Raw genomic sequence first — 113262 nt, forward strand, 5'->3', positions numbered from 1 at the left:
GCCCCGCGAGAACTCCGTGTGCGCCAGCGCCAGCGCCTCCTCGCAGGCCTTGCGGTCGGCCAGCCCCGCCCATCCGCCGGCCTCCCGCAGCGCGAGCAGCGACAGCAGCCGCGGGGAACCGAGGGAGCGCGCGGCGCGGCGGCCCGCCTGGGCCGCCCGTACCGCCTCGCGGGAGCGGCCGCAGTCCCGGGCGAGGTAGGCCATGTTGCTGAAGGCGTGCGCCTCCAGGCCCGCGTCCCGCGACACCCGGGCCGTGGCCAGGGCCTCGGCGTAGTGCGAGCGGGCGTCGTCGAAGCGCCCGGAGTCGTGGGCCAGCCAGCCGACCGAGACGGCCAGCTCGCCGGCGCCCGCGTGCAGCCGGTCCTCGGTGGACTGCCGGGTGGCCCCCGCGTCGAGCAGCGCGTAGGCGGTGCGCAGGGGTTCGGCGGCCTGCCGGTACAGGGCGTCGGCGCCGTGCCGGTCGTCCAGCAGCCGGATCTGGCGTACGGCGTCCTCGACGGCCGCGGCCTCGGACTCGCCGGCGCGGGAGGGGATGCGGCGGGTGTCGCCGAGCAGGGTGAGGCCGAGCGTCGCGGCCGCCACGGTCGCGGAGCCGCCCGCCATGAACGCGCGACGCAGCACGTCGCTCTCCTTGGGACGGGAAGGGGAACGGGGAGGGGGGACGGAGAGGAGGAGGGAGGGGGGAAGGGGGCCGGGGACGGTGGTGGCGACGGAGCCCGCGAGGGCGGCGGGCTCGCGCAGCGCCGAGCGGCCGCGGACGCTCTCGCGCGGGGAGAAGCCCAGGTCGGCCAGGGCGCGGCCGGGGAACATATGGAGGAAGACCCGCTCGTAGGCGTAGTTGGGGCAGCGGATCTCGCCGGACTCGACGCGGCCGATGTAGCGCGCGTCGCAGGAAACCGTTTCTCCGATCTCCTTCGCCGCCCGTCGCACCAGGGCCGCGAACTCGGCCGGCGAGTGCTGTCCGCGCAGCCGCCGGAACGTGGAGTTGGGTGAGTGGGGGGACGCCGCCATGGACGTGGCCTCTCTGGCAAGGAACCCGGCGCCGGTGCTGTGGAGGTGGGGACCGGCGCGCATGAACGTACCGCCAGGGGCAGGGTGTTCATGCGATGTTTGGCTACAAAACGGATATCTCACCCGCGATCCGCCATGAACTGCCATCCTTTGCGGCGTCTTGCCGCCGCACCTGTTGACGTTCCCGCGCGTTGAACCCATGCGGATCCGGATCGAGGAGGGGTTCCCTTGGTGGAGGGCGGCATGGAGAGCACTGGAACGAACACCGCGCCCGCGCCCGGCACGGCCCCGGCGGCGGACTTGGACCTGGACCTGGTGACCGTGCCCACCCGGCAGGGTCTGGAGGCGGTGGACATCATCCGCCGCGCCGCCAGCCAGGCCGGCGGGGTCGGACCCGTCCTGCACGACGGATCCGGCGACACCCTCGGCTTCCTCGTCCCGCCCGGCACCGCCGACGCCTGGGACCTGCCGGGCAGCGCGTGTACGCAGACCAACGGCCGCGGGATGCGCTTCGGCGACGCCGCCTCGCCCGTGGCGGGCGCCACCGGCTGGCTGCTCCCGCCGGAGGCCGTCGGACCGGTCACCGATCCCGAGGTGCTGCGCGCGGCGCTCGGCGAGGCGGCCCGGCTGATCGAGGCCGCGGACAACTGCCGCTGAGGGTGACTGCCGCTGAGCGGACGACTGCCGCCGAGCGGCGACAATGGGACCGTGGCGGGCAAGGACAGGAACAAGGGCAAGCAGCGCGGACGGGCTGCCGCGGAGGCGGTCGTCGGCCAGGTGGACGGCGGCCGGGCGGAGCTGGAACCGGACCGCGAGCGCGCCGGTGCCTGGACGCTGCTGATCGACGGTGCCCCGCAGTCGCATGTGGACCTGGACGATCCCGCGTACCTGGACTTCGCCTACCAGCGGCGGATCGGCCACCTGATCGACCTCGCCGCGCCCGCCCGGCAGCCCCTGAACGTGGTGCACCTGGGCGGTGGCGCCTTCACCCTCGCCCGCTACACCGCCGCCTCCCGCCCGCGCTCCACCCAGCAGGTCGTGGAGATCGACGCCGCCCTGGTGGCCTTCGTACGGGAACACCTGCCGCTGGACCCGCAGGCGCGGGTCCGGGTCCGGGCGCTGGACGCGCGGGCCGGCCTGGCCAAGGTGCCGGACGGCTGGGCGGACCTGGTGATCGCGGACGTGTTCAGCGGCGCGCGGACCCCGGCGCACCTGACGAGCACCGAGTTCCTGGACGACGTACGCCGCGCCCTGGCGCCCACGGGGTGGTACGTGGCCAATCTGGCGGACGGTCCGCCGCTGGCCCACCTGCGGAGCCAGATCGCGACGGCCGCGTCCCGGTTCACGGAGCTGGCGCTGGCCGCGGATCCGGTGGTGTGGCGGGGGAAACGGTTCGGCAACGCCGTCCTCGTGGCGGCCGACCGCGAGCTGCCCGTCGCCGAATTCACCCGCCGGGTGGCGAGCGACCCGCACCCGGGCCGGGTCGAGCACGGCCGGGCCCTGGCGGACTTCGCGGGTGGCGCGGCGCCGGTCGCCGACGCCTCCGCGGTGGCCTCGCCGCAGCCGCCGCCGTCGGTCTTCCGCTGAGTGTGCGGGGCGCCGACGCCATTCCGGATCGGCACCGGATCCGGCGGATAAAGATCGGCGGAGTACTCCCGGCGGGCGGTCCCCGTGCGTAGCCTGTGAACCCCTAGGAGGGTCGCCCCTTCTACGACGCGTTCAGGAGACGGCCAAAGATGTCTGATTTCCCCGCAACCTCCGGTGCCCCGACCCCCGGGACCCCGGCGTCCGGTGCTCCCAGCACCGCCGGTTCCGACTACACCCAGCGGCTGGCCCGCCTGGAGCAGTCCGGGATCAAGCGGCTGCTGCCGACACAGGCGCCGTACCGGTGGAACCTGCAGCGCCTGCAGCTGGGCCGGGTCCTCGACATCGGCTGCGGCCTGGGGCGCAACCTGCTCAACTGCGGCCCCGACAGCGTCGGGGTCGACCACAACCCGCACTCGGTGCAGACCTGCCGCGAGCGCGGGCTGAACGCCTACACCCCCGACGAGCTGGCCGCGGCCCCGGACTGCGGGCCCGGGTCCTTCGACAGCCTGCTGGTCGCGCACGTGCTGGAGCACGTCGACGAGGAGACCGCGGCGGCGCTGCTGGAGCAGTACCTCCCGCTGGTCAAGCCGGGCGGCTCGGTCGTCATGATCACCCCGCAGGAGGTCGGCTACCGCTCGGACGCCACCCACATCCGCTGGGTCGGCTTCGAGGAGCTGCGCCGGCACGCGGGCAAGGCGGGGATCGCGGTCCGGCGGACCTACTCCTTCCCCTTCCCCCGTCCGATGGGCAAGGTCTTCCCGTACAACGAGTTCGTGCTGGTGGGAACCGTCCCGGCGTGATCTGCGGGGGTCAGGGGTCGACGGTCTCGACCCGTGGCGGGTGGTCGTGCCAGGTGCAGAACACCGACACCTCGCGGCCGTCGCGGGTGAAGGTGACCCGGATCCAGTAGTCCTGCTTCCACACCTGCATCCGCCAGCCCGCCGCCGGGGTCGCGGAGACCAGCTCCGCCGAGGAGGCCCCCAGGTCGAAGACGACCCGGCCGCCCGAGACGGGGTAGGCCTTGACCGTGTCCGCGCTGGCGCTCTCCCCCTGCTGGGGGCGGGAGCTGGCCGGGGGCTTCGCGGAGGAGGGGGCGGGGGTGGCTCCGGCGGGGGCGGAGGAGGTGGGGGAGGCGGAGGGCGACGGGGACGCGGACGGCGAGGGCTCCGGATCCGTGTCCTGCGGGCGGTGCGCCTGCTGCGTCGAGGAGGACAGGGGCAGCGTGGCCAGCGGCACCGCGAGCGGCGGATCGTAGGCCGTGCCCGACATGACCGCGTGCACGCCCCACCAGGACAGCGTCACCGCCGCCCCCGTGGCCAGCGTCCAGGCCATGGCATGGAGAAGTCCTCGTCGCATCAGGGCACATACTGCACCACCCGTCACACAAGCCGCCCGCCACCCCGCCGGGTCCCCCGAATGGACTACGGTGCGGGCCATGGCAAGTGTGCTCGTGGTCGAGGACGACCAGTTCGTACGTTCCGCCCTCATCCGGCACCTCACCGAGGCCTCGCACACCGTGCGGAGCGTCGGTACGGCCCTGGAAGCCCTGCGCGAGGTCGCGCACCACCGCTTCGACGTGGTCATCCTCGACCTGGGGCTGCCCGACCTGGACGGGTCGGAGGCGCTCAAGATGCTGCGCGGCATCACCGACGTACCGGTGATCATCGCCACCGCGCGCGACGACGAGGCGGAGATCGTCCGGCTGCTCAACGACGGCGCCGACGACTACCTGACCAAGCCCTTCTCCGTGGAGCACCTCTCCGCCCGCATGGCCGCCGTGCTGCGCCGCTCCCAGGCCGCCGGGGCCGAACCGCTCTCCCGCGTCCTGCGGGTGGGCGGGCTCGCCATCGACCCGCTGCGCCGCCAGGCCGAGCTCGACGGGGCGGTACTGGACCTCACCCGGCGGGAGTTCGACCTGCTGGCCTTCCTCGCCGGGCGGCCCGGGGTGGTCGTGGCCCGGCGCGAGCTGCTCGCCGAGGTCTGGCAGCAGTCGTACGGGGACGACCAGACCATCGACGTCCACCTGTCCTGGCTGCGCCGCAAGCTCGGCGAGACGGCCGCCCGGCCGCGCTACCTGCACACCCTGCGGGGCGTCGGCGTGAAGCTGGAGCCGCCGCAGTGAGGGGCTCGCTGTGAGATGGGCGCTGGTCAAGGTGTGCCTCGCGGTCACCGCGATGGTGGTCGTGGCCTTCGCCGTACCGCTCGGGCTCGTCGTGCAGGAGATGGCCAGCGACCGGGCCTTCTCCAACGCCGAGCGGCAGGCCGCCACCATCGGTCCGACCCTCTCGATCACCACCGACCCGGTGCAGCTGCGCAAGGCGGTGGAGTCCACGCAGATGGGCGCCGCCCGGCGGATGGCCGTCCACGTCCCGGTGATCGGCGCCGACGCCCCGGTGGAGATCGGCGGGGGCTGGGCGGGCGAGCACGCCGTGGCCGAGACCCGGCGGATCGGGCGGGCCACGACGGCCTCCGTGGCGGGCGGCGGCTCGGCGCTGCTCCAGCCGACCGCGCTCGGGTCCGGGGACATCGCCGTGGTGGAGATCTACGTACCGGAGAGCGAGGTCAGCAATGGCGTGGCGACCGCCTGGCTGGTCCTCGCGGGCGTCGGACTGGCGCTGATCGTGGGCTCCGTGGCGGTCGCCGACCGGCTCGGCGCCCGGCTCGTACGGCCCGCCGAGCGGCTCGCGGACGCCGCGCACCAGCTGGGCGAGGGCAGGCTCGGCGCGCGGGTGCCGGAGGCCGGGCCGAAGGAACTGCGCTCGGCGGCGGTCGCGTTCAACGCGATGGCGGACCAGGTGGTGCAACTCCTCGCCAACGAGCGGGAGCTGGCTGCCGACCTGTCGCACCGGCTGCGGACGCCGCTGACCGTGCTGCGGCTCAACACGGCCTCGCTGGGCGACGGTCCGGCCGCCGAACAGACCCGCGCGGCGGTGGAGCAGCTGGAGCGCGAGGTCGACACCATCATCCGTACGGCCCGCGAGCAGCGCCCGGCCACGGGGCTGGCCGGTGCGGGCGCCGGAGCCGGCGGCGGCGTCGGTGCGGGTGCCGGGTGCGATGCCTCCGAGGTGATCCGCGACCGCATGGCCTTCTGGTCGGCGCTCGCGGAGGACGAGGGCCGCGAGGTGCGGCTCGCGGGGGTGGACCGTACGGTACGGATCCCCGTGGCCCGCCCCGAACTAGCCGCCGCGCTCGACGCCATGCTCGGCAACGTCTTCCGGCACACCCCCGAGGGCACCCCCTTCGCGGTGGACGTCCACGACGCCGGGGACGCGGTCATCGTGCTCGTCTCGGACGCCGGCCCGGGCATCGCGGACCCGGACGCCGCGCTGCGCCGCGGCAACGACGGCGGCCGGGACGGGTCGACCGGCCTCGGCCTGGACATCGTGCGCCGGGTCGCGGAGTCGACGGGCGGTGACCTGCGGCTGGGGCGCTCGGTGCTGGGCGGGACCGAGGTGCGGGTCTGGATCGGCCTGGACGGACGGAGCCGCGGCGGCCCCGGCGGGGGGCGGGTGCGGCGGGGGCGGCGCGGCAGTCGGCGCGGCAGGGGCGCGCGGGCCTAGCCGTAGCCCGTAGCCCGTAGCCCGTAGCCCGTAGCCCGCAGCCCGTTGCGCGGCACGGACGGGGGCGCAGATGTTGCTGCGGCCCCGGTCCGCGCCGAGTGTGAGCGTGAGGGAAGGAGTCACGCATGAGAGTCATGCTCAGGGCCCACTTCGACACGGCCGCCAGCAACGAGGGCATCGCGACGGGCGCCCTGCCCCAGGCCATGAAGAAGCTGATGGACAGGGTGAAGCCGGAGGCGGCCTACTTCGGTCTGCACGAGGGCGTGCGCTCCTGCTGGATCGTCTTCGACCTCCAGGACAGCGCGATGGTGCCGTCGCTGACCTGGGACCTGCTGCACCAGTTCAACGCCGAGGTCGAGGTCGGTCCGGTCATGCGGCCCGAGGAGCTGATGGAGGCTCTGGGGGCGTTGCAGGGCTCGTGACGGGCCGGCTCGGTCCTGGGCTCGGTCCCGGGCCCCGTGCTGAGCTCGGTCCTGGGCTCAGTCGCTGTCGCCGGAGGTCAGGCGCTTGGCCTGGGCCCGGCCGACTTCGGCGGCGCGGTGCAGGTAGTCGGCGATGACGGCGAGCTCGGTGTCGGAGTAGCTCTCCAGTACGGCGCCGAAGGCGCGGCCAGGGGTGTCCCAGGCCGCGCCGATCCGTTTCCGGGCCTCGGGGGAGAGGGAGACGAGGGAGCGGCGGCGGTCGTTCGGGTCGGAGTGCCGCTGGACGACCCCGGCCTTGACCATGCGGTCCACGAGGCGGGTGGCGGAGCCGGAGGTCAGACCGGTGAGGCGGGCGATGTCGCCGGTGCTGACGGGCTCGGGCTCCATGTCGAGGAGCGCGACGCACTGCATGTCGGTGGGGTGCAGGCCCACGTGGTCGGCCATGGCCTGGTTGAAGAGGGAGTAGTCGGCGTAGTGCCGCTGGCTCTCGGTGACGATGCGCGCGAGCAGCTCGGCCCGGCTCCATTCCTCACCCGAACGAGGGGAATCAGTTGACATCGGCTTCTCCGTGCTCCAAATTTGTCTGTGTGACGCAGAGAATGCATCGCACAGAATCTGTGTCACGTATCCATCCTACCTCCAGTCAGAACGGGACACAGTCATGTCGATCCTCGTCACCGGCGGCCGCGGCGCCGTCGCCCGCGGTCTGTGCGACCTCCTCACCGCCCGCGGCATCGCGCACCGCATCGGCTCCCGCGAGCGCGACGCCCCGGGCGCCGTCCACTGCGATCTCACCGACCCTGCGACCTTCGCCGGCGCCCTCGCCGGCATCCGCTCCGTCTTCCTCTATGCCGAGGCCTCCGGTATCGACGCCTTCGTCAAAGAGGCCGTCGCCGCCGGCGTGGAGCACGTCGCGCTCCTGTCCTCCTCCTCGGTGCTCAGCCCCGGTGCCGCCGACAGCCCGCTCTCCGCGGCCCATCTCGCCGTTGAGCAGGCTCTGTTGGCCTCCCCGCTGCGCACCACCCTGCTGCGTCCTGGGTCCTTCGCGAGCAACGCCCGGGGCTGGGCCTGGTCGATGAAGTCCGGCCGCCCGGTGCACCTGCCCTACCCCGGCGCCTACGCCGACCCGGTGCACGAGGCCGACCTCGCCGAGGCCGCCTTCGCCGTCCTCACCGACCCCGCCCTCGGCGGCCGCGCCTACACGCTGACCGGCCCGCAGTCGCTGACGTTCGCGGCGCAGATCGCGATAATCGGCGAAGTCCTCGGCCGCCCAATATCCTTCGAGGCCGTCTCGGCCGAGCAGTGGAAGGCCGAGGTCGACGGTTACATCCCCGGGCCCTACGCCGATGCGCTCCTGGAGTACTGGGCCTCCACTGACGGCCTCCCGGTCGAGATCACCCCTGCCGTCGAGCGCCTCACCGGCCACCCGGCCCGCACCTTCAGGACCTGGGTCGAGGACCATGGCGACGCCTTCTCGGCCTGAGGGCCGGGCGGTCACGCACCCTCTGACGGATGGCGCTCCTGGTGAGCGCCGGCCTGCGCGGCATCCGAGCGCGACGGATTCCAGAGCCGGTCGGCCTCGCCGCGGGCGAGGTGGTCTTCGTAGATCCTGACCTTGTACCGCATGACGTCCAGGGTCTCGTGCAGTTCCCGGATCTGCGCCTCCACGTGCTGTTCGTGCCGGCGCAGCAGCGCGAGCCGCTCGTGCTCGTTGCCCGGGCCCTGGCGGGCCAGCTCGATGTACTGCCGGATGGTCGCCAGCGACATGCCGGAGGAGCGCAGCTTCGTGCAGATCGCCAGCCATTCGAGATCTTCCTCGTAATAGATCCGGCGGCCGTTGGGCAGGCGGCGTACCGGGTTGGCGAACAGGCCCTCCCGCTCGTAGAACCGCAGGGCGTGGACGCTGAGTCCGCTGCGCTCCGCCACTTCACCGATGCTCAGATCCACAAGTGACCCCCGTCACACAGCTCTTGATCTAGACCCGACTCTAGCTTCTAGCGTCGACCCGTCGGCCCGAGGGGCGATCGACATCGGAAACTGGGGGAGAGCATGGGCGTTTGGTTTGTCACGGGTGCGTCGCGCGGGCTGGGTGCGGAGATCACCCGGGAGGCGCTGGAGCGGGGACACCGCGTGATCGCTACGGCGAGGGACGTGTCGGCGGTGGAGCGGGCCCACCCGGACCACCGCGAGGGCCTGCTGGCCCTGAAGGCGGACGTGACCGTACCGGAGCAGCTGGAGGCCGCCGTGGAGGCGGGCCTGGCGAGGTTCGGCCGCATCGACGTCGTGGTCAACAACGCCGGTTACGGGCTGGTGGGCGCGGTCGAGGAGGTCTCCGACCAGGCGGCCCGGGACCTGTTCGACGTCAACGTGTTCGGTGTGCTGAACACGCTGCGGGCGACGCTGCCGACGCTGCGGGCCCAGCGATCGGGACATGTCGTGAACATCGGCTCCGTGGGCGGCTTCGCCACCGCTCCGGGGGTCGGCGTGTACGGGGCGTCGAAGTTCGCGCTTGAGGGCATATCCGAGGCGCTGCACGGCGAGCTGGCTCCGTTGGGCGTCCATGTCACGATCGTGGAGCCGGGCGGTTTCCGCACCGACTTCCTCCACCGGTCGAGCATCCGGGTCGAACCGGCCTCCATCGCCGACTACACCGCCGGCGCGGGTCCGGTGCGCGAGGCGCTCGCCGCCAACGACGGTCGCCAGCCGGGCGATCCGGCGAAGGCGGCGAAAGCCGTCGTCGACCTCACCGAGGCCGCCCAACCGCCGCTGCGCCTGCAGTTGGGTGCCGATGCGGTCGAACGCGTCGAGGCGAAGCTGGACCTCGTGCGACGGGAACTCGACCAGTGGCGCCACGAAGCACTCGCCACCGGCATCTGAGCAGCCCTCCGCATCCGGACCGCCCTGCCCCGGACCGCCCTGCCCCTGACCGCCCGGCCCGGGGCCCCAAGGTCACATGACCCCCTTGCGGGCCAGGCGGGCGTACCAGTGGGCGCTGGAGCGCGGGGTGCGGGCCTGGGTCTCGTAGTCGACGTGCACGATGCCGAAGCGCTTGCTGTAGCCGTAGGACCACTCGAAGTTGTCCATCAGCGACCAGAGGAAATAGCCCTCGACGGGGGCGCCGTCCTCCCGCGCGCGGTGGAGGGCGGCGAGGTGGGCCTCCAGGTAGGCGATGCGCTCCGGATCGTCGAGGTCCTCGGCGTACGCGGCGCCGTTCTCGGTGATCAGGAGCGGCAGCCCGGGTGCCTCCTGGGTGAAGCCCATCAGCAGGTCGTACAGGCCGCTCGGGTCGATCGACCAGTTCATGTCGGTCCGCTCGCCCGGCGGCTGGTGGAAGGCCACCCCGTCCGCCGCGGGCCAGGGGGAGTGGTCCGTGGAACCGTGGCCGTCGGCGCGCGGGCCCTGCCCGTCGGGCGCCGCCGAGACCACCGCAGGGGTGTAGTAGTTCACGCCGAGGAAGTCCAGCGGCTGGTGGATCAGCGCCTCGTCGCCGGGGCGGACGAACGACCAGTCCGTGATCTCGGCGGTGTCCGCGAGCAGGTCCCGCGGATACGCCCCGTGCAGCAGCGGCCCGGTGAAGATCCGGTTCGCCAGGGCGTCGATGCGGCGCCGCGCGTCCAGGTCGGCCTCGGAGCCGGTCAGCGCCCGCACCGCGCTCGGGTTCAGCGCGATGCCCACCCGCGCCGAGGCGGGCAGGGCGGCCGCGGCCAGGCCGTGCGCCAGGTTGAGGTGGTGGGCCGCGCGCAGGGAGTCGGCCGGGGAGGTGCGGCCCGGAGCGTGCACCCCGGAGGCGTAGCCCAGGAAGGCGCTGCACCAGGGCTCGTTGAGGGTGGTCCACAGCTCCACCCGGTCGCCCAGCGCCCGCCCGACCTGCTCGGCGTACCGGGCGAAGGCGTAGGCCGTCTCCCGCTCGGGCCAGCCGCCGGCGCTCTCCAGCCCCTGCGGCAGGTCCCAGTGGTACAGCGTCACGCAGGGCTTGATCCCGTACGAGAGCAGCTCGTCGACGAGCGCGTCGTAGAAGCCGATCCCCCCGGCGAGCACCCGCGGCCAGGACACCGAGAACCGGTACGCCCCGAGCCCCAGCTCCGCCATCAGCCGGACGTCCTCGCGCCACAGCCGGTGGTGGTCGACGGCCACCTCGCCGGTATGGCCCCCGTACACCTTCCCCGGCGTACGGCAGAAGGTGTCCCAGATCGACGGCCCGCGCAGCGCGGCCGCGCCCTCGATCTGGAAGGCGGCCGTGGCCGCCCCCCACAGGAAACCGTCGGGGAAGCGCAGTTCCCCTGTCGTGTCCGTCATCCCTTCACCGCTCCTTGCATGATGCCGCCGACGATCTGCCGGCCGAAGACGAGAAACACCAGCAGCAGCGGGAGCGTGCCGAGCAGCGCGCCCGCCATGATCACCGACTGATCGGGGATGTAGCCCCGGCCCAGTCCGGTCAGGGCCACCTGCACCGTCGGGCTGCCGTTCTGGGTCAGCGCGACGATCGGCCAGAAGAAGTCGTTCCAGGCCATGACGAAGGTCAGCATGGCCAGCACCGCCATGGCCGGACGGGCGGCCGGGAACACCACGTGCCACACGATCCGCAGCGAGCTCGCCCCGTCCGTGCGCGCCGCCTCCACCAGCTCCGACGGCAGCGCCTGCGCCAGGTACTGCCGCATGAAGAAGACCCCGAACGCGGACACCAGCGTCGGCAGGATCACGGCCTGCAGCCGGTCCGTCCACGACAGCCGGGCGATCAGCATGTACAGCGGGACCACGCTCAGCTGCGGCGGGATCAGCATTGTCCCCACGACGAGGGACATCAGCAGCCGGCGGCCCCGGAAGCGGAGCTTGGCGAAGGCGAAGCCCGCCAAGGTGGAGAACAGGACCGTCCCGGCCGCGACCGTCCCCGCCACGATCACCGTGTTCAGCAGGGCCGTGCCCATGTTGGCGTCGGTCCACGCCACCTGGAGGTTGTGTCCCAGGTTCCCGCCGAACCAGAACGGCGGCGGGGTCTGCGCCAGGCGCGTATTGCTCCGGGAGGCCGCGATCGCGGTCCACACGAGCGGGAAGAGCGAGCCGGCGGTGAAGAGGGCGAGCACCACGTAGGTGAACCGGCCCGCGCGCAGTGACCTCATCAGGAGTCCTTCCGTCCGCGCAGCAGCCGCGCCGCCCCGGCGATCAGCAGCAGGATCAGGAACATCGCCCACGCGATGGCCGAGGCCCGCCCGAGGTGGAGGTTCACCCAGCCCTGCTCGTACAGGTACAGCCCGAGCGTCTGGAACTGGTGGTCCGAGCCGCCCGTCGCGCCCGCCCCGCCGTTGAACAGCAGCGGCTCACCGAACAGCTGGGTCGCGCCGATCGTCGACACCACACAGGTGAAGAAGATCGTGGGCCGCAGCGAGGGCACCGTCACGTGGAGGAACTGCTGCCAGCGCGAGGCCCCGTCCAGCGCCGCGGACTCGTACAGCTCGCCCGGCACGGCCTGCATGGCCGCCAGGTAGATCAGGGCGTTGTAGCCGGTCCACCGCCAGATCACGATGGTGGAGACCGCCAACTGGGAGGCGAAGGTGCCGTTCTGCCAGTCGACCGCGTCGAAACCGAGGGACGACAGCGCCCAGTTGACCATCCCGTAGTCCCGGCCGAAGAGCAGCACGAAGACGAGCGTGGCCGCCGCCACCGAGGTCGCGTACGGGGTGAGCACCGCGACCCGGAAGAAGGCGGAGCCGCGCATCTTGTAGTTGAGCAGGTGGGCCAGCCCGAGCGCGATCGCCAGCTGCGGCACCGTGGACAGCAGCCCGATGGTGAAGGTGTTGCGCAGCGCGTTCCAGAAGAACTCGTCGTCCCACAACCGGGTGAAGTTCTTCAGCCCGACCCACGTCATGCTGTCCGGATCGGTGAGCTCCACCTGGTGCAGCGCCGCCCAGCCCGTGTAGAGCAGCGGGAACAGCCCGAAGGCGGCGAAGAAAAGGAAGAAGGGCGCCACGAAGGCGTACGGGCTGGCGCGCAGGTCCCAGCGGTAGCGGCGCGAACGCCACACCTGCCCGCGCCCGCCCCGGCCACCCCCCTCCGCCGCCGGCCGCTTCGGGCCGACGGCGGAGGGGGACAGGACGGCCGTCTCGTCCGTCACGGCCGCCTCACCGGTCCAGGGCGTTGTCGATCGCCTTCACCGCGGCCTCCCAGCCCTCCTGCGGCGAGCGGCCCTTCTGGTCGACCTGGAGCATCCCGATGTCCGCCAGGTTCTGCGCGATGACCAGGTCCTTGGGGCCGACCACCGTCACCGGCACCCCCTCGGCCGCCTTCGCGAAGATCTCCCCGATCGGGGCCCCGCCGAAGTAGTCGTGCTTCGCACCCGACACCGCCGGCAGCTTGTACGCGGCGCTCGCGCTCGGGAAACTGCCGCGCTTCTCGAAGAGCTTGGCCTGCTGCTCCGGAGCCGTCAGCCAGGCCGCCAGCTTCGCCGCCTCCTCGGCGTGCTTGCCCGCCTTCGGCACCACCAGGAAGGAACCGCCCCAGTTGCTGGGCTTCGGCGCCTGCGCCACGTCCCACTTGTCCTTGCCCGCCGGGCCCGCCTTGTCCTGGATGTAACCGAGCATCCAGGCCGGGCAGGAGACCGTCGCGAAGGAGCCGTTGGAGAAGCCCTGGTCCCAGGCCGGGGTGAACTGCTGGAGCTTGGCGCTCAGCCCCTCGGTGGCGAAGGAGGCCGCCAGGTCGAAGGCCCCGCGCACCGCCGGGTTCGTCTTGTAGACGACCTGGCCCTGCTCGTCGTAGAACCGCTGCGCGCTGCCCCCGGTGACCGCCGTCATCACGCCCGAGGCCGAGTCGACGAACGCCTTGCCCTCGCCGGCCTTCGCCTTGTACGCCTTGCCCGCCTCCAGGTACTTGTTCCAGTCGCCCGCCCACAGCGCCCCGACCGCCGCCCGGTCACTGGGCAGCCCCGCCGCCTCGAAGAGGTCCTTGCGGTAGCAGATGCCCTGCGGGCCGATGTCGGTGCCGAGACCGACCGTGGCGCCGCCCTTCGCCGTGCCCTGCGCCCACTTCCACGGCAGGTAAGCGGCCTTGTCCACGCCGGGCGCCTTGCCCAGGTCCACCAGCTTGTCGGCCTGGGTGGCGGTGATCTCCGCGATGTTGTTGACCTCGACGGCCTGGATGTCGGCGAGCCCGCTGCCCGTGCCCAGGTGGGTCAGGAGCTGGGGGTAGTAGTTCTCGTTGCGCTCGATGGAGGTCTGCTCGATGCGGATCCCGGGATTCTGCGCCATGTACTCGTCGTAGAGCCCGGCCTCCTGGAGGCCGAAGGCCCCGAAGACCCCCACGGTGAGGGTGGTCTTCGCCTTGCCGTCACCGGTCGGGTCGCCCTTGCCGGAGCTCTCCTTCGGGTCCTCGGCGCATCCCGCGAGCAGCAGGGCCGCGGCCCCGAGCGCCGTGACGGTGGTGAGGAGACTTCTTCGGGCGCCTGCTCGCGCTCGTGTTCGGCCTTGCGATCGGGCCGGTATCTGGGCTCGCATGGGCTTCCTCCCTGAAGGACGCAAACGTGCCGGGGTGTCGTGTGACACAGTGTGGGAGCGCTCCCACAGTCGTCAAGAGGTAGATTCACAACCGGGAGGAAGCCATGAACGGGTACGGGCGCAGCGGGGGACGACCGACCCTGGAGGAGGTCGCGGCGCGCGCCGGAGTCGGACGCGGCACGGTCTCCCGGGTGATCAACGGATCCTCCAAGGTCAGCGAGCACACCAGGGCCGCCGTCGAGGCGGCCGTCGCCGAGCTGGGGTACGTCCCCAACCGTGCGGCGCGGGCGCTCGCCGCCAACCGCACCGACGCCATCGCCCTCGTGATCCCCGAGCCCGAGGCGCGCTTCTTCGCCGAGCCGTACTTCTCCGAGGTGGTCCGCGGGGTCGGCGCCGCCCTCGCCGAGACTGACGTGCAGCTCGTCCTCACCCTGGCGGGCAGCGACCGCGAGCGCCGCCGCCTGGCCCAGTACCTGTCCGGGCACCGCGTCGACGGCGTGCTGCTCGTCTCCGTGCACGCCGGGGACCCGCTGCCCGAGCTGCTCGCCGAGCTCGGCATCCCGACGGTGATCAGCGGCCGCCGCTCCGCCGCCGAGACCCTGCCCTGCGTGGACTCGGACAACCTGGCGGGCGCCGCAGAGGCCGTACGCCACCTCCTCGAACGCGGCCGGCGCACCCTGGCCACGATCGCCGGCCCGCAGGACGTCTACGGGGCCCAGTGCCGCCTCGACGGCTACCGGCAGGCCCTGGCCGCCGCCGGACACCCCGTCGACGAGCAGCTGATCGCGGTCGGCGACTTCACCGAGGACGGCGGCCGCCGGGCCATGCGCGAGCTGCTGGAGCGCCGCCCCGGCCTCGACGCGGTCTTCGCCGCCTCGGACGTCATGGCCGCCGGCGCCCGGCGGGAGCTGCGCGCGGCCGGCCGCCGGATCCCGCAGGACGTGGCGCTGGTCGGCTTCGACGACTCGGTGGTGGCCCGGCACATGGACCCGCCGCTGACCAGCGTCCGCCAGCCGATCGAGGAGATGGGCCGGACCATGGCACGGGTGCTGCTGGAACACATCGCCGGACACCAGGACGGCGGCGGGGAGCCGGAGGGGACCGCCGTCGTCCTGCCCAACCGGCTGGTGGTCCGCGAATCCTCGTAGGCACGGGACGACGGACGACGGACGACGGGCGACGGACGACGGACGACGGACGACGGACGACGGACGACGCACACGCAGAAGGCCCCGGCCGCTTTCGCGACCGGGGCCTTCTCGCAGGGTGAGTGACGGGACTTGAACCCGCGGCCACCTGGACCACAACCAGGTGCTCTACCAACTGAGCTACACCCACCATGTCCGGTCGGAAAACCGACCGGCCGAAGAAAAGGGTACAGGGTCCGGGAGGGTGCTCGCTCCCCCGTTTCCCCGCCCCCCTCCCCGGGAGGGCCGGGCCCCCGCTACGCGCCGGGAGAAGCGTGCTTGGCGGCGATGCTGCGGGCGGTGTCCGAGTCGGGCCCGGGCTGCGGCACGAAGACCGCCTCCCGGTAGTAGCGCAGCTCGGTGATCGAGTCCTTGATGTCCGCCAGCGCCCGGTGGTTGCCGTTCTTCGGCGGGCTGTTGAAGTACGCCCGCGGGTACCAGCGGCGCGCGAGCTCCTTGACCGAGGACACGTCCACGATCCGGTAGTGCAGATAGCTCTCCAGCGCCGCCATGTCGCGCAGCAGGAAGCCGCGGTCGGTGCCGACCGAGTTCCCGCAGAGCGGTGCCTTGCCGGGCTCCTTCACGTGCTCCCGTACGTAGGCCAGGACCTGCGCCTCGGCATCGGCGAGGGTGGTGCCGCCCGCCAGTTCGTCGAGCAGTCCGGAGGCGGTGTGCATCTCGCGCACCACGTCGGGCATGGTCTCCAGGGCCGCGTCCGGCGGGCGGATCACGATGTCCACGCCTTCGCCGAGTACGTTGAGCTCCGAGTCGGTGACCAGTGCGGCCACCTCGATAAGTGCGTCGTCCGTCAACGAGAGCCCGGTCATCTCGCAGTCGATCCACACCATGCGATCGTTCATGTGTCCCACCTTATGCGGTCCCCCGCGGGGCGGACGGCATATGCGGAAGGTCCCCCATCGGCGGTGACCGGTGGAGGACCTTCGCCTGCCCTGCCCCTCGTGGGGGCTACGCGTGTTCCCGAAGGACACGCCCCGGGGCGTACAGCTCGGTGACGGTGGGGCCGGCCGCGGCCAGGGCCGCCGCCGCCCGGTGGGGCTGCGGAGTGCGCTGGTGCGGAACGGGACCCGAGTTCATCTCGGCCACCTGCGCCACGTCGGCCTGCGGCCGGCGTGCTCGGTAGGCGGAGCGGTACGCGGCCGGGGAGGACCCCAGCTGCCGCCGGAAGTGACCGCGCAGGGCCACCGGCGAGCGGAACCCGCAGCGTCCGGCGACCTCGTCGACCGAGTAGTCGGAGGTCTCCAGCAGCCGCTGCGCCTGGAGCACCCGCTGGGTGATCAGCCACTGCAGCGGCGCGCTGCCGGTGAGCGAGCGGAACCGGCGGTCGAAGGTGCGCCGGCTCATGTACGCACGGGCCGCCAGGGTCTCCACGTCGAACTGCTCGTGGAGGTGCTCCAGCGCCCACGCGACGACCTCGGCCAGCGGGTCGGCGCCGATCTCCTCCGGCAGCGACCGGTCGAGATAGCGCTCCTGGCCACCGGTGCGGCGCGGCGGGACGACGAGCCGGCGGGCCAGGGCCCCGGCCGCCTCGCTGCCGTGGTCCGTGCGCACGATGTGCAGGCACAGGTCGATTCCGGCCGCGGTGCCCGCGGACGTGAGCACGTCGCCGTCGTCGACGAACAGTTCGCGCGGATCGACATGGACGGACGGGTACCGCTTGGCCAGCGTCGGCGCGTACATCCAGTGCGTCGTCGCGGGCCGGCCGTCCAGCAGACCGGCGGCGGCGAGCACGAAGGCCCCCGTGCACAGTCCGACGATCCGGGCCCCCTCCTCGTGCGCCAGACGCAGCGCGTCGAGCGCCTCCGGCGGCGGCGGTGAGGTGATGGAACGCCAGGCGGGCACGACGACCGTGCCTGCCCGGGCGATCGCCTCCAACCCGTATGGCGCGGTCAGTTCGAGTCCGCCGGTGGTCCGCAGCGGACCGTCCTCCCCGGCGCACACGAGCAGTCGATAGCGTGGAACTCCCGCGTCCTGCCGGTCGATGCCGAACACGGAAAGTGGAATGGAGCTCTCGAAGATCGGTCCGCCGCTGAAGAGCAGCACCGCGACGATCTCCCTGCGGCGACGCCCCGCGAGCTTCCGGCCCGCGTCAGCGATGACTGCGGTGGAATCCTGGCTCATGGCGCTAAGCCCCCCTTGGGTGTCGCGACTCCTTGGTCTGGTCGCACCTGCACGTTTCCCCTCGGCCTTGCACGTGGATCCCCCGCCGTAAATACATGATCGAATCTACTGCGTCCCGTGGTGTCGGCGTGACAAGTTCAGCACGCAGCGCTATGTCGACTTCTCAACTTGGCGAAAAGCATTCGATCAGGATCCGTTCCGCTCCGCTACCCGATCGAGAGGTGCGTCGGCCGTCCGTGGCCAGTACCCGTACGGGCAAAACGCCCCCCGAGGTCCGTCATCGCTGGTGATGACGGGCAAGGCGGGACATTCCGGCAAGGAGGGCAACCTGCCGGGAAGTTGGCCGAAAACGTGCGGGTGTGGATGTGCGAATGAGTCAGTCGTGCGGGCGCGCGGGGTCGGACCCCCGGCAGCCGCGCCGGTTTCCGGCCCCGCCGCGCGAGTGCCGGCCGCGGTGGCCGGGCGCCTCCTGCGACTCCGGCCGCACCCGGGCCTCGGCCTGCCGCGTCCTCTCCGAGTGGCGCAGCAGGATCCGGCACGCGGCCGTGACGGCGAGCAGGCCGAGGGTCGCGACCGCGGCCCCGCCGAAGGAGGTCCCGTAGACGACGAGGACCACCGGGACGAGCAGGCAGCTGAAGGCGGCCCAGCGCACGACGTCGCCCGCGGGGTCGTCGGCGGGCCGCCCGGCGGACTGCACGGACGAGTGAAGGGCCGGACGGCCGGAAGCGGCGAAACGGGGGCTCCCGGACCGGGCGGCCCGGGCGGACCGCGTCGGCTGAGCTGGCTGGACGGGGTGAACCGGATGACCGGGCACGGCGTGCTCCCTGCGGGCTCTTACCTGGAGGTCGGACTCGTGTCCAACGCCGCGCGACCGCGCTCGGTCACTGCGCGCACGGGTGGCGAAGCCCCGTCTCGTCACTGGCTGTAGGGGACAGCGGCCATTGCCAAGGAGCGCGCGCTCCGGCATGCTCCCTGGGACGCTCTCCAAGGGCGGCAAGCCCTGTGCAGGACAGGAGTGTCGCCGTACCCTGGGGGGTATGGGCTTGGGAAGATGCTTCCCGGACAGAGCTCCGTCACCCAGCGTCGCCGATTTCGCCCCCTGTTCCTTCCTCCAAGGACCTCTTCACCGAGACACCCATGGCCGGTCACGAATTCTCCGAACCCGCGGACCGCAAGCGCAAACGCATCGCCGCCGACCCCGCGTCGGCCGCCGATCTGCGCGCGGTGGAACAGACGCGCATGCCCTGCGACCCGGCCTTCCGGCACGGGGTCGTGGTGGGATTCGACGGATCCACGTCCAGTGAGCGCGCCCTCGCGTACGCGATCGGCATGGCCCGCCGCTCCGGATCCGGCCTGATCATCGTCCATGTCGCGAACCGGCTGCCCACGACCGTGTGGGCCGGGTGCGAGCCACCGGTGTTCGTGGACGTCCCCGACCACCGCACCGAGGTGCTCGGGCTGGAACTGGCCTGCGCCGACTACCTGGCCGAAGTGCCGTGGATCCTGGTCGAGCGCGGTGGTGACATCTGCCATGAGCTGGAGGAGGTCGGCCGGGAGTATTCGGCCGACGCCATCGTGGTCGGGTCCACGCACGGGATCGTGGGTCGCATCTTCGGCTCGGTGGCCGGCCGCCTGGCCAAGCGCGCCCAGCGACCCGTCGTTGTCATTCCGTGACTGCTTGTTAACCGATTGTGCGGTTGTGCACCCGTGTAAAGGGTAGATAAATGCTGCTGGGACGCAGCAAACAACTGCAGATCGAAGGGAGCCCGCCGTGGACAATGGTGTCTCTGCGGGAAGCACGGCCTCGACTTCGACCCTCGGGCACATAGCCCTGGGTCTGACCCTTCTCGCATTCGGTATCGGCCACACCGGTGTCATCGACGGTGTGACCGCTGCCAACTCCGTGTCGCTCGCGATGTACGTCGGCGGCGCCGCCCTCTTCCTCCTCGGACTCCTGGAGTACCGCGGCGGCAACGGGTTCAACGGCACCGCGTTCGCGGGCCTCGGCGTCTTCTGGTTCACGTGGGCCAAGGGCGCGGGGGGTTCGGTCTCCGACGAAGCCGCCGGAACGTTTCTTGTCCTGTTCGCGATGCTCGCGCTGAGCCTCACGGTCGCCGCCGCGAGCGGTGTGTTCGGCCAGGGCGTCTACGCCCTGCTGACCCTGTCCCTCGTCCTGCTGGCGGTCGGCGCGTTCGCCGACAGCGGCGGGCTGGTCAAGGTCGCCGGCTGGGTGGCCGCCGTCTCCGGATTGCTGGCCTGGTACGGGGCCACCGCGGCCCTGGCGCACTGGCCGATGGCCCTGGGCAAGAGCCGCCGCGGCGCGGTCGCCGCGGGCTGAGCACCACGCGGGCACCACGCGAGCACCACGCGAGCCGGCCCCCGTGCGCAGGGCGCACGGGGGCCGGCTCATGTCGAGACGCGTGGGACGGGCCGTGACTACTCGACCGTGACCGACTTCGCCAGGTTGCGCGGCTTGTCGATGTCCCGGCCCATGGCCAGGGCCGTGTGGTACGCGAGCAGCTGGAGCGGGATGCCCATCAGGATCGGGTCGAGCTCGTCCTCGTTCTTCGGCACCACGATGGTGTGGTCCGCCTTCTCCTGCTCGCGGTGCGCCACCGCGAGGATCCGGCCGCTGCGGGCCTTGATCTCCTCCAGCGCCGCACGGTTCTTCTCCAGCAGGTCGTCGTCCGGGACGATGGCGACCGTCGGCAGCGAGGGCTCGATCAGGGCGAGCGGGCCGTGCTTGAGCTCGGAGGCCGGGTAGGCCTCGGCGTGGATGTAGGAGATCTCCTTCAGCTTGAGGGAGGCCTCCAGCGCCACCGGGTAGCCGCGCACCCGGCCGATGAACATCATCGACTTGGCCTCGGCGAACTCGGCCGCCAGCTTCTTGATGTCCTCTTCGCCGTCGAGGATCTCCTGGATCTGCGCGGGCAGCTTGCGCAGGCCCTCGATGATCCGCTTGCCGTCGGTGACCGAGAGGTCCCGGATGCGGCCCAGGTGCACGGCGAGCAGCGCGAAGGCCACGACCGTGTTGGTGAAGCACTTGGTGGAGACGACGCAGACCTCGGGGCCGGCGTGCACGTACACGCCGCCGTCGGCCTCGCGGGCGATCGCGGAGCCGACCACGTTGACGACGCCGAGGACGCGGGCGCCCTTGCGCTTGAGCTCCTGGACGGCCGCGAGGACGTCGTAGGTCTCACCGGACTGCGAGACCGCGATGTAGAGGGTGTCGGGGTCCACGACCGGGTTGCGGTAGCGGAACTCCGAGGCCGGCTCGGCGTCCGCGGGGATGCGGGCCATGCCCTCGATGAGACCGGCGCCGATGAGGCCCGCGTGGTACGAGGTGCCGCAGCCCAGGATCTTGACCCGGCGGATGCCGCGCGCCTCGCGCGGGTCCAGGTTCAGGCCGCCCAGGTGCACGGTGTTGAAGCGGTCGTCGATCCGGCCGCGCAGCACGCGGTCGACCGCGTCGGGCTGCTCGGAGATCTCCTTGTGCATGTACGTGTCGTGGCCGCCCATGTCGTAGGAGGCGGCCTCCCACTCCACGGTCTCCGGCGTGGCGGTGGTGGTGGCACCGCTGGTGGTGTAGGTGCGGAAGTCGTCGGCCTTCAGGGTGGCCATCTCGCCGTCGTCGAGGGTGACGATCTGGCGGGTGTGGGCGACCAGGGCGGCGACGTCCGAGGCGACGAACATCTCCTTCTCGCCGATGCCCAGGACGACGGGGGAGCCGTTGCGGGCGACGACGATGCGGTCGGGGAAGTCGGCGTGCATGACGGCGATGCCGTAGGTGCCCTCGATCGCCTTGACGGCCTCGCGCACCTTCTCCTCCAGGGAGTCGGCCACCGAGCGGGCGATCAGGTGGACGATCACCTCGGTGTCGGTCTCCGACACGAAGACGACCCCGTCGGCCTCCAGCTTGGCGCGCAGCTCGGAGGCGTTGTCGACGATGCCGTTGTGCACGACGGCGACCTTGTTGTCGGCGTCGAGGTGCGGGTGCGAGTTGATGTCGCTCGGGGCGCCGTGGGTGGCCCAGCGGGTGTGGGCGATGCCGGTGGTGCCGGCGAAGCGCTTGGGGACGCGGGACTCCAGCTCGCGGACCCGGCCCTTGGCCTTGACCACCTTCAGGGCGGCGGCCTTGGGGCTGTTCACGACGATGCCCGCGGAGTCGTATCCGCGGTACTCCAGCCGCTGCAGACCCTCCAGCAGCAGCGGTGCGACGTCACGCTTGCCGATGTAACCGACGATTCCGCACATACGGTGTAGCCCCTCCTGAAGTTCGGTTCAAAGTGCTCGTTCGCGTTCGTGTTCGCGTTGCGTTCGAGGCCGCGGGCGCGGCGCCGGATCAGCCGTAGACGATGCGGCGCAGCTGCCGCAGCGAGAGGTCCGGCGGTGCCACCGCGCGGTGCGGCAGCTCGGCCGCGATCCGCTCGAAGATCTCCGCGTTCACCGCTCCGCCGGCCTGCAGCTCACGGTGGCGTCGGCGGACGAACTCCTCGGTCGTCTCGTCGAAGTACGCGAGCACGTCGAGCACCACCCGGGCGGCTTCGCCTCGCTGCAGCGAGGTGCTGCGCACCAGGTGGTCGACGAGGTCGTCATGCGACGGGCGGCGATCGAGCACCCGTAGATACTGGCGGCTTCAGGCGCTGAAAGCAAAGATCCTGCCCGAATCCGGGCAGGATGGCCCTGGTCTGGACCGCAGGAATGGGTCGGTCCGGTTAGAAACATCGCAAAACGGCCTGTTTCGCCGCCGTGAACTCCTCGGCCGTCAGGACACCCGCCTGGTGCAGATCGCCCAGCTCCCGCAGCCGCCTGAGCAGGGCGTCGTGGTCCTCGCCGGGGGCGGCCGCCGTCCCGAGCTTGCCGGCCGGGTCGCCGGCCGCGTCGGCCGGGCCCTCCTGCGGCGCGGCCGGGTGGGGCATCCGTACGGCCACGGCCGCCGCGACCAGCGCCATCAGCGGGTCCTTCTTGAAACCGAAGAGCTCCACCGTGTGCGGGTCGTACTTGGGCGCCGGCGCCGGCGGGGCGCCCGTCGGGGTGAACCGCAGCCAGCCGTTCTCCAGCCCCTTCGACGGCGACCACTCCACCGTCCGCAGGTCCGCGACCCGCAGTTCCCGGGGCCCGCCGGAGCGCTTGGCCTCCTCCGTGGTCCAGTTCCACTCCAGGGCCACCCGGTCGCCGTCGAACGACACCGTCCCGTCGCCCGCGCCCACCGAGATCGGTACGGCCGGCCCCGGCAGCAGGTACCGGTCCACCGGGCCGGGGTCCACCTGGTCCAGCAGCAGGGCGGTGCGCACCTCCTCCACGAAGTACTCCGCGACCCCACTGCGGTCGGCCTCCACGGTCAGCCGGTACGGGTCGCAGGCCTCCGGCAGCCGCCCGCCCGTCACCTGGAGCAGCGGGTCGGCGCCCTCACGCAGCCGCAGGCGCAGCCGGCCCGCCTTGCGGCTCGGCTCGTAGGAGATCCCGGCGAGCGCGTGCAGCGGTACGACCACCTCGCCGAGGGTCTGCCGCAGCAGCGCCACCCCCTTGTCGCGGCCCGGCACGATGCGCACCGCGTCCCCGTCGAAGCTCCAAGTGCCGTCCTTCTGGATGATTTCCGCCATCCGGCGATTCTCCCACCGTCCTGGACGGGCCAGTTGGCCTATACCTGGGCCATGAGAGTCCTGCGACTGCGACGCACGCTCGGTACGCTCCTGGCCCTCGGCGTCCTGGGTGGTTCCGTTTCCTGCACCGCCGCCCACGGGGACGACGCCAGACCCGCCGACGACCCGCCCGCCGCGCTCACCCCCTTCGAGGCGCTGCTGCCGGCGCCGGCCTCCGTACGGGCGGCGGGCCCGGGCTACGCCCTCGGGCCGGGCACGGTCATCCGTACCGGCGCCGGCCGCGACGGGGAGGTCCGCCGGGTCGGCGAGCTCCTCGCCCAGCAGCTGCGCGGCCCCAGCGGGCTGCCGCTGCCGGTGGTGGACGGCGGCCGGGGGGACGGCATCCGCCTCGGCATCGACGAGGACGCGGCGGGCCTGGGGGACGAGGGGTACCGGCTGGAGTCGGGCCCCGGCGGGGTCACCCTCACCGCGCGGACGCCGGCGGGGCTCTTCCACGCGGGGCAGACCCTGCGCCAGCTGCTGCCGGTGACCGGTCGCGGGACGGTGCCCGGCGGCACGGTCACCGACCGGCCGCGGTTCCGCTACCGCGGGGCCATGGTCGACATCGCACGCCACTTCTTCAGCGTGGAGCAGGTCAAGAGGTACGTGGACCAGCTCGCCCAGTACAAGGTCAACACCCTGCACGTGCACCTCACCGACGACCAGGGCTGGCGCATCGCGATCGACTCCTGGCCGCGGCTCGCCGAGTACGGCGGCGCCGGCGAGGTCGGCGGCGGCCCGGGCGGCCACTGGACGAAGGAGGAGTACCGGGACCTGGTGGCCTACGCGGGCGAGCGGTACGTGGACGTGGTCCCCGAGATCGACATGCCGGGTCACGTGAACGCCGCCCTGGCCTCGTACGCGGAGCTGAACTGCGACGGCAAGGCCCCGGCCCGCTACACCGGCGTCAAGGTCGGCTTCAGCTCCCTGTGCGTCGGCAAGGAGCGGACGTACGAGTTCGTCGACGACGTCCTCGGCGAGATCGCGGCCCTCACGCCCGGCCGCTACCTCCACATCGGCGGCGACGAGGCGCACTCGACGCCGGCGGCGGACTACGCCGCCTTCATGGACCGGGCCCAGGCCGTGGTGGGGCGCTACGGCAAGACGGTGGTGGCCTGGCACCAGCTGGCGGCGGCGCGGCCGGCGCCGGGGGCGGTGCTCCAGTACTGGGGCCACGACCGGACCACGGCCGCGGAGAAGACGAAGGTGGCCGCGGCGGCGAAGGCGGGCCACCCGCTGGTCCTCTCGCCCGCGGACCGGCTGTACCTGGACATGAAGTACGAGGCGGCGACGAAGCCGGGGCTGGCGTGGGCGGGATACGTCCCGGTCAAGCGCGCGTACGACTGGAACCCGGGCGCCTACCTGGCCGGCGTCCCGGAGTCCGCCGTCCTCGGCGTGGAGGCCCCGCTGTGGACGGAGGCGGTCACGACGCGCGCGGAGTGGGAACTGATGGCCTTCCCCCGCGTCCTGGGTCTGGCGGAACTGGGCTGGTCCCCGGCGGCCGCCCTCGACTGGACCGCGTACAGCCGCCGCCTGGCCGCCCAGGCCCCCCGCCTGGAGGCCCAGGGCATCACCTTCTACCGCGCCCCGGAGGTCCCCTGGTCGTAGCCCGGCGTTTCAGCCGCGGGCGCCCGCGGGAAGCGGACGCCCGCGCCGCCGCCTGCCGTCCCTTCCCGTCAGAACTGCTGCTGCTTGGCGTCGGGCGGGAGGAGGCAGGGGGTGTCGATGGACAGGGTCAAGGTGTCCTCGTCTACGTCGCCCGCGGAGATGTACTGCTTGTCCTTCGGGTGTTTCGCCTGCACGCCGAAGGCGCCACGCTCCTGCGCGGGACCTTCCTGGTAGCCGACGATCTTGAACCCCTGGGCTTCGAGTTCGGCCCTCAATGCCCTCATGGCTTCGGTGTACTGAGCCCGGGGCAACTTGGCGCGTGCGTCGTACATCAGGGTGAACCGGCCGTCTTCAGCCGTCTCGCCATTCTGTCCCGTGCAGTTGGTGAAGTTCGCCTGGGGCGTGCCCGGGATGATCTCGGACTTGGTGGTGCGGGCCATGGACTCGACCCAGTGCCGGGCCCAGGCCTCCGCCTTCTCCTTGCTCATGCGGGGAAGGGCGTCGTTGACGCCGCTGTCGGACATGCAGCCTCCGAGCATCAGTGTGAGGGCAACAACGAGGGCTGCCCTTCGGGTTGGGGGCATGGGTCGCGGTCTCCTTCGGATCATCTGGACGGCCCGGGGCGGGGCTTCAATCCGGCGATGATGCGGCCCTGGTTGTCGAGGCTCTGACTGCCATCATCCCAGTAGCCACTGTGTCCGGAGGTGTCCACGTACATCCTCTGGGCTCCGAAGCGAGGTTCCTTCGGGTCTACCGAGAGCGAGAGACCGGAGGTCCAGTTGGAGACGAAGTCGTCTGTGGAGGCTCCCACCCACAGATGGCCGGGATTCACGTGCAGCTGATCTGCGCGCTCCACCGTGAGGCCGGGGCTGCCGACCACCACGATGTCGTCCGCCTCGAGCCCTGCGCCGCCGGCATCAGCGGCTCCGGTCATGGAAGACCCGTAACTGTGGCCGATGACAGTCAGGTGCCCGCGCTCGCCTTCGTGTGCGGATCGGAGGCCGTGGGTGAAGTCCCGCAGGTCTTCCGCACCTGCCCGCGCCCGGCCTTGGGTGGTGACACTTAGGTCGATCTCAGGGGCGTCGTAGTCCATCCAACTGATCACGGAGACGCCTTCTCCGTTCCCAGCCGCTTTCCCCGCGGCGTTCTGCAGCTTGTCGATGCGGTTCAGCTGGCCGCCGTAGTTGTCCAGCTGGTTGTCCGTCCCGGGCACCAGGACCGCGGTGTGGCGGGCGGTGTCCGGGTTTCCCAGGGCCACGATGGCACGGCCGTCCTTCTCGGTGCCGAAGCCGAGCAGGTACATCTGTTTGTGGGGCGGGCCGCTGTCCGTCTCGTCCAGGCGGTCCTTGAGCGTGGCCAGGTTTCGATAGTTGTACCGGTCGTGGTAGCCGAGGCTGCCTTCCCGCAGCGCGTAGTCGTTCAGGCGCAGGTCCAGGGCCGAGCGGTTGGCTTCGTCACGCGTCGGCGCGGGCAGACCGTCCAGAGCGCCGATCCTGTCCGGGTAGGCGGCGAGGTAGAACTGACGCCTCTCCTCGTCCAGGCTCGCCCACCAGTCCTTGGACTGTTGGGGGTTCTGGCCGTCCGGGATGTCCTTGGGGTTGATGCCGGCGAACTCGGCGACGCGCGCCACGTCTTCCTGGGCGTGCGCACCGCCGTACCGCTTGTCGAGGTCGAAGGGATCCAACTGGTGCAAAGCCTCAGCGGCGGTCTGGCTGGCGCTCTTGGCTTCCGTCACCGCCTCGTCGATGCGGGCTCGGAACCCGCCCAGAGAGGAGTTCGCCTGCTGTTGCAGACCCTGGTAGTCCGGATCGTTGTGGTACCGCTGGTCGATAACCTGCCGGGGTTCGACCCAGCCGTCGTCCCGGACCGTATGACCGGCCGTCTCGGCATCGGTGACCGCACTGCGAAGCTTGCGCTGGGCGTTGCGCATCTTCGTGGCGAGTGTGTCCAAGATGACCGCGATCAGGCGGGCGTTGAGCTCGGCCGTGCCCAGCTTGGACTCCGTCGCTTCCATGGCCGCAAACCCGTAGGTAGCGCTGACACCCGCCCAGCCGGCCTTGTGCAGCGGGCCTGTCACCCGCTTGCGACTGCCGGCCTGGGTGTCATCGAGCGCTTTGGCGAGCCTCTTCCAGGAAGCGGTCGCGGCGTCAATGTCGGAGAAGTCCTGGCGGAGCAACTGTGCAAAGAGTTCGGGCATTGCGGTTGCTCACCAGCCCCGGAACTTGGACAGCAGTTCCTGCTCGAGGATGGCGTGCCCGTTGGCCAGGAGCCGGAGACCCTCTGCGTGGTCCGAGAAGGTCTGCTGGAGGGTTTCCAGGGCTTCCCCCCAGCCCTTGCCCGCGCCCGTCATCCGAGGTCCGGCCGCCCAGGGCGCGAAAGAGGTTCCTGCATCAGCCAGGTCCGTCAAGGCCTTCTTCAGGACCGGCTGCAGATCCGCCACCAGCGTGTCCACGGCCCCGGCTGATGCGCGCAGGTCTGCCTGTGACACGTTCTGGTCCCACCCCATGGAACGCCCTCCCCGTTGTTCCTGTGATCGCAGCGATCGTATGCGCATGCGAAGGGTATCGCCAGCCTGTTCGCCTCAAAGGGGTCGAGGAGGTGCAAGGGCAGGCGGGCGCGCGGCCGAGGGACCGTAGTCGGGCGCGCGCCCGCCTCCTTGTTCACCGCCGCGCGAAGGGCGCGACGGGGTTCTTGAGGGTGCCGATCAGTTGGAGGGCTGCCGACGGGTCGGCGAGGTCGACCATTTGCTCGTTGTTGCGCAGCTGGAGGCGGTTGAGGCAGGACAGCTGGAACTCGGGGGCGAAGAGGTCGTAGCGCCGGAAGCGGTCGGCGAGGGCCGGCATGGAGTCCTGGTAGGCGTGGGCGCAGTCGGCCACGGCCTTCCAGAAGGTCTCCTCGGTGCAGATGCCCTCCGTGACCAGGATCGAGCCCAGGAAGCGGAAGAAGCAGTCGAACACGTCCGTGAAGACCGACAGCAGCTTCATGTCCTCCGGGATGTCGGCCCTGACGCGCTCGACGGCCGGGGGGAGGACCGCGTCGGGGTCCATGACCACGATCTCCTCGGCGATGTCCTTGAAGATCGCCCGCTGCACGACGCCGTCCTTGAGGACCAGGATGGTGTTCTCGCCGTGCGGCATGTAGGCGAGGTCGTACTGGTAGAAACAGTGCAGGAGGGGGAGGAGGTAGGCCTTCAGGTACGGCGCCAGCCACTGCTCGGGAGTCAGGCCCGACTCGGCGATGAGCGCGCCCACGAAGGACCGGCCCTCCGCGTCGACGTGGAGCAGGGAGGCCATCGTGGCCAGGCGTTCGCCCTCGCGGAGCGAGGCCACCGGGGACTCGCGCCACAGGGCCGCGAGCATCTTGCGGTAGGGGGAGTAGCGGTCCGTCGCGCGTTCGTACTGGCGGTGGTGGTAGCCGATCGCCGCCCGCTCGCGGATGATCGAGAAGTCGACGGACCGCAGGACCTCGTCGCCCTCGATCAGCTGGTGGAGCCAGTCGTTGATCGCCGGGGTGGCCTCCATGTAGGCCGCGGAGAGCCCCCGCATGAAGCCCATGTTCAGGACCGAGATGGCGGTCTTGACGTAGTGCTTGGTGGGGGTGGTGGTGTTGAAGAACGTACGGATCGACTGCTGGGCGAGGTAGGCGTCCTCGCCCTCGCCGAGCAGCACCAGACGGCGGGCCGCGATCTCGGCGGCGAAGGTGACCGTCGTCTTGTTCCACCACTGCCAGGGGTGGACCGGGAAGAGGTGGTAGTCCGCCAGGTCCAGGCCCAGAGCCGCCAGCTTCGCCCCGAACCCGGCGATCGCCGTCTCGCCCAGCTCCTCGCGCATGAACGCGTCGTGGTCCAGCCCCGCGCCCGCCGTGAAGGTGGAGACGTCCTTGCGGGCCGCCACCCACACCAGGTGGACCGGGCTCGCGGTCTCCGGCGCGTACGAGAGGTACTCGTGCACGCCGAAGCCGAGACGGCCGTTGTTGGCGACGAAGCAGGGGTGGCCCTCGGTCATGCCCGTCTCGATGTCCTGGAAGGAGGACTTCGCGAGCACGGCGGCGGGCACCTGCGGCTTCGTGTACTTGAAGCAGGAGCCGGCCAGGGTGGAGGAGATCTCCTCCAGGTAGACGGGCAGCACCCGGTCGCTCAGGCCCAGGGTCCGCTGGAACTCGATGTGGAAGTCGAGGGCGTCCGGCTCGGCCGGTTCGCCGTCGCGGTGGCGGGTGATCGAGTCCTCGTCCACCGCCCAGTGGTCCAGGGCGTGGAGCTCGGCGCGGAAGCGGTACTCGACCGCGCCGTCGTCGCTCAGGACGGAGTACAGCCCGTCGCCGAGCGGCGCGGGGGTGAGCAGGCGCTCGTGGGAGAACTCCGCCAGCGCCTTGCGGACCAGGGCGCGGTTCGCCCGGGCCCACAGTTCGGGGGAGAGGTGGGCTACGGCGTCGGACAGGCTCATATCGTGGCCGCCTCGAACTGGGCGCGGGTGCAGAAGCTCAGGAGCGCTTCCTTCTCGGGCTTGCGGACCGGGCCGTCGGCGACGAAGCCGACCGCCTCGTTCAGGGCGTGGACCGCGGTGTTGCGGACGTCCGGTTCGACCACGACCCGCTGGGTGGCGGGGTCGGCGAAGAGGCAGGACATCACCGTCGTGATCACCGCGCGGGTGAAGCCGCTGACCGGGGTGTCGGTCGGCGCCACGAGGAAGTGCATGCCGACGTCGCCGGGCCGGGGCTCGTACAGGCCGACCAGTTCGACCTTGGCCGGGTCGTAGCTCTCCATCAGGAAGGCCGGGCGGCCCTCGTGGAGGCCGATGAAGGCGTGGTGGTGCTCGGCCGCGGCGATGCGCATGTACTCGCGCTCCACGTCGGGCAGCGTGGCGTCCTGCATCATCCAGAACGCGGCCTTGGGGTGGGTGACCCAGCCGTGCAGCAGCTCGGCGTCCGCGAAGGGGTCCAGGGGGCGGACGGAGAAGGTCCCCAGGGCCGCGTCGGTGCGGGCGTAGAGGGTCTCGGGCGGGGTGCTCATGCGTGGCTGCCTTCCGGTACTGCGAACTGCTGGAACGCGATGGACTTCTCGACCTTGTAGTGCTCGCGGCCGAGGAGCTCACCGATGATGTACGCGTTGCGGTACGCGGCCATGCCCAGGTCGGGCGAGGTCAGGGAGTGGTTGTGCGTCGTGCCGTTCTGGAGGAAGACCCCGCGGCCGGTCGTGTCGACGCTGTAGTTGCGGGCCGCGTCGAGGCGGCCGTGGCCGTCGAAGTTGAGGCGCTCGCGGACGGGGTTCAGGAAGTCGGGCACGCGGTACTTGTAGCCGGTGGCCAGGACCAGCCCCTCGGAGGCGAGGGAGAAGTCCCGCTCCTGCTCCTCCTGGCGCAGCCCCAGGGTGTAGGTGCCGGTGGTGGTGTCGTACGCCGCGCTGTTCAGCGAGGTGTTGGTCAGCAGGGTGGTCGGCACCGGGCCCGGCATGGTGATCTTCTTCTGGTAGAGCAGGTCGAAGATGGCGTTGATCAGCTCGCCGTCGATGCCCTTGAAGAGGTTCTTCTGCTGGCTCTCCAGCCGGTAGCGGGTCTCCTCGGGGAGGGCGTGGAAGTAGTCCACGTACTCGGGGGAGGTCATCTCCAGCGTCAGCTTCGTGTACTCCAGCGGGAAGAACCGCGGTGAGCGCGTGACCCAGTTGAGCTGGTAGCCGTGGACGTCGATCTCGGCGAGGAGGTCGTGGTAGATCTCCGCGGCGCTCTGGCCGGAGCCCACCAGGGTGATCGACTTCTTCCGCTGGAGCTCCGCCTTGTGCTGCATGTAGACGGAGTTGTGCAGGAAGTCGCCGCCGAGTCCGGCGCAGGCCTCCGGGACGAAGGGCGGGGTGCCGGTGCCCAGGACCAGGCGCCGGGCCAGGTGGGTCTCGCCCCGGTCGGTGTGGACCTCGTAGAGCCCGGCCCGCTCGTCGTAGGTGACCTCGGTGACGGAGGTGGAGTACAGGACGTTGTCGAGCCGGTCGGCGGCCCAGCGGCAGTAGTCGTTGTACTCGGCGCGCAGCGGGTAGAAGTTCTCCCGGATGTAGAAGGAGTACAGCCGGTCCTTGTCCTTCAGGTAGTTCAGGAAGGAGAAGGGCGAGGTGGGGTCGGCGAGGGTGACCAGGTCCGACATGAACGGCGTCTGGAGGTGGGCGCCGTCCAGGAACATCCCCGCGTGCCACTCGAAGTGCGGCTTCGACTCGATGAAGAGGCCGTCGAGCTCGTCGATCGGGGCGGTCAGGCAGGCGAGTCCCAGATTGAAGGGACCGAGGCCGATTCCGATGAAGTCACGAGGCGTGGGCAAGGGATTCTCCCAGGTACTGCTCGGCGTGGGACGCGAGGAGGTCGAGGACGGCCGCGATGTCGGCCGTCGTGGTCTGCGGGTTGAGCAGGGTGAACTTCAGGTACTGGTCCCCGTCCACCTTGGTGCCGGCGACGACGGCCTCACCCGAGGCGAACAGGGCCTTGCGGGCGTGCAGGTTGGCCTCGTCGACCAGGTCGCCGCGGACCTCGCCGTCGGCCGCCGGCACGTAGCGGAAGACCAGCGTGGAGATCTGCGGCTTGACGACGACCTCGAAGCGCGGGTCGGCGTCGATGAGGTCCCAGCCCGCGGCGGCCAGGTCGACGACCTCGTCGAAGAGGGAGCCGATGCCGTCGGCGCCCATGACGCGCAGGGTCATCCAGAGCTTGAGCGCGTCGAAGCGGCGCGTGGTCTGGATGGACTTGTCGACCTGGTTGGGGATGCGCTCCTGCGCCATCCGCCGCGGGTTGAGGTAGTCCGCGTGGTACGTGGCGTGCCGCAGGGTGTCGCGGTCGCGGACCAGCACCGCGCTGGAGCTGACCGGCTGGAAGAAGGACTTGTGGTAGTCGACCGTGACCGAGTCCGCGTGCTCGATGCCGTCGAGGAGGTGCCGGCGGGTGGGGGAGACCAGGAGTCCGCAGCCGTACGCGGCGTCCACGTGCATCCACGCGGAGTGCTCGGCGGCCAGCCGGGCGATCTCGGGGAGCGGGTCGATGGACCCGAAGTCGGTGGTGCCGGCGGTGGCGACGACGGCCATCGGGAAGACGCCCTCGCGCTCGCAGTTCTCCAGCTCCAGGGCGAGCACCGCGGTGTCCATGCGGCGGTTGCGGTCGACCGGGACGGAGATGACGGCCTCGTAGCCGAGGCCGAGCATGGCGGCCGACTTCTTCACGCTGAAGTGGCTGGCCTCGGAGGTGAAGATGCGCAGTGCGGGCAGGACCTCGGACTTGGCGAGATCGCGGCCTTCGCTCCGGGCCCGCTGCATCAGGATGCGGCAGGCCTCGTCGCGGGCGAGCAGCAGCGCGTGGAAGTTGGACTGGCTGCCCCCGGAGGTGAAGACGCCGTCCGCGGCCGGGCCCAGGCCGATGCGCTCGGCGGTCCAGTCGATGAGGCGGCGCTCGATCAGCGTGCCGCCGATGGACTGGTCCCAGGTGTCGAGGGAGGAGTTGACGGCCGACAGGACCGCTTCGCCGAGCACCGCGGGGATGACCACCGGGCAGTTGAGGTGCCCCAGGTAGCGCGGGTGGTGGAAGTAGACCGCGTCGCGCAGGTAGACGTCCTCCAGCTCGTCCAGGGCGGCGGCCGCGTCGTGGAGCGGCCGGTCCAGGTCGATGGCGTCGATGACCGGGGAGAGTTCGTCGACGGAGATCCCGGTGTGGGGTCGCTGCGTGGTCGCGAGCCGGGCGGCGACGCGTTCGACTCCCTCGGTGACGGAACGCCGGTAGAGGTCCGCGGTCGTCTCGTTCAGCAGATGCGAGCGCATCAACATTCCTCCGGGCAGGGGAAGCGGCGGGTGGGGGGTGATGCAGTTAGGTTAGCCTAACCTAATTGCACTGCAAAACAGAGATGGGCCCCGGCATCATGCCGGGGCCCATCTCACAAATGCCCCTCCAGGAAAGGAAGTTGACTACAAGTCGGAGGCCGGGTCCTCACTGGGAGCCTGACCCGCGTACGCCTCGGCGAGGAGCTGTTCCTCACTCGCGCCGAGCCGCCAGTACCCCGTGAAGCGCACCGCGCGGCGGTCGACGCCCCGTTCCTGCACGAAGTGGCGGCGCACCGCCCGTACGGTGCCCGCCTCGCCCGCCAGCCAGGCGTACGGGGCTTCGGCCGCGGGCGGGGCGGCCGTGCGCAGCGCGCCCAGCACCTGCTCGGCGCGGTCCCGGCCGCCGCCAGCGCCCGCGCCCGTACCCGGGCGGACGATCCAGGTGATGTCCGCGTCGGCGGGCGTCGTCAGGGCGAGCCGGTCGTCCTCGTGCGGGACCTCGAACCAGGCCCGGACCGGGGTCCCGGCGGGCAGTGCCTCCAGGATCGCGGCCGCGGCCGGCAGGGCGGTCTCGTCCGCGTACATCCAGACCGCGTCGGTGGCGGGCGGCGGCTGGAACCGTACGGACTTGTTCCGCGCGACGGCGGGGCCGATCGCCAGGATCCGGCGGCCGGTGACCGCCCGGCCCGCCCAGCGGGAGGCCGGGGACGCGTCCCCGTGGAGGACGAAGTCGACGTCGACCTCGTCCGTCCCCTCGGGCGTACGGCGTTGCTCGCGCACCGTGTAGGAGCGCATCACGGGGCGCTCCTCGTCCGGCATCGCGCGCCAGGCGGCGAACCAGGTGTCCTCGTCCGTGGACGGGAGCCGGGTGTGCTCCTGGCCGGCGGGTGGCAGGAAGAGCGACAGGCTCTGGTCGAAGCCGCCCGAGCGGAAGTCCGCGAGGGACTCACCACCGAACGTGACCCGCAGGAACGAGCGGCCGAGCCGGCGGGTGCGGAGCACGTCGAGCGCGAAGAACCGGAAGTGCGCGGTGGGCGCGGCGGCGTCGGACGCGGTGGCGGTCATGCGGAGGGTCCCCCTGGAGGTCGGTGCGGCGCGGGCCGTGCGCGGCGGTCGGAGCGTCAGCTGACCTTCTTGGCGCTCTGGAGGGCCTTCGCGAGGTTCTCCAGGATCTGGGCGCACTTGTCGTAGGAGAAGATCGGCTCGGTGACGCGCGGGGTGATCTGGCCGGCCTTGACCGCCGGGAGCTCGGCCCAGGTGGCCTTAGCCTTCAGGTCCTCCGGCTGCAGGGTGCCGGTGCGGTTGTCGAGCAGGACGACGTCGGCCTTGTACTTGCCGGCGTTCTCCCAGCTGAGGCTCTCGAAGAAGCCGCCCTCGTCCAGCTTCTCCGGGGTGACGAACTCGACGCCGAGCGACTTGAAGTACTTCAGGTCGGCCGAGGTCTCCGGGGTGGAGACGTAGAACAGGTCGGCGGAGCCGGAGCCGACGAGGACCTTGACGCCCGGGTTGGCCTTGGTGGCCTCGCGCACCTTCGCGGCGGCGGCCTCGAAGCGGGCCTTGGCGTCGACGGTGGTCTTGGCGTTCATGTCCGCGCCCAGGGACTTGGCGAGCTCCGCGGTGCGCTCCAGGGCCTTGTCGAGGGTGGCGTCGCCGCCCACGGAGATCGCGGCGGCCGGGGCCAGCTTCAGGATCTTGTCCTTGGAGGCCGCGGGCACGTACCAGTAGCTGCCGTCCCAGGTGTTGGTGACGAGCAGCTCGGGCTGGAGGGCGGCGTACTTCTCGACGTTGAACTCGTCGTAGACGTTGCCGAGGATCTCGACCTTGGAGATGTCCATCGATCCGGCCTGGACGTCGGCCTTGCCGTCGGCGGTCCTGGTCGGGCCGAAGACGCCCTTGACCGGGATGCCGTAGTCGTACAGGGCGGCCGCGGTGCCGGTGAAGGCGACGATGTTCTTCGGCTTGGACTTCAGGCTGACCTCCTTGCCGAGGTCGTCCTTGAAGGTCCAGGGGCCCGAGGCCGCGGCGCCGTTGTCCTTGCCGCCGTCCCCCTTCGCCGAGTCGGTGCCACCGCAGGCGGCGAGCGCCGCGACGAGGCCGAGGGCGCCGCCGGCCGCGATGAATCCGCGGCGGGTGAAGGAGGAGGTGCGGGACTTGGGCATGTCGGTGTCCGTTTTCGTGCGTGCCGGGCGGCCACTCGGCCGTTCGGAGGGAAGGTTAGCCTAACCTTCCCCTGGATGGGTAAGGGGGCCCTAAGTTTCCTTGAGGGCCCCCTCCGGCACGGCACGGCACGGCACTCGGCACGAGACGCCGCGGCGCGGACGCGGCTACGCGGTGAAGCCCAGCTCGCGGGCGATCAGCATGCGCTGGACCTCGCTGGTGCCCTCGCCGATCTCCAGGATCTTGGAGTCGCGCCACATGCGGGCCACCGGGTACTCGTTCATGAACCCGTAGCCGCCGTGGATCTGCGTCGCCTCGCGGGCGTTGTCGACGGCGACCGTCGAGGAGTACAGCTTCGCGATCGCCGCCTCCTTCTTGAAGGGCTCACCGGCCACCAGCCGCGAGGCCGCGTCGCGCCAGCCGATGCGGGCCATGTGGGCGCGCATCTCCATGTCGGCCAGCTTGAACTGGATCGCCTGGTTGTCGCCGATCGCCTTGCCGAAGGCGTGGCGCTCCTTGGCGTACTTGACCGACTCGTCCACGCAGCCCTGCGCCAGACCGGTCGCGAGCGCGGAGATGGCGATCCGGCCCTCGTCGAGGATCCGCAGGAACTGGGCGTAGCCGCGGCCCTCTTCGCCCACCAGGTTGGCCAAGGGGACCCGTACGTCCTGGAAGGACAGCTCACGGGTGTCCGAGGCGTTCCAGCCGACCTTGGAGTAGGGGGCGGCGACCGTGAAGCCGGGGGTGCCGGACGGGACGATGATCGAGGAGATCTCCGGGCGGCCGTCGGCCTTGCGGCCCGTCACGGCGGTGACCGTGACCAGACCGGTGATGTCCGTACCGGAGTTGGTGATGAAGCACTTGGAGCCGTTGATCACCCACTGGTCGCCCTCGCGGACGGCCGTGGTGCGGGTGCCGCCGGCGTCGGAGCCGGCGCCCGGCTCGGTCAGACCGAAGGCGCCGAGGATCTCGCCGGAGCACATCTTCGGCAGCCACTGCCGCTTCTGCTCCTCGGAGCCGAAGAGGTACAGGGGCATGGCGCCGAGGGAGACGCCGGCCTCCAGGGTGATGGCGACCGAGGAGTCGACGCGGGCCAGCTCCTCCAGGGCGATGCCGAGGGCGAGGTAGTCGCCGCCCATGCCGCCGTACTCCTCGGGGAAGGGCAGGCCGAACAGGCCCATGCGGCCCATCTCGGCGACGATCTCGTAGGGGAACTCGTGCCGTTCGTACAGGTCGCCGATCTTCGGCGCGACCACGTCGTGCGCGAATGCCTCGACGGTACGGCGGAGTTCTTCGTGCTCGGGGGTGAGCCGGTGGTCGAGGGACATGGTCTTCGTTACTCCTTGTGGGAGAGGGCGCGGACGGTACGGGAGGGGCTGGGGCGCCCCAGCCGTTCGGCCATCCACACGCTCGTGGCGGTGAGGGCGGCCAGGTCGACCCCGGTGTCGATGCCGAGGCCGTCGAGCATCCACACCAGGTCCTCGGTGGCGAGGTTGCCGGTGGCGCTCTTGGCGTACGGGCAGCCACCGAGGCCGCCGGCGGAGGCGTCGACGGTGCTCACGCCGTGCTGGAGGGCGGCGAGGGTGTTGGAGAGGGCCTGGCCGTAGGTGTCGTGGAAGTGCACGCCGATGCGGTCGGTCGTGACCCCGGCCTCGTTCAGCGCGGTGAGCAGGGCCTGGACGTGGCCCGGGGTGGCGACGCCGATGGTGTCCCCGAGGCTCAGCTCGTCACAGCCGAGGTCGAGCAGGGCCTTGGCGACCCGCACGACCTGGTGGACCGGGACCGGCCCCTCCCAGGGGTCGCCGAAGCACATCGACAGATAACCCCGGACGTGTGCCTTCTCCTGCCGGGCCCGGGCCACGACCGGCTCGAACATGGCGAGGGACTCGGCGACGGTGCGGTTGAGGTTGCGGGAGGCGAAGGTCTCGGTGGCCGAACCGAACACCGCGATGCGGGTGGCTCCCAGGGCGAGCGCGCGGTCGAGCCCCCGCTCGTTGGGGACCAGGACGGGCAGCGCGGCCTCCACGTCGGCGAGCAGCGGGAACAGCTGCTCCGCGTCGGCCAGTTGGGGCACCCACTTCGGGTGCACGAAGCTGGTCGCCTCGATGGTGGTGAGCCCGGCGGCGGCGAGACGGTGGACGAACTCCGCCTTCACCTCGGTGGGCACGGCCGTCTTCTCGTTCTGCAGGCCGTCGCGGGCGCCGACCTCGTGGATGCGGACCCGGGCCGGGAGCCCGGGGGCCGGGACGTTCATGGGCAGCCGGTTCACGCGCCCTCCTCCTCGTCCGCGGTGACGACGGCCAGGACCTGGTCCATGGCGACGGTGGCGCCGGGGGTCACGTCGAGCTCGGTGACGGTGCCGGCGTGCGGGGCGGAGATGACGTGCTCCATCTTCATGGCCTCGACGACGAGCAGGCTCTGCCCGGCCGCGACCTTGTCCCCGACGGCCACCTTGACGACGGTGACGGTGCCGGGCATGGGGGCGGCCAGGGTGTCGGCGCCGGTCCGGCCCGCGCCGCTGAGGTTCGCGGCGACGGGGTCGTACGCCTGCACGTGCCAGCTGTCGGCGTCGCGCCCGAGCCAGGTCCCCTCCGGGGAGGTGGCGTGGCTGAATCGGTGGGTGACGCCGTCGAGTTCGATGGTGACGGTGTCCGGCGTGCGGGTGATGATCCGGCCGCGGGCCGGTGCGCCGGGGGCGCCGCCCCCGGACCCCGGCGCCTCAATCTCCCCCAGACTCCGTCCGGGGGGACCCCCAGGCGAGGCTGGAAGTGCGAGCTCGGTGTCGGTGCCGGACCGCCGGGTGCGGACCGTCACCGGGTCCTGGCCCGGGAGGCGGAAGTGGTGCACCGTCCAGGCGGGCGTGCCGCCGAGGCGCCAGCCGGTGGGGGCGTCGAAGGGGTCGACCCACGACTTCAGCCCGTCCGGCGTTTGAGGACCGGGGTGGGGGACAGACAGCAGCGCGGCCGCCGCGTACACCTCGGCCGGTACGCCGTCCGGGAGCAGCCCGGAGAGGTCGCGCTCGACCAGGCCCGTGTCCAGGTCGCCGGAGACGACGTCCGGGTGGGCCAGCAGCCTCCGCAGGAAACCGGCGTTGGTCTGGACGCCCAGGATCACCGTGTCGGCCAGCGCCCCCCGCAGCAACCGCAGGGCACTGGCCCGGTCGGGACCGTACGCGATCACCTTCGACAGCATCGGGTCGTACGTCGACCCCACCGGCACGCCCGCCGTCAGGCCCGAGTCCGTGCGGACCGCGCCGCCCGAGGGCTCGGACAGGGCCAGGACCGTACCGCCCGACGGCAGGAAGCCGCGCGCCGGGTCCTCCGCGCAGACGCGGGCCTCGATCGCGTGCCCGGTCAGCCGGACGTCCTCCTGCGTGACCGGCAGCGCCTCGCCGGAGGCGACCCGCAGCTGGAGCTCCACCAGGTCCAGGCCCGTGATCAGCTCCGTCACCGGGTGCTCGACCTGGAGGCGGGTGTTCATCTCCATGAAGTAGTAGGAGGAGGGGTCCTTGCCCGGGACGATGAACTCCACCGTGCCCGCGCCGACGTACCCGCAGGAGCGGGCCGCCTCGACCGCCGCCGCGCCCATCGCGGCACGGGTCTCCTCGTCGAGCAGGACCGACGGCGCCTCCTCGATGACCTTCTGGTGGCGGCGCTGGAGCGAGCACTCCCGCTCGCCCAGGTGGATCACGTTCCCGAAGGAGTCGGCCAGCACCTGGATCTCGATGTGCCGCGGCCGGTCCACCCACCGCTCGACCAGCAGGGTGTCGTCACCGAAGGAGGACCGCGCCTCGCGCCGGGCCGCCGCGATCTCCTCGGCCAGCACCGCCTCGTCGCGCACCAGTCGCATGCCCTTGCCGCCGCCGCCCGCGGAGGGCTTCAGCAGCACCGGCATGCCGATCTCCGCGGCCGCCGCGACGAGTTCCGCGTCCGACAGGCCGCTGCCCGAGGAGCCCGGCACGACCGGGACGCCGGCGGCGCGCACCGTCTCCTTGGCCCGGATCTTGTCGCCCATCAGGGAGATGGCGGAGGCGGGCGGCCCGATGAAGGCCAGTCCGGCGTCCGTGCAGGCCTGTGCGAAGGCCGCGTTCTCCGCGAGGAAGCCGTAGCCCGGGTGGATCGCCTCGGCGCCCGTCCGCTTGGCGGCATCCAGCAGCCGCTCCACCGACAGGTAGCTCTCTGCGGCCGCGGCCGGCCCGATCCGGACGGCCGTGTCGGCCTCCCGGACATGGCGCGCGTCCGCGTCCGCGTCGCTGAAGACCGCCACGGAGCGGACTCCCAGCTCCCGCAGCGTGCGGATGACGCGTACCGCGATCTCGCCCCGGTTCGCGACCAGAACAGTGCTGAACATCAGTGAGGTCCTCACGTCACATACGGAAGATGCCGAAGCCCGAGTCGCCCAGAGGGGCGTTCGCGCACGCGGTCAGGGCCAGTCCCAGCACCTGCCGGGTTTCCATCGGGTCGATGACCCCGTCGTCCCACAGCCTCGCGGTGGCGTAGTAGGCGTTGCCCTGCTCCTCGTACTGCGCGCGGACCGGGGCCTTGAAGGCCTCCTCGTCCTCGGCGGGCCACTCCTGGCCCGCGCCCTCGATCTGGTCGCGCTTGACCGTCGCCAGGACCGAGGCGGCCTGCTCGCCGCCCATCACGGAGATCTTGGCGTTCGGCCACATCCACAGGAAGCGGGGCGAGTACGCCCGCCCGCACATTGAGTAGTTGCCCGCGCCGTACGAGCCGCCGACCACCACGGTCAGCTTCGGCACCCGGGCGCAGGCCACGGCCGTCACCATCTTCGCGCCGTGCTTGGCGATGCCGCCGGCCTCGTAGTCACGGCCGACCATGAAGCCCGAGATGTTCTGGAGGAAGAGCAGCGGGATCCCGCGCTGGTCGCACAGCTCGATGAAGTGCGCGCCCTTCTGGGCCGATTCGGAGAACAGGATGCCGTTGTTGGCGATGATCCCGACCGGGTGCCCGTGGATCCGGGCGAAGCCGGTGACCAGCGTCTGCCCGAACTCCGACTTGAACTCCTGGAAGCGGGACCCGTCCACGATCCGCGCGATGACCTCGCGGGCGTCGTACGGGGTGCGGGAGTCGACGGGGACCGCGCCGTACAGCCCCTGCGGGTCCACCTTGGGCTCCTCGGGAGCCTCGACCGACCAGGGCAGGGGCCCGCGGTCCGGGAGGGTCGCCACGATGTTCCGTACGATCCGCAGCGCGTGCGCGTCGTCCTCCGCGAGGTGGTCGGTGACGCCGGAGACCCGGGAGTGGACCTCGCCGCCGCCCAGCTCCTCGGCCGTGACGACCTCGCCGGTGGCCGCCTTCACCAGCGGCGGGCCGCCGAGGAAGATCGTGCCCTGGCCGCGGACGATGACGGCCTCGTCGCTCATGGCCGGTACGTACGCACCGCCCGCCGTGCAGGAGCCGAGGACGGCGGCGATCTGCGGGATGCCGGCCCCCGACATGCGCGCCTGGTTGTAGAAGATGCGGCCGAAGTGCTCCCGGTCGGGGAAGACCTCGTCCTGCATGGGCAGGAAGGCGCCGCCCGAGTCGACCAGGTAGAGGCAGGGGAGACGGTTCTCCAGGGCCACCTCCTGGGCGCGCAGGTGCTTCTTGACGGTCATCGGGTAGTACGTGCCGCCCTTGACGGTGGCGTCGTTCGCGACGATCACGCACTCGCGGCCGCTGACCCGGCCGATGCCCGCGATGACCCCGGCGGCGGGCGCCGCGCCCCCGTACATGCCCTCGGCGGCCAGCGGGGCCAGCTCCAGGAAGGGGGATCCGGGGTCGAGGAGAGTGTCGACGCGGTCGCGCGGGAGGAGCTTCCCGCGCGCGGTGTGGCGGGCGCGGGCCTTCTCGCCGCCGCCGAGCCGGGCCGCGTCGAGCCGGGCCCGCAGCCCCTCGGTCAGCGCGCGGTGGGCGGCCTCGTTGGTCCGCCAGGCCTCGGACGCCGGGTCCGCGGCGCTCGTCAGCACTGGTGCCTGCTGCATCGGTCGAGCTCCCTTGCTCGTTCCACTTGCTCGGTACACGTTGTTAATGAGCGTTAACGTGTCTGAGGCCTAGGTTAACGACCGCTAACGGCCCTGTCTAGAATGGTTTCCCATGAGCACCAGAGCGGCCGCCCCGACCCGTCGCGAGCAGATCCTCAGTGAGGCCGCTCGCCTGTTCGCCGCGCGTGGATTCCACGGGGTCGGCGTCGACGAGATAGGGGCCGCGGTGGGCATCAGCGGCCCCGGCCTGTACCGGCACTTCGCGGGCAAGGACGCGATGCTCGCCGAGCTGCTCGTCGGCATCAGCGAGCGGCTGCTGACCGGCGGCCGCCACCGGGTGGCGCAGGCGGCGGGCGACCCGGCGCGGGTGCTGTCCTCCCTCATCGACGGGCACATCGACTTCGCGCTCGACGACCGGGCGCTGATCACCCTGCACGACCGGGAGCTCGACCGGCTGCGGGAGGAGGACCGCAAGCTGGTGCGCCAGCTCCAGCGCCAGTACGTCGAGCTGTGGGTGACCGTCGTACGGGAACTGCACCCCGAGGTCGGCGAGGCCGAGGTACGCGTCTGCGTGCACGCGGTGTTCGGCCTGCTCAACTCGACCCCGCACCTGGCCGCGCTGGGCCGGGAGGCGACGGAGTCGCTGCTGCGGCGCATCGCGCACGGGGCCTTCGGCGCGCTGTAGGGGGCGCGCGGGGGTTCGCTCATGCGCCCGCCGGTCGCCCGCCGATCGCCCGGTGATCGGAATGGACGCGCCGCCTCCGCCCCGGCGGCGGCAGAATGGCCCGTATGCCGAAGCCGATAGAGACGCCCGACCAGCCCGTGGGAACGCCGAGCCGCGCCGAACTCATCGACCATCTGGTCCGCACGCGGATCGCGGGGCAGGTCGCGACCCCGCGCGAGAACAACCTCAGCCACTACCGCAAGCTCGCCAACGGCGACCGGCACTACTGGCTCGGCCTGGAGCTGGGCGACCGCTGGGCGGACGAGCAGGACGTGCTCGCGGTGATGGCGGAGCGGTGCGGGGTCGTGGACGACCCCGGCTTCCGGCACGGCCAGGACACCATCGACCCCGAGCTGACCGTGGCCGGCCTGGACCGGCTGGCGGCGCGGCTGCGCAAGGCCGCGCTGGACCGGCAGAGCGTGCTGTTCGCCACCGGGCACCCGGGCGGCCTCCTGGACGTCCACCGGGCCACGGCCGCGGCCCTGCGCGCCGCGGGCTGCGAGATCGTCGTCATCCCGCAGGGCCTGGTCGCGGACGAGGGCTCGGTGTGGCAGTTCGCGGACGTCGCGGTGCTGGAGCGGGGCGCGACCCTGTGGCACACCCACTCACCGGAGCCGATGGCCGCGATCCTCGACGGCCTGACGGCGGCGGGCCGCCCGCAGCCGGACCTGGTCGTCGCCGACCACGGCTGGGCGGGCTGCGCGGCCCAGCGCGGCCTGGACGCGGTCGGCTACGCCGACTGCAACGACCCGGCCCTCTTCCTCGCGGAGGCCGAAGGCACCCTCCAGGTCGCGATCCCCCTGGACGACCACGTCCGCGACCCCCGTCACTACGACCCGATGGTGGCCTACGTCCTCGCAGCGGCGGGCCTCGGCGACGCGTAGCCCGGCGGGGCGCTGGCCGCTCCGGTCAGCCCTCCGGCTCGGCCGAGCGCACGTACCATACGTCAGCGTTGTGGGGCAGGAACCCCTTTCTGCCGTACTCGCCGGCGAAGACCACGAGGTAGATCTTGCACGACTTACCGCTGTCGGGTCCCCGGAAGTCGAACCTGATCCCCGGCTCCTCGTCGGGGTAGGTGTCAAATACCCAGGTCGCCGGCCCGGTGTAGGTCCGGCCTGCCGCTCCGGTGGACTGGCCGCAGTCCGGCCCGGGCCGCGTCACCCGTTCCAGCTCTGCGGACCCGTCGGCCCGAACCGTCAGACGACCGCCGTCCGAGCCCTGCCAGCTCCCCTGCACATCGGTGACCGCGAGGGAGGCCTCGCGGTCCCCGCCGAGGTCCACCCGCAAGGCGGCCAGCACGGCCACGAAGAGCCCCGCCGCGACCAGGAACCACCAGAGGAACTGCCGGGGGCGGACGTTCACGGAGCGCTCCCTCTCGTACCGGGGAGGGTCCGCAGGGCCTTCCCCTCGGCGGCGGAGCCGGTCACGCGCGGGGGACGCGGACGACGCCCTCCTGGATGACCGTGATCGCCAGTTGGCCGTCCTGGGTGTAGATGCGGGCCTGGCCCAGGCCGCGGCCGCCGTGGGCCGAGGGGGACTCCTGGTCGTACAGGAGCCATTCGTCGGCGCGGAAGGGGCGGTGGAACCACATCGCGTGGTCCAGCGAGGCGCCGACCACGTCGCCCACCGCCCAGCCGCCGCGGCCGTGCGCGAGCAGGACCGAGTCCAGCAGGGTCATGTCGGAGACGTAGGTGGCCAGGCAGGTGTGCAGCAGCGGGTCCGCGCTGTCCAGCTTGCCGGCCGTGCGGAACCACACCTGGCTGTGGGGCTCCAGCGGCTCGCCGACGCTGCCCCAGGGCGGGGTCGTCGCGTACCGCAGGTCCACCGCCTCGCGCGTCTCGATCAGCCGCTCCACCGTGCCCGGGTCGCGGAAGATCTCCCGGTACGCGGGCAGGGACTCGGCCGCGGTGGGCAGGGACTCCGGGTCCGGGGCCGGCGGCATGGCGACCTGGTGGTCGAGGCCGTCCTCGTACGTCTGGAACGACGCCGAGAGGTGGAAGATCGGCTGGCCGTGCTGGACGGCGACGACCCGGCGGGTGGTGAAGGAGCGCCCGTCGCGGATCCGGTCCACCGAGTAGACGATGGGCGCGCTCGTGTCCCCGGTGCGCAGGAAGTACGAGTGCAGCGAGTGCGCGGTGCGGTCCGCGGGGACGGTCCGGCCGGCCGCGACCAGCGCCTGGGCCGCGACCTGACCGCCGAACACGCGCGGTACCAGCGAAGGGCGGCTGGTACCGCGGAAGATGTTCTCCTCGATCTGCTCCAGGTCGAGCAGATCGAGGAGCGACGTCAGTGCCTCGTTCATGGGGGAAGGGTAAGGGCCCGGATTTCCTTACAGGCCCATGGACTTGGCGATGATGGACTTCATGACCTCGCTGGTGCCGCCGTAGATGCGGTTCACGCGGTTGTCGGCGTACAGGCGGGCGATCGGGTACTCGTTCATGTAGCCGTAACCGCCGTGCAGCTGGAGGCACTTGTCGATCACGCGGTGCGCGACCTCGGTGCAGAACAGCTTCGCGGACGCGGCCTCGGCCGCCGTCAGCTCACCGGCGTCCAGGGCCTCCAGGGCGCGGTCGGCGACGGCCTCGGCGGCGTCGACCTCGGCCTGGCAGGCGGCCAGCTCGAACTTGGTGTTCTGGAAGTGCGCGACCGGCTTGCCGAAGACGGTGCGCTCCGTGACGTACTGCTGGGCGAACCGGATCGCGGCCTTGGACTGCGCGTACGCGCCGAACGCGATGCCCCAGCGCTCGGACGGCAGGTTGGCGCCGAGGTAGTAGAAGCCCTTGTTCTCCTCGCCGAGCAGGTCCTCGACCGGCACCTTCACGTCGACGAACGCCAGCTCGGCGGTGTCGGAGGTGCGCAGGCCCAGCTTGTCCAGCTTGCGGCCGATGGAGTAGCCCTCGGACTTGGTGTCCACGGCGAAGAGGGAGATGCCGAAGCGGCGGTCGTCCTCGCGCGGGGCGGAGGTGCGGGCGCAGACGATCACGCGGTCGGCGTGCACGCCACCGGTGATGAAGGTCTTGGCGCCGTTGAGGACGTAGTGGGTGCCGTCCTCGGAGAGCTTCGCGGTGGTCTTCATGCCCGCGACGTCGGAACCGGTGCCCGGCTCGGTCATCGCGAGGGCCCACATCTCCTCGCCGGAGACGAACTTCGGCAGGAAGCGCTTCTTCTGCTCGTCGCTCGCCAGCATCTTGATGTAGGGCAGGGCGAGCAGCACGTGCACGCCGGAGCCGCCGAAGTTCACGCCCGCGCGCGAGGTCTCCTCGTAGAGGACGGCCTCGAACTTGTGCGTGTCCAGGCCCGCGCCGCCGAACTCCTCGGGGACGTTGATCCCGAAGATGCCCAGCTCGCCGAGCTTGTAGTAGAAGTCGCGAGGTGCCTGACCGGCGGCGAACCACTCGTCGTAGACCGGGACGACCTCGGCCTCGATGAAGGCGCGAATGGTCTCGCGGAACGCCTCGTGGTCCTCGTTGAACACCGTACGGCGCACGGCCGGCTCCCTTCGGTCGCGGCAGTCCGCCGCCTTATCTAAGCGCTTGCTCAGATTAAGTTACCGGCGAGTTGTCCTCGCTGTCCAGAGTGCCGTACGCCACCCCCGCTCCGACCCGGCGCGCGCCGATGAGTTTCGCCGTGACCAGCGGTCTACCGTCACAAGAGGCGATCAAGACGACGCGGCCGGCAGGGGAGATCACGATGGGTACGTACGTCCAGCTCGGCGATGTGAAGACCTGGTACGAGGAGCACGGCGCGGGCGACCCGCTGGTGCTGATGCACGGCGGTCTGGTGGACGCCCGCTTCTTCGCGCCGAACCTCGGCCCGCTAACCGAGCACTTCCACGTCTACACGCCCGAGCGCCGCGGCCACGGCCACACCCCGGACGTACCGGGTCCGATCACCTACCAGCTCATGGCCGACGACACGATCGCCTTCCTGGAGACGGTGGTGGGCGGCCCCGCCGACCTGGTGGGCCACAGCGACGGGGCGGTCGTGGCCATGCTGGTGGCGATGCGGCGCCCGGAGCTCGTCAAGCGGCTGGTGATGATCAGCGGCGGCTTCAACAAGGCGGGCGAGGCCGTGCCCGACATGGAATGGGACGTCGAGCAGATCTTCCAGTTCCTCGGACCGGCGTACGGCGAGGTCTCCCCGGACGGCATCGACCACTTCAGGGTGGTGGCAGCGAAGATCGGCGAGATGGCGGCCAAGGAGCCGAACCTGCAGGCCTCCGACCTGGCCGCCGTGACCCAGCGCGCGCTCGTGATGTTCTCCGACGACGACCTCGTCACCATGGGCCACGTGGTGGAGATGTACGAGGCACTGCCGCACGCCGAACTGGCCGTGGTGCCCGGCACCTCGCACTTCCTCACCCAGGAGAAGTCCGCGCTCGTCAACGCGATCGTCCTGGACTTCCTCACCCATGACCCCGTCCCGACGGTGGCGGCGATCCGCCGGGCGGCGCGCTGAGGTCCGGGGACCCCGCGCCGGCCGGTCGCCGTACACCCGGCCCGCTCAGACGCCCGCCTCGTAGCGCAGGGCGAACCACAGCTCCATCCGGGTGTCCGGGTCGTCCAGGTCGCGCCCCAGCAGGGCCGTGCAGCGGGCGATGCGCTGGCGGACCGTGTTGCGGTGCACGCCGAGCGCGGCGGCGCTGCGGTCCCAGCTGCCGTGGTGGGCGAGCCAGGAGCGCAGGGTGGCGCGCAGCGCGGGGCTCAGCGGGGCCAGCAGGGCCTCGGCGTGGGCGCGGGCCTCGGCCTCGCCGACCAGCCCCGCGAAGCCGGGGTCCGCGTGCCGGGCGAGCGGGGTGCGGGCCGCCTCCGCCCGCTCCAGGGCCCGCCGGGCCTGCGCGTCGGCGGCCGCCAGTGCCTCGGGCGGGGCCGCCGCGCTGACCCCCAGCCGCCAGCCCGGCTGGGGTGCGGGCTCCCGCGCGGTGAGCAGGCGTACGTCCTGCCCCCGCACGTCGAGCAGTACGGTGCCCAGCGCGGCCGCGAGGGCCCGCGCATCGCCGCCGCCGCGCGCGTGGACCGCGTACCAGGGTCCCGGGGCCAGCGCCTCGGCCGGGGAACCGCCCAGGAGCAGCCGGGTCAGGGCCGCGGTGCCCTCCCCCGACGGGCGGTCCGCGGTGAGCAGCGCCAGCAGGACGGCGGCGACCGAGGCGATGGTGTGGTCGCCCGGCGCCCGGCCGGGGGTGGCGGTGCCGAGCGCCGCCGCGGGACCCGGCCCGGACCAGGTCCCGGCGGGGGCGCCGCCGCCCGGGGACGGCTCCGGTACGGCGGCTGCCGCAGGCGTGTGACGGCCCAAGGCGTAGGCGGCCAGGTGCCAGCCGTCGGCCTCGTCGGTCGCCGTCGCCGGGCCGCCCGCCTGACCGGCGCGGGCCAGCAGCGCGCGCAGGGCGCGTTCCGCCTCCGGCGGGGGCGGGCTCCCCGCCGCGCGGCCGTCGGGCCAGAGCGCGACATGGCCGCCCAGGCTCGCCGCGAGACGGGACAGGACGGCCGGGACCGGCTCGGGCCGGGCCGCGGCGGCGGCCAGGGACTGCTGGGCCTCGGTGACCCGGCGCAGCTCGCGCGTACGGGCCTGCGCCATCAGCCGCCAGACCGCGCGGGCGACCGCCGTGAACGGGGTGCGCGGCGGGACCTCCAGCAGGGGCAGCCCGTGCCGGTCGCAGGCTTCGACGAGGGCCCGCGGTACGACCTCGTGCACGGGCGTCACCCCGAAGCCGAGCCCGGCCACCCCGGCCCGCACCAGCCGCCGTACGTACTCCTCGGCCTCGCCGCTCTCTCCGGGCTCCGTCCCCGCGAGGCCCGCGCCCGCCGTCAGCAGCAGCTCGCCGCCCAGCAGGTAGGGGGACGGGTCCGCCATCTCCGACGCGTGCACCCCGTGGACGTCGACGTCCCCGATGCCGGCCGGGCCCGCGAGCAGCCGCAGACCCAGATCGTCCGGGCCGAGCAGGGCGGAGAGCCGCACCGGCTCGGTGGGGGGAGTGGGCCGCGCGCCCATCCGGTCCGCGTCACCCGCAGGCGGCTGCATGGATGCTCCGTACATAGCGGCGGCTGCTGATGGATGAACCGTACACTTCGCGCCCCCGGGGTTGCCGCTTACGCTCGAAGGACCGCACCCGTAGGACCACAGAAGGGCACCCCCCATGAGCACGCAGCCGCGCGGCCCCGTCGACTCCTCCCGCATCCCGCGCTACGCGGGCCCCGCGACCTTCGCCCGGCTGCCCCGCCTGGACGAGGTCGGCACGGCGGACGTCGCCGTCGTCGGCGTGCCCTTCGACTCCGGTGTCTCCTACCGCCCCGGCGCCCGCTTCGGCGGCAACGCGATCCGCGAGGCCTCCCGCCTGCTGCGCCCGTACAACCCGGCGCAGGACGCCTCCCCCTTCGCCCTCGCGCAGGTCGCCGACGCCGGCGACATCGCCGTGAACCCCTTCAACATCAACGAGGCCGTCGAGACGGTCGAGGCGGCCGCGGACGAGCTGCTGAACGCCGGCTCCCGCCTGATGACCCTCGGCGGCGACCACACCATCGCCCTGCCGCTGCTGCGCTCCGTCGCCAAGAAGCACGGCCCGGTCGCGCTCCTGCACTTCGACGCCCACCTGGACACCTGGGACACCTACTTCGGCGCCGAGTACACCCACGGCACGCCGTTCCGCCGGGCGGTGGAGGAGGGCATCCTCGACACCGAGGCGTTGTCGCACGTCGGCACCCGCGGCCCGCTGTACGGCAAGCAGGACCTCGACGACGACGCCAAGATGGGCTTCGGCATCGTCACCTCGGCGGACGTCTACCGGCGCGGCGCCGACGAGGTCGCCGACCAGCTGCGCCAGCGCATCGGCGACCGTCCGCTCTACATCTCGATCGACATCGACGTACTGGACCCGGCGCACGCGCCCGGCACCGGCACCCCGGAGGCGGGCGGCATGACCTCCCGCGAGCTGCTGGAGATCATCCGCGGCCTCTCCTCCTGCAACCTCGTCTCCGCCGACGTGGTCGAGGTGGCCCCGGCGTACGATCACGCGGAGATCACCTCCGTCGCGGCCTCGCACACCGCGTACGAGCTCACCACGATCATGAGCCGTCAGATCGCGCAGTCGAAGGGCAAGTAGGACACGTGACGCACGACCACGACCTGGTTCTCCGTCCCACCGAGGCCCAGACGGCCGCCGCCCTCGCGCCGCCGCCGGGCCGCACGGGCGGGGACCTGGTCGTGGAGACGCTGCGTTCGCTCGGCGCGGCCACCGTCTTCGGACTGCCGGGGCAGCACGCGCTCGGCCTCTTCGACGCGGTCGGGCGCAGCGACCTGCGCCTGGTCACCCTCCGGGTGGAGAACAACGCGGCCTTCGCGGCGGACGCGTACGGCCGCCTCACGGGCGAGGCCGTCCCGCTCCTGCTGTCCACCGGCCCGGGCGCGCTGACGGCCCTGCCGGCCCTGGCCGAGGCCGCGGCCGCCTCCGCCCCGGTCCTGGCGATCTCCTCGCAGGTGCCGACGCCCGGCCTGGGCGGCGGCCGGCGCGGCCACCTGCACGAGCTGCGGGAGCAGTCGGCGTCCTTCCGGGACGTGGTGAAGTCCGTCCACCAGGCCCGCACCCCCTCGCAGATCCCGTCGGTGATCGCCGAGGCGTGGGAGTCGGCGCTCACCGCTCCGCACGGCCCGGTGTGGGTGGAGATCCCCGAGGACGTCCTGCGCGCCGAGACCCTGATTCCCCAGGTCACGGGCATGGACGCGACCCCGCACGAGCTGGCGCCGCGCCCCGAGCTGACGGCGGTGGCGGCCCACTGGCTGTCGCGGGCCTCGCGCCCGGTGATCGTCGCGGGCGGCGGAGTCATCCGCTCCGACGCGGCGGGCAAGCTCAGGCAGCTGGCCGAACGCCTCAACGCCCCGGTGGTCACCACCTTCGGCGGCAAGGGCGCCTTCCCCTGGACGCACCCGCTGTCCCTCCAGTCCTGGCTGGAGGACCGCCACATGACGGACTTCCTGGAGGACGCCGACGTCCTGCTGGTCGTCGGCTCCGGCCTCGGTGAACTCTCCTCGAACTACCACACGTTCTTCCCGACCGGCCGGGTCGTCCAGATCGAGGCCGACCTCGGCAAGCTGGAGTCCAACCACCCTGCGCTCGGCATCCACGCGGACGCCCGCCTGGCCCTCCAGGCCCTGCTGGAGACGGTCTCCGAGCGCGAGGACCCCGGCGCCCCCGAGCGCGTGCGCCTCGTACTGGCCGACATCGCGGCCCGTCTGGCGGCGCAGGACCTCACCCTGGAGCAGGCCCTCCTGGCCTCGGTCCGCGCGGCCCTGCCCCCGCGCTCCCCGTCCTTCTGGGACATGACGATCCTGTCCTACTGGGCCTGGTCCGCCTTCGACCCCAAGCACCCCAACACCATGCACTCGGCGCAGGGCGCGGGAGGCCTCGGCTACGCCTTCCCGGCGGCCCTCGGCGCGGCCGTCGCCGAGCCGGGCACCCCGGTCCTCGCCGTCTCGGGCGACGGCGGCGCGATGTACTCGATCGCGGAGCTGGCCACGGCGGAGCAGCACGACCTGGACGTCACCTGGCTGATCGTGGACGACGGCGGCTACGGCATCCTGCGCGAGTACGGCTGTACGACCGGAACGGACCTGCCCGGGCCCGACTTCGTCGCCCTGGCGCAGTCCTTCGGCGTCCCGGCGGCCACCACCACCCCGGACACCCTGAAGGACGACCTCAAGAAGTCCCTCACCACCCCCGGGCCCTCGGTCCTGGTCCTCACGGCCACCCTCAGGATGTTCGCCCCGACGCACCTGGCCCAGGAGGAGCCCCCCTTCGGGGGATGACGCTGTGTCACCGGGCCGGGAGACCGGGGCCGGGCGCCGCGGTGTGCGACGTTGGCCGGCGGACCGGACCCGAGCAGAGGTGGTGGTGCCGTGATGCGCGCAGTCGTCCGCGGTCTTGTGGCAACGGTGGTGGCGGGCGTGCTGGCCGCGGCCGCGGGGTGCGGGGGCGGAGACGGGGACGGAGGGTCGGGCAACGCGAGCGGGCAGCCCACGCCGCCGCCCACCTCCGAGGTGCAGGAGGACACCCCCGACTCCTCGGCGTCGGTGTTCCTGGGCCAGGGGACCGACGAATCCACGGCGGGGCTCAACGTGCCGACCGCGCCGGTGGGCCAGCCGGCCAGCGCGGACCTCACCGTGACCAACCCGCAGGGCGAGACCGCCACCGTCCAGAACGTCGCGGCCTCCACCACCAGCGGCGAGACCTCCGTCATCGAGGACACCTGTACGGGCGTCGCGCTGCCACCGGGGGGCACCTGCCGGATCAGGGTCCGGCACATCGCCACGGAGGCCGGCTCCTACAGCGGTGAGCTGACCGCGACGACCTCCGACGGCAAGGTCGTGACCGTCGGCATCACCGGTGAGGCAAGTGAGGCAGTGGGCGCGGCCACCCCCAGCGAGGAGGTCACCCCGGAGTCCGCATCGCCCTCGCCGACCCCCGAGGAGACCTACACCGACATCGAACCGCTCCCGACCGAAGGCTGACGGCCCTCACCGAACGCCGACGCCCGTCACGCCCGGAGTTCCATCCTGACGGTCCCGTCGTCGGGCAGGACCACCAGCGTGCGCTCCCGCTGCCCCGGCAGGTAGGAGACGAGGTAGAGACGGGCCGCCGCCTTCGCGAAGAGGCGGAAGCCCGTGTACTGGTAGCGGTACGGGCCCCTGGCCGGGCCCAGGTCCTCGACGTGGATGCCCGGGGCGTGGTGGATCACGGGCACCCGGGAGTAGAGGACCACCCTCGGGCTGGAGACGTAGCCCTCCCAGGCGTAGTTCCTGGCGTCGGTGCGGCCCGCCGCGTCCACGTAGCGCGCCATCCCGAAGAACAGGCTCATCGTCAGCACCCCCAGGAGCAGGGCCCCGGCCGCCAGCCACAGCCGGTCGGCCGTACGGTTCTGCCGGTCCGGGGCCCGCTGGCCGTCCAGGCCGTCGCCCAGGCGCAGCTGTACGGCGGCGAACGCCAGCGTGGCGCCCAGGGCCACCGCGAGACAGGGCGCGAACTCGCGCAGCCAGCCCCGGGGGAGCCGCGGCAGCCGGTCCTCCCAGAAGAAGACCGGGAAGCCCAGCAGCACCAGGAAGAGCCCGGCCGCGAGCAGCCAGGCGGCCACCGTCTCGCGCCGGTCCCGGTGCCCGGACCGGGCCAGCCACCGCCCCGCCCACCCCAGTGCCAGCAGCGTGACCAGCCCGCAGCACAGCAGGAACCACAGCGGGAAGAAGATCGCGCCGGGGCTGCGGACCAGATAGGCCTGGACGGAGAGCTGCAAGTCGGCCGTCGGCACGCCGAAGGTGGCGTAGTACGCCTCGGTGTAGGTGCTGCCGAAGTAGTAGAGGAGGCCGAGGGCGATGGTCCCCGGCGCCGCGATGTACGTCACCTTCTCCAGGAACGCCCTCGACGGGCCCGCGGTGTGCGCGGCAGGCGCCCGTGGTCCGGGCGGGGGCTGCTCCTGCGGCTCCGACATGCCGCCCAGTCTGTCCCCCGCCCCCCGGGCCCGCACCCGGGGCGGCGCGCCCGGCTGAACCGACGGGCGCGCCCCGGGGACCACAGCCGCACCCCAAGCCGTCACCGCAGCCGCGACTGAACCCGACCGGCCCCCATCCGGCGCTCCCCGCGTGCGCCCCGGCCGCCCGCCCGCCACGTTCGAACTGTTGCGGCGGGATGAAATCCGCCGGTCGGGGCGTTGGGGCTTCCGGCAGGACAAGGCGAACGGGGAGGCCTCACGTGACGGCGGCAGAGACGGCGACCGGGGACGAACAGGGCTGGGGCAGGCGGCTCGCCGCCTACACCTGGCGCTACAAGCTCAATGTGCTGCTCGCGCTCGGGTCCTCGCTGGCCGGTATGGCCGTCATGGCGCTCGTACCCCTGGTCACCAAGGTCATCATCGACGACGTCATCGGCGATCAGAGCAAGCCCATGGGGCCCTGGGCCGCCATGCTCGTGGGCGCGGCCCTCCTCGTCTACGTACTGACCTACATCCGCCGGTACTACGGCGGGCGCCTCGCCCTCGACGTGCAGCACGACCTGCGCACCGACATGTACGCCACCATCGCCCGCCTCGACGGGCGGCGGCAGGACGAGCTGTCCACCGGCCAGGTCGTCGGGCGGGCGACCAGCGACCTCCAGCTGATCCAAGGGCTGCTCTTCATGCTGCCCATGACCATCGGCAACTTCCTGCTCTTCGGGATATCCCTGGGGATCATGCTGGCGCTCTCGCCGCTCCTGACCCTCGTCGCCCTGCTGATGGCCCCCGCCCTCTGGTTCATCGCCCAGCGCAGCCGCAAGAAGCTCTTCCCCGCCACCTGGTACGCCCAGGGCCAGGCCGCCGCCGTCGCCACCGTCGTCGACGGGGCCGTGACCGGCGTCCGCGTGGTCAAGGGCTTCGGGCAGGAGGAGCAGGAGACCGCCAAGCTCCGCGAGGCCGGCCGCGGCCTGTTCGCGGGGCGGATGCGGGCCATCCGGCTGAACTCCCGCTACACCCCCGCCCTCCAGGCCGTCCCCGCGCTGGCGCAGGTCGCCATGCTGGCCCTCGGCGGCTGGATGGCCACCCGGGGGCAGGTCACCCTCGGTACGTTCGTGGCCTTCTCCACCTACCTCGCCCAGCTCGTCGGACCCGTGCGCATGCTCGCCATGGTGCTGACCGTCGGACAGCAGGCCCGCGCCGGCGTGGAGCGGGTGTTCGAGCTCATCGACACCGAACCCGCGATCCGGGAGGGCGCGCACGAGCTGCCCGCCGACGCGCCCGCCACCGTCGACTTCGACGACGTCCACTTCGGCTACGACCCCGCGCGTCCCGTCCTCGACGGGTTCTCGCTCTCCGTGGCGCAAGGCGAGACCGTCGCCGTCGTCGGCGCCTCCGGCAGCGGGAAGTCCACCCTCTCGCTCCTGCTCCCGCGCTTCTACGACGCCGACCGCGGCGCCGTCCGCGTCGGCGGCCACGACGTCCGCGAGCTGACCTACGCGTCCCTGCGCGGCGCGATCGGCCTCGTCCCCGAGGACTCCTTCCTCTTCTCCGACACCATCCGCGCCAACATCGCCTACGGACACCCCGAGGCCGGCGAGGAGCAGATCCGGGCCGCCGCGCGCGCCGCCCAGGCGGAGGGGTTCATCGAGGCCCTGCCCGCCGGGTACGACACCAAGGTCGGCGAGCAGGGACTGACCCTCTCCGGCGGCCAGCGCCAGCGCATCGCCCTCGCCCGCGCCATCCTCACCGACCCCCGCCTGCTCCTCCTCGACGACGCCACCTCCGCGGTCGACGCCCGCGTCGAGCACGAGATCCACGAGGCGCTGCGCGCCGTCATGGCCGGCCGGACCACCCTGCTCATCGCCCACCGCCGCTCCACGCTCGCGCTGGCCGACCGGATCGCCGTGCTCGAACACGGGCGGCTCGCCGACATCGGCACGCACGAGGAGCTGGAGAGCCGCTCCGCGCTCTACCGCAGGCTGCTCACCGACCCCGACGCGCTCGGCGCCGGCTCGCCGCGGACCCCCGACGCCCCCGTGATGAGCGAGTACGAGCGCGAGCTCGACCGCGACCTCGAACGGGACCTCGAACTCGAAGCCGAGATCGACTCCGAGCCCGTCAACGCCAAGCGCAGGGTCGCCGGCGGGATCACCCCCGAGCTCTGGCGCCGCCGGGAGGAGAAGCCCGGACCGGCCCCCGCCGCTGCCGCCACCGCCGTGCCCGGAGCCGGGCACTCCATGGCGGGCGCGGTCGCCGGTGCGCCGGCCACCCCCGAGCTCCTCGCGCAGGTGGCCGCGCTGCCGCCCGCCGACGACCGGCCCGACGTGGACGAGACCCGCGCCGCGGCCGCCGAGGAGAGCTACGGCCTGCGCCGTCTGCTCCGCGGCTTCTGGGCGCCCCTCGTCATCAGCCTCCTGCTCGTCGCCGTCGACGCGGGCGCCGGGCTGCTCCTGCCGATCCTGATCCGGCACGGCATCGACCAGGGCGTCGAGCAGGCCGTGCTCGGCGCCGTCTGGGCGGCGGCCGGCCTCGCGCTGGCCGTGGTCGTCGCGCAGTGGGCCGCGCAGGTCGCCGAGACCCGTATGACGGGCAGGACCGGCGAGCGCGTCCTCTACGCCCTGCGCGTCAAGATCTTCGCCCAGCTCCAGCGCCTCGGCCTCGACTACTACGAGCGCGAACTGACCGGCAAGATCATGACCCGGATGACCACCGACGTGGACTCCCTGTCCAGCTTCCTGCAGACCGGGCTCGTCACCGCCGTCGTCTCCGTCTTCACCTTCTTCGGCATCCTGATCGCCCTGCTCGTCCTCGACGTCGAGCTCGCGCTGATCGTCTTCGCGACCCTGCCCGTCCTGGTCGTCGGCACGATCGTGTTCCGCCGGAAGTCCGTCGCCGCGTACGAGCTCGCCCGCGACCGGGTCAGCCTGGTCAACGCCGACCTCCAGGAGTCCGTCTCGGGACTGCGCATCGTCCAGGCCTTCCGCCGCGAGGACGCGGGCGCCCGCCGCTTCGCGGAGCGCAGCGACGCCTACCGCCAGGCCCGGGTCCGCGGCCAGTGGCTGATCTCCGTCTACTTCCCCTTCGTCCAGCTGCTGTCCTCGGCCGCCGCCGCGGTCGTGCTGATCGTCGGAGCCGGGCGGGTGGAGGCCGGTACGCTCACCACCGGCGCGCTCGTCGCGTACCTGCTCTACATCGACCTGTTCTTCGCCCCCGTCCAGCAGCTCTCCCAGGTCTTCGACGGCTACCAGCAGGCCACCGTCTCCCTGGGCCGCATCCAGGGGCTGCTGCGCGAGCCCACCACCACACCGCGCCCCGAACACCCCCGCGAGACGTCCGCGCTGCGCGGGGAGATCGCCTTCGAGGACGTCCGCTTCCAGTACGGGACGGCGGAGGAACGCGGCGAGAAGGGGGAGGCGCTGGCCGGAATCAACCTCCGCATCCCCGCCGGGCAGACCGTCGCCTTCGTCGGCGAGACCGGCGCCGGGAAGTCCACCCTCGTCAAGATGGTGGCCCGGTTCTACGATCCGACCTCCGGCCGGATCACCGCCGACGGCACCGACCTGCGGGAGCTCGACCTGACGGCGTACCGCCACCGGCTCGGCGTCGTGCCCCAGGAGCCCTACCTCTTCCCGGGGACCGTGCGCGACGCCATCGCCTACGGGCGGCCCGAGGCGAGCGACGCCGAGGTGGAGGCCGCCGCCCGCGCGGTCGGCGCCCACGACATGATCGCCACCCTCGACGGCGGCTACCTGCACACCGTCGCCGAGCGCGGCCGCAACCTCTCCGCCGGGCAGCGCCAGCTGATCGCGCTGGCCCGCGCCGAACTCGTCGACCCGGACGTCCTGTTGCTCGACGAGGCCACCGCCGCCCTCGACCTGGCCACCGAGGCCCAGGTCAACCGCGCGACGGACCGCCTCGCGGGCAAGCGCACCACCCTGGTGGTGGCGCACCGGCTGACCACCGCCGCGCGCGCCGACCGGGTCGTGGTCATGGACCACGGCCGGGTCGTGGAGGACGGCACGCACGCCGAACTCCTGGCGCGCGGCGGCCGGTACGCCGCGCTGTGGCGCACCTTCGTCGGAGAGGACGAGCGCGCCGCCGCCTAGGCGGGTGGTCGCGCCGGGCCCGCGCCCGGCGCACCGGCTTACCGTCCTGCCGGCTCAGAGTTCGCCGAAGAGCAGGTTGCCCGGGGCGTCCTCTTCGGTGCCCGTGTAGTACTCGCGCACCGCGTGCAGGAGCTCGTCCACGGTCAGGGTGCCGTCCCCGTCCGCGTCGATGCGCTGGAACAGCGCCTCGGCGTCGGCCGGGCTCAGCTTCGTGTCGAAGGCCTCCTGGGCCTTGTGGAACTCGGCCGGGCTGATGCGCCCGTCGCCGTCGGTGTCGACGATCGTGAGGATCGCCTGCACCATCGGCCTGAACGAGCGGTCGTAGGCGGGCCCGCCCTGCGCGTACAGCCGGGTCATGCCCTGCTTGTACTCCTCGGGCGTGACTTTGCCGTCCCGGTCGATGTCCAGCTCGGTGAACAGGTCCTGCCAGAAGTCGGCCAGCCCGCCCATCACCAGGGTCGCCTTCGGCGAGGTGGCCGGCTCCGCGAGGGCCGACAGCAGGCGGGACCCCAGCGCGATGATGTCGTCGGAGTCGATGACCCCGCTGCCGTCGGCGTCCAGGTGCGCGAAGGCGCGGTCCAGCTTGCGTTCGAGGAGGGCGTTCGTCATGGCGGTGCCTTTCAACGGCTACGGTGTGCGGGTTGTTGATCACCTACCGTAATCTCCGTCGTGATCGTGGATTCCCGTTCTCCCGCTAGGAAGTTGTGGATGCACTCTTACGAGGTATGGGTGGCCGGCGCCGCGGAGCCCGGCACCCGTTGGGTCTACTGGCCCCGGGTGGGTCAACTGCTCCGCGAGCCCTTCGAGGTGCTCGCCCTCAAGGCGCGGCTGGAGCGCGGCGAGGACCTCCCGTACGACGACCGGCTCCTCGCCGGACGCGTCGCCATGTCCACCCCCGGCCAGGGGCTGCGCGCCCTGGCCGCCGCCCGGGCCGCCCAGCCCGGCTGGGCCCGGGTCCCGCTCGACGACCGGCTGGAGCTGCTGCACGGCATCCACCGGGCCGTCACCGAGCGGTACGCGGAACTGAAGGCATTGCTGGTCGCCGAGGGCCACCCGGTACGGCTGGCGGCCTGGGAACTGGCCTCCGTGGCCAGCGCGTTCCACCCCGACTCGGTCGCCGACTTCGCCGCCCAGCTGCGGCAGCCGGAGCGGACCGCGGCCGGCCGGCGCATCCGCATGGTGCGCAAGCCCGACGGAGTGGTGTGCCTGAGCCCGCCGCGCAACGCCCCGACCTCCAACTCCTTCTACGGGGCGCTGACGCTGGCCGCGGGCAACGGCCTGGTCGTCAACGCGCCGCCGACCGCCCCGCTCGGCGTCAGCTTCGTCTACCGCGAGATCGTGGCCCCGCTGCTGGAGCGACTCGGCGCCCCGCCCGGCATCCTGAACGTGGTCTCGACCCACGCCCGCGCCGTGATGCGGCAGTGGCTCGACAGCCCCGACTGCGACGACGTCGTCTTCTTCGGCGGCTCCGAGCAGGGCCTCAAGCTGGAGCGGGAGTGCGTGGCCGCGGGCAAGAAGCCCGTACTCGAACTGTCCGGCAACGACGGCGTGCTGGTGTGGGCCGACGCGGAGACCGATCTGGCCGCGCGGGCCCTGTGCGAGCGGTACTACGGCTCCGGACAGATCTGCATGACGCCCAAGTTCGCGATCGTCCACCCCGAGGCGGCGGACCGGCTGCTGAAGGAACTGGTGGAGCGGGCGCGCGGGATCCGGCCCGCCGCGCCCGAGGACCCGGACACGGTGCTGAGCCCGGTGGTGAAGCGGGCCGAGTTCAGCGAGTTCCTCGACGAGGTGCTGGCGGCCGGCGGTGAACTGCTGTGCGGCGGCGAGTTCGTCGACGTGGACGACGTACCGGCGGGGGAGGGGCCCTTCATCCGCCCGGCGGTCGTACGGGTGGACGGACTGGCCGCGGCCGCCCGGCTGCGGGCGTTCCGCGAGGAGACCTTCTTCCCGCTGCTGTGCGTGGTGGTCCCCGAGACCCCCGTCTCGCTCGACGACGCCATCGGCTTCCTCAACGCCAACCGCTACGGGCTGCGCAACTCCCTGTGGACGCAGGACGAGCGGGTCGTCGACCGGTTCTGCGGGGAGGTGGTCAACGGCGGGATGCTGAAGGTCAACGACTCGCACATCGGCTGTCTGCCGGTGCTCCCGTACAACGGCGGCACCGGGGCCACGGGCGGGATCTTCGGCGAGGCCAACCAGCCCGCCGTGCGCACCACCCACCTCCAGTCGATCGCCGTCGCCACCCCGGTCCGGCCCCGCGAGGCGGTCTTCGACCACGCGGCGGACGTGATGTGGGGCGCGGCGGGGGCGGTGGCCGGTCCGGCGCGCTGAGTCCTTGCCGGCCGCAACCTTCCGGCGGGCTCGGGTGTCGTACGTGCGTGCGTACGTCGTGCGCACGCACGATCGGGGGATCAGGTGGTGCAGGGATCGAGGGGGAGGGGCCGACGGGCCCTGGCCCTGGGGGTCTTCGGCGCGGCGCTGTGGCTCTGCGTCGGCGGCCTGTTCACCGCGGCGCCGCCGGCGCAGGCCGCGACCGGCGGCTGCGGCGGCCGGCTGGTCCGGACGCTGCCGTTCGAGACGGGTGAGGTGCGCGTCTACAAGAGCCGCACCCGGGCCTGCGCCGTGACCGTGCCGCGGGTCCCGGGCCCGCGGCGGCACATGGCGGTGAGCATCCAGCCGCGCGGCGGGGTCCCGGTCCGCGACGGCGGTCTGTTCGCCCGGTATGCCGGTCCTGTCACGGTCGGTTCCATCAGCCGGTGCGTGTACGTCAGGGGGAGCGTGGGGGCCGGATCGACCGATTCCGGCTGGATCCTGTGCTGAGGTCCCGTATGGCGCTTCCCAACTGGGTCTGTTCAGCGGTGCGTTGACCCCGCTAGGTTCACGGCGACCGAAGTGGACTCAAGGGGAGGGTGAATGCGCAAGACGCTCGGATGGCTGCTGTCACTCGTGGTGCTCATCGGCACCATGGGCGCGGCCGGCTCCACGGCGCAAGCGGCCACAGCCGCGGAGCCGGCGGCTGCCACGGACATCAAGGACCAGATCCTCGGCATTCCCGGGATGAGCCTGATCGAGGAGAAGCCGTACCCCGGGTACCGCTTCTTCGTCCTGAACTACGAGCAGCCGGTCGACCACCGGCAGCCGTCGAAGGGCACCTTCAAGCAGCGCCTGACCCTGCTGCACAAGGACGTCTCACGGCCGTCGGTGTTCTTCACCTCCGGCTACAACCTCAACACCAACCCGCGCCGCAGTGAGCCGACGACCATCGTCGACGGCAACCAGGTGTCGATGGAGTATCGATTCTTCAACCCTTCCCGGCCCGACCCGGCCGACTGGGCCAACCTGGACATCTGGCAGGCCGCCAGCGACCAGCACCGCATCTACACCGCCCTGAAGAAGATCTACACGAAGAACTGGCTGGCCACGGGCGGCAGCAAGGGCGGTATGACGGCGACGTACTTCGAGCGGTTCTACCCCCGCGACATGGACGGCGTGGTCGCCTACGTCACGCCCAACGACGTCGTCAACAAGGAGGACTCGGCCTACGACCGGTTCTTCGCCAAGGTCGGCACCAAGGAGTGCCGCGACAAGCTGAACGCGGTGCAGCGCGAGGCGCTCGTCCGCCGCGAGCCGCTGGAAGCCAAGTACGCCGCGGCCGCCGCCGAGAACGGCTGGACCTTCAACACGGTGGGTGACCTGGACAAGGCCTACGAGGCCGTCGTCCTCGACTACGTGTGGGCCTTCTGGCAGTACAGCATGCTCGCCGACTGCGCCACGATCCCCGCCGCCGCGACCGCGAGCGACCAGGAGATCTGGGACTCGGTCGACGCGATCTCCGGCTTCTCGGCCTACACCGACCAGGGCCTGGAGACGTACGTGCCGTACTACTACCAGGCGGGCACGCAGCTGGGCTCCCCGGACATCAAGCAGGCGCACCTGGGCGACCTCAGCCGCTACGGCTACCAGCCGCCGCGCAACTTCGTGCCCCGCGACATCCCGATGACCTTCCAGCCGCAGGTCATGCGGGACGTGGACACCTGGGTGCGCAACAACGCGCACCAGATGCTGTTCGTGTACGGCCAGAACGACCCGTGGGGAGCCGAGCCGTTCCGCCTCGGGTACGGGGCCCGCGACAGCTACGTGATGACCGCGCCGGGCGCCAACCACGGTGCGAAGGTCGCGGGTCTGCTGGACGGCGAGAAGGCCCTCGCCACCCAGAAGATCCTCCAGTGGGCGGGCGTGGCACAGGCCACGAACCTGTTCGGCACGGCGAAGGCGCAGCCCCTGGCGGCGCCGGACGCGCAGCTCGACCAGCGGGACCTGGAGCGCGAGCCGCAGCTGCGGCCGTAGCACCACCCCCTGCGGGGGCTCGGGCTGACGTGCTCGTCATGCACAGCTAGTACGTCTAGTACGTCTAGTACGTCAGCCCGTGGCCCAGCGGGTAGCGGCCCGGCACCGGGACCGGCAGGCGGCCGGAAGGCCGTACCGCCCCGGTGAGCACCCGGGCCGCCGCCCGCATCTCCACGTCCGTCCAGGAGTACGTCGCCAGCTCCGCCGCACAGGCCGGCAGCCGGGCGGAGTCGTACGGGTTGCGGACCGCCACCAGGATCACCGGGACGCCGGTGGCGATCAGGTCCGTCACCAGCGTGCGCTGCGGATCATCCCCCTCCGGGACGTTGTACGTGCACACCAGCACCGCCGCGTGACCGGCCGCCGCGGCCACCGCCCGGGCCGGCGGCAGCGCCGTGGCCCGGCAGCCCAGCGCGGTCAGTTCGCGGGCCAGCACGGCCGTGGGAGGACCGGTGGTACCCGAGGGGGAGACCGGATCCGTCCCGGTGACCAGCAGCCGGGGCCCGGCCGACGCGTCCAGGGGCAGCAGCCCCGCCGCGTTGGCCAGGACGGTCGTCGTACGGGCCGCGATCGTGTCGGCCGCGTCGAGGTGCTTGCGGATGCCGACCGTCTCGTCCACCTTCCCGGCCGCGGGGTAGGGCTCCTCGAACAGGCCCCGGCGCGCCTTCAGTTCCAGGATGCGCAGGACCGACTCCTCGATGCGCGCCCGCGTCAGCTCGCCCGCCTCGACGGCCGCCAGCACGCTGCGGTACGCCAGCCCCAGGTCCGGCGGGTTCAGCAGCTGGTCGCAGCCCGCCAGCAGGGCCAGCACCGGGACGCGGTCGTTCCCGTACTTCTGTCGGACCCCGGCCATGTCGAGGGCGTCGGTGACCACCACCCCCTGGAAGCCGAGGCGTTCGCGCAGGATGCCGGTGACGATCGGCCGGGACAGGGTCGCCGGGTCGCCGGAGGGGTCGAGCGCGGGGAAGACGATGTGCGCGGTCATGATCGCGTCGACGCCCGCTTCGACGGCAGCCCTGAAGGGCGGCTCGTCCAGTTCCTCCCACTGCGCGCGGGTGTGCCGCATGACGGGCAGGCCGACGTGGCTGTCGGTCTCGGTGTCCCCGTGGCCCGGGAAGTGCTTGGCGGTGGCGGCCACGCCGGCGCCCTGGTAGCCGCGCACCTGGGCGGCGACCAGGGCCGCCACGGCCTGGGGATCGGAGCCGAAGGAGCGTACGCCGATGACCGGGTTGGCCGGGTTCACGTTGACGTCGGCCACCGGGGCGTAGTCCTGGCGGATGCCCATGGCGGCGAGCTCGGCGCCCGCGATGCGGGCCGCCCGCCGGGCGGCGGCGGTGTCGCCGGCCGCCCCGAGCGCCATCGCCCCCGGCAGGAGGGTGGCGGGGCGGCCGATGCGGGCGACGGCGCCGTGCTCCTGGTCGGTGGAGAGGAGGAGGGGGATGCGGGCGCCGGTGCTGAGGGCGGCCTGCTGGAGGCCGACGGAGAGCGCGGCGATCTGGTGCGGGGTGCGGGTGTTGTGGGCCCAGGCGAAGTAGATGACCCCGCCGAGGTGGTAGCGGGAGACGAGCTCGGCGGCGGTGCGCACGCCGAACGTCCGCTGGTTCTGCTCGGCGTCGGCCGGGTCGGGGTTGGTGGCGGAATGTCCGTACCCGCGGGAGACGAAGAGCTGGCCGATCTGCTCTTCGAGGCTCATCGCCGTGATGTGGCGGCGGAGGCGGGCGCGGTCGGGGTGGGTGGGGGTCCCGCCGGGTGCTTCGGTGGGGGAGTGCGGGTCGTCGGGGGTGCGGGGGGTGCGCATCGTGGCGGGGACGGCTCCCGTGGCCGTGACGGCGGCGATGGCGGCCGCGGTGAGCAGGGTCCGGCGCGAGGCGTGGTTCGGCACGGCCGGGACCTTACCGCTGCGGTCGGGGGAGCACCGGGTGTGTCGGGGCGTGTCGGGCCGTGGCCCTCCCGGGGTGGGTCGGGGTGGGGCCGGTGTCGGCCGGGGTCGGGCCGGGGGGCCGGTGCCGGCGGGTCGGAGGTGGGGCCGGTGTCGGCGGGGCCGGGTGCGCGCCGGGGTGTCTCCTCGGGCGCCGAACGGTTCGGGGGGTAGGGGGGTGCGGCGGTGGTGCGTTCGACGCCCTGCGGGGACACCCCGCCACACACCCGGCCCCGCCGACACCGGCCGGGCGGTGCGCCGCGGTGGCCCAATTCCGGCCCTCCGGGGCGGGGGTGGAACGCGCCCGGGCGTCGTGGCCCGCCGGGGCTGGTGTGGGCCGCGCCTGGCTATCCCAGCCCGGGCGTCCTGGCCCGCCAGGGCTGGTGTGGGCCGCGCCTGGCTATCCCCGGCTCGTCGGAACCGGCGTAGGCCGCGTCCGGGTGGGCGTGGAGTGCTGGTGGCGGTGAGGTTAGGTGGGCCAGTGGTGGCGGAGGGTTTTTACTGTTTCCGTGATGGCGGGGCGGCGGGCGGCGCCCGTGCGCCAGAGGGCGTACAGGCGGCGGACCGGGCCCGGTTCGAGGGGGACGGTGACCGCGCCCGGGGGGAGGGGGCCGGTGCCCAGGCGGGGGACGACGGCCACGCCGAGGCCGGCTGCGACCAGGGCGACGATGGTGTGGTTCTCCTCGGCCACGTGCGCGATGTCCGGTTCGAAGCCCGCGGTGCGCAGGGTCCGTACGAGCCAGTCGTGGCAGACGCGGCCCGGGGGCTGGCAGATCCAGCGTTCGCCGCCGAGGTCGGCGCGCCGGATGACGCGCCGGGTGGTGAAGGGGTGGCCGGCCGGGACGACCAGGTCGCAGAGGTCGTCGCCGATGACCGCCTGCTCGATGCCCTCGGGCGCCGGCAGGGGGGCGATGTCCCAGTCGTGGGCCACCGCCAGGTCGGTGACGCCCCGGGCGACCAGGTCCACCGAGAGGTGGGGGTCCACCTCGGTCAGGCGGACGTCGAGCGCGGGGTGGCGCTGTGACAGGTCGGCGAGCACCGCCGGCAGCAGGCCGCGGGCCGCGGAGGCGAAGGCGGCCACCGTCAGCAGCCCGCTCGGCTGCCCGCGCCGCTCCTCCAGGGTGGTCTCGGCGCGCTCCACGATCGCCAGCAACTCCTGGGCCGTCGAAGCCAGATGGCGGGCCTCCTCGGTGAGCGCGACGCCGCGGCCGCGTCGCTCCAGGAGGGTGGTGCGGGTCTCCCGTTCCAGCTTCGCGATCTGCTGGGAGACGGCGGAGGGGGTGTAGCCGAGGGCGGCCGCCGCGCCCGCGACCGAGCCGTGGACCGAGACGGCGTGCAGGGCGCGCAGCCGGGCGAGATCGAGCATGCCTTCATGGTGGCAGCAGGGGGATTCGTAAGCAACGCTTCATCAGTGGCGGAAGAGATTCGCGCTGGTGCTACATGGTCCGGGCGTCGATGCTCGGAGCATGCGTCCCGTACACACCTCGCTGGCCGTGCTCGTCGCCGCCGTCTGGGGCTTCAACTTCGTCGTCATCCAGATCGGACTCGGCCACTTCCCGCCGCTGCTCCTGTCCGCCCTGCGTTTTCTCGTCGCCGCCGTGCCCGCGGTGTTCTTCGTCGGGCGGCCCAAGGTCGCCTGGAAGTGGATCCTCGGGGTCGGGGTGGCCCTCGGCATCGCCAAGTTCGGCCTGCTCTTCACCGGCATGGACGCCGGGATGCCGGCCGGGCTGTCCTCGCTCGTGCTCCAGGTGCAGGCGGTGTTCACCGCCGTCCTCGCCGCCGTGGTGCTGCGCGAACGGCCCGGGAGGGTGCGGGTGCTGGGGATGGGCGTGGCGCTCGCCGGGATCGCGGTGGCCGCCGTGGACGGGGGTACGGGCGGGCCCGTGCTCGGCTTCGTGCTGGTCGTGGCGGCCGCCGCGTGCTGGGGCGTGTCCAACGTGCTCACCCGCCAGGCCTCGCCGCCCGACGCGCTGAACTTCATGGTGTGGGTGTGCACGGTGCCGGTGCTGCCGCTGTTCGCGCTGTCGCTGCTGTTCGAGGGGCCGGACCGGGACCTGGCCGCGCTGCGGGCGCTGGACTGGTCCGGGGTGGGCGTCATCGGCTACGTGGCCTGGGTGTCGACGGTCTTCGGCTTCGGCGCCTGGGGGTTCCTGCTGCGCCGCTACCCGGCCTCGGCCGTGGCCCCGTTCTCCCTGCTGGTCCCGGTGTTCGGGATGTCCTCGGCCGCGCTGGTCCTGGGGGAGTCCGTGTCGGGGCTGCGGTGGCTGGCCGCGTTGCTCCTGGTGGGAGGGGTGGCGCTCACCTCCCTGGCCCCCGCGCGGGCCGCGCTCAGCGCGGCTGGTCCTGCTGGAGCGGAAGCCGCCAGTCCTGACCCGTCAGACTCACTCCGTACGAGCGGTGCGGCCGCTGCGCGACCAGCGTGAACCCGGCCCGCAGGTAGATCTCGCGGGCGCTTGTCAGTACGTCGTTGGTCCACAGCACCAGCTCGCGGTAGCCGACCGAGCGGGCGAAGGCGACGACCGTGTCGACCAGCAGGGCGCCGATGCCGCGGCCGCGCCCCTCCGGGTCGACCAGCAGCAGCCGCAGCCGGGCGGTGCCGGGGGCGCCGTCCTCCCGTACGCACATCACCGAGCCGACGGGGCGCCCGTCCAGCTCCGCGATCCACACCCGCTCCAGGTAGGGGTCGTGGTCCTGGGCGAAGTCCGCGACGATCCGGGCGACCAGCCCCTCGAAGTCGGCGTTCCAGCCGTACTCGGCGGCGTACAGCGCGCCGTGGCGCTGCACGATCCACCCGAGGTCACCCGGCTCCGGAGCCCGCAGCCGCACCGTTTCAGCCATGGGCCAACTCTAGGCCGTACGGGTGGCGGGGGGTCTTCGAAACGGTTACTTCCCGCCGCCGCCGAGGATCCGGCCCAGGAGGTCGCCGAGGGCGCCGCCCGGGGTGGGGGCCGCGCCCGGTTTCGGGGCGCCCGCGGGGGTGCCCGAGGCCGCGCGCTTGGCGAAGACCGCCAGCACGACCGGGATCAGCATCTCGATGACCCGGCTGATGGTGGGGGCGGGGATGCCGGTCTTCTTCGAGACGGCTTCGGCCACGGGCCTGCTCACCTTGGCGAGCACGCCGGCCATCAGCCCGCCGCCCAGCAGGCCGCCGCCGAGCGTGGCGACGCCCTGCAGCGGCGGCTCGGAGACCTCCGCGAAGGCCTGGCGCACTTCGTCGTCGTCGGCCTTCTCCTGGAGGGTGCCGGTCATCGCGCCCACCGTCTGCGCGACGGTGTCGCGGGCGCCGTCGGCGTCTGTGCCGAGCAGCCCGGCGATCTCGGTCAGCTGCTCATCGCCGAGCTCGCCCAGGACGTCGTCCTGGAAAGAGGATTCACTCATGCCCGGAACGCTACTTGTATGCCGATTTACCAGCACTTTGTGTGGCCAGTGCGTCGGCGTTGGGTAACGGAAACGTAAAGCTGTGACTCCGGATGCAACCCTCCGGGCGAATCGTGGGTCGTATGAAGCGTCGGGACTTCCGGGGAGGGATCTGGGGGGATCGGGAAGTCCGACGAGGGAGGGGTAACCGTGAGGGGGTCCGGCCGCGAGGCGGGACCCCCTTCGCGCTGTCCCAGGGGTTGTCCACAGGCCTGACGCGCTGTCGGCGCCGGGCGGTAGCTTCGGGTCATGGCGATGGACGGGGCACGGGGCACGGCGGTGCAGATGGCGGTGGTCGAGGGGGTGCTCGAGCGCATCACCTACGCCAACGAGGAGAGCGGGTACACGGTCGCCCGCGTCGACACCGGCCGCGGCAGCGGGGACCTGCTCACCGTGGTCGGCTCGCTGCTGGGCGCGCAGCCCGGCGAATCGCTGCGCATGGAGGGCCGTTGGGGCTCCCACCCGCAGTACGGCAGACAGTTCACGGTGGAGAACTACAGGACCGTCCTGCCCGCCACCATCCAGGGCATACGCCGCTACCTCGGCTCCGGGCTGATCAAGGGCATCGGCCCGAAGATCGCCGACCGGATCGTGGAGCACTTCGGCACCGACACCCTCGACGTCATCGAGGAGGAGCCGAAGCGGCTGATCGAGGTGCCGGGGCTCGGTCCCAAGCGGACCAAGCTGATCGGCGCCGCCTGGGAGGAGCAGAAGGCGATCAAGGAGGTCATGGTCTTCCTCCAGGGAGTCGGCGTCTCCACCTCCATCGCGGTGCGCATCTACAAGAAGTACGCCGACGCCTCCATCTCCGTGGTCAAGAACCAGCCCTACCGGCTCGCCGCCGACGTCTGGGGCATCGGCTTCCTCACGGCCGACCGCATCGCCCAGGCCGTCGGGATCCCGCACGACAGCCCCGAGCGGGTCAAGGCCGGGCTCCAGTACGCCCTGTCCCAGTCCACCGACCAGGGGCACTGCTTCCTGCCCGAGGAGAAGCTCATCGCCGACGGGGTCAAGCTGCTCCAGGTGGACACGGGGCTGGTCATCGACTGCCTGGCCGAGCTCGCAGCCGATCCGGAAGGGGTCGTACGGGAACCGGTGCCCGATCCGCAGGGCGGCCCGGACCCCCTGACGGCCGTGTACCTGGTGCCCTTCCACCGGGCCGAGCTGTCGCTGGTGGGGCAGGTGCGCCGGCTCCTGCACGCCGAGGACGACCGGATGCCCGGCTTCCAGGACGTGGACTGGGACAAGGCGCTGGGCTGGCTCGCCGGGCGGACGGGGGCCACGCTCGCCCCCGAGCAGCGGGACGCGGTCCGGCTGGCGCTGACCCGCCGGGTCGCCGTCCTGACGGGCGGGCCGGGCTGCGGGAAGTCCTTCACCGTGCGCTCGATCGTCGAACTGGCCCGGGCCAAGAAGGCGAAGGTGGTGCTCGCCGCGCCCACCGGCCGGGCGGCCAAGCGGCTGGCCGAGCTCACCGGGGCCGAGGCCTCCACCGTGCACCGGCTGCTGGAGCTCAAGCCCGGCGGGGACGCGGCGTACGACCGGGACCGGCCGCTGGACGCGGACCTGGTCGTGGTCGACGAGGCCTCGATGCTGGACCTGCTGCTGGCCAACAAGCTGGTCAAGGCGGTGGCGCCCGGAGCGCACCTGCTGCTCGTGGGGGACGTGGACCAGCTGCCCTCGGTCGGCGCCGGGGAGGTGCTGCGCGACCTGCTGGCCGAAGGCGGCCCGGTGCCCGCGGTGCGCCTGACCCGGATCTTCCGCCAGGCCCAGCAGTCGGGCGTGGTCACCAACGCCCACCGGATCAACACCGGTCTGCCGCCGATCACCGACGGGCTGCCGGACTTCTTCCTCTTCCCCGAGGAGGACACCGAGGCGGCCGGGGTGCTGGCCGTGGACGTGGCGGCCCGGCGGATCCCCGCCCGCTTCGGCCTCGACCCCCGGCGGGACGTCCAGGTGCTCGCGCCCATGCACCGCGGCCCGGCCGGAGCCGGACACCTCAACGGGCTGCTCCAGCAGGCCATGACCCCGGCCCGGCCGGACCTGCCGGAGAAGCGGTTCGGCGGCCGCGTCTTCCGCGTGGGCGACAAGGTCACCCAGATCAGGAACAACTACGAGAAGGGCGCGAACGGCGTCTTCAACGGCACGGTCGGCGTGGTCACCGCGCTCGACGCGGACGAGCAGCGCCTCACGGTGCGCACGGAGGAGGACGAGGAGATCGGGTACGAGTTCGCGGAGCTCGACGAGCTGGCCCACGCGTACGCCGTGACCATCCACCGTTCCCAGGGGAGTGAATATCCGGCGGTGGTGATCCCGGTCACCACCGGGGCCTGGATGATGCTCCAGCGCAACCTGCTCTACACGGCGGTCACCAGGGCGAAGAAACTCGTCGTCCTCGTCGGGTCCCGCAAGGCGCTCGGCCAGGCGGTGCGTACCGTTTCCGCAGGCAGGAGGTACACGGCGGTGGCCCCCCGACTGGCCGGCCGCCTACCGGTGGGAAACATCACCTAAATGATCGATCATTTGGGGTTCCACCCGCAGGGCGGAGGGGGCAGGATGTTCAGGTTGGCGGCACTCAGTGCCGCCAAAAGCACCAAAGGCCGACCCCGAGTGCACTCTCCTGCGCCAAATGGGGGAAGGTAGAGGCAGTCAGGGCACCTCGAAGAAGAGGCACTACGTCGGTGAGGGATGACGTGAGCGACAACTCTGTAGTACTCCGGTACGCGGACGGTGAATACACCTACCCGGTGGTCGAGAGCACCGTCGGTGACCAGGGCTTCGACATCTCGAAGCTGCGGGCCCAGACCGGGCTCGTCACCTTGGACAGTGGCTACGGCAACACCGCCGCCTACAAGTCCGCGATCACCTACCTCGACGGTGAGCAGGGCATCCTGCGCTACCGCGGTTACCCGATCGAACAGCTGGCCGAACGCTCGACCTTCATCGAGGTCGCGTACCTGCTGATCAACGGTGAGCTGCCGACCGTCGACCAGCTCGCGTCTTTCCGCAACGAGATCACCCAGCACACGCTGCTGCACGAGGACGTGAAGCGCTTCTACGACGGCTTCCCGCGCGACGCGCACCCGATGGCGATGCTGTCCTCCGTGGTCAGCGCGCTGTCGACGTTCTACCAGGACAGCCACAACCCGTTCGACGAGACCCAGCGCAACCTCTCGACGATCCGGCTGCTGGCCAAGCTCCCGACCATCGCGGCCTACGCGTACAAGAAGTCGGTCGGCCACCCGGTGGTCTACCCGCGCAACGACCTCGGCTACGTCGAGAACTTCCTGCGCATGACCTTCTCCGTGCCGGCCCAGGAGTACGACCTGGACCCGGTCGTCGTCGCGGCGCTCGACAAGCTGCTGATCCTGCACGCGGACCACGAGCAGAACTGCTCGACCTCCACCGTGCGTCTGGTCGGCTCCTCGCAGGCGAACATGTTCGCCTCGATCTCGGCCGGCATCTCCGCGCTGTGGGGTCCGCTGCACGGCGGCGCCAACCAGTCCGTCCTGGAGATGCTCGAAGGCATCAAGAACGACGGCGGCGACGTCGACGCCTTCATCCGCAAGGTGAAGAACAAGGAAGACGGCGTCCGCCTCATGGGCTTCGGACACCGCGTCTACAAGAGCTTCGACCCCCGGGCGAAGATCATCAAGGCCGCGGCGCACGACGTCCTCTCCTCGCTCGGCAAGAGCGACGAGCTGCTCGACATCGCGCTCAAGCTGGAAGAGCACGCGCTGGCCGACGAGTACTTCGTCTCGCGCAACCTCTACCCGAACGTGGACTTCTACACCGGCCTGATCTACCGGGCCATGGGCTTCCCCACCGAGATGTTCACGGTGCTCTTCGCGCTCGGCCGGCTCCCCGGCTGGATCGCCCAGTGGCACGAGATGATCAAGGAGCCTGGTTCCCGCATCGGCCGCCCGCGCCAGATCTACACGGGCGAGGTCCTGCGCGACTTCGTGCCCGTAGAGGCCCGCTGACCCGAGCCTCACGGCCGCGCGGCCTGATCCCGCGCGGCCACCCCACGCACCGCACGGTGCCGGGAACGCGAAAAGCGCCCCGCCGTCGATCCCCCCACGGGTCGACGGTCGGGGCGCTTTCCATTTCCCCGAAACGGACTCCCCCCACGGGATCCGAGCCGGGGCGTCGGTGTGCCGGGACCCGTTCGGGCCGGGAGGGCCGCTCAAAGCCTCCCGCGGGCACGTGTCCCGGCGGCTGACACCACGGAAAACCCCCAAGGTTTCCGTGAAACGTCCCCCAAGACGTTCATGGCATCGCCCCATTAGACCCATGACGACCCCGGATGGTTACGTTGCGGTCACTGTGATCTGCGTCTCCCGTGAAGGAAGTGTGTGGAGGGGGAGGAGGAGATCCACTAGCGGAAGGACCGCAGCCGCAGGCTGTTGCTCACCACGAAGACCGAGGAGAAGGCCATCGCGGCCCCCGCGATCATCGGATTGAGCAGGCCGGCGGCCGCCAGCGGCAGGGCCGCCACGTTGTAGCCGAAGGCCCAGAACAGGTTCCCCTTGATCGTGGCCAGGGTCCGGCGGGAGAGCCGGATCGCGTCCGCCGCCACCCGCAGGTCGCCCCGTACGAGCGTCAGGTCGCCCGCCTCGATGGCCGCGTCGGTGCCGGTTCCCATGGCCAGGCCCAGGTCCGCCTGGGCCAGCGCGGCCGCGTCGTTGACCCCGTCGCCGACCATGGCGACCGTACGGCCCTCGGCCTGCAGGCGGCGCACGACGTCCACCTTGTCCTCGGGCAGCACCTCGGCGATCACCTCGTCGATGCCCACCGCGCGGGCCACGGTCTCCGCGACGGCCTTGTTGTCGCCGGTCAGCAGGACCGGGGTCAGACCCAGGGCCCGCAGCCGGGCGACCGCCTCGGCGCTGGTCTCCTTGACCGCGTCGGCCACCGTCAGCACCCCGCGCGCCTCGCCGTCCCAGGCCACCAGGACGGCGGTGCTCCCCTCGGCCTCGGCGGCCGCCTTGGCCTCCGCGAGCTCGGGGGGCAGGGTGATCGACCAGTCGGCGAGCAGCTGCTCGCGGCCCACCAGGACGGCGTGCCCCTCGACCACGCCCTGGACACCGAGTCCGGAGACGTTCGTGAAGGAGGCCGGGGCCTCGAAGGCGGGCGCTTCGAAGGCAGCGGCCTCGACGCCCCCGGCGAGCGCCGGGGCGCCAGCGCGCTCGGCCGCCGCGGAGGCGATGGCCCGGGCGATCGGGTGCTCCGAGGCGTGCTCCAGCGCTCCGGCCAGACGCAGCAGCCGGCGTTCGTCGACATCTTCGGCGGCGAACACGCCCGCGAGGGTCATCCGGCCGGTGGTCACGGTCCCCGTCTTGTCCAGGACGACGGTGTCCACGCGCCGGGTCGACTCCAGCACCTCCGGGCCCTTGATCAGGATCCCGAGCTGCGCGCCGCGCCCGGTGCCCACCATCAGGGCGGTGGGCGTGGCCAGGCCCAGGGCGCACGGGCAGGCGATGATCAGGACGGCCACGGCGGCGGTGAAGGCGGCGGTGGCGTCGTCGGTGATCAGCAGCCAGCTCACCCAGGTGCCGAGCGCGAGGACCAGGACGACGGGCACGAAGATCCCCGAGATCCGGTCGGCGAGGCGCTGCACCTCGGCCTTGCCGTTCTGGGCGTCCTCCACCAGCCGGGCCATCCGGGCGAGCTGGGTGTCGGCGCCGATCCGGGTGGCCTCGACGACCAGGCGTCCGGAGGCGTTGACGGTGGCTCCGGTGACGGCGTCGCCGACGGAGACCTCGACCGGGACGGACTCGCCGGTCAGCATGGAGGCGTCCACGGCGGAGCTGCCCTCCACGACCGTGCCGTCGGTGGCGATCTTCTCGCCGGGCCGGACGACGAACCGGTCGCCCACCGCCAGCGCGCTCACCGGGATGCGGACCTCGCGGCCCTCGCGCAGGACGGCCACGTCCTTGGCGCCCAGTTCCATCAGGGCCTTCAGGGCCGCGCCCGCCTTCCGCTTGGAGCGGGCCTCCAGGTAGCGGCCGAGCAGGATGAAGGAGACGACCCCGGCCGCGACCTCCAGGTAGAGGGCGGAGGAGCCGTCGGTACGGGAGATCGTGAAGGAGAAGCCGTGCCGCATGCCGGGCATGCCCGCGTGGCCGAAGAACAGGGCCCACAGCGACCAGGCGAAGGCGGCGAGGGTGCCGACCGAGACCAGGGTGTCCATGGTGGCGGCGCCGTGCCGGGCGTTGGTCCAGGCGGCCTTGTGGAAGGGGAAGGCGCCCCACACGACGACGGGGGCGGCGAGGGTCAGCGAGAGCCACTGCCAGTTGTCGAACTGGAGGGCGGGGACCATCGCGAGCAGGACGACGGGCAGGGCGAGCGCGGCGGAGACCAGCAGCCGCTGGCGCAGGGCGGCGAGCTCGGGGTCGCGCGCGGCCTCGCCCCGGTCCTCCTCCACGGCCTCGGCCTGGGCCGCGGGGGTGGGGGCGGCGGGCGGCGGAGGCTGCTCCGCGGTGTAGCCGGTCTTCACGACGGTGGCGATCAGGTCCTCGACCCGGACGTCACCGCCGTAGGAGACCTTGGCCTTCTCAGTGGCGAAGTTCACCGTGGCCTCGACGCCGTCCATCCGGTTGAGCTTCTTCTCGATGCGGGCCGCGCAGGAGGCGCAGGTCATTCCGCCGATGGAGAGCTCGACCGCCGCTATGGGTCCGTCGTGCACTGTGCTGGTCATGTTGCGGCTCCAGGGGGAGGGCCGGGCCGTACGGAACCAGTATGAGCTGGCCGGTACGGCCCGGCGGGATGCAGCGGGTGGTGCGTGTGGTGCCGGTGGTGCGGGGTGCTTCCGGAATGGAAGCTGCGGAGCCTCAGACCCGGCCGGCGAACTCGTAACCGGCCTCGTCCACGGCGGCGCGCACGTCCTCGTCGGCCAGCGGGGCCTCGGAGACGACGGTGACCTCGCCGGTCGCGGCGACGGCCTTCACCGAGCTGACGCCCGGCAGGGCGGAGATCTCCCCGGTCACCGCGCCCTCGCAGTGTCCGCAGGTCATGCCGGTCACCCGGTAGACGGTGGTGGTCTGGGTGTCCGTCTCGGCGGTCATGTCGTTCTCCTCTTCAGGGGCAGTGTCCGGTCGCCGGGCGGGGCGGCGGCATGCCTCCACCGTCCCTGCGACAGTTCGAGACTATACCCCTGGGGGGTATAAATGCGAGCGTCGGCGCCCCTTTCTCGCGCCGCGCGCCCCCTCAGTCCTCGCGCCGGCCCCGGTTGCCGGGTCGGCGGGCCACCCAGGCGCGCACGGTGTCGGCGTACCAGTAGGGCTTGCCGCCCTCCACGTGATCGGGCGCCGGGAGCAGGCCGTGCTTGCGGTACGAGCGCACGGTGTCCGGCTGGACGCGGATGTGGGCAGCGATTTCCTTGTACGACCAGAGCTGACGGTCGGCCATGCAGGACACCTCCTTGTCCACGCGGCGGGGCCGGCCGGGAGGCCGTCGGGGGAGCCGGCGCGTGGGCAGTGACGATCACTCGCGTTGTGCCCGGGGAACGACGCAGAGTGAGGCCAGGGGAGGGGCTGTTGACCGCCTGTGACGGAAAACCCGCGTAGTGCGGACATGTGTGACACGAAGGCGACCCCTGTGACAGGAGCGCCACAGGGGTCGAGGGGCCAGTCGTGGGGTCAGCCGAGGGCAGTCGTGGGGGCCGGCCGAGGGTCCGTACGCGCGCCGGGCGCGGGCCGTCAGCGGTACAGGGCCGGCCGTTCCACCAGCTCCACCACGGTCCGTACGCCGCTGCGCGCGGCCGTCAGGCCCGCCTCCGAGACGGCGGCCGCCGCGTAGCCGTCCCACGCGTCGGGTCCCGCCACCCGGCCACGGCCGGCCGCCTCCACCCAGCGCCGCAGCTGCCGGTCGTAGGCGTCGGCGAAGCGCACCGTGAAGTCCTGGTCGATCGCGCCGCCCCACCGGCCCGCCGACTGCACCACCATCGCGTGGCCGTCGCCGATCCGGGCCGTGCCCGCCTCGCCGACCGCCTCGCACTGCACCTGGTAGCCGAAACCGCAGTTCACGAAGATCTCCACGTCGACGACGGCCCCGCCGGAGGTCTCCAGCAGCACCAGCCGGGGATCGCGCAGCCCCTCGGGGGCGGCCGCCGAGGGCCTCGGAGACAGCACGGTGACGGCGGTGATCTCCTGCCCCAGCAGCCAGCGGGCCGCGTCCACCTCGTGCACCACGGAGTCGCTGATCAGCATGTCGCTGGTGAAGAAGGACGGGGAGGAGGCGTTGCGGTGGCGGCAGTGCAGGAAGAGCGGCCGCCCGATCCCGCCCGCGTCCAGCAGCTGCTTCAGTCCTTCGTACTCGGCGTCGTGCCGCCGCATGAACCCCACCTGCACCAGCCGCCGCCCCAGCCGCTGTTCGGCCTCCATGACGCGCAGCGCCCCCGCCGGGTCCGGGGTCAGCGGCTTCTCGCACAGCACCGGCAGCTCCCGCTCCAGGGCGTGCAGAATCGCTTCCTCGTGGGCGGGCCCGGGTGAGGCGATCAGTACGGCCCGCACCCCGGGCGCGGCTATCGCGGCCGCCGGGTCGGTGTGGGCGCTCGCGCCGTCCAGGGCGCCCGCGACCTCCTTGACCCGGTCCCCGTCCGGGTCGGCCACGGCGACCACCCGCGCCCCGCCCACGCTCCGCCCGATCCGGCGCACGTGGTCGGCGCCCATCTTCCCGGTGCCGATGACGGCGATGCCGAGGGTGCTGGTGCTCATGCGATTCCTCCTTCAGACGCCACAGGAGCGCAGATAGGCACGGGTGCGGCGGGCGATCGGCAGCGGCTGGTCGGGCGGGCACGGGTACATGTCCTGTTCCACGATGGCGAACAGGTCCACGCCGAGCCGCCCGGCCGCCGCCAGTACGGGTTCCAGCGCGGGCACCCCGGACGGCGGTTCGCACATCACCCCGCGGCCCACGGCCGGCCCGAAGGGCAGCTCCTGCGCGAGGACTTCGGCGAGGATCCGCGGGTCCACCTGCTTGAGGTGGAGGTAGCCGATCCGTTCGGCGAAGGTCTCGACGGCCTGGACGCTGTCGCCGCCGCAGTAGGCGTAGTGCCCCGTGTCCAGGCAGAGGGAGACCACGTCGGGGTCGGTGGCGTCCAGGAAGCGGGCCACGTTCTGCGGGGTGTCGATGTGGGTGTCGGCGTGCGGGTGGACGACGATCCGCAGCCCGTAGCGGTCCTGGACCTCGCGGCCCAGCCGCTCGGTCTGGGAGGTCAGTTCACGCCACTGGGCGGGCGTGAGGGTGCGGTCCTCCAGCACCTTGCCCGTCTTGTCGTCCCGCCAGAAGGAGGGGATGACGACGAGGTGCGCCGCGCCCACGGCCTGCGTGAGCGCCGCGATCCGCGACACGTGGTCCCAGGTCTCCTCCCACACGGCGGGGCCGTGATGGAGTCCGGTGAAGACCGTTCCGGCGCTGACCCGCAGCCCGCGCCGGGCCGTCTCCTCGGTGAGGCGGGCGGGATCGGTGGGCAGATAGCCGTAGGGGCCGAGCTCGATCCACTCGTACCCGGCGTCGGCGACCTCGTCGAGGAAGCGTTCCCAGGGGGTCTGCCGGGGGTCGTCGGGAAACCAGACACCCCAGGAGTCCGGAGCCGAACCGACACGGATACGCGTCAACGCGGGCGGGGAGGACGTCATGACGACCACCTTAGGCTGGGACGAGAGCGGGAGGACTGACTGTGACCGGGACCGGCGATCCGTTGGAGTTCGACCTCATCACGATGGGCCGGATCGGGGTGGATCTCTACCCGCTGGCGACCGGCGTACCACTGGCCGAGGCGGAGACCTTCGGCAGGTTCCTCGGCGGCTCCCCGGCCAACGTGGCCGTGGCGGCGGCCCGGCTGGGACGGCGGGTGGCGCTGATCACCCGTACCGGCGCGGACCCCTTCGGCGGGTATCTGCGCGCCGAGCTGCGGGGGTTCGGGGTCGACGACCGGTGGGTCGGCGAGGTCGCGGACCTGCCCACGCCCCTGACCTTCTGCGAGATGTTCCCGCCGGACCGCTTCCCCCTGTACTTCTACCGGCTGCCGAAGGCCCCGGATCTGGAGATCGCGGTGGAGGAGCTGGACCTGGACGCGGTACGCGCGGCCCGGGTGTTCTGGATGACGGGCACGGGCCTGAGCGAGGAGCCCTCGCGGGAGGCGACTCTGGCGGCGCTGGACGCCCGCGGCGGCGCCGGTGCGGAGGCGGGGACGACGGTGTTCGACCTGGACTGGCGGCCCATGCTGTGGCGGGAGAAACCCGGGCCGTACTACGAGCGGGCGCTGGCCCGGGCGACGGTGGCCGTCGGGAACCTGGAGGAGTGCGAGATCGCCACGGGGGAGTCCGAGCCGTACGCGGCGGCGCGGGCGCTGCTCGCCGCCGGGGTGGAACTGGCGGTGGTCAAACAGGGCCCGGAGGGCGTGTTGGCCGTCCACCGCGACGGAACGGAGGCGCAGGTACCGCCGGTTGCCGTCCAGGTGGTCAACGGGCTGGGCGCCGGTGACGCGTTCGGGGGCGCGCTGGTCCACGGGCTGCTGGAGGGCTGGCCGCTGGCGCGGGTGATGCGGTACGCGAACGCGGCGGGGTCCATCGTCGCGGGGCGGCTGGCGTGTTCCAGCGCGATGCCGTTCGCGGCGGAGGTCGAGGAGGTGCTGGTCCGTGCCGGTGGTGAGTGAGTGGGGGATGTCCTGGACGAGGCTGGTCGTCCTCGACCTGGCGCCCGGTGAGGTGTACGGGTTCGCGTGCGGGGAGTCGGAGTGGATCGTGCTCCCGCTGTCGGGCGGCTGCGAGGTCCGCTGCCGGGGGCCGGAGGATGCGGCGGGGCCGGCCATTCCAGCCTCGCCGGCGTGTGAGGCGCGGGGGTCTGGGGCCGGCGCCCGCAACAGCGGTCCGCAGACGTTCGAACTGCGCGGGCGGACGGGGGTGTTCGACGCCGTGACCGACTTCGCGTACGTGCCACGGGACGCGCACGCGGAGGTCGCCTCGGCCCGGGGAGGGCGCTTCGCCCTCGCGGGGGCGCGGTGCGCGCGGCAGCTCCCCGCACGCTACGGCCCGGCCGGAGCCGTGCCCGTGGAGCTCCGCGGCGCGGGCCAGTGCTCCCGCCAGGTGAACAACTTCGCCGCCGCGGGCCCCGGCGGCTTCGACTGCGACCGGCTGATCGCCGTGGAGGTGCTCACCCCCGGCGGGAACTGGTCCTCCTACCCGCCCCACAAGCACGACGCGCACCACCCCGGCGAGGAGTCCCGCCTGGAGGAGATCTACTACTTCGAGATCGCCCCGCACGGGAACACCCCCGGCCTCGGCTACCAGCGCGTCACCCCGTCCCCCGCCGGAAAGACCGACATCCTCACCGAGGTGCGCTCCGGCGACGCCGTGCTCATTCCGGACGGCTGGCACGGGCCGTCCATCGCCGCCCCCGGGCACGACATGTACTACCTGAACGTCATGGCCGGGCCGCCCGGCGAGCCCCGGGAGTGGCTGATCCGGGACCACCCCGACCACAGCTGGATCCGCGACAGCTGGGACGGGCAGGACATCGACCCCCGGCTGCCCTTCCACCACGAGGAGGCCACCCCGTGAGGCTGACCGTCGCCCAGGCACTCGTACGCTTCCTCGCCCGCCAGTACACGGAGCGCGACGGGCGGCGCCGCCGGCTGATCGCCGCCACCTGGGGGATCTTCGGGCACGGCAACGTCGCCGGCATCGGCCAGGCCCTCCTGGAGGAGGGCCCCGACGCCATGCCCTTCTTCCAGGGGCGCAACGAGCAGGCCATGGTGCACGCCGCCGTCGGGTACGCCCGCCAGTGCGGCCGGCTCTCCGCACACGCCGTCACCACCTCCATCGGGCCCGGCGCCACCAACCTCGTCACCGGGGCCGCCCTCGCCACCATCAACCGGATCCCGGTGCTCCTGCTGCCCGGTGACACCTTCGCCACCCGGCCCGCCGACCCCGTGCTCCAGCAACTGGAGGTCCCCTACGCCGGGGACGTCTCCGTCAACGACACCCTGCGGCCCGTCTCCCGCCACTTCGACCGGATCACCCGCCCCGAAGCCCTCGTTCCGGCGGCGCTCCAGGCCATGCGGGTGCTCACCGACCCCGTGCAGACGGGCGCCGTCACCCTCGCGCTGCCGCAGGACGTCCAGGCGCAGGCCTACGACTGGCCCGAGGAGTTCTTCGCCGAGCGGGTCTGGGGCGTGCGCCGCCCCCGGCCCGACCGCACGGAGCTCGCCGCGGCCGCCGAGGCCGTACGGGGATCCGCGCGCCCCCTGCTCGTCGCCGGTGGCGGGATCCGCCACAGCGGGGCCCAGGCAGCCCTCGCCGCCTTCGCCGACGCCACCGGGATCCCGGCGGCCGCTACCCAGGCGGGCAAGGGGGCCTTGCCGCACGACCACCCGGCCGACGTCGGCGGGATCGGCCACACCGGGACGGCCACCGCCGCCGCCCTGGCCCGGGAGGCCGATCTGGTCATCGCCGCCGGTACCCGCCTGACGGACTTCACCACCGCCTCCGCGACCCTCTTCCGCGATCCGGCCGTCCGGTTCATCGGCCTCAACCTCGATCCGTACGACGCCCACAAACTGGCCGCCCGGCCGCTGGTGGCCGACGCGCGCGAGGGGCTCGACGAGCTGCGGGAGGCGGTCGCCGGGTACCGGGTGGATCCCGCGTACGAGACGGCGTACCGGCAGCGCCATCAGGAGTGGGAGAGCCGCGTCGACCGGGCCTGGGCCGTCGACGACGAGGACGCGGCGCCCACCCAGACCCAGGTGCTGGGCCTGCTCGACGCCCTCGTCGACGACACCGACATCCTGATCAACGCGGCCGGCTCGCTCCCCGGCGACCTGCACAAGCTGTGGCGGGCCCGGTCCGCGGACCAGTACCACGTGGAGTACGGATACTCCTGCATGGGCTACGAGATCCCGGCGGCGATCGGCGTCGCACTCGCCGCACCCGGCCGGCCGGTGTGGGCGCTGGTCGGGGACGGCACCTACCTGATGAACCCGACCGAGATCGTCACCGCCGTGCAGGAGGGGATCCCGATCAAGGTGGTGATCCTCGACAACCACGGCTACGCCTCGATCGGCGGCCTGTCGGGGGCGGTGGGCGGCGAGGGGTTCGCCACCGGATACCGCTTCCGGGCGCCCGACGGCACGTACACGGGCGACCCCCTTCCGGTGGACCTGGCGGCCAACGCGGCCTCCCTGGGAATGGCCGTCATCCGCACCCGCACCCTCGGTGACCTGCGGAAAGCCCTGGCGCAGGCACGCTCGGCGGACCGTCCCACATGTGTCTACGCGCAGACCCGAACACCCGACACTGTGTCGGGCCCACCCCCGGCACAGGCGTGGTGGGATGTTCCTGTGGCCGAGACCGCGACCCGTAAGGCGGCGGCCGAGGCCCGTGAAGAGTACGACCGGCAAGCCGCGCAGCGACGTCGCCATCTGTGAAGGAGCAAGGCACATGAAGACCGTCAACCACTGGATCGGTGGCAAGACCGTCGAGGGCGCGTCGGGCAATTACGGCCCGGTCACCGACCCGGCCACCGGCGAGGTCACCACGCAGGTCGCGCTCGCCTCGGCCGAAGAGGTCGACGCGGCGGTACAGGTCGCGAAGGAGGCCTTCCAGACCTGGGGCCGGTCCTCGCTGGCCGCCCGCACCAAGGTGCTGTTCGCCTACCGCGCCCTGCTCGACGCCCACCGCGACGACATCGCCGAGCTGATCACCGCCGAGCACGGCAAGGTCCACTCGGACGCGCTGGGCGAGGTCGCGCGCGGCCTGGAGATCGTCGAGCTGGCCTGCGGCATCACCACGCAGCTCAAGGGCGAGCTGTCGACGTCGGTCTCCAGCCGGGTGGACGTCTCCTCCATCCGCCAGCCGCTGGGCGTGGTCGCGGGCATCACCCCCTTCAACTTCCCGGCGATGGTGCCGATGTGGATGTTCCCGCTGGCCGTGGCCTGCGGAAACACCTTCATCCTCAAGCCGAGCGAGAAGGACCCGTCGGCGTCCAACAAGCTCGCCGAGCTGATGAGCGAGGCGGGCCTGCCGGCGGGCGTGCTGAACGTCGTGCACGGCGACAAGGTGGCCGTGGACGCGCTCCTGGCCCACCCCGACATCGCGGCCGTCTCCTTCGTCGGCTCGACCCCGATCGCCCGCCACATCCACACCACCGCCTCGGCCAACGGCAAGCGCGTACAGGCGCTGGGCGGCGCCAAGAACCACATGCTGGTCCTCCCGGACGCCGACCTGGACGCCGCGGCCGACGCGGCGGTGTCCGCGGCCTACGGCTCGGCCGGTGAGCGCTGCATGGCGATCTCCGCCGTCGTGGCCGTCGGCTCCATCGCCGACACCCTGGTCGACAAGATCCGCGAGCGCGCCGAGAAGATCAAGATCGGCCCCGGCAACGACCCGACGTCCGAGATGGGCCCGCTGATCACGGCGGCCCACCGCGACAAGGTCGCCTCGTACGTGAAGGGCGCGGCGGCGCAGGGCGCCGACGTGGTGCTGGACGGCACCGGCTACACCGTCGAGGGCAACGAGAACGGCCACTGGATCGGCCTCTCCCTGCTCGACAACGTCCGGACCGACTCCGACGCCTACCGCGACGAGATCTTCGGCCCGGTGCTGTGCGTCCTGCGCACGGAGACCTACGAGGAGGGCGTGGCCCTCATCAACGCCTCGCCGTTCGGCAACGGCACCGCGATCTTCACCCGCGACGGCGGCGCCGCCCGCCGCTTCCAGCTGGAGATCGAGGCCGGCATGGTCGGCGTCAACGTCCCGATCCCGGTGCCGGTGGGCTACCACTCCTTCGGTGGCTGGAAGGACTCGCTCTTCGGCGACCACCACATCTACGGCAACGACGGCATCCACTTCTACACCCGCGGCAAGGTCGTCACGACCCGCTGGCCGGACCCGGCCGACGCCCCGTCCGGCGTGGACCTGGGCTTCCCGCGCAACCACTGACACCCCCGGACCCCCGGACCCCGTACGGCGAGAACCCCCGGCCCACCCCCTCACGGGCCGGGGGTTCCCGCTGTCCCGTTTCCGTCTCGCTCCGTTCCGCTCCGTCCCGTTCCGTGCCCTGCCTTTCAGGGCGCGGGCGTCAGGTGCGGGGCGGGTTCGGGGTGCTCCTCCACCCGGCTGCGCCGGCGGCGCAGCACCCGCAGGGCGAGGGCCGCTCCCGCCGCCAGCAGGAGCGCGCCCACCGCCAGCCAGGGGACGGCGGTGAACCGGGTCCCGGACTGCGAGCGCAGATCGGGGTGGGCCGTCGCGCCCGCCGTGACCGTGACGCTCACCCGGTCCGACTGGGGCGCGTCCGGCCAGGGTTCGGTCAGTTCGATGCGCTGGCCGGGCAGCAGGGACAGCTTCAGCTCGCGGGTCGGGCGGTTGAGCAGCTCGCGCCCGAACAGGCCGCGCGCGGACACCGCCACCGTGGGCTCGACGACCAGGTTGCCCCGGTTGACCAGCGTGTACGAGACCGTGGCCCGCGCGTTCTTGACCCAGGGCAGCAGCGGGGCCGCGCGGGTGACCCGTACGTCCTCCACGCTCAGGCCCGGGGTCACCGGCCCGGGCACCCGGAAGTAGAGGCGCGCGCCCACCGAGCGCTTCACCCCGACCTGGACCTTGCCCTCCTGCTGGACGCCCTCCACCGCCGTGCCCAGGGCGACGATCCCGCCGACGTGGTCGCCGGGTGTCGCGTCCGCCGGGACCTTCACCGTGAACGGGATGTCCGTGCGGCCCTTGGGCGGCACGGTGACGGGGCGCGCGGCCTGCGGTGCCAGCGTGATCCACGCGCCGACGTCCTTGGGCGGGCTCTCCACCGGCAGCAGGGCGAAGGCACCGCCCGAGGGGGTGTTCACGGCGTCGGTCGCGAAGACCTGGAACGTCAGCTCCTTCTCGGAGGAGTTCAGGATCGTCACGCTGTCGCCGAGGGTGGTCCCGGCCTCGCCCTGGTGGAAGAAGTACGCGCGGTCGGTCGTCGCCGCTCCGGCCGCCGGTGTCGGGAAGACGCTCCAGGTGCCGTTGTCCGCCGCCCTGGCGGCCGTGGCGGACAGCAGGCCCGTGCCCGTCACCAGCGCGAGCAGGGGCGCGAGCGCGAGCAGGGCCAGGAGCCGGCTGACGTGCGGACCGTACGAGGGGGTGCGGATGCGCATGGGCGGTCTCTCCAGTCGGCGCGGCGCGGGGAAAGGGGTGGCGCGGCGCCGGAGCGCCGCACCACCCGGGACGGAGCGGGGCCGTACGGGTCAGGCGATCGAGAAGGTGACGACCGTCTGGTAGGTGTCGGCGAACATGAACGGCGGGAGCTGGATCATCCCGGCGCCGCCGACGGCGAACTCACCACCGGTCAGCTCCTCCCCGCCGGCGGCCTGCGAGGCCACCTTCATCGGGGTGTCGGAGATCGCGCCGGGCGCGCCCGCGGTGCAGGTGCTCGGGCTGTCCGGGTTGGTCACGGTGCAGGACGGCTGGATGCCGATCTGCGCCTTGGCCATCGAGTGACCGGTGGTCTGGTTCAGGAACGGCGTGCGCGTCGCCGTCACGTCCCAGCCGAGCGAGCCGCCGCGGAAGTCCTGCACGGTCGCGGCGTTGAAGACGCCGACCACCGACTGGGCCTTTCCGTTGATGGTGACCGAGCCGAAGCTGACGGCCGGCTGCCCGTCCTTCGGGCCGAGGCCCAGCGGCCCGGGCAGGACCTCGACGTCGACCGGGTTCTTCACGCCCGGCTGGTCCTCCAGGAACACGAAGGCCTTGTACGGGGTGACCGCGCCGTCGATCCTGATCGCGTCGGCCTTCTTGGTGACCGTGACGGTGCAGGTCGCGGCGCCGGAGGCGTCCGCGGTGCCCGCACCGGCATCACCCGTCGCCACGCCCCCGAGGAGGGCGGAGCAGGTGACCGCGCCGGCCGGGAAGTTGGCGCCGTTGACGACGACGGCGGTACCCGCCGGGCCGCTGTTAGGCGTCAGCTTCGTCGTGACCGGGTCCTTGGGCAGGGCTTCGACCGCGACCGAGCCGAGCGAGGCGCTCGGGCGCGGCGCCGGGGTGCAGGTGGTGGTGAAGACCGAACCGGAGAGGTCCGCGTCGGTGACCGCCAGGTCGAGTGCGACGTTGACCGCGGTGCCCTCGGTGCCGTCCGGAATCCTGATCGTTCCGGAGAACGCCTTGGGGTCGAGCGGCTGCCCGGCCACGACGGTGACGGTCTCGGGCGGGCTGGTGACCACCTGGGTGGTCGTCCCGACCTTGAGGGTGATCTTGGAGGTGTTCACCGTGGTGACGGAGAACGCGGGGACCAGCGGGCTCGCACCCGGGTCGATCGTGATCGGGACGACGTCGCCGGCCTTGGCGCCGTCCGGGAGGGTGACGGTGTAGTTCTGGTTGCCCGAGCCGTCCGACTGCGGCGCCGGGGCGTCGCAGTTCTCGAAGACGGCGGTGGTCTTGGTCGCGGCCTGCGCGGAGCCTGCCAGGCCCACCACGCCGCCCGACAGGGCCAGGGAGAGGGCTGCCGCCCCGGCCAGTACTCTTCGTCGATGCGTTCTCGTACTCACTGGGTCGCGACTCCTTCGTCATGACGAACCCTCCCCCCACCCGCTGTGTGGGGGAGGCCGAGCCGGTGCGGTGGCCGATATTGACGCGTCGCCGTGATGAGAAGTCAATGACTTGCTTTCGCCCGAAGCACACATAAATTGATGGGCCATCAGGGGCGGTCTGATGGCCCCTCGCATACCGGCCGGTCGGGGTGGCCCGGTGGCCGGAGGTCGGTGGCTGGTGGCTAGCGCTCGGTGGGCAGGTGGAGCAGCAGGTTCGCGCTGCCGGCCGGCAGGGCGGTGATCCGGTCGGGCACGGCACTGCGTACGAGCGCCTCGGAGACCTGGGCCGGAGTCCTCGCGAGGCCGCGCGCCAGGATGAGCGCGGCGACCCCGGCCACGTGCGGCGAGGCCATCGAGGTGCCGGAGGAGCGGGCGGTGGCCGTGGTGGAGCCCTTCCAGGCCGAGGTCACGGACACGCCCGGCGCCCAGAGGTCCACGCACCTGCCGTAGCTGGAGAAGGGCGCGCGCCGGTCCCGGGCGTCGGTCGCCCCGACCGTGATGGCCTGGCGGACGGAGGACGGGGATCCGCCACAGGCGTCCTTGCCCTCGTTCCCGGCGGCCACGGTGAAGGTGATCCCGGAGGCCACGGCCCGGATCACCGCCCGGTCCAGGGCGGAGCTGCGCGTACCGCCCATGCTCATGTTCGCCACCGCCGGGGTGGCCCGCGCCTTGGCGGCGTCCTTCACCATCCAGTCGATGCCCTTGAGCATGGCCGAGAGCCTCCCGGAACCACGGCAGTCGGCCACCTTCACCCCGACGAGGGACACCCCCTTGGCGACCCCGTACCGCTGCCCGCCGATGGTCGCGGCGACGTGCGTGCCATGGCCGTTGCAGTCGCCGGAGCTGCCGGGGAACAGCTCGCTGTAGCCGAAGCGGGCGCGCCCGCCGAACTCCTGGTGACGGGTGTTGATCCCGGTGTCGATCACGTAGACCGTCACGCCCTCGGCCTTCGTGGGGTACGTGTACGAGCCGTCGAGCGGGAGCTCGCGCTGGTCGATCCGGTCCAGCGGCCAGGGCGCGGGGCTCTGCGACTGCGCGTCGGCGAGGTCCATGGTGTGGAACCGCGCGTCGGGCTCCACGGAGGCCACCCGGGGGTCGGCGGCCAGGGCGGCGGCGCGGGCGGCGGTGGTACGGACGGCGAAGCCGTGGAGGGCCGCGTCGTAGACCGGCCCGACCTCGTCCCCGGCGTCTTCCGCCTCGGCGACGAGCGCACGGGTCGTGGCGCGGGAGCCGGTGTCCTTGAGGACGACGACGTAGGGGGCGGAGTCCGAGGTGGCGGAGGAGGTGACGGAGTGCGGGGGCAGGGGAGTGGCGGCTGTGGTGGACGCGGCGGCTGTGGCGGCGGTGGTGGCCGTGGTGGCCGCCACGAGGAGCGCGGCGGCGGGGAGGAACGCGGCGAAAGGGGTCATGCGGCCGATGCTCGGCGAGCGGCGGCGCGGGCGCGCGGAGGGTGCGCCGTGTGGGCGCACGACACGCCCTCGTGCGGTGAGGGGGTGTCTGGTGGGTCAGGCCGGATCAGGGAGCCGGCCTGACCCACCAGACACCCCCTGGTTACGGGGCGAGCTGCCAGCCGCGCATCGCGAAGAGCCCTTCGTCGCGCGCCCCGCAGGCGGTGTAGGTGGCCAGGGCGGGCTCGTTGTCGGTGTCGACCCCCGCCCACATGCCGTAACAGCCGCGTCCCCGCGCCTCGTCGGCGAGGGCCAGGGTCAGGGCGCGGCCGATCCCGCGGCGGCGGTACCCCTCGTCCACGGAGAGCTCGTACAGGCACATCTCGGTGCCCTTGTCGGGGTGGCACATCTCGATCCCGGAGACCATTCCGGCGGGCACGCCGTCGACGTAGGCGATGAGCATCACGTGCCCGGGGGCGGAGAGGAAGCGCTCGGACCAGTCCTTGCGGACGGGCCCGTCGAAGAGGGCTTCGGCGGCGGAGAGTTCGGCGGGGGTGAAGGCCCGGCGGATGTCCATGGCGGCCACGATAAGGCGTAGCCGACGGATGGCGAGCGGTATGTCGGTACGGCGTGGCGGGGCGCCGGGCCGATCGCCGAGGCGGGGGCGGGGCGGTCTCAGGGAGCGGTCGGGGAGGAGGCGCCGTCCGTCCAGGCGTAGACCCGCTTGCCGCGGACGGCCACCTGGTACTGCCGGGCGTCGCGGCACTCGGGCCGGACCTCGGACCGCAGGCTGCGCGGCCACCACTTGGCGTGCAGATCGGGGGCGCCCGGCTGTTTCGTCGCGGCCGCGCCGCACTGCGGGCCGTCCAGCGGCGTCGCGCCGAGCGTGAACCGGATCAGCCGGGACCCGCCCGTGGTGCGCACCCGTATGCGCACGTCGGTGGCGTCCTTGGGTATCCAGGACGGAAGGGCGAACGGGGCCCCGGCGCGGGTGGGCGCGTCGGCCGCGGTCGCGAACCGCTTGCCCTTCTCCTTGGACACCCGGGCGTGGACGGCGTCGGTCACCGGATTGGGCGGCAGGTTGGGCAGCGCGAAGGCGGCGGTGGCGAGGGCTCCCACGGTGGCGGCGGCGATCACGAGCGGGCGGCGGTTCATGCGTTCCAGTCTGGGCGGTGAGCGCCTCTCCGCGCGTCCTTCCGCAGGACGATCCGCGCCTCTGCCGGAGGTCGCACACGGCCTCATACCTGGGAGCTGCCCGGTGCAGTGACGGGGCGCAGGGTGGTGCGGTGACCGGCGCAGGGCGGTGCAGTAACCGGGCGCCGTGCGGGGCGTTGGCCGGGGTGACCCGCCCGCTCCGGCCCCCGAGGAACGCCATGCGCCGTCCCCGCCCCCTCCCCGCCCTCGCCGCCGCCACCGCGGTGCTCGCCCTCGCGTCACCGGCCTGGGCCGCAGCCGGGGCGCCGGCGGACAAGCCGCAGGTGCTGAGCCGCTGGACGCAGAGCAGCGCCCGCAGCTACCGCGCCTGGGCGGACGCGCGCGAGCACCGGGCCGCGTGGGCCGCGTACGGCTTCGACTGGTCGACGGACCTCTGCACCACCTCCCCGGACAACCCCTTCGGCTTCCCCTTCGAAGCGGCCTGCGCACGCCACGACTTCGGCTACCGCAACCACCGGGCGGCTGGGCTGTTCCCCGCCGCCAAGGCACGGCTGGACGAGGCGTTCCACGCGGACATGAAGAGGGTCTGCGCGGCGTACCGGGGCCCCCGCAAGAGCTCGTGCGACAGCACCGCGTGGACCTACTACCAGGCCGTCAGGCTCTTCGGCATCTCCTAGGCTCCGGGGTTCCTGGGGTTCCTGGGGTTCCTGGGGTTCCTGGGGTCCGGGGTTCCTGGGCTCCCGGTCGCCCGGCTCAACAGCACACCACGGGGACCTGCTGGACCAGGTTGTTGCCGAAGCCGCCGCGGTTCCAGGGCTGTTCGACGGGCTGGGTGCGGCCCGCGCCGTCCGTGGCCCGGACAGTGAGGGTGTGGCTCCCGGGCGTGGCCCGCCAGTCGCAGCTCCAGGCCTGCCACGCCCAGCGGTGCGCCCCCTGCGGCTCGACCCGGGCCGGAGTCCAGGAGCGGCCCGCGTCGGCGCTGACCTCCACCCCGACCACGGCCCCGTACCCGGACCAGGCGCGCCCCTCCAGCCGTACGGGGCCGGGGCGCACGATGCGGGTGCGCGACATGAAGTCGGGGAAACCCGGCGGGACCATCAGGGCGCGCGGGGCGATGCGGGTGACGGGGTCGCCCGGTTCGTCGGGGTCCTGCCGGTACCGGTAGGCCACGGACTGCTGGAACCCGGTGAACGGGGCGTCGACGAGGGTGATCTCGCGCAGCCATTTGACGTGCGCCATGCCGTACCAGCCGGGGACGACCAGCCGCAGCGGATACCCGTGCTGCGGCGGCAGGGGCCGGCCGTTCATGGCGTACGCGATCAGCACCTCGGGGTCGTCGCCGGTGGCCGCCGACAGGGGCAGACTGCGCTGGTAGTCCTGCTCGACTCCGCGTTCGACCCCGTGATCGGCCCCGGTGAACACGACCTCCACGGCGTCCGGCCGCACCCCGGCCTCCGCGAGCACCAGGCGCAGCGGTACGCCGGTCCACTCGGCGGTGCCCACCGCCTCGACCAGCCACGGCTGGCTGACCGGGCGGGGCGACAGGCGCGCCCGGCCGTTGCCCGCGCACTCCATGGTGACCCGGTGGGTGACGGCGGGAAATCCGCGCAGGGCGGCGAGGTCCAGAGTCAGCGGGGTGGCGACCCGGCCGCCGACCGTCAGGCTCCAGTGGTCCGCGTCGGCGGCGGGGATGTCGTAGTGGACCAGGACGTAGTGCAGCCCCGGCGGCGTGACCTCGTAGCGCAGGGCCTCCAGCGGGAGGCCGTGGTTGCGGGCCGCGAGCGCCAGCTCCTCCGCGCTGATCCCCTCGCCGGGCGCCGCGATCCGTCCCGGGGTGCTGACCTCCTGCAAGGGTGCCTGCTCCATCTCCTCATGGTCGCGCGCACCGCGCGGCGCGGCACGTCGTCGGCCGAAAAGGCCTAGCGCGACAGGTACTCGTTGAACCAGCTCCGCGCCAGGTCGGCCACCTCGTCCAGTGCTCCCGGCTCCTCGAAGAGGTGGGTGGCGCCCGGGATGACCTCCAGCCGGTTCTCGCAGCGCAGCTCGCGCTGGGCCTGCCGGTTCAGTTCGAGCACCGTGGTGTCCCGGCCGCCCACGATCAGGAGCGTGGGCGCCCGTACGCCGGCCAGCCGCGGGCCGGCGAGGTCGGGCCGCCCGCCCCGGGACACCACGGCGCCGACGTCCGGACCGTCGCCGGGCCCGTTCCCGGCGGCAGCGGCGAGATCCGCGGCCGCCCACAGGGCTGCGGCGGCCCCGGTGCTGGCCCCGAAGTAGCCGATCGGGACGGAGGTGCGCCGGCGCAGCCAGCGGGTGGCGTCCGCGAGCCGCGCGGCCAGGGTCTCGATGTCGAAGACGTTGGCCCGGTCGGCCTCCTCGGCGGGCGTGAGCAGGTCGAAGAGGAGGGTGCCGAGGCCCGCCCGGTTCAGGTCCGCCGCCACCGCACGGTTGCGCGGGCTGTGGCGGCTGCTGCCGGAGCCGTGGGCGAACATCACGACCGCCCCGGCGGTCTCGGGGAGGGTGAGGTCACCGGCCAGTGCGGTGCCGCCGGCGTCCACCTCGACCGCCGAGGACCCGGACGTCTCGCGGGACGCACCGCCGGAGGGACCGGACGCGGAGGTCGCGGCCGCCGCCCGTGCCAGCAGGTCGACGACCTCCTCGTCCGGCGTCTGGGAGAAGTCCGCGTACCACTCGCCGACGGCGCGGAAGGCGCGCGGTGTGGACAGGCACACCACCTCGTCGGCCTCGGTGGCCAGCCACGCGATCGCGTCCGGCGGCGCCACGGGGACGGCCAGGACCACCCGCCCCGCGCCCTGCGCCCGTACGACCTCGCACGCGGCGGCGGCCGTCGACCCGGTCGCGATCCCGTCGTCCACCAGGATCACCGTGCGGCCGGTGAGGTCCACCCGCGGCCGGTCGCCGCGGAACCTGGCCGCCTGCCGTGCGAGCTCCGCCTCCTCGGCGCGCTCGACGGCCGCGAGGTCCTGCTGTCCGACCCGGCTGCTGCGGACGATGTCCTCGCTGATGACCCGTACGCCACCCTCGCCGATCGCGCCGAACCCCAGCTCACGGTGGTAGGGGACGCCGAGCTTGCGCACCACGATCACATCGAGGGGGACGCCGAGGGCCCGCGCCACCTGGAAGGCGACCGGGACCCCGCCGCGGGGGAGGCCCAGGACCACGGGACGCTCCGGCGCCAGGTGGCGCAACGCCTCGGCGAGACGCGCACCCGCGTCCGCGCGATCGGTGAACTGCACGAGGGTTCACCCCCAACCCGGGGAAACGTCAGGCCACGCATCCACCTCTACGCCTACTTCGACGCAACCCCATGCCCGACCTCCTCGCAAGTCCGCGCGCGTCCTCGCGGCGGGGCCCGTCGGCGCGCCGTGTCTGAATTGATAGCGAAGAGTGAATTTGGGTAGCTTTGCGTGAGTTCCGGGCGGCCGGCCCGCTCGATCCAGTGGCGGGGGTCCGGACGCTTCGGACAGGAGGTGCGTGCCGGTGCCTGGTCCGAGCGAGCGGGAAACACGGCCGAAGGAACCGGGGAAGCGGTCGGAGGGACCGGGGAAGCGGCCGGAGGAACCGGGAAGAGGGACGCGCGGCGCGGTGGTCCGGGGCGCCGAGGCCCTGGACGCACGGCTCCCGCTCTCGGAAGTGGCCCGGTCGCTCGTCCGCAAGGTCTTCCCCGACCACTGGTCCTTCCTCCTGGGCGAACTGGCGCTCTACAGCTTCGTCGTCCTGCTGCTGACCGGGGTGTTCCTCGCCTTCTTCTTCGACCCGTCCATGCGCGAGAGCGCGTACCAGGGCTCGTACGCCCCACTGCGCGGCGTGCCCATGTCGCAGGCCTACCTCTCCACCCTGGAGATCAGCTTCGACGTACGGGGCGGGCTGCTGATCCGTCAGCTCCACCACTGGGCGGCGCTGCTCTTCCTGTCCTCCATCGGGGCGCACATGCTGCGGGTGTTCCTCACCGGCGCCTTCCGCCGCCCCCGGGAGGTCAACTGGCTGCTGGGCGTCACCCTCTTCCTGCTGTCCCTCCTGGAGGGCTTCGCGGGCTACTCGCTCCCCGACGACCTGCTGTCGGGCACCGGGCTGCGGATCGCCCAGGGGATCATGCTGTCGGTCCCGCTCGTCGGCACGTACCTGAGCTTCTTCGCCTTCGGCGGTGAATACCCCGGGGACGACATCGTGTCCCGGCTCTACCCCGTGCACATCCTGCTGGTCCCCGGCCTGCTGCTGGGCCTGATCACCGTGCACGTCCTGCTCGTCTTCGCCCTGAAGCACACCCAGTGGCCGGGACCCGGCAGGACCGGCCGCAACGTCGTGGGCCTGCCCTTCCACCCGCAGTACGTCGCCAAGTCCGGCGGCCTGTTCCTCATGGTGTTCGGGCTGCTCGCCGCCCTCGGAGCGCTGGCGCAGATCAACCCCATCTGGAGCTACGGCCCCTACCGCGCCGACGTGGTCTCCACCGGCGCCCAGCCCGACTGGTACGTCGGATTCCTCGAAGGGGCGCTGCGCCTGATGCCCGGCGTGGAGACCCGGCTGTGGGGGCACACCGTCATGTGGAACCCCCTGCTGACGGCCGTGGTGCTGCCCGGCCTGCTCTTCGCCGTCCTGTACGCCTATCCCTTCTTCGAACGCTGGATCACCGGTGCGACGGGGGAACGCCACCTGTGCGACCGCCCGCGTGACCGGCCCGTCCGCACCGCCCTGGGCACGGCGGCCCTGTCCTGCTACGCCGTGCTCCTGCTCGCCGGGGCCCAGGACGTCCTCGCCTTCGTCTTCGACGTGGCCCTGCCGGCGCTGACCTGGACGCTGCGCGTCGCGGTCGTCGCCGTCCCGGTGGCCGTCTTCTGGCTGACCAGGCGGCTGTGCCTGGGCCTCCAGGAGCGCGAGCGCCGCCTGTTGACCGACGGCGAGGCCTCCGGGCTGGTGGTCCAGGGAGTCGAGGGCGGCTTCCGGCCACAGCACCGGGCCCTCACGCCCGGCGAGCGGTACGCGGTCCTCGCCCGGGAACGGCCCCGGCCGCTGGCGCCCCACGGGGGCGCGGGCGGGGGCCGGCTGGGGGCGCTGCTGCACAAGGCGCGGTCGGCCCTCAGCCGCTGGTACTACCGGGACAGCGTCCCCTACCCCACGACCGCCGAGCAGCGCCGGAAGATCGCCGAGACCACGGCGGGCCCGGACCACCCGAGGCCACCCGCGAGAGCGAACGACTGACCCACTCCTGCCTGACCCCTGGCTACTCCTCGTGGCCGAGGTTCTGGAAGGCGAAGCCGAGGACGCCCGGCAGCAGGACGCCGAAGCCGATGAGGCACAGCCACAGGCCCTGGACCACCCCCAGGCCGATCAGCGCGGTGCCCACGGCCGCCAGGACGGGAAAGTAGCTGCGGGCGGGGAAGAAGGCCGTACGGCCGCCCGCCTCCCGGACCTCGGCCCCCTCGCGGTCCTCCGGCCGCGCGCCGCCCCGCCGGTACTGGCGCCAGAGGAACGCGGCGACCAGGCTCGCCATGACGAAGGAGACGCAGAGGGCGGCGCTGCCCGCCGGCTCGCGCGAGAACCAGCCGTAGACGACGGTGGTCGCCCCGAAGAACAGGGCCGTACCGGTGAAGAGCCAGGCCTCACCTTTCACGGGACACCTCCGGGTGGTGCAGGTCGAAGGCCGGGGATTCGGAGCGGATCCGGGGCAGCGTGTGGAAGTTGTGCCGGGGCGGCGGGCAGCTCGTCGCCCACTCCAGGGAACGCCCCCAGCCCCAGGGGTCGTCGACGGTGACCCGTACGCCGTAGCGATGGGTCTTCCAGACGTTGTAGACGAAGAACAGCGTGGAAAGGCCCAGCAGGAAGGACCCGAGGGTGGAGATGGTGTTGAGGAGGGTGAAGCCGTCGCTCGCCAGGTAGTCCGCGTAGCGGCGCGGCATGCCCGCCTCGCCGAGCCAGTGGTGGACCAGGAAGGTGGTCTGGAAGCCGGTGAACAGGGTCCAGAAGTGGAGCACGCCCAGCCGTTCGTCCAGCATCCGTCCGGTCAGCTTCGGCCACCAGAAGTAGAAGCCGGCGAAGGTGGCGAAGACGATGGTGCCGAAGAGGACGTAGTGCAGGTGGGCGACGACGAAGTAGCTGTCCGTCAGGTGGAAGTCCAGCGGCGGCGAGGCCACCAGCACCCCGGTCAGACCTCCCAGGAGGAAGGTGACGAGGAAGCCGATGGACCACAGCATCGGCGTCTCGAAGGAGAGCGATCCCTTCCACATCGTTCCGATCCAGTTGAAGAACTTCACTCCGGTCGGCACGGCGATGAGGAAGGACAGCAGGGAGAAGAAGGGCAGCAGCACGGCCCCCGTCGCGAACATGTGGTGCGCCCACACGGTCGCGGACAGGCCGGTGATGGCGATCGTGGCGCCGATCAGAGCCACGTAGCCGAACATCGGCTTTCGGCTGAAGACGGGGAGGATCTCGGTCACCACGCCGAAGAACGGGAGGGCGACGATGTAGACCTCCGGATGCCCGAAGAACCAGAACAGGTGCTGCCACAGCAGGGCGCCGCCGTTGGCCGGGTCGAAGACGTGGGAGCCGAACCTGCGGTCCGCCTCCAGGACCAGCAGCGAGGCCGTGAGCACCGGGAAGGCCAGGAGCGCCAGGATGGAGGTGAACAGGACGTTCCACGTGAAGATCGGCATGCGGAACAAGGTCATGCCGGGCGCGCGCAGGCAGACGATGGTGGTGATGAAGTTGACCGCCCCGAGGATCGTGCTCAGACCGGAGACCGCCAGCCCCATGGCCCACAGGTCGGGGCCCGTACCGGGGGAGTAGCGGGCGCCGTTCAGCGGCGCGTAGGCGAACCACCCGAAGGCGGCCGCCCCGTGCGCGGTCAGGAATCCCGAGACGACCAGCAGGCCCCCGAAGAGGTACACCCAGTAGGTGAAGGCGTTGAGCCGCGGAAAGGCGACGTCGGGCGCGCCGATCTGCAACGGCATGATCGCGTTGGCGAAACCGGTGAAGGTGGGCGTCGCGAACAGCAGCATCATGATCGTGGCGTGGATGGTGAACATCTCGTTGTACTGCTGGTTCGAGACGATCTGCAGGCCGGGGCGGGCGAGTTCGGCCCGCATGAGCATGGCCAGCACGCCGGCGAAGAGGAAGAAGGCGAAGGCCGTCACCAGGTAGAGATTGCCGATCACCTTGTGGTCGGTGGTCGACAGCCACCTCAGAACGGCGCCCCCCTGCCCGACCCGCCGCCCACTCCCGCGCCAGGCCTCCGCCCGCGACGCCGCATCATCGGCCGCCGCGTCGTCTGGCGTTGCCCCTTCGGGTGTTGCCCCTTCGGGCGTTGCCCCTTCGGGTGAACGGTCCACCGACGTCATCCGTCCTCCAGAGAGCTTCGCCGCCGAGCCTGCACCCCTTGCCCTACAGCCTGACCCGAGCCCCGAAGCAACGGCGCGCCGTGACCATCGGCCATTCGGCGGCCCCGCCACCCAACCAAAAAGCCCTCCATGGCCGGTAGTCGCCTGCCTCCCCGTCCTACAAGACGCGACGGACTTCCTCGTAGACGGCCAGTCGGTCATCTCGGCTTGCTTGCGGCATGACGTAGCGGCGGGCGCGCACCTGCTGAAGGAATTCATCAGGGAGGGAAACGTGGTAGGTGGCCACATAAAACCCCAAGTCGCCACGCCATACCCATTCCCCATCGGTGAGAATGTTGTCCCCGCCCAGGATTCGTTCATCGGATCCCAGAGCATCATTCACGGACCCCATGATGGAGAGGATCTCGTGGCCCTCGTCAAGATATTCAAGCAGAGCCGACTCGTCAGGTTCGCCAGACTCGCGAACGAGATCCCGGAGGCTCACCATCGATTCACCGGCTTTCGTCGGCCAAAGCTCTTTGCAGAGACCTAGTACCTTCATGTTCATTCCCATTTTCTCAGTACCCTCCATCGCAATCTCAGGTGTGGTTGGCGCACTTTGAGCAGCGGCCGCCTCGTTCAACTCCGGCCGTCGGGCTCTGGTGTGGCGTGATATGCGACGAACGGGGACGCCATCATAGTGTGGATTGTTTCGAATCGCTTCAGCGATATGGGAGGGGCTCGTATCCCCCGCCCGATCCGGCTCGAAATAGCATCCGCCGTTTGCATGGATGACCGCATCGCGATAGCCGGTTTTCGGTTTTATAAGGGCATGTGGAACCGGCGGGTATGTGGGAGCTACCGGCTTGGTTGACTTGGGTGAGTTCCATGGCCGTCAGTACTTCCGGGGTGGCCAGAGCCTCGCCAAGATTACTCCCGGCGGTGACCTGTCTATTCTGGATCCCGCGATCCCCTTCTGGCGATGAATTTTGGAAAGGTGCCGATTCCCTCGCTGAAGTCGCCCTAAGGGTTATCGGCGGAGGCCTGCGGGTGCTCGGCGTGCGGCCGAGCCTGAGGTGGGCACGACGGCCAGGTCCATGGAGAGCTGCCACTTGAAGGGGCGGGGCGTCGCCGATGCCCGTCCGGTTCCTGCCATCCGGCGCTCGTCGCGGTCCTGGGCGAGTTCGTGGGCGTCACGGCGGCTCTGCCCGGCGGCCTCCGTACTCCAGGAGGGTCGGTGGACGGCTCGCAGGAGCTCTTCCGGCGCGTCTGGAGCAAGGCTCTCGAGGCCGTACTCGAAGGGTACGGGGGTGCGCGCCCGCGCGTCGGGGGACTGATCGGGGCGCAACTTCGGGAGGCTTCCTGAAGGACGGCCGTCAGGAGTCGTCCGAAGCGGGTATGCCGCCGACCTGTACGAAAGCCCTCCGCGAAGGAGGGCTCGGGGTGGTGGAGAAGAGTGCCCCCGGCAGGACTCGAACCTGCGGCCAAGTGCTTAGAAGGCACCTGCTCTATCCACTGAGCTACGGGGGCCGGAAGGTGGCCGTGGTGGCCTGGAGCCCCTGGTGGGGGTGGGACTGCGGTCCGTGCCGGGTCAAGGATAGGGCTCCGGTTGCCTTGTCCCGGTTGCTTCACTCGCGGGCCACGATGTGGAGGTTCGGTGAAGCGGTCCCGATAATCGCAGGCAGGTGCGATTCTCGCATCGGTTTTGCGCCGCGGCGCCCCCTGGTGTTGTGCACTCGTTATGCCTGCGCCCCACTCGTCCGCCGTGACCAGAATGTCCCACTGGAGTCGCGCTCGGCGCGCAGAGGACTTATAAGCTTCAAAAATGGTCCTAAATTGGGCATTCTTCGCATGTGGTGACCTTGGATGTTCGGCCTCAGCTGCTCGATGCCCTGTCCGCCCTGCGCGACCGGGTCGCGTCCGTGCGTCTGCCGCTGCCCCTGCCCGGCGCTCCGCGCGCCCGTCAAACCAGAGCCGAGCTGCTCGCGCAGCTCGACGATTACCTCGTACCCCGGCTGAAGGCGCCCGAGGCGCCCATGCTCGCCGTCGTCGGCGGGTCCACCGGGGCCGGTAAGTCCACCCTCGTCAACTCCCTCGTCGGACGACAGGTCAGCGAAGCCGGGGTGCTGCGCCCGACCACGCGCACGCCGGTGCTCGTCTGCCATCCGGATGACCACCACTGGTTCGCCGGGATGCGGGTCCTGCCCGACCTGATGCGGGTCTGGGTGCCGCACGCGGAGGAGGACGCACCCCCGGCGCCCGCCTCCCGGGCCCGCGAACGCACCCGGGCCGGCGACCGCACCCGGCGCGGCGGCGGCCACTCCACCCGGGAGATGCGGATCGAGACCGTCTCCACCCTGCCGCGCGGGCTCGCCATCCTCGACGCCCCCGACATCGACTCCCTCGTGGTCGAGAACCGGACACTCGCCGCCCAGCTCATCTGCGCCGCCGACGTCTGGGTGATGGTCACGACCGCCTCGCGGTACGCCGACGCCGTCCCCTGGCACCTGCTGCGCACCGCCAAGCAGTACAAGGCCACCCTCGTCACCGTCCTCGACCGGGTCCCGCACCAGGTGCTCGCCGAGGTCTCGCGGCAGTACGGGGCGCTGCTCACCAAGGCCGGGCTCGGCGACGTACCGCGCTTCACCGTCCCGGAGCTGCCCGAATCGGCCGGCGGGGGCGGGCTGCTGCCGGCCAGCGCCGTCGCCCCGCTGTTCGCCTGGCTCGCCCACCACGCGCAGGATCCCGCCGCCCGCCAGTACGCCGTCGGGCGGACCGCGCTCGGCGCGCTGGACTCCCTCGGGCGCCGGATGCCCGAGCTCGCCTCCGCCGTCGCGGCCCAGCACGCCGCCGCCGTACGGCTGACCTCGGCCGTCGAGGACGCGTACAAACGGGAGGGCAAGCGGGTGCGCGGCCGCCTCGACCACGGCGCCGTCCTGGCCGGGGACGCCCTGACCCGGTGGCGCGGCTACCCGCTCGACACGAGCGCCGACGAACTGCTCGACTCGCTCGCCGAATCCCTGGCCGCGCTCCTGCAGTGCGCCGTCGCCGCCGCCGACGAGCGGATCGCCGAAGCCTGGCGGCGGGAGCCGGCCGCGGGCGCGCTGGCGCTGCCCGCGCCCGACCGGGAGGCCGGGGAACGCATCGGCATGGCCGTACGGCGCTGGCGGCGCGTGCTGGAGGAACTCGCCGAGGAAGAGGTCGCCCGGCTCGACAAGCAGCCCACACCCGACGCCGACGGCGTCGCGGCCCTGCTCGTCGCCGCCCTCCTCGGCGGCAAGCGGGCGCGGCCCGCCGGGGAGCGGCTCGCCGAACGGATCGGCGCCCAGGCCGCCCTGCGCCTGCGCGACCGCGGCGCCGAACTGGTCGGCGACCACCTCGACCAGGTGCTGCGCGCCGAACGCGACCGCCGGCTCGCCCCGCTGGAAGCACTCGAAGTGACCCCGGAACCGCAGGCCGAGCTGATTGCCGCGCTGTCCCTACTGCAGAAGGAGAGGTGACGCAGTGACCGCCCTGACCGACCGCACCGACGACCGCTGGGACGACGGACTCATCGCACGATCCCGGCCCCAGGTCGCCGGCCGGGAGCCGGGCGACGAGGACGCCGACGCCGCCGACGACGGCGACGAGGGCGACGAGGCGCTCGTCCGGGCCGTCTCCGGCGCGGGCAGCGACGGCGGCAAGTCCACCGCGCCCCCGCTCAGCCCCGAGGGCTACGCCCTGCGGCTGCGCCTCGACGCGCTGCGCCAGCTCGTCGGGCTGTCCCGGACCCGGCTCGACGGCAAGACCCTCGCCGAGGCCGGGCGGGTCCTGGACGAGGCCGCCGCACGCCGCGGGCTGTCCCCGCAGCACACGGTCGTCGCGATCGCCGGCGCCACCGGAAGCGGCAAGTCCACGCTCTTCAATTCACTCGCCGGAGTGCAGATCTCCGAGACCGGACTGCGCCGCCCGACCACCGCGGCGCCCATCGCGTGCAGCTGGTCGGACGGAGCCGCCGGACTGCTGGACCGGTTGGAGATCCCCGGGCGGCTGCGGCGCCGCCCCCGCGAGACCGCGGAGGCGGAGACGCTGCGCGGCATGGTCCTCGTCGACCTGCCCGACCTGGACTCGGCCGTCGGCGCGCACCGGGACCACGTGGACCGCGTCCTGGCGCTGGTCGACGCGGTGGTGTGGGTGGTGGACCCGGAGAAGTACGCGGACGCCGTCCTGCACGAGCGGTACCTGCGGCCGCTGGCCGGGCACGCGGAGGTGACCTTCGTGGTGCTGAACCAGGTGGACCGGCTGCCCGGCGAGTCCGCCGACCTCGTACTGGACGACCTGCGCCGGCTCCTCGACGAGGACGGGATCGCGCTCGGCGAGCACGGCGAGCCGGGGGCCACCGTGCTCGGACTGTCCGCTCTTACGGGTGAAGGCGTGGGGGAACTTCGCGAACTCCTCGCACAGTTCACCCAGGAGAAGGGCGCCGCGACCCGCCGGATCTCCGCCGACGTGGACCGCGCGGCCGTACGCCTGCGGCCGCTCTACGTCGCCGACGGGCACCGCGGGCCCGAGATCGGGGAGGCGGCGCGCGCCGAGTTCGAGGACCGGCTCGCCGAGGCGGTCGGGGCGTTCGCGGCCGGGCTGGCTGCGGAGCGCGCCTGGCGGCGCAACGCCGGCAAGGCGTGCGGGACGCCGTGGCTGCGGCTGTGGCGCTGGTACGAGAGCCGGCGCGCGCCCCGCACCCTGGCGGGCCTGGCCGCCCTGGCGGCCATCGGCAACCGGGGTGCGCCGGCCCAGCCGGCCCCGGTCGAAGAGGAGGTGACCGCACGTCAGCGCGTGGAACAGGCCGTCCGGGCGGTCGCCGACGAGGCGGTCACCGGCCTGCCCGAACCGTGGGCGCAGGCCGTGCGGGAGACCGCGGTGCGCGGCGCGGAACGGCTTCCGGAGGCGCTGGACGAGATCGCGGTGACCCTGGGGGCGGCGGTCGCGGTGCCGAGCGTCAAACCGCCGCGGCCCACGTGGTGGCCGGCGGCGGTGCTCGGCCAGGCGGCCATGACCCTGCTCCAGATCTACGGCGGGCTGTGGCTCGTCGGGCAGATCGCGGGAGTACTGGAGCCGAAGCTGCTGCCGCCCGTGCTCTTGATGGTGGCGGGCATCATCGGCGGGCCGCTCGTGGAATGGGCCTGCTCGATCGCGGCCCGCGGCCCGGCGCGCCGGTACGGGCAGGACGCCGAGCGGAGGCTGCGGCAGGCGGCGGCGGGCTGCGGGCGGGCCCGGGTCCTGGAGCCGGTCGCGGCGGAGCTGCTGCGCTACCGGGAGGTGCGCGAGCAGTACGCCACGGTCGCCGCAGGGGGGACGAGGTTGTCCACAACCCGCCAGTAATCCACAGGCCCGAGCGGGATCCGGCGGCCTGACCCAGCATGGTTCGTAGCTCGTACGGATGGTCCGCGCGGGCACGGAACACGGGGGAGGGCGAGCCGGATGAACGACACCCAGGTGACGCTGGTGGGGTGTGTGGCCACGCGGATCGACTACAAGGACACGGTGAACGGACCGTCGGCGCGGTTCCGGTTCGCGGTGACACCGCGGTACTTCGACAAGCGCACGGAGGCCTGGACCGACGGGACCACCAGCTTCTACACGGTGTGGGCGCGCCGGGCGCTCGCGGTGAACCTCGCCGGTTCCGTATCGGTCGGTGAACCGCTCGTGGTCCACGGCAGGCTGCGCGTGCGGGAGGACCCGCCCGACGGCGAGGGCAAGCGCTGGATCTCCGCGGAGATCGACGCGACCGCCATCGGGCACGACCTGAACCGCGGGACGGCCGCGTTCCGGCGCGTGGTGAAGACCGACACACCGCTGATGGCCACTCAGAAGGCGGCGGTGGTCTGAGTGTTCGAGGCGGATAGGATTCCCCGGTACTCACGGGCACCTGGGTCTTTGGCCCGAAGGGGAAGACTGTGTCGATTGCCGTTCCCGCATCCTCCGCTCCTCAATCCGCTCCTGGCTCCGCTCCTGTCCCTGCTCCTGGTCCTGCTCCGGCGCCGAGATCCGCGCTCGCGCCCGCGCTCGAACCACCTGCCGCGGCCCGGAGCTCCGCGCGCCGGCCGCTGGCGGTGGCGCTGCTGGCCGCGGCCCTCACCGCCGCGCCGGGAGCGACGGCGGCCGCCGACTCCGACGCGGTGGCGGCCAGGTCCCCGGAGGGCGCGAGCGCCGTGCTGGACGGGCTGAAGACGTACGGGCAGGCGGTCCTCCACGCCGGGGACGGCTCGGTCCGCACCATCCCCGCCGGGCTCTACGAGATGCGGGTCGACGGCGGCGGCATGCTCCAGACGTACGGGGTCGGGGTGGCGGGCAACGCCCAGCCGCAGGCCCGGTACACCGAGAGCGGCTGGAGCGGCAGCCCGCTCGCCGGAAACCGGGAGGCGGGCCGGATCCGCTGGGTCCTGGAGCACTCCTACCCGCAGCTGAACGATCTGGCCGGGCTCGCCAAGGCGGCCGGGGCCGGGGCGCTGACCGCGCAGAGCGCGGCCGCAGGCACCCAGGTGGCGATCTGGCGGCTCGCGGACGGCGTCAAGGTCGAGGCCGCCGACCCGGCGGCGGAGAAGCTGGCCGACTACCTCCAGCGGGAGGCGGGACAGCTGCCGGAGCCGCCGTCCTCGCTGGGGCTGGACCCCGGCGCCGTGTCGGGGCCGGTCGGCACCCGGCTCGGCCCGGTGACCGTGCGGACCGGGGCGCGGAGCGTCTCGGTGATCCCGGACGCGGCGGCCGTCGCGATGGGGGTGCGGGTGGTGGACGCGGCGGGGCAGCCGCTCGACACCGCCGTCAACGGCACCCGGCTGTACTTCGAGGTGCCGCCCGGTACCCCGGACGGGACGGCCTCGGTCACCGTGCAGGGCGCGACCAAGGTGCCGGTCGGGCGGGTCTTCACCAGCGGGGTGCCCGCCCAGGCGCAGATCGTGGCCGGCTCCAGCGAGTCCGCGGCCGCCGCCACGGCCACGGCGGCCTGGCCGCCGGCCCCCGCACCCGAGGCGGCCCCCGCCTCGGGCACGACCTCCGGGACGGGCACGGTGGCACTCGGCGCGCAGGCCGCGACCGCCTCGCTGACCACCCCGGAGGAGGAGCGCCTGGCGACCAGCGGCAGTTCGGCGGCCACCCCGGTCATCGCCTCCCTGGCGGTGGGCCTGGTGGTCCTGGGCGGCCTGGTGGTCCTGCTGCTCCGCAAGCGCCCGCTGGAGGGTGAGGACGAGGCGTAGGCCGTAGGGCCGGAAGGCCGAGGGGCCCGATTCGGATCCGCCGACCGGGGTATGGGCAGGAAATGGCTGATCAAGAACTGACCTTGCCCGGCGTCCTCGCGCGATGGGACCGAGGGCTGTTCGACGCGGTGGCCCGGCGGCACTGGCCCGGGGCCGACCGGGTGCTGCCCCGGCTCGGCCGCGCCGCGAACCACGGCGTGCTGTGGGGCGGGGCCGCCGCGGCGATCACCGTCTTCGGATCGGCCCGGGCCCGCAAGGCCGCCGTGCGCGCAGTGGCCTCGCTGGCGCTGGCCTCCGCCACCATCAACACCGTCGGCAAGTGGTCCGTACGCCGGCCGCGGCCGCTGCTGGACGGCGTGCCCGCGGTGCGGCAGCTGGCCACGCAGCCGCAGACCACCTCCTTCCCGTCAGGGCACTCCGCCTCGGCCTTCGCCTTCGCCGCCGGGCTGGCGCTGGAGTCCCCGGCGCTGGGCGCCGCGCTCGCCCCGGTGGCCGCCTCGGTGGCGTTCTCCCGGGTCTACACCGGCGTCCACTACCCCTCCGACGTGCTCACCGGCGCGGCGCTGGGGGTGGCGGCCGCGTTGGTCGTACGCCGGCTCGCCCGGGACGTGCAGGAGGCCCGGGTGGTGCCCGGTGACGAGCGGGCGGCCCGCGGGGCGCCCGCGCTGCCCGACGGGGCGGGGCTCACGGTCGTGGTCAACACCGGGTCGGGGTCGGCCGCGATCGCGGGGCTCGACGTCCTGCGCGCCCGGCTCCCCAAGGCCGAGGTCATCGAGTGCGAGCCCGCCGAGGTGGCGCCCGCGCTGGCGGAGGCCGCCTCGCGGGCCACCGTGCTCGGGGTCTGCGGCGGCGACGGCACGATCAACGCGGCCGCCACCGCCGCCCTGCGGGCCGGGGTACCGCTGGCCGTGTTCCCCGGCGGCACCCTCAACCACTTCGCCATGGACCTCGGCCTCCTCGGCCCCGAGGACACCTGCCGCGCGGTGGCCGACGGGCACGCCGTCCGCATCGGCGTGGGCCGCTTCTCCCCGGGGCCCGGGGGAGAGCCCGGCTACTTCGTGAACAACTTCAGCATCGGTGCGTACCCGGAGCTGCTGGGCCACCGGCTGCGCTGGGGTCCGCGCATCGGCGGCGGCCCGGCCGCGCTGCTGGCGGCCTGGCGGGTGCTGCGCGCCGAGCGGCCCGTAAGGCTGCGGCTGGCCGGACGGCCCCGGAGCGTATGGCTGCTCTTCGCGGGCAACGGCACCTACCACGGCACCGGCCCCACCCCCCGCCGCCGTGACAGCCTCGGCGAGGGCCTGCTGGACCTGCGGCTCGTCTACGGCGGCGGCCGGCCCGGACCCCGCCTGCTGGCCGCCGCCCTCGCCGGCCCCCTGAGCCGCTCGCCGGTCCACACCGCCACCCGCCTGCGCAGCCTGCGCCTCGCGGACATCCCGCCGGGCACGCCGCTCGCCTACGACGGGGAGTACGCCGAGGCCCCGCCCTCCCTGGTCCTCGACGAGCTCCCCGACGCCCTCACGGTCTACCGGCCCCGCTGACTCCGGGCTCCTGACTCCTGGCTCCTGGCTCCCGCGCCCTGGCCGCCTCCCCGCGGTCAGGGCGCAGAAGTCGCCGGCGTGGAGTTGGCCGACGCGGCCGGGCGGTCCTCCACCCCGAGATCGGCCCTCATCGCGCCGAGCATCCTCTCCCATTGCTCCCAGATCCGGGCGAAGTCCCCGCGTATCTCGTCGAACGACCCGTCCGGATCGGGCTCGCCCTCCTCCAGGCACATGATCCGGCGGTAGGTCTCCGACAGTGACTTCGTCATGTCGTTCAGCTCGGCCAGGACCGCCCCGGACGCCACCATCTGCGCCTCGGCCAGGACGGAGTGGTGATCACGCCGGGCCTCCTCGACCGTCTCCCTCGCCTCCGCCGTCACCGCGCCCTTGTGCACGGTCCAGAGGAAGTTCAGGAGGTGGGTGCGATAGCGGCGGATGGCCGCGTTGGCGTTCGTGTAGCCCTCGCGCCGACGGGTCAGCTCGACCACCCGCTGCTCCCGTAGCCACTGGGTTTCGGCCACCTGTTGCTGCCGGGTGAACTGTTCCGCCTGCACGCGCGCCGTGAGGCGCTGCGACAGGACGGACGCGACGAGCGTGCCGGTGACTCCCACCACCGCCGCCGCCAATCCGATGAGCGCGCTTCCCACTGAACCCCCTGGCCGACCGAAACCGTCATGTCAGCGGCATCCTGCCCCGCGGTGCGCCGCCCGCGTGCGGATTTCGGGAGGCACCGGCCGCGCCGCAGCTCAACGCCTCTGACCTACCCATTCGCCCGTGGGTATGGACGTCAGGCAAGATGGGGTGTATCTGCCCACCATCGATCTGCCGGACGGTTTCTCTTGGCTGAGTACATCTACACCATGCGCAAGACGCGCAAGGCGCACGGTGACAAGGTGATCCTTGACGATGTCTTCCTGAACTTCCTGCCGGGGGCGAAGATCGGCGTTGTCGGCCCGAACGGCGCCGGCAAGTCCACCGTCCTCAAGATCATGGCGGGCATCGAGCACCCGTCCAACGGCGACGCCTTCCTCTCGCCGGGTTACTCCGTCGGCATCCTCATGCAGGAGCCCAAGCTCGACGAGTCCAAGACGGTCCTGGAGAACGTCGAGGACGGCGTCGCCGAGATCAAGGGCAAGCTCAACCGGTTCAACGCGATCGCCGAGGAAATGGCGACGAACTACACCGACGAGCTGATGGAGGAGATGGGCAAGCTCCAGGACGACCTGGACCACGCCAACGCGTGGGACCTCGACGCCCAGCTGGAGCAGGCCATGGACGCCCTGGGCTGCCCGCCCGGCGACTGGCCGGTCACCAACCTCTCCGGTGGCGAGAAGCGCCGCGTGGCGCTCTGCAAGCTGCTGCTGGAAGCCCCCGACCTGCTGCTCCTCGACGAGCCCACCAACCACCTCGACGCCGAGTCCGTGAACTGGCTGGAGCAGCACCTGGCCCAGTACAAGGGCGCCGTCGTGGCCGTCACCCACGACCGGTACTTCCTCGACAACGTCGCCGAGTGGATCCTGGAGCTCGACCGCGGCCGCGCCCACCCCTACGAGGGCAACTACTCCACCTACCTGGAGAAGAAGGCCGAGCGCCTCAAGGTCGAGGGCAAGAAGGACGAGAAGCGCGCCAAGCGCCTCAAGGAAGAGCTGGAGTGGGTCCGCTCCAACGCCAAGGGCCGCCAGGCCAAGTCCAAGGCCCGCCTCGCCCGCTACGAGGAGATGGCGGCCGAGGCCGACAAGATGCGCAAGCTCGACTTCGAGGAGATCCAGATCCCGCCGGGCCCGCGCCTGGGCTCGATCGTGGTCGAGGTCAACAACCTCTCGAAGGCGTTCGGCGACAAGGTCCTCATCGACGACCTGTCCTTCACGCTGCCGCGCAACGGCATCGTCGGCATCATCGGCCCGAACGGCGCCGGCAAGACCACGCTGTTCAAGATGATCCAGGGCCTGGAGGCACCGGACTCCGGCGAGATCAAGGTCGGCGAGACCGTCAAGATCTCGTACGTGGACCAGGGCCGCGCCAACATCGACCCCAAGAAGTCCCTCTGGGCGGTCGTGTCGGACGAGCTGGACTACATCAACGTCGGCAACGTCGAGATGCCCTCCCGCGCGTACGTCAGCGCGTTCGGCTTCAAGGGCCCGGACCAGCAGAAGGCCGCCGGCGTGCTCTCCGGTGGTGAGCGCAACCGCCTGAACCTCGCGCTCACCCTCAAGCAGGGCGGCAACCTGCTGCTCCTCGACGAGCCCACCAACGACCTCGACGTCGAGACCCTGGGCTCGCTGGAGAACGCGCTCCTCGAATTCCCCGGTGCGGCTGTGGTCGTCTCCCACGACCGCTGGTTCCTGGACCGCGTCGCCACGCACATCCTGGCGTACGAGGGCGAGTCCAAGTGGTTCTGGTTCGAGGGCAACTTCGAGTCGTACGAGAAGAACAAGGTCGAGCGGCTCGGCCCGGACGCCACCCGTCCGCACCGCGCCACCTACAAGAAGCTCACGCGAGGCTGAGGCAGCGGTCATGGCCAGACACCACTACCGGTGCCCCCTGCGCTGGGCGGACATGGATGCCTTCGGGCACGTCAACAACGTCGTCTTCCTCCGTTATCTGGAGGAGGCGCGGATCGACTTCATGTTCCGCCTCGCGCCGGGGGAGGGCAGCGAATCGTTCACGGGCGGCTCCGTCGTGGCCCGTCACGAGATCGACTACAAGCTGCCCCTCGTGCACCGTCACGAGCCGGTCCTCATCGAGTCCTGGGTGACCCGGATAGGCGCCGCCTCGCTGACCATCCGCTACGAGGTCAAGGACGAGGCGACCGCGGACGCGCCCGAGACGGTCTACGTGCGCGCCGAGACCGTGGTCGTGCCCTACGACCTCGCCGCGGGGCGGCCCCGCCGCATCACGGCCGAGGAGAGGCGCTTCCTGGAGGAGTACATGGACGCGCCCGAGGTCCGGCACGGCTCCGAAGGGCGCCTCGCGGCATGAACGAGCAGCTGCACTTCGCCGACTCCGGGGAGGCGGCGGACCTCGCCGCCTTCCTGGGGCGGCTGGTGCACTACGACCGCGCCGCCGCGGTCCGCCTTCAGGCGGGGGGCGGCGCGGTCGCCGTTTTCGGGCGGCCGCCGTCCTTCGACGTCCTGGCCGTCCGCACGGTGCGGCTCGCCGCACCCGTCGCGGCGCCGCTGGACGTGACCGTGTCCGCCGGTGAGCTGCTGGAGTCGGTGGACGAGGCCACGGCCGCCGTCACCGTGCCCCGCGCGGTCACCGGACCGCCCTGGACCGGGGTGCTCCCGCCGCGCGGGGGCTGGCGGCAGCTCGCGGGGCTGCCCGGCCCCGAGGCCATGGGACGGGCTGTGGCGGCCGCCGTCGCCGAGTTCCGGGCCCGTGACGAGGCGCTGCCCCCGCAGCACCGGACCCGCTCCGAACGCGACCGCATCGGCCGCGAGATCTGGTCCCGCTGCCTGGGCGACACCGAGCTCCCGCTGCGCGCCGTGCACGCGGCGCACTCCCTGGGCTTCCTGCGGCCGGTACGGGCCACCGTGGCCGCCCCCGCGTCCGCCGCCCCCGCGCCCGCCGGGCCCGAGCCGCTGGCGCTGCTCGCCGCCGGGAGCTGGCTGCGGCTGCGCACCCCGTACGGTTCGGTCGCCACCCGTCGCCCCGGCGCCACCGGCGGCCTGGGCGCCTTCCAGGTCCGGCCGGTCTGAACCGGCGGCCCCCCGGCCTCCCGAACCGCCGCCCCCCGGGTCCGTCCGACGTCTAGTCCGCCGTGTTGATCATCGACGCGGCGGCGTACGTCAGGTACTTCCACAGCTGCGCTTCGAGCTCCGGCGCCAGGCCCAGCTCGTCCACCGCGACCCGCATGTGCTTCAGCCACGCGTCATGGGCCGCCGCGTCCACGCGGAACGGTGCGTGCCGCATCCGCAGGCGCGGGTGGCCGCGATGCTGGCTGTAGGTGGTGGGACCGCCCCAGTACTGCATCAGGAACAGGGCGAACCGCTCCTCGGCGGGCCCCAGGTCCTCCTCCGGGTACATCGGGCGCAGCAGCGGGTCCTGCGCGACCCCCTCGTAGAAACGCCGGACGAGGCGGCGGAAGGTGTCCTCGCCGCCCACCAGCTCGTAAAAGGTCTGCTCCTGAAGCGTGCCCCGCGGAATCTCATTCACCCGACCATCGTCTCAGACGCCCGGACGGAGGACCCGAGTCCTAGGACCCCTCCCCGGCCCCGCCCGGGCTCGCATGCGCGGGCCGCCCGCAGGACAGTGGAGGCATGGGCGCACACACCTTTCGCACCACCCCCCGCACCGGGATCAGGGACCTGCGGGAGACCGCGCACGCCGCCCAGGTACGGGAGCTGGCCGCCGCCGGAGTGCTGGAGGACCCACGCTGGCGGGCGGCCTTCGAAGCCGTGCCCCGGCACGTCTTCGTGCCCTACTTCTGGACCGGCCGCGGCGCCGGTCACGAACGGCTCTGGGCCGAGGACCCCGACCCGGAGCGCCGGGCCCGCTGGCTGCGCGGCGTCTACGTGGACACCCCCCTCGCCACCCGGCTGCGCGACGGCCGCCTGGTCTCCTCCAGCAGCCAGCCCTCGCTGATGGCGAAGATGCTGGCGGCGCTCGACGTACGCGACGGCGACGACGTCCTGGAGATCGGCGCGGGCACCGGATACAACGCGGCGCTGCTCTGCCACCGGCTCGGCGACGAGCACGTCACCACCGTGGACCTGGACGAGGAGATCACCGAGTCGGCCCGGACGCACCTGGCCCGGCTCGGCTACCACCCGGCCGTGGTCACCGGGGACGGGGCGCGCGGCTGCCCCGCGCGAGCCCCCTTCGACCGGATCATGGTGACCTGCACGCTGCCGCTGATCCCGCACGCCTGGCTCGCCCAGTGCCGGCCGGGGGCCCGGATCCTGGCCCCGCTGTCAACGGGGCTGATCGCGCTCACGGTGCGGGACGCCGACTTCGCCGAGGGCCGCTTCCTGCACACGCCGGCGTACTTCGTCCCGCTGCGCGGGGCCACGGCGCAGCCACCGCCCGACCCGGCCGACCCGGCGCACGGGCTTCCGTACGAGCTGGTGGAGAACGAGCGCTTCCAGTTCATGCTCGTGCTGACCGCGGGCGTCCTGCACCCCCGCGAGGCCCTGGACCTGTGGCGCGGCGAGGGCCGGCCGGCCCGCGAGCGCTTCGGGGTGACGGTCGGCCCCGGCGGCCAGTGGGCGTGGCTCGACGACCCCCAGGGGCCCTACGTGTGGCCCCTGGGCGAGGCGTGAATCAGCCGCGGCGGATGGTGATCGTGGTCCAGGCGCCCACGTGGACGCGGTCGCCGTCGGCGAGCGGGACGGGCACGTAGGGCTGGATCGGCTCCTCGCCGCCGTTGATCGTGGTGCCGTTGGTGGAGTTCTGGTCCACCACCGCCCAGCTGAGGTCGGGCTGCTGGACGAGGACCGCGTGCTGGTGGGAGACGCCCGGGTCCTCCGGGGGCACCGACAGGTCGATGTCGGGGGACTCGCCCGTGGAGGCGCGGCGCCGGCCGATGGTGATCTGGCCGCCGGACAGCGCGAGGTGCTGCTCCGGGGAGTACGCGGGCAGGTTGAGCCCGGCCGCCTCGGGGCCGCTGCGCTGCATCATCGCCATGAAGTACGAGCGGTCGGGGCCGATCGTCGCACTCCAGGCACCGCCCTGGGGCGGGAGGGGCTGCTGGTGCTGCGGAGGCTGCTGGTGGGACGGCTGCTGCTGCGAAGGCTGCTGCTGGTACGCGGGCTGCTGCTGGTACTGCTGCGGCTGCGGGGGCTGCTGCTGGTACTGCGGCTGCGGAGGCTGCTGGTACTCGTGCGCCGGCTCGGATGCGGGCGGCGGCAGCAGCCAGTCGTCCTCGCGCTGGAGCGGCTCGGCCGGGCGGTTGACCCGGGACGGCCGGGAGCCCTGGTACTCGAAGTGGTCCTGCGCGTAGTTCCCGGGAGCGGGCACGGGCGGCGGCGGAGGGGGCGGCGGCGGGCCGCCGGCGCCGGTCCCCTGGGGCGCGTGGTCCGGGACCGGCGGGGCGTAGGAGGTCGGCGTGCGCGTCAGGAAGTTGTACCGGCACTCCTCGCAGAACGGGGCCATGGCCTCGCGCGGGGTCCGGCACTGCGGGCAGAGCTCGGCCTGGGCGGTCGGCTCACCGGCGGCCGGGGGGTAGCCGTAGCCGTAGGAGGGCGCCGCGGGCGCGCCCGCCGGGGCGGCCATGCGGTGGCCGCAGACATCGCACCAGTCGTCGGAGGCGGACTGGTGCCCGTTCGGGCAGGTCGGCATGGCGGCGCTTCCCCCTTCTTCTCCCTGCGTCATCGCGTCAGGTCTTCTCAGGTCTTCTTCACTCGGACGGTCTGTGTCGAACGCGTTTCAAGAGTCATCTCGTCGGCATCGGCGACCTTCGCTTTCAGCCGCACAGTACCCGCAGCCGCGTCGACGACATCCACCACCTTCGCGAGGAGTTTCGCGGTGTCGGCGTTTCCGGAGGCGCTCGCCAGCTGAACGGCCCGGCCGAGCCTGGCCGTGGCCCCGTCCACATCGCCCAGTTTGCGGGCTTCCAGTCCCAGCTGGATGGCCTGCGCCAGCTCCGCCTGCCCTGTGTAGTGCGCGACCTGCGGGTTGATGGCGGTGGAGGCGGCCAGATCGTTCGTCCACACCGCGCGCACCAGGCCCTGGGCGAGGACGGCCGCGGGCTCGCCCGCCGCGCCCGGCAGTACGAGCGAGGCGCGGGCGGCGAGCATCTCCTGGCCCACGGCCGCGCTCGGCACCCGCACGCACACGTGGTACTCGCGGGACTCGTCGCCCCACGACCCGGTCGGGTAGTCACCGGCCCGCGGGCCCGCCTGCGTACGGCGCTCCGTCAGGTCCTGGACGGCCGGTGCGACCTGCTTGACGTACTGGATCTCCACGCCGACCGGGGTCCACAGGCGCAGCGCGACGTCCGCGACCTCCTTGCCCATGACGTTCTCCATCATGCGCGTGAAGTCCTCGGTGAGGTGGGCCGGGTCGGCCACGATGTCGGCGGAGCCGAGCAGCGCGCTCGCGATCCCGGTGACCTCCTTGACCTCCCAGTCGGTGCCCACCCCGCGTGCGTCGCAGGTGAAGCGGCCCGCGCAGGCGTCGAGGGTGGCCCGCAGGGACTCCGGCTCCTCGTGCTCGTTGCGGCCGTCGGTGAGCAGGATGCCGTGCCGGATGACGGCGGGTGCCTGGCGCAGCAGGCCGTCGGCGAGGCGCAGCCACGTACCGATCGCGGTGCCGCCGCCGGAGCTCAGCCCGCGCAGGGCCTCCTTGGCCTGCGCGCGGGTGGCCGGGCCGGCCACGGCGAGGCGGCCCTGGCCCGGGTAGACCTCCTTGGCCACGTGCGTACCGGCGATCACGGCGAAGGAGGTGCCGTCGCGCAGGGTGTCGATGGCGGCGGCCGTGGCCTCGCGGGCGCCGCGCATCTTGTCCGGCGGGTACTCCATGGACCCCGAGCAGTCGACCATGATCACAACCGCTGCCGAGCCGTCGACGGGCGTGGCACGGGTGGCGGTGGCGCCGCCGGTGGAGGTGACCGTGACGATGGCGTGGACGTCGCGCCCGCCCTCGGGGAGGAACTCGTTCTGGTACACCTCCACGCTGAACCGCGGGGCGCTCGGCTTGGCGAAGTTCGCCATCGGTGGGACTCCTAGGGCTTGGGCAGGCGGGTCAGACCTACGGGCGCGCTTCCGGTTGTGCTGCCGGGCGCGGCTCCGCTTCCGGTCCCGGTTCCTGCTCGGGGTGCGCGGCGAACGGCACGATCGCCACAGTGACGTTGTCGTGTCCGCCGCCGTCGAGGGCGTGTCCCACCAGTACCTGCGCGCTGTGCAGCGGGCGGGTGGCGGCGTCCGCGGGCAGCACCTGGGCCATCTCCCGCGCGGACTCGGCGTAGTTCCACAGGCCGTCGGTGCAGACCACGATCACGCCGGGGTGGTCCGGCTTGAAGGTCGCCGTGTGCGGTTCGAGGTCGTACGCGTCCGCGCCCAGCCAGCCGGTGATCGCGTGCGCGCGGACGTCCGCGTAGGCCTCGGCCTCGCCCATCAGGCCGGCGGCGACCATCTGGGCGGCCCACGAGTCGTCCTCGGTGAGGCGGCGGGGCAGGGCGGCGCGGTCGTCGGGCACCCAGTACGCACGGCTGTCGCCCACCCAGCCGATGGTCAGCAGGCCGCCGCTGACGACGGCGCCGACCAGGGTGCAGGCGGGGGCGTTCTGCGCGCCGGGGACCTCCGGGGCCAGCGCGTTCACCGCGGCGGCCGCGGCCAGGATCGCCTCGTGCATGGCCTCCTGCGGGTGCGCCCCGCGCGGAAGCGCGTCGAGCAGCGCCTCGTTGGCGGCGCCGGCCGCGGCGGCCGACGCCTCGTCGGGGCGGCTCGCGGAGGAGACGCCGTCGCAGACGATCGCCACCGTGGCGGCGGAGCCGTCGGGCAGGGCGGTGGCCGACACGGCGAACGAGTCCTCGTTGCGGTGGTGACGCAGCCCCCGGTCGCTGACGGCCGCGACGCTCCCGAGCTCCTCCTCCAGGTGGTCACGCTCCCGGGGCTGCGCGTGCCCGCAGTGCTCGCAGTACCCGTCGGGGTCCACGTGACCGGCCCGGCAGGCGACGCAGGTCCTCCCGCCGCCGCCCTGCGGGGGCTCGGCCGGGGCGGTGGGCCCGCCGGATGCGACGGGGTGGCCGCCGGGGGCGCTCTCTCCGCTGTCGTACAGGCCTTCGGCGGCGCCCCAGGGAGCCCCGCCCGAAGGAGTGCCCGAAGGAGTGCCCGGAGAGGTCCCGTCCGGGGGAGTTCCGCCGCCGGGCAGGTCGTACCGAGCCTGGGGGCCGTCGGGAGCCGCGCCGTACGGGTGCTGCGCGGCGCCCCACGGGGTTCCCTCCGGCGGCGTGCCGGGGCCGCCGTACGGGTTCTCGTGGCCGGCGGCCGCGTACGGGGCCTGGGCGACGGGCACGGCCTCCGGCTCGGGCGCAGGCGCAGGCGCGGGCGTCGGCTCCGGCTCGGGCGCGGGCTCCGGCGGGGTGGCGGCCCAGCCGCCCGGCTCGCCGACCAGCGTCGGCGCGGCCGCCGCGACGCTGCCCCAGCCGGGGGCGGGCTCGGCGCCGGTGCGGGAACCGCCCGCGGCCGGGGCCCCGTAGCCGCCCGCGGCGACCGGTGACGCCGGCGGGGACGGGGGAGCCGGCGGAGCCGTCGGGAGGGGGACGGTCGGGTGGTCCACCGCCGCGGCCGGGGGAGGAGTGGTCACGGCGTAGCCGCAGACGCCGCAGAAACGGTCACCCTCCTCCAGGGGTTCCGCGCAGCTGGGGCAGCCCGACAGCCGATGCATCGACATCAATCACACCCACGTCCGGGGACGGAAACGGTTTGCCCGCTCCACCAGTTCGATCCTCTCCTCGCCACGCCGGGCCAGCCGTGCGAGCACGCGGTACGAGCGCTCCAGTCCGAAGCGCAGGCCCCGCTCGTCCAGTTGACTGCCGAGCAGCGAGGTCCGGCCGGGGTCGGAACCCCGGCTACCCGACAGTACCCAGTCCAGGGCCGCGCCCAGAACCTCCGTGGCGAGACGCTCCTGGCGTTCGGGGTCCAGCCCGAACCGGCGCAGGGCCTCCACCTGGTCGGCGGCGGCCGCCAGGTCGGCCAGCAGCGGCTCCTCAGGGGACCGGTCGCGCAGACGTGCGCGTACGGCGGCCACCCGCGCGGCGGTGTAGTGGATGGACGCCTCGGGCACGGACTCCAGCGTGCGCACGGCCGCGTCCCGGTCACCGGCGGCCAACTGGACCCGGGCCAGCCCGAAGGCCGCGCTCACGAATCCCGGGTCGGTGATCCACACCAGGCGGTAGTACTCGGCGGCGTTGTCCAGCTGACCCAGCACCTCCGCGCACACCCCGAGGGCCAGCTTCGGCGCGGGCTCGCCCGGGAAGGCGTCGTAGATCGCGTCGAAGGACAGGGCGGCCACCTCGTCGTCCCCGGTGGCCAGCGAGGCGATGCCGCGGGCCCACACCACCCGCCAGTCGTCGGGGTGGCGGTCCTCCAGCTCCGTCAGGGTCCGGGAGGCCGCGGCCAGTTCGCCCAGCTCCAGGCGCGCCCGGAGCTCCCGCAGCCGCAGCTCCGCCGAATCGGGGGCGGGCGCCGCGCCCAGCGCGCCCAGCAGCTCGCCCGGCGCGGAGGACAGCAGGCCGGTCAGGAAACCGGCGTTCGGGTCGCCCGCGTCCACCAGCGGTACGGGCAGGGCCAGCGCGGTGTCACGGGCGGTCGCCCCCGCGAGGGCCAGCGGGGACACGGGTGACGGTCCGTCGCCAAGGGCGGAGCCCGCTCCCTTGCCCGTGGCCGTGGCCGTGGCCGGAGCCGGAGCCGACGGCGGCAGCGGGCCCGCCGGCGCGGGCCGCGGACCGGGCACCGGGGCGCCCGCCACGTGCGTGGCCGCGCTCCCGAGCGCGGGCAGCGGCGCCCCGGCGGGATGCCCGGGCGGGAGCGGCGTCGCGGGCGCCCCGGGGAGGGGCGCGGCGCCCGGTGTCCAGGAGCCGGGGGCCGCCGCGGGCAGGGCCGCGCCGCCCGGGTCCGCGGGCAGGGCCGTCCCGGCGGGCGCGGGGGCCCCGGTCGCCGTCCGGCCGCGGCCCAGCGCGCCGAGGAGCCCGCCGCCGCGCCGGGGGGCGGGCGTGCGGTAGCCCAGGCGGGACACGGCCGTTCCCGCCGCGTCGGCGAACAGCCGGGTGTCCGGGACGCGCAGTTCCGGACCGAAGAGGGTCGACAGCTGCGGCCGCGGCCGGCCCGTCTGGAGGGCAACCACCTCCCGCAGCACGCCCGTCAGCTGGTCCGCCATCTCCTGCGCGGAGGCGAACCGCCGCCCCGGGTCCGGGTCGGTCGCCCGCACCAGCAGCCGGTAGAAGGACTCGTACCGTCTGAAGACCTCGATGTGCTCCGGGTCCGGCAGCGAATCCACGAAGACGTTGGTGTAGCCCTGGAAGTCGAAGGTGAGCACGGCCAGCGTCCGCGCCACGGTGTAGAGGTCGGAGGCGACCGACGGGCCCAGCTCGGCGACCTCCGGTGCCTGGTAGCCCACCGTGCCGTAGATGGCCGACTCCACGTCGTCCATCCGCCGCACCGCGCCCATGTCGATCAGCTTCAGCTGGTCCTGCTGCTGGATCGCGTTGTCGACCTTGAAGTCGCAGTACAGAAGGTTTCTGCTGTGCAGGTGGCCGAGCGCCTCCAGCGCCTCGATGCCGTAGGCGCACGCCTGCTCCACCGGCAGCGGGTCACGCCGCCCGTCCGGCCGGCGCCGCTCGTTCGCGATCTCCTTCAGCGACTTGCCGCCGACGTACTCCATGACGATGTAGCCGTCCAGCGAACCGGTCCGCTGGTCCAGGTGCTCCACGAAGTTGTAGATCCGCACGATGTTGGAGTGCTCGATCTCCGCGAGGAAGCGCCGCTCCGAGATCGCGGCCTCCATCGCGTCCTGGTCCCCGGTGTCCAGCAGGCCCTTGAGCACCACCCACCGGTTCGCGACCGCGCGGTCCACCGCCAGGTA

General features: G+C 72.5%; 97 protein-coding genes, 2 tRNA genes and 1 pseudogene (2 of these 100 cut by a window edge). 40 read left to right on the forward strand and 60 right to left on the reverse strand.

Annotated features, from left to right (window positions below; translation table 11 throughout):
• On the reverse strand, nucleotides 1-1011 hold the 5' portion of the coding sequence (locus ACF059_RS15915; RefSeq protein ID WP_392057032.1) for a tetratricopeptide repeat protein. Its footprint begins 369 nt before the window's first position; only the first 1011 of its 1380 coding nucleotides appear in the window; its start codon is at nucleotides 1009-1011; the stop codon falls past the left edge of the window.
• 243 nt (nucleotides 1012-1254) lie between these two features.
• On the opposite strand from ACF059_RS15915, the gene ACF059_RS15920 reads away from it, so the two are divergent.
• From ACF059_RS15920 to ACF059_RS15930, 3 genes are all read left to right on the forward strand, one after another.
• Entirely contained in the window at nucleotides 1255-1668 is a 414-nt protein-coding gene (locus ACF059_RS15920; protein WP_366867079.1) for a hypothetical protein, read from the forward strand.
• Between the two features lie 51 nt (nucleotides 1669-1719).
• Complete coding sequence (locus ACF059_RS15925; protein ID WP_392057035.1) at nucleotides 1720-2598, forward strand: spermidine synthase; 879 nt, start codon at nucleotides 1720-1722, stop codon at nucleotides 2596-2598.
• 149 nt (nucleotides 2599-2747) lie between these two features.
• Nucleotides 2748-3398: a class I SAM-dependent methyltransferase gene (locus ACF059_RS15930; RefSeq protein WP_360898061.1), complete on the forward strand. Its 651-nt coding sequence runs from the start codon at nucleotides 2748-2750 to the stop codon at nucleotides 3396-3398.
• A gap of 10 nt (nucleotides 3399-3408) precedes the next feature.
• Here the strand turns inward: ACF059_RS15930 and ACF059_RS15935 are convergent, their stop codons facing one another.
• Nucleotides 3409-3954, reverse strand: coding sequence for a hypothetical protein (locus tag ACF059_RS15935; RefSeq protein ID WP_392057038.1), 546 nt, complete (start codon nucleotides 3952-3954; stop codon nucleotides 3409-3411).
• A gap of 79 nt (nucleotides 3955-4033) precedes the next feature.
• Here ACF059_RS15935 and ACF059_RS15940 point away from each other — a divergent pair, with 79 nt between their 5' ends.
• From ACF059_RS15940 to ACF059_RS15950, 3 genes are all read left to right on the forward strand, one after another.
• On the forward strand, nucleotides 4034-4720 hold the full coding sequence (locus ACF059_RS15940) for a response regulator transcription factor (protein WP_360898057.1): 687 nt from the start codon (nucleotides 4034-4036) through the stop codon (nucleotides 4718-4720).
• A gap of 10 nt (nucleotides 4721-4730) precedes the next feature.
• Complete coding sequence (locus ACF059_RS15945) at nucleotides 4731-6158, forward strand: sensor histidine kinase (protein WP_392057041.1); 1428 nt, start codon at nucleotides 4731-4733, stop codon at nucleotides 6156-6158.
• 125 nt (nucleotides 6159-6283) lie between these two features.
• Nucleotides 6284-6580 (forward strand): hypothetical protein, encoded by a 297-nt coding sequence (locus ACF059_RS15950; RefSeq protein WP_392057043.1) that lies wholly within the window; start codon nucleotides 6284-6286, stop codon nucleotides 6578-6580.
• A gap of 57 nt (nucleotides 6581-6637) precedes the next feature.
• On the opposite strand, the gene ACF059_RS15955 is transcribed toward ACF059_RS15950, so the two are convergent.
• Nucleotides 6638-7138: a MarR family transcriptional regulator gene (locus tag ACF059_RS15955; RefSeq protein ID WP_361953368.1), complete on the reverse strand. Its 501-nt coding sequence runs from the start codon at nucleotides 7136-7138 to the stop codon at nucleotides 6638-6640.
• Nucleotides 7139-7241: 103 nt separating this feature from the next.
• Between ACF059_RS15955 and ACF059_RS15960 the strand changes: the two genes are divergently transcribed.
• Nucleotides 7242-8063, forward strand: coding sequence for an NAD(P)H-binding protein (locus tag ACF059_RS15960; protein WP_392057046.1), 822 nt, complete (start codon nucleotides 7242-7244; stop codon nucleotides 8061-8063).
• Nucleotides 8064-8074: 11 nt separating this feature from the next.
• Here ACF059_RS15960 and ACF059_RS15965 read toward each other — a convergent pair whose 3' ends face one another.
• A complete protein-coding gene (locus ACF059_RS15965; RefSeq protein WP_392057049.1) occupies nucleotides 8075-8506 on the reverse strand; it encodes a MerR family transcriptional regulator in 432 nt (143 codons plus the stop codon).
• Between the two features lie 123 nt (nucleotides 8507-8629).
• On the opposite strand from ACF059_RS15965, the gene ACF059_RS15970 reads away from it, so the two are divergent.
• Complete coding sequence (locus tag ACF059_RS15970; RefSeq protein ID WP_392057052.1) at nucleotides 8630-9457, forward strand: oxidoreductase; 828 nt, start codon at nucleotides 8630-8632, stop codon at nucleotides 9455-9457.
• A 72-nt stretch (nucleotides 9458-9529) separates the two neighbouring features.
• Here the strand turns inward: ACF059_RS15970 and ACF059_RS15975 are convergent, their stop codons facing one another.
• The 4 genes from ACF059_RS15975 to ACF059_RS15990 are packed head-to-tail and all read right to left on the reverse strand — an operon-like array spanning nucleotide 9530 to nucleotide 14064.
• Nucleotides 9530-10876 carry a GH1 family beta-glucosidase gene (locus tag ACF059_RS15975; protein WP_392057055.1) on the reverse strand — a complete coding sequence of 449 codons (1347 nt, stop codon included), beginning with the start codon at nucleotides 10874-10876 and terminating at the stop codon, nucleotides 9530-9532.
• Nucleotides 10873-11697: a carbohydrate ABC transporter permease gene (locus ACF059_RS15980; protein ID WP_366867069.1), complete on the reverse strand. Its 825-nt coding sequence runs from the start codon at nucleotides 11695-11697 to the stop codon at nucleotides 10873-10875. The genes ACF059_RS15975 and ACF059_RS15980 overlap by 4 nt, the downstream gene beginning before the upstream one ends.
• Nucleotides 11697-12689, reverse strand: coding sequence for a carbohydrate ABC transporter permease (locus ACF059_RS15985; RefSeq protein WP_392057058.1), 993 nt, complete (start codon nucleotides 12687-12689; stop codon nucleotides 11697-11699). Before ACF059_RS15985 ends, ACF059_RS15980 begins: the two co-directional genes overlap by 1 nt.
• Before the next feature lie 7 nt (nucleotides 12690-12696).
• Entirely contained in the window at nucleotides 12697-14064 is a 1368-nt protein-coding gene (locus ACF059_RS15990) for an extracellular solute-binding protein (protein ID WP_392057061.1), read from the reverse strand.
• A 104-nt stretch (nucleotides 14065-14168) separates the two neighbouring features.
• Between ACF059_RS15990 and ACF059_RS15995 the strand changes: the two genes are divergently transcribed.
• On the forward strand, nucleotides 14169-15212 hold the full coding sequence (locus tag ACF059_RS15995) for a LacI family DNA-binding transcriptional regulator (protein ID WP_392057064.1): 1044 nt from the start codon (nucleotides 14169-14171) through the stop codon (nucleotides 15210-15212).
• A gap of 117 nt (nucleotides 15213-15329) precedes the next feature.
• On the opposite strand, the gene ACF059_RS16000 is transcribed toward ACF059_RS15995, so the two are convergent.
• The 4 genes from ACF059_RS16000 to ACF059_RS16015 form a co-directional block, all read right to left on the reverse strand.
• Nucleotides 15330-15402 (reverse strand) — tRNA-His (locus tag ACF059_RS16000).
• A 106-nt stretch (nucleotides 15403-15508) separates the two neighbouring features.
• The gene (gene orn / locus ACF059_RS16005) at nucleotides 15509-16111 is read right to left on the reverse strand and encodes an oligoribonuclease (protein WP_366867066.1); all 603 of its coding nucleotides are present in this window, start codon (nucleotides 16109-16111) and stop codon (nucleotides 15509-15511) included.
• A 106-nt stretch (nucleotides 16112-16217) separates the two neighbouring features.
• Nucleotides 16218-17390, reverse strand: a complete 1173-nt coding sequence (locus ACF059_RS16010) for a helix-turn-helix domain-containing protein (protein WP_392057067.1) — start codon at nucleotides 17388-17390, stop codon at nucleotides 16218-16220.
• Between the two features lie 376 nt (nucleotides 17391-17766).
• Nucleotides 17767-18087 (reverse strand): hypothetical protein, encoded by a 321-nt coding sequence (locus tag ACF059_RS16015; protein ID WP_392057070.1) that lies wholly within the window; start codon nucleotides 18085-18087, stop codon nucleotides 17767-17769.
• Nucleotides 18088-18527: 440 nt separating this feature from the next.
• Here ACF059_RS16015 and ACF059_RS16020 point away from each other — a divergent pair, with 440 nt between their 5' ends.
• Entirely contained in the window at nucleotides 18528-19064 is a 537-nt protein-coding gene (locus tag ACF059_RS16020) for a universal stress protein (RefSeq protein WP_392057073.1), read from the forward strand.
• Nucleotides 19065-19161: 97 nt separating this feature from the next.
• Nucleotides 19162-19728, forward strand: coding sequence for an acetate uptake transporter (locus ACF059_RS16025; RefSeq protein ID WP_366867063.1), 567 nt, complete (start codon nucleotides 19162-19164; stop codon nucleotides 19726-19728).
• 98 nt (nucleotides 19729-19826) lie between these two features.
• Here ACF059_RS16025 and glmS read toward each other — a convergent pair whose 3' ends face one another.
• The 3 genes from glmS to ACF059_RS16040 all read right to left on the reverse strand — a co-directional run bounded on the left by glmS (nucleotide 19827) and on the right by ACF059_RS16040 (nucleotide 22993).
• On the reverse strand, nucleotides 19827-21644 hold the full coding sequence (glmS, locus tag ACF059_RS16030) for a glutamine--fructose-6-phosphate transaminase (isomerizing) (protein WP_361953131.1): 1818 nt from the start codon (nucleotides 21642-21644) through the stop codon (nucleotides 19827-19829).
• Nucleotides 21645-21732: 88 nt separating this feature from the next.
• Nucleotides 21733-22008: a hypothetical protein gene (locus tag ACF059_RS16035; protein ID WP_392057076.1), complete on the reverse strand. Its 276-nt coding sequence runs from the start codon at nucleotides 22006-22008 to the stop codon at nucleotides 21733-21735.
• A 97-nt stretch (nucleotides 22009-22105) separates the two neighbouring features.
• Nucleotides 22106-22993, reverse strand: a complete 888-nt coding sequence (locus ACF059_RS16040) for a DUF4429 domain-containing protein (protein WP_392057079.1) — start codon at nucleotides 22991-22993, stop codon at nucleotides 22106-22108.
• Nucleotides 22994-23044: 51 nt separating this feature from the next.
• Between ACF059_RS16040 and ACF059_RS16045 the strand changes: the two genes are divergently transcribed.
• Nucleotides 23045-24640 carry a beta-N-acetylhexosaminidase gene (locus tag ACF059_RS16045; protein ID WP_392057082.1) on the forward strand — a complete coding sequence of 532 codons (1596 nt, stop codon included), beginning with the start codon at nucleotides 23045-23047 and terminating at the stop codon, nucleotides 24638-24640.
• Between the two features lie 68 nt (nucleotides 24641-24708).
• Here ACF059_RS16045 and ACF059_RS16050 read toward each other — a convergent pair whose 3' ends face one another.
• The 13 genes from ACF059_RS16050 to ACF059_RS16110 form a co-directional block, all read right to left on the reverse strand.
• Nucleotides 24709-25164 carry a hypothetical protein gene (locus ACF059_RS16050; RefSeq protein WP_392057085.1) on the reverse strand — a complete coding sequence of 152 codons (456 nt, stop codon included), beginning with the start codon at nucleotides 25162-25164 and terminating at the stop codon, nucleotides 24709-24711.
• Between the two features lie 80 nt (nucleotides 25165-25244).
• Nucleotides 25245-26837: an alpha/beta hydrolase gene (locus ACF059_RS16055; RefSeq protein WP_392057088.1), complete on the reverse strand. Its 1593-nt coding sequence runs from the start codon at nucleotides 26835-26837 to the stop codon at nucleotides 25245-25247.
• A gap of 9 nt (nucleotides 26838-26846) precedes the next feature.
• Complete coding sequence (locus tag ACF059_RS16060; RefSeq protein WP_392057091.1) at nucleotides 26847-27128, reverse strand: hypothetical protein; 282 nt, start codon at nucleotides 27126-27128, stop codon at nucleotides 26847-26849.
• A gap of 172 nt (nucleotides 27129-27300) precedes the next feature.
• Nucleotides 27301-29082: an IucA/IucC family protein gene (locus tag ACF059_RS16065; protein WP_392057094.1), complete on the reverse strand. Its 1782-nt coding sequence runs from the start codon at nucleotides 29080-29082 to the stop codon at nucleotides 27301-27303.
• Entirely contained in the window at nucleotides 29079-29648 is a 570-nt protein-coding gene (locus ACF059_RS16070) for a GNAT family N-acetyltransferase (protein WP_392057099.1), read from the reverse strand. Before ACF059_RS16070 ends, ACF059_RS16065 begins: the two co-directional genes overlap by 4 nt.
• Nucleotides 29645-30937, reverse strand: a complete 1293-nt coding sequence (locus ACF059_RS16075) for a lysine N(6)-hydroxylase/L-ornithine N(5)-oxygenase family protein (protein ID WP_392057102.1) — start codon at nucleotides 30935-30937, stop codon at nucleotides 29645-29647. Before ACF059_RS16075 ends, ACF059_RS16070 begins: the two co-directional genes overlap by 4 nt.
• Nucleotides 30921-32417: a pyridoxal phosphate-dependent decarboxylase family protein gene (locus ACF059_RS16080; protein WP_392057105.1), complete on the reverse strand. Its 1497-nt coding sequence runs from the start codon at nucleotides 32415-32417 to the stop codon at nucleotides 30921-30923. The genes ACF059_RS16075 and ACF059_RS16080 overlap by 17 nt, the downstream gene beginning before the upstream one ends.
• A gap of 144 nt (nucleotides 32418-32561) precedes the next feature.
• Nucleotides 32562-33482 carry a siderophore-interacting protein gene (locus ACF059_RS16085; RefSeq protein ID WP_392057109.1) on the reverse strand — a complete coding sequence of 307 codons (921 nt, stop codon included), beginning with the start codon at nucleotides 33480-33482 and terminating at the stop codon, nucleotides 32562-32564.
• 56 nt (nucleotides 33483-33538) lie between these two features.
• Nucleotides 33539-34576: an ABC transporter substrate-binding protein gene (locus ACF059_RS16090; protein ID WP_392057112.1), complete on the reverse strand. Its 1038-nt coding sequence runs from the start codon at nucleotides 34574-34576 to the stop codon at nucleotides 33539-33541.
• Between the two features lie 165 nt (nucleotides 34577-34741).
• A complete protein-coding gene (locus tag ACF059_RS16095; protein WP_360898003.1) occupies nucleotides 34742-35902 on the reverse strand; it encodes an acyl-CoA dehydrogenase family protein in 1161 nt (386 codons plus the stop codon).
• An 8-nt stretch (nucleotides 35903-35910) separates the two neighbouring features.
• The gene (locus tag ACF059_RS16100) at nucleotides 35911-36828 is read right to left on the reverse strand and encodes a hydroxymethylglutaryl-CoA lyase (protein ID WP_366867110.1); all 918 of its coding nucleotides are present in this window, start codon (nucleotides 36826-36828) and stop codon (nucleotides 35911-35913) included.
• 11 nt (nucleotides 36829-36839) lie between these two features.
• On the reverse strand, nucleotides 36840-38924 hold the full coding sequence (locus tag ACF059_RS16105; protein WP_392057114.1) for an acetyl/propionyl/methylcrotonyl-CoA carboxylase subunit alpha: 2085 nt from the start codon (nucleotides 38922-38924) through the stop codon (nucleotides 36840-36842).
• A gap of 16 nt (nucleotides 38925-38940) precedes the next feature.
• Nucleotides 38941-40557, reverse strand: coding sequence for a carboxyl transferase domain-containing protein (locus ACF059_RS16110; RefSeq protein ID WP_360897999.1), 1617 nt, complete (start codon nucleotides 40555-40557; stop codon nucleotides 38941-38943).
• A 112-nt stretch (nucleotides 40558-40669) separates the two neighbouring features.
• Here ACF059_RS16110 and ACF059_RS16115 point away from each other — a divergent pair, with 112 nt between their 5' ends.
• Nucleotides 40670-41242, forward strand: a complete 573-nt coding sequence (locus ACF059_RS16115; protein ID WP_361942212.1) for a TetR/AcrR family transcriptional regulator — start codon at nucleotides 40670-40672, stop codon at nucleotides 41240-41242.
• Between the two features lie 95 nt (nucleotides 41243-41337).
• Nucleotides 41338-42165: a phosphatase gene (locus tag ACF059_RS16120; RefSeq protein WP_392057117.1), complete on the forward strand. Its 828-nt coding sequence runs from the start codon at nucleotides 41338-41340 to the stop codon at nucleotides 42163-42165.
• 25 nt (nucleotides 42166-42190) lie between these two features.
• Here ACF059_RS16120 and ACF059_RS16125 read toward each other — a convergent pair whose 3' ends face one another.
• The 3 genes from ACF059_RS16125 to ACF059_RS16135 form a co-directional block, all read right to left on the reverse strand.
• Nucleotides 42191-42643, reverse strand: coding sequence for a hypothetical protein (locus ACF059_RS16125; RefSeq protein ID WP_392057120.1), 453 nt, complete (start codon nucleotides 42641-42643; stop codon nucleotides 42191-42193).
• 61 nt (nucleotides 42644-42704) lie between these two features.
• Entirely contained in the window at nucleotides 42705-43583 is an 879-nt protein-coding gene (tesB, locus tag ACF059_RS16130; protein ID WP_366867049.1) for an acyl-CoA thioesterase II, read from the reverse strand.
• 27 nt (nucleotides 43584-43610) lie between these two features.
• Complete coding sequence (locus tag ACF059_RS16135; RefSeq protein WP_366867048.1) at nucleotides 43611-44768, reverse strand: acyl-CoA dehydrogenase family protein; 1158 nt, start codon at nucleotides 44766-44768, stop codon at nucleotides 43611-43613.
• A 203-nt stretch (nucleotides 44769-44971) separates the two neighbouring features.
• On the opposite strand from ACF059_RS16135, the gene ACF059_RS16140 reads away from it, so the two are divergent.
• Nucleotides 44972-45739 (forward strand): alpha/beta fold hydrolase, encoded by a 768-nt coding sequence (locus ACF059_RS16140; RefSeq protein ID WP_392057123.1) that lies wholly within the window; start codon nucleotides 44972-44974, stop codon nucleotides 45737-45739.
• Nucleotides 45740-45784: 45 nt separating this feature from the next.
• On the opposite strand, the gene ACF059_RS16145 is transcribed toward ACF059_RS16140, so the two are convergent.
• The gene (locus ACF059_RS16145) at nucleotides 45785-47299 is read right to left on the reverse strand and encodes a PucR family transcriptional regulator (RefSeq protein WP_392057126.1); all 1515 of its coding nucleotides are present in this window, start codon (nucleotides 47297-47299) and stop codon (nucleotides 45785-45787) included.
• Nucleotides 47300-47414: 115 nt separating this feature from the next.
• Here ACF059_RS16145 and speB point away from each other — a divergent pair, with 115 nt between their 5' ends.
• The 3 genes from speB to ACF059_RS16160 all read left to right on the forward strand — a co-directional run bounded on the left by speB (nucleotide 47415) and on the right by ACF059_RS16160 (nucleotide 50779).
• Nucleotides 47415-48377: an agmatinase gene (speB, locus tag ACF059_RS16150; protein ID WP_360897986.1), complete on the forward strand. Its 963-nt coding sequence runs from the start codon at nucleotides 47415-47417 to the stop codon at nucleotides 48375-48377.
• Nucleotides 48378-48382: 5 nt separating this feature from the next.
• On the forward strand, nucleotides 48383-50077 hold the full coding sequence (locus ACF059_RS16155) for a thiamine pyrophosphate-binding protein (RefSeq protein ID WP_392057129.1): 1695 nt from the start codon (nucleotides 48383-48385) through the stop codon (nucleotides 50075-50077).
• A gap of 93 nt (nucleotides 50078-50170) precedes the next feature.
• Nucleotides 50171-50779, forward strand: coding sequence for a hypothetical protein (locus tag ACF059_RS16160; RefSeq protein ID WP_392057132.1), 609 nt, complete (start codon nucleotides 50171-50173; stop codon nucleotides 50777-50779).
• A 26-nt stretch (nucleotides 50780-50805) separates the two neighbouring features.
• Here ACF059_RS16160 and ACF059_RS16165 read toward each other — a convergent pair whose 3' ends face one another.
• On the reverse strand, nucleotides 50806-51750 hold the full coding sequence (locus ACF059_RS16165; RefSeq protein ID WP_392057134.1) for a hypothetical protein: 945 nt from the start codon (nucleotides 51748-51750) through the stop codon (nucleotides 50806-50808).
• A gap of 260 nt (nucleotides 51751-52010) precedes the next feature.
• On the opposite strand from ACF059_RS16165, the gene ACF059_RS16170 reads away from it, so the two are divergent.
• On the forward strand, nucleotides 52011-55856 hold the full coding sequence (locus ACF059_RS16170; protein WP_392057137.1) for an ABC transporter ATP-binding protein: 3846 nt from the start codon (nucleotides 52011-52013) through the stop codon (nucleotides 55854-55856).
• Nucleotides 55857-55910: 54 nt separating this feature from the next.
• On the opposite strand, the gene ACF059_RS16175 is transcribed toward ACF059_RS16170, so the two are convergent.
• Nucleotides 55911-56465, reverse strand: coding sequence for an EF-hand domain-containing protein (locus tag ACF059_RS16175; protein ID WP_392057140.1), 555 nt, complete (start codon nucleotides 56463-56465; stop codon nucleotides 55911-55913).
• A gap of 99 nt (nucleotides 56466-56564) precedes the next feature.
• Between ACF059_RS16175 and ACF059_RS16180 the strand changes: the two genes are divergently transcribed.
• The 3 genes from ACF059_RS16180 (at nucleotide 56565) to ACF059_RS16190 (ending at nucleotide 60206) form a co-directional block, all read left to right on the forward strand.
• A complete protein-coding gene (locus ACF059_RS16180) occupies nucleotides 56565-58190 on the forward strand; it encodes an aldehyde dehydrogenase family protein (RefSeq protein ID WP_392057143.1) in 1626 nt (541 codons plus the stop codon).
• Nucleotides 58191-58277: 87 nt separating this feature from the next.
• Nucleotides 58278-58679: a hypothetical protein gene (locus ACF059_RS16185; RefSeq protein WP_392057146.1), complete on the forward strand. Its 402-nt coding sequence runs from the start codon at nucleotides 58278-58280 to the stop codon at nucleotides 58677-58679.
• Nucleotides 58680-58772: 93 nt separating this feature from the next.
• Entirely contained in the window at nucleotides 58773-60206 is a 1434-nt protein-coding gene (locus ACF059_RS16190) for an aminopeptidase (RefSeq protein WP_366867037.1), read from the forward strand.
• A 64-nt stretch (nucleotides 60207-60270) separates the two neighbouring features.
• Here the strand turns inward: ACF059_RS16190 and ACF059_RS16195 are convergent, their stop codons facing one another.
• Nucleotides 60271-62088, reverse strand: coding sequence for a glycoside hydrolase family 3 protein (locus tag ACF059_RS16195; RefSeq protein WP_392057149.1), 1818 nt, complete (start codon nucleotides 62086-62088; stop codon nucleotides 60271-60273).
• Nucleotides 62089-62593: 505 nt separating this feature from the next.
• On the reverse strand, nucleotides 62594-63490 hold the full coding sequence (locus tag ACF059_RS16200) for a LysR substrate-binding domain-containing protein (RefSeq protein WP_366867034.1): 897 nt from the start codon (nucleotides 63488-63490) through the stop codon (nucleotides 62594-62596).
• 100 nt (nucleotides 63491-63590) lie between these two features.
• Here ACF059_RS16200 and ACF059_RS16205 point away from each other — a divergent pair, with 100 nt between their 5' ends.
• On the forward strand, nucleotides 63591-64547 hold the full coding sequence (locus tag ACF059_RS16205) for an EamA family transporter (protein ID WP_392057152.1): 957 nt from the start codon (nucleotides 63591-63593) through the stop codon (nucleotides 64545-64547).
• Here ACF059_RS16205 and ACF059_RS16210 read toward each other — a convergent pair.
• Nucleotides 64453-64965: pseudogene (locus ACF059_RS16210) on the reverse strand (GNAT family N-acetyltransferase); the annotation flags it as partial. The gene ACF059_RS16205 and the pseudogene ACF059_RS16210 overlap by 95 nt on opposite strands.
• A gap of 42 nt (nucleotides 64966-65007) precedes the next feature.
• On the reverse strand, nucleotides 65008-65502 hold the full coding sequence (locus ACF059_RS16215) for a DUF937 domain-containing protein (protein WP_392057155.1): 495 nt from the start codon (nucleotides 65500-65502) through the stop codon (nucleotides 65008-65010).
• 288 nt (nucleotides 65503-65790) lie between these two features.
• On the opposite strand from ACF059_RS16215, the gene ACF059_RS16220 reads away from it, so the two are divergent.
• Complete coding sequence (locus tag ACF059_RS16220) at nucleotides 65791-68049, forward strand: ATP-dependent RecD-like DNA helicase (protein WP_392057158.1); 2259 nt, start codon at nucleotides 65791-65793, stop codon at nucleotides 68047-68049.
• Nucleotides 68050-68231: 182 nt separating this feature from the next.
• The gene (locus ACF059_RS16225; protein ID WP_360902915.1) at nucleotides 68232-69521 is read left to right on the forward strand and encodes a citrate synthase; all 1290 of its coding nucleotides are present in this window, start codon (nucleotides 68232-68234) and stop codon (nucleotides 69519-69521) included.
• A 395-nt stretch (nucleotides 69522-69916) separates the two neighbouring features.
• On the opposite strand, the gene ACF059_RS16230 is transcribed toward ACF059_RS16225, so the two are convergent.
• The 5 genes from ACF059_RS16230 to ACF059_RS16250 form a co-directional block, all read right to left on the reverse strand.
• A complete protein-coding gene (locus ACF059_RS16230; RefSeq protein ID WP_392057160.1) occupies nucleotides 69917-72238 on the reverse strand; it encodes a heavy metal translocating P-type ATPase in 2322 nt (773 codons plus the stop codon).
• A gap of 133 nt (nucleotides 72239-72371) precedes the next feature.
• Nucleotides 72372-72605, reverse strand: coding sequence for a heavy-metal-associated domain-containing protein (locus ACF059_RS16235; protein WP_392057163.1), 234 nt, complete (start codon nucleotides 72603-72605; stop codon nucleotides 72372-72374).
• 142 nt (nucleotides 72606-72747) lie between these two features.
• Nucleotides 72748-72948 carry a helix-turn-helix transcriptional regulator gene (locus tag ACF059_RS16240; protein ID WP_392057166.1) on the reverse strand — a complete coding sequence of 67 codons (201 nt, stop codon included), beginning with the start codon at nucleotides 72946-72948 and terminating at the stop codon, nucleotides 72748-72750.
• Between the two features lie 290 nt (nucleotides 72949-73238).
• Entirely contained in the window at nucleotides 73239-74255 is a 1017-nt protein-coding gene (locus ACF059_RS16245; protein WP_392057169.1) for a Gfo/Idh/MocA family protein, read from the reverse strand.
• 12 nt (nucleotides 74256-74267) lie between these two features.
• Nucleotides 74268-75179, reverse strand: a complete 912-nt coding sequence (locus ACF059_RS16250; protein ID WP_392057172.1) for a sugar phosphate isomerase/epimerase family protein — start codon at nucleotides 75177-75179, stop codon at nucleotides 74268-74270.
• A gap of 83 nt (nucleotides 75180-75262) precedes the next feature.
• Between ACF059_RS16250 and iolC the strand changes: the two genes are divergently transcribed.
• The 4 genes from iolC to ACF059_RS16270 are packed head-to-tail and all read left to right on the forward strand — an operon-like array spanning nucleotide 75263 to nucleotide 80480.
• The gene (gene iolC / locus ACF059_RS16255; protein WP_392058119.1) at nucleotides 75263-76198 is read left to right on the forward strand and encodes a 5-dehydro-2-deoxygluconokinase; all 936 of its coding nucleotides are present in this window, start codon (nucleotides 75263-75265) and stop codon (nucleotides 76196-76198) included.
• Between the two features lie 7 nt (nucleotides 76199-76205).
• Nucleotides 76206-77102: a 5-deoxy-glucuronate isomerase gene (iolB, locus tag ACF059_RS16260; RefSeq protein ID WP_392057175.1), complete on the forward strand. Its 897-nt coding sequence runs from the start codon at nucleotides 76206-76208 to the stop codon at nucleotides 77100-77102.
• A complete protein-coding gene (gene iolD, locus ACF059_RS16265) occupies nucleotides 77099-78967 on the forward strand; it encodes a 3D-(3,5/4)-trihydroxycyclohexane-1,2-dione acylhydrolase (decyclizing) (RefSeq protein WP_392057178.1) in 1869 nt (622 codons plus the stop codon). Before iolB ends, iolD begins: the two co-directional genes overlap by 4 nt.
• Before the next feature lie 13 nt (nucleotides 78968-78980).
• Nucleotides 78981-80480: a CoA-acylating methylmalonate-semialdehyde dehydrogenase gene (locus ACF059_RS16270; RefSeq protein WP_361942287.1), complete on the forward strand. Its 1500-nt coding sequence runs from the start codon at nucleotides 78981-78983 to the stop codon at nucleotides 80478-80480.
• 125 nt (nucleotides 80481-80605) lie between these two features.
• On the opposite strand, the gene ACF059_RS16275 is transcribed toward ACF059_RS16270, so the two are convergent.
• The 5 genes from ACF059_RS16275 to ACF059_RS16295 form a co-directional block, all read right to left on the reverse strand.
• Nucleotides 80606-81670 carry a WxL protein peptidoglycan domain-containing protein gene (locus tag ACF059_RS16275; RefSeq protein ID WP_392057182.1) on the reverse strand — a complete coding sequence of 355 codons (1065 nt, stop codon included), beginning with the start codon at nucleotides 81668-81670 and terminating at the stop codon, nucleotides 80606-80608.
• 90 nt (nucleotides 81671-81760) lie between these two features.
• Nucleotides 81761-83056 (reverse strand): hypothetical protein, encoded by a 1296-nt coding sequence (locus ACF059_RS16280; RefSeq protein ID WP_392057185.1) that lies wholly within the window; start codon nucleotides 83054-83056, stop codon nucleotides 81761-81763.
• A 224-nt stretch (nucleotides 83057-83280) separates the two neighbouring features.
• Complete coding sequence (locus tag ACF059_RS16285) at nucleotides 83281-84507, reverse strand: S8 family peptidase (RefSeq protein WP_392057188.1); 1227 nt, start codon at nucleotides 84505-84507, stop codon at nucleotides 83281-83283.
• Between the two features lie 142 nt (nucleotides 84508-84649).
• Nucleotides 84650-85063 carry a GNAT family N-acetyltransferase gene (locus tag ACF059_RS16290; protein ID WP_366867019.1) on the reverse strand — a complete coding sequence of 138 codons (414 nt, stop codon included), beginning with the start codon at nucleotides 85061-85063 and terminating at the stop codon, nucleotides 84650-84652.
• A 98-nt stretch (nucleotides 85064-85161) separates the two neighbouring features.
• Nucleotides 85162-85641 (reverse strand): hypothetical protein, encoded by a 480-nt coding sequence (locus ACF059_RS16295; RefSeq protein WP_392057191.1) that lies wholly within the window; start codon nucleotides 85639-85641, stop codon nucleotides 85162-85164.
• 218 nt (nucleotides 85642-85859) lie between these two features.
• Here ACF059_RS16295 and ACF059_RS16300 point away from each other — a divergent pair, with 218 nt between their 5' ends.
• Complete coding sequence (locus tag ACF059_RS16300) at nucleotides 85860-86318, forward strand: phospholipase (protein ID WP_392057194.1); 459 nt, start codon at nucleotides 85860-85862, stop codon at nucleotides 86316-86318.
• A 76-nt stretch (nucleotides 86319-86394) separates the two neighbouring features.
• On the opposite strand, the gene ACF059_RS16305 is transcribed toward ACF059_RS16300, so the two are convergent.
• Together ACF059_RS16305 and ACF059_RS16310 are read right to left on the reverse strand one after the other, a co-directional pair.
• Complete coding sequence (locus ACF059_RS16305) at nucleotides 86395-87507, reverse strand: sulfite oxidase (RefSeq protein ID WP_392057197.1); 1113 nt, start codon at nucleotides 87505-87507, stop codon at nucleotides 86395-86397.
• Nucleotides 87508-87560: 53 nt separating this feature from the next.
• On the reverse strand, nucleotides 87561-88895 hold the full coding sequence (locus ACF059_RS16310; RefSeq protein WP_392057200.1) for a phosphoribosyltransferase family protein: 1335 nt from the start codon (nucleotides 88893-88895) through the stop codon (nucleotides 87561-87563).
• A gap of 349 nt (nucleotides 88896-89244) precedes the next feature.
• Between ACF059_RS16310 and ACF059_RS16315 the strand changes: the two genes are divergently transcribed.
• On the forward strand, nucleotides 89245-90855 hold the full coding sequence (locus ACF059_RS16315) for a cytochrome bc complex cytochrome b subunit (protein ID WP_392057203.1): 1611 nt from the start codon (nucleotides 89245-89247) through the stop codon (nucleotides 90853-90855).
• Nucleotides 90856-90877: 22 nt separating this feature from the next.
• On the opposite strand, the gene ACF059_RS16320 is transcribed toward ACF059_RS16315, so the two are convergent.
• The 4 genes from ACF059_RS16320 to ACF059_RS16335 form a co-directional block, all read right to left on the reverse strand.
• On the reverse strand, nucleotides 90878-91267 hold the full coding sequence (locus ACF059_RS16320) for a cytochrome c oxidase subunit 4 (RefSeq protein ID WP_392057206.1): 390 nt from the start codon (nucleotides 91265-91267) through the stop codon (nucleotides 90878-90880).
• The gene (gene ctaD / locus ACF059_RS16325) at nucleotides 91257-92990 is read right to left on the reverse strand and encodes a cytochrome c oxidase subunit I (RefSeq protein ID WP_392057209.1); all 1734 of its coding nucleotides are present in this window, start codon (nucleotides 92988-92990) and stop codon (nucleotides 91257-91259) included. Before ctaD ends, ACF059_RS16320 begins: the two co-directional genes overlap by 11 nt.
• A 157-nt stretch (nucleotides 92991-93147) precedes the next feature.
• Entirely contained in the window at nucleotides 93148-93537 is a 390-nt protein-coding gene (locus ACF059_RS16330) for a hypothetical protein (protein ID WP_392057212.1), read from the reverse strand.
• Between the two features lie 889 nt (nucleotides 93538-94426).
• Nucleotides 94427-94499 (reverse strand) — tRNA-Arg (locus ACF059_RS16335).
• A 323-nt stretch (nucleotides 94500-94822) separates the two neighbouring features.
• Between ACF059_RS16335 and ACF059_RS16340 the strand changes: the two genes are divergently transcribed.
• The 5 genes from ACF059_RS16340 (at nucleotide 94823) to ACF059_RS16360 (ending at nucleotide 101739) form a co-directional block, all read left to right on the forward strand.
• A complete protein-coding gene (locus tag ACF059_RS16340) occupies nucleotides 94823-96469 on the forward strand; it encodes a dynamin family protein (RefSeq protein ID WP_392057214.1) in 1647 nt (548 codons plus the stop codon).
• A gap of 4 nt (nucleotides 96470-96473) precedes the next feature.
• Nucleotides 96474-98330: a GTPase gene (locus tag ACF059_RS16345; RefSeq protein WP_392057216.1), complete on the forward strand. Its 1857-nt coding sequence runs from the start codon at nucleotides 96474-96476 to the stop codon at nucleotides 98328-98330.
• Between the two features lie 99 nt (nucleotides 98331-98429).
• Complete coding sequence (locus ACF059_RS16350; RefSeq protein ID WP_392057219.1) at nucleotides 98430-98837, forward strand: single-stranded DNA-binding protein; 408 nt, start codon at nucleotides 98430-98432, stop codon at nucleotides 98835-98837.
• Nucleotides 98838-99061: 224 nt separating this feature from the next.
• Complete coding sequence (locus ACF059_RS16355; protein ID WP_392057222.1) at nucleotides 99062-100201, forward strand: thioester domain-containing protein; 1140 nt, start codon at nucleotides 99062-99064, stop codon at nucleotides 100199-100201.
• 62 nt (nucleotides 100202-100263) lie between these two features.
• Nucleotides 100264-101739, forward strand: a complete 1476-nt coding sequence (locus ACF059_RS16360; protein ID WP_392057225.1) for a bifunctional phosphatase PAP2/diacylglycerol kinase family protein — start codon at nucleotides 100264-100266, stop codon at nucleotides 101737-101739.
• A gap of 56 nt (nucleotides 101740-101795) precedes the next feature.
• Here the strand turns inward: ACF059_RS16360 and ACF059_RS16365 are convergent, their stop codons facing one another.
• Nucleotides 101796-102386, reverse strand: coding sequence for a hypothetical protein (locus tag ACF059_RS16365; RefSeq protein ID WP_392057228.1), 591 nt, complete (start codon nucleotides 102384-102386; stop codon nucleotides 101796-101798).
• Nucleotides 102387-102578: 192 nt separating this feature from the next.
• On the opposite strand from ACF059_RS16365, the gene ettA reads away from it, so the two are divergent.
• From ettA to ACF059_RS16380, 3 genes are read left to right on the forward strand one after another with little or no spacing between them, the layout of a single operon-like run.
• A complete protein-coding gene (ettA, locus tag ACF059_RS16370; RefSeq protein ID WP_366866993.1) occupies nucleotides 102579-104243 on the forward strand; it encodes an energy-dependent translational throttle protein EttA in 1665 nt (554 codons plus the stop codon).
• A 10-nt stretch (nucleotides 104244-104253) separates the two neighbouring features.
• Nucleotides 104254-104718, forward strand: coding sequence for an acyl-CoA thioesterase (locus tag ACF059_RS16375; RefSeq protein ID WP_392057231.1), 465 nt, complete (start codon nucleotides 104254-104256; stop codon nucleotides 104716-104718).
• The gene (locus tag ACF059_RS16380; RefSeq protein ID WP_392057234.1) at nucleotides 104715-105437 is read left to right on the forward strand and encodes a hypothetical protein; all 723 of its coding nucleotides are present in this window, start codon (nucleotides 104715-104717) and stop codon (nucleotides 105435-105437) included. Before ACF059_RS16375 ends, ACF059_RS16380 begins: the two co-directional genes overlap by 4 nt.
• 52 nt (nucleotides 105438-105489) lie before the next feature.
• Here ACF059_RS16380 and ACF059_RS16385 read toward each other — a convergent pair whose 3' ends face one another.
• Nucleotides 105490-105894 (reverse strand): globin, encoded by a 405-nt coding sequence (locus ACF059_RS16385; RefSeq protein ID WP_360892718.1) that lies wholly within the window; start codon nucleotides 105892-105894, stop codon nucleotides 105490-105492.
• A gap of 104 nt (nucleotides 105895-105998) precedes the next feature.
• On the opposite strand from ACF059_RS16385, the gene ACF059_RS16390 reads away from it, so the two are divergent.
• On the forward strand, nucleotides 105999-107000 hold the full coding sequence (locus ACF059_RS16390; RefSeq protein WP_392057237.1) for a methyltransferase domain-containing protein: 1002 nt from the start codon (nucleotides 105999-106001) through the stop codon (nucleotides 106998-107000).
• Between the two features lies 1 nt (nucleotide 107001).
• Here the strand turns inward: ACF059_RS16390 and ACF059_RS16395 are convergent, their stop codons facing one another.
• The 4 genes in view from ACF059_RS16395 to ACF059_RS16410 are tightly spaced (at most 37 nt apart) and all read right to left on the reverse strand, a layout consistent with a single transcriptional unit that may run on beyond the window.
• Entirely contained in the window at nucleotides 107002-108051 is a 1050-nt protein-coding gene (locus ACF059_RS16395) for an FHA domain-containing protein (protein ID WP_392057240.1), read from the reverse strand.
• Nucleotides 108052-108065: 14 nt separating this feature from the next.
• On the reverse strand, nucleotides 108066-109391 hold the full coding sequence (locus ACF059_RS16400; RefSeq protein ID WP_392057243.1) for a VWA domain-containing protein: 1326 nt from the start codon (nucleotides 109389-109391) through the stop codon (nucleotides 108066-108068).
• Nucleotides 109392-109428: 37 nt separating this feature from the next.
• Nucleotides 109429-111072: a protein phosphatase 2C domain-containing protein gene (locus ACF059_RS16405; protein ID WP_392057246.1), complete on the reverse strand. Its 1644-nt coding sequence runs from the start codon at nucleotides 111070-111072 to the stop codon at nucleotides 109429-109431.
• A 3-nt stretch (nucleotides 111073-111075) separates the two neighbouring features.
• On the reverse strand, nucleotides 111076-113262 hold the 3' portion of the coding sequence (locus ACF059_RS16410) for a tetratricopeptide repeat protein (protein WP_392058122.1). 657 nt of this gene lie beyond the right edge of the window; the window shows 2187 of its 2844 coding nt (coding positions 658-2844); its start codon lies beyond the right edge, outside the window; it ends in the stop codon at nucleotides 111076-111078.

The sequence above is a fragment of the Streptomyces sp. NPDC016562 genome (assembly GCF_043076955.1).
Classification (GTDB): domain Bacteria; phylum Actinomycetota; class Actinomycetes; order Streptomycetales; family Streptomycetaceae; genus Streptomyces.

Excerpts from the sequence above, each read along its gene's own strand:
- ACF059_RS15920 (WP_366867079.1), top strand. The coding sequence starts at position 1,255 with ATGGAGAGCACTGGAACGAACACCGCGCCCGCGCCCGGCACGGCCCCG.
- ACF059_RS15930 (WP_360898061.1), top strand. The coding sequence starts at position 2,748 with ATGTCTGATTTCCCCGCAACCTCCGGTGCCCCGACCCCCGGGACCCCG.
- ACF059_RS15935 (WP_392057038.1), bottom strand. The coding sequence starts at position 3,954 with ATGCGACGAGGACTTCTCCATGCCATGGCCTGGACGCTGGCCACGGGG.
- ACF059_RS15940 (WP_360898057.1), top strand. The coding sequence starts at position 4,034 with ATGGCAAGTGTGCTCGTGGTCGAGGACGACCAGTTCGTACGTTCCGCC.
- ACF059_RS15950 (WP_392057043.1), top strand. The coding sequence starts at position 6,284 with ATGAGAGTCATGCTCAGGGCCCACTTCGACACGGCCGCCAGCAACGAG.
- ACF059_RS15955 (WP_361953368.1), bottom strand. The coding sequence starts at position 7,138 with ATGTCAACTGATTCCCCTCGTTCGGGTGAGGAATGGAGCCGGGCCGAG.
- ACF059_RS15960 (WP_392057046.1), top strand. The coding sequence starts at position 7,242 with ATGTCGATCCTCGTCACCGGCGGCCGCGGCGCCGTCGCCCGCGGTCTG.
- ACF059_RS15970 (WP_392057052.1), top strand. The coding sequence starts at position 8,630 with ATGGGCGTTTGGTTTGTCACGGGTGCGTCGCGCGGGCTGGGTGCGGAG.
- ACF059_RS15975 (WP_392057055.1), bottom strand. The coding sequence starts at position 10,876 with ATGACGGACACGACAGGGGAACTGCGCTTCCCCGACGGTTTCCTGTGG.
- ACF059_RS15980 (WP_366867069.1), bottom strand. The coding sequence starts at position 11,697 with ATGAGGTCACTGCGCGCGGGCCGGTTCACCTACGTGGTGCTCGCCCTC.
- ACF059_RS15990 (WP_392057061.1), bottom strand. The coding sequence starts at position 14,064 with ATGCGAGCCCAGATACCGGCCCGATCGCAAGGCCGAACACGAGCGCGA.
- ACF059_RS15995 (WP_392057064.1), top strand. The coding sequence starts at position 14,169 with ATGAACGGGTACGGGCGCAGCGGGGGACGACCGACCCTGGAGGAGGTC.
- orn (WP_366867066.1), bottom strand. The coding sequence starts at position 16,111 with ATGAACGATCGCATGGTGTGGATCGACTGCGAGATGACCGGGCTCTCG.
- ACF059_RS16010 (WP_392057067.1), bottom strand. The coding sequence starts at position 17,390 with ATGAGCCAGGATTCCACCGCAGTCATCGCTGACGCGGGCCGGAAGCTC.
- ACF059_RS16020 (WP_392057073.1), top strand. The coding sequence starts at position 18,528 with ATGGCCGGTCACGAATTCTCCGAACCCGCGGACCGCAAGCGCAAACGC.
- glmS (WP_361953131.1), bottom strand. The coding sequence starts at position 21,644 with ATGTGCGGAATCGTCGGTTACATCGGCAAGCGTGACGTCGCACCGCTG.
- ACF059_RS16040 (WP_392057079.1), bottom strand. The coding sequence starts at position 22,993 with ATGGCGGAAATCATCCAGAAGGACGGCACTTGGAGCTTCGACGGGGAC.
- ACF059_RS16045 (WP_392057082.1), top strand. The coding sequence starts at position 23,045 with ATGAGAGTCCTGCGACTGCGACGCACGCTCGGTACGCTCCTGGCCCTC.
- ACF059_RS16050 (WP_392057085.1), bottom strand. The coding sequence starts at position 25,164 with ATGTCCGACAGCGGCGTCAACGACGCCCTTCCCCGCATGAGCAAGGAG.
- ACF059_RS16055 (WP_392057088.1), bottom strand. The coding sequence starts at position 26,837 with ATGCCCGAACTCTTTGCACAGTTGCTCCGCCAGGACTTCTCCGACATT.
- ACF059_RS16065 (WP_392057094.1), bottom strand. The coding sequence starts at position 29,082 with ATGAGCCTGTCCGACGCCGTAGCCCACCTCTCCCCCGAACTGTGGGCC.
- ACF059_RS16070 (WP_392057099.1), bottom strand. The coding sequence starts at position 29,648 with ATGAGCACCCCGCCCGAGACCCTCTACGCCCGCACCGACGCGGCCCTG.
- ACF059_RS16080 (WP_392057105.1), bottom strand. The coding sequence starts at position 32,417 with ATGCGCTCGCATCTGCTGAACGAGACGACCGCGGACCTCTACCGGCGT.
- ACF059_RS16085 (WP_392057109.1), bottom strand. The coding sequence starts at position 33,482 with ATGACCGCCACCGCGTCCGACGCCGCCGCGCCCACCGCGCACTTCCGG.
- ACF059_RS16090 (WP_392057112.1), bottom strand. The coding sequence starts at position 34,576 with ATGCCCAAGTCCCGCACCTCCTCCTTCACCCGCCGCGGATTCATCGCG.
- ACF059_RS16095 (WP_360898003.1), bottom strand. The coding sequence starts at position 35,902 with ATGTCCCTCGACCACCGGCTCACCCCCGAGCACGAAGAACTCCGCCGT.
- ACF059_RS16100 (WP_366867110.1), bottom strand. The coding sequence starts at position 36,828 with ATGAACGTCCCGGCCCCCGGGCTCCCGGCCCGGGTCCGCATCCACGAG.
- ACF059_RS16105 (WP_392057114.1), bottom strand. The coding sequence starts at position 38,924 with ATGTTCAGCACTGTTCTGGTCGCGAACCGGGGCGAGATCGCGGTACGC.
- ACF059_RS16110 (WP_360897999.1), bottom strand. The coding sequence starts at position 40,557 with ATGCAGCAGGCACCAGTGCTGACGAGCGCCGCGGACCCGGCGTCCGAG.
- ACF059_RS16115 (WP_361942212.1), top strand. The coding sequence starts at position 40,670 with ATGAGCACCAGAGCGGCCGCCCCGACCCGTCGCGAGCAGATCCTCAGT.
- ACF059_RS16120 (WP_392057117.1), top strand. The coding sequence starts at position 41,338 with ATGGCCCGTATGCCGAAGCCGATAGAGACGCCCGACCAGCCCGTGGGA.
- tesB (WP_366867049.1), bottom strand. The coding sequence starts at position 43,583 with ATGAACGAGGCACTGACGTCGCTCCTCGATCTGCTCGACCTGGAGCAG.
- ACF059_RS16140 (WP_392057123.1), top strand. The coding sequence starts at position 44,972 with ATGGGTACGTACGTCCAGCTCGGCGATGTGAAGACCTGGTACGAGGAG.
- ACF059_RS16145 (WP_392057126.1), bottom strand. The coding sequence starts at position 47,299 with ATGCAGCCGCCTGCGGGTGACGCGGACCGGATGGGCGCGCGGCCCACT.
- speB (WP_360897986.1), top strand. The coding sequence starts at position 47,415 with ATGAGCACGCAGCCGCGCGGCCCCGTCGACTCCTCCCGCATCCCGCGC.
- ACF059_RS16160 (WP_392057132.1), top strand. The coding sequence starts at position 50,171 with ATGCGCGCAGTCGTCCGCGGTCTTGTGGCAACGGTGGTGGCGGGCGTG.
- ACF059_RS16165 (WP_392057134.1), bottom strand. The coding sequence starts at position 51,750 with ATGTCGGAGCCGCAGGAGCAGCCCCCGCCCGGACCACGGGCGCCTGCC.
- ACF059_RS16175 (WP_392057140.1), bottom strand. The coding sequence starts at position 56,465 with ATGACGAACGCCCTCCTCGAACGCAAGCTGGACCGCGCCTTCGCGCAC.
- ACF059_RS16180 (WP_392057143.1), top strand. The coding sequence starts at position 56,565 with ATGCACTCTTACGAGGTATGGGTGGCCGGCGCCGCGGAGCCCGGCACC.
- ACF059_RS16190 (WP_366867037.1), top strand. The coding sequence starts at position 58,773 with ATGCGCAAGACGCTCGGATGGCTGCTGTCACTCGTGGTGCTCATCGGC.
- ACF059_RS16200 (WP_366867034.1), bottom strand. The coding sequence starts at position 63,490 with ATGCTCGATCTCGCCCGGCTGCGCGCCCTGCACGCCGTCTCGGTCCAC.
- ACF059_RS16205 (WP_392057152.1), top strand. The coding sequence starts at position 63,591 with ATGCGTCCCGTACACACCTCGCTGGCCGTGCTCGTCGCCGCCGTCTGG.
- ACF059_RS16215 (WP_392057155.1), bottom strand. The coding sequence starts at position 65,502 with ATGAGTGAATCCTCTTTCCAGGACGACGTCCTGGGCGAGCTCGGCGAT.
- ACF059_RS16220 (WP_392057158.1), top strand. The coding sequence starts at position 65,791 with ATGGCGATGGACGGGGCACGGGGCACGGCGGTGCAGATGGCGGTGGTC.
- ACF059_RS16230 (WP_392057160.1), bottom strand. The coding sequence starts at position 72,238 with ATGACCAGCACAGTGCACGACGGACCCATAGCGGCGGTCGAGCTCTCC.
- ACF059_RS16235 (WP_392057163.1), bottom strand. The coding sequence starts at position 72,605 with ATGACCGCCGAGACGGACACCCAGACCACCACCGTCTACCGGGTGACC.
- ACF059_RS16240 (WP_392057166.1), bottom strand. The coding sequence starts at position 72,948 with ATGGCCGACCGTCAGCTCTGGTCGTACAAGGAAATCGCTGCCCACATC.
- ACF059_RS16245 (WP_392057169.1), bottom strand. The coding sequence starts at position 74,255 with ATGAGCACCAGCACCCTCGGCATCGCCGTCATCGGCACCGGGAAGATG.
- ACF059_RS16250 (WP_392057172.1), bottom strand. The coding sequence starts at position 75,179 with ATGACGTCCTCCCCGCCCGCGTTGACGCGTATCCGTGTCGGTTCGGCT.
- iolC (WP_392058119.1), top strand. The coding sequence starts at position 75,263 with ATGGGCCGGATCGGGGTGGATCTCTACCCGCTGGCGACCGGCGTACCA.
- iolB (WP_392057175.1), top strand. The coding sequence starts at position 76,206 with ATGTCCTGGACGAGGCTGGTCGTCCTCGACCTGGCGCCCGGTGAGGTG.
- ACF059_RS16270 (WP_361942287.1), top strand. The coding sequence starts at position 78,981 with ATGAAGACCGTCAACCACTGGATCGGTGGCAAGACCGTCGAGGGCGCG.
- ACF059_RS16275 (WP_392057182.1), bottom strand. The coding sequence starts at position 81,670 with ATGCGCATCCGCACCCCCTCGTACGGTCCGCACGTCAGCCGGCTCCTG.
- ACF059_RS16285 (WP_392057188.1), bottom strand. The coding sequence starts at position 84,507 with ATGACCCCTTTCGCCGCGTTCCTCCCCGCCGCCGCGCTCCTCGTGGCG.
- ACF059_RS16290 (WP_366867019.1), bottom strand. The coding sequence starts at position 85,063 with ATGGACATCCGCCGGGCCTTCACCCCCGCCGAACTCTCCGCCGCCGAA.
- ACF059_RS16295 (WP_392057191.1), bottom strand. The coding sequence starts at position 85,641 with ATGAACCGCCGCCCGCTCGTGATCGCCGCCGCCACCGTGGGAGCCCTC.
- ACF059_RS16300 (WP_392057194.1), top strand. The coding sequence starts at position 85,860 with ATGCGCCGTCCCCGCCCCCTCCCCGCCCTCGCCGCCGCCACCGCGGTG.
- ACF059_RS16305 (WP_392057197.1), bottom strand. The coding sequence starts at position 87,507 with ATGGAGCAGGCACCCTTGCAGGAGGTCAGCACCCCGGGACGGATCGCG.
- ctaD (WP_392057209.1), bottom strand. The coding sequence starts at position 92,990 with ATGACGTCGGTGGACCGTTCACCCGAAGGGGCAACGCCCGAAGGGGCA.
- ACF059_RS16330 (WP_392057212.1), bottom strand. The coding sequence starts at position 93,537 with ATGAACATGAAGGTACTAGGTCTCTGCAAAGAGCTTTGGCCGACGAAA.
- ACF059_RS16350 (WP_392057219.1), top strand. The coding sequence starts at position 98,430 with ATGAACGACACCCAGGTGACGCTGGTGGGGTGTGTGGCCACGCGGATC.
- ACF059_RS16360 (WP_392057225.1), top strand. The coding sequence starts at position 100,264 with ATGGCTGATCAAGAACTGACCTTGCCCGGCGTCCTCGCGCGATGGGAC.
- ACF059_RS16375 (WP_392057231.1), top strand. The coding sequence starts at position 104,254 with ATGGCCAGACACCACTACCGGTGCCCCCTGCGCTGGGCGGACATGGAT.
- ACF059_RS16380 (WP_392057234.1), top strand. The coding sequence starts at position 104,715 with ATGAACGAGCAGCTGCACTTCGCCGACTCCGGGGAGGCGGCGGACCTC.
- ACF059_RS16390 (WP_392057237.1), top strand. The coding sequence starts at position 105,999 with ATGGGCGCACACACCTTTCGCACCACCCCCCGCACCGGGATCAGGGAC.
- ACF059_RS16395 (WP_392057240.1), bottom strand. The coding sequence starts at position 108,051 with ATGACGCAGGGAGAAGAAGGGGGAAGCGCCGCCATGCCGACCTGCCCG.
- ACF059_RS16400 (WP_392057243.1), bottom strand. The coding sequence starts at position 109,391 with ATGGCGAACTTCGCCAAGCCGAGCGCCCCGCGGTTCAGCGTGGAGGTG.
- ACF059_RS16405 (WP_392057246.1), bottom strand. The coding sequence starts at position 111,072 with ATGTCGATGCATCGGCTGTCGGGCTGCCCCAGCTGCGCGGAACCCCTG.